The sequence below is a fragment of the Lentzea aerocolonigenes genome (assembly GCF_000974445.1).
In the GTDB taxonomy this organism is placed as follows: Bacteria; Actinomycetota; Actinomycetes; order Mycobacteriales; family Pseudonocardiaceae; genus Lentzea; species Lentzea aerocolonigenes.
In genome coordinates, this window is the sequence record NZ_BBOJ01000026.1 from 1 (window position 1) to 114,969 (window position 114,969).

The following is a 114,969-nucleotide window of genomic DNA, read 5'->3' on the forward strand; positions in this document are numbered from 1 at the left end:
CGGGACGGGCCGGTGCGGCCGCCGGCCCGCTGACACGCCCGTCTACCCGGACGAGCCGGTCAGCCTGGCCCGGCACGTGGCCGCCGCTGGCCGCGAAGCCGCACTCACCGTCACCTGGCGCGAAGGCAGCAAAGGCGCACTGTCCTCACAGTTCGTGTTCCTGCGAGTCCGGCCCGCCGGGCATCGCGTCCCCCGCGACCTCGACGACGGCATCCTGCCCGAGCGGTGGCTGATCGCCCAATGGCCCGACGACGAACCCGAACCAGTCACCTACTGGCTCTCCAGCCTCCCAGCCGACACCAGCCACACCGACCTCATCCGCTACGCCAAGATCCGCTGGCGGATCGAACACGACTACCGCGAACTCAAGACCGGCCTGGGCCTGGACCACTTCGAGGGCCGCTCCTGGCAGGGCTGGCACCGCCACGTCACCCTGGTCACGGCGGCGCACCTGTTCCTCACCTTGCTGCGAGCAGACCCAAAAGCGGCTGCGCCGGCCTGACCCTCTACAAGGTCGTCCGCGAACTGCAACTACTCCTCGCGACCTGGACCGGCGTCTGCCTGACCTGCCACCAAACCGTGAAACCGCTACGCCACAACAACTACCGACTAACCTAACAAAGCACTACTAGGCGCCACGTGAAAGATCGAGGCTAGCGGCCCCGGCAAGCACTTCCAGCGCGCTCCATCAGACGAAGATGATCTTTGCGAATCTCACTTTCACGTCATTTATGCAGTCGAGATGACGTGACCGATGAGAAAATGAAGTCGATTGCGAGACCCTACATGCCCGGTGGGGCTTCCAGTCGGACTACCTGTCGAGTGTCCTTTTAGGCGGGTAGCCCCTCGGCGCGCTTTTCCGCCTGGTCAAAGGGTTTGCAGGCCCTACCGATGCAACGCCCGACTCACCCCACGGGAATGAGAATGATGAAGGCGTGTCGCTGCGGGCAGCCCGCGCAGGCTGCCGACGCGGCCCGTTCGAACGCAGACAGGGTTGATCGGTCCAGTAGGTAACGATTCGGCGACCCTGATGATCCGTTCACCCGCGCTCTGCGCGGCACCTACAACGATCTTGAAGCCGAACGGCAGGCCGCCCTGTCCGCCGTCGCTGTGCTGGACGCCGCCGACGACGCTGCACCCACCCGGCCCGACGCGGCGGACGCGGACCTGCTGGACGCGCTCCCTTACCTCACCTGGAACCTGTCAGATGCGCCAGAACCGTTGCTACGTAAGCTTTTCGAGGCAGTCAGCCTCACCGTCCGAATCACCGACGACGGCGACCACGTGACCATCAACGTCCGCCTACCCGCCGACACCATGCCCGAGATCATCAGCACCGCCGAAACGATCAGCACCGCCGTCAAACAAGCAAAACCCCAGATCACAACGTGTCTAGCGCTTGTGCCGATGCTGTAAAGCCCCCAACCGGGATCGAAGCTGCACAACGCGTACCGGTCGGTGCCGACTGTGCCGAGCCGGGTGGCCGCGAAGACGTCGCACGGCGCGGGCTCCTCCAGCCAGCCCGCCGGTGACCGCGTCCAGTACCTGTTCTCCTCCCCGAACCGCGCCAGCGAGACCTGGCCCGGCGCGATCGAGCCGAACGCCTGGCCGGTGACCTCGACGCCCGGCACCGGCTGCCACGTGCCGAACCACAGCTCGCGGTGGAACAACCGCGACGACTTGCCGTCGTAGATCACCGCGAGAAACCCCGAGTCGTCGAACCCCAGTGCCCCAACGGTTCCCTTGATTCCCGACGGCTCCCAGCGCGTGCCGCCGTTGCTGGTGACGAACAGCTGCTCGCCGTCGGTCACCAGGCCGGCCGCGTCGTTCGCGAAGAGCACCCGCAGCCGGTCGGCTTCCGGTACCGCCAGCGCCGGGGTCTTCACCCGCGTCCACGAGCTGCCGCCGTCGAGCGTGCGGACGAGCTGCGGGCACTTCGCGGTCTGGCACAGGGTGTCGAGGCCCAGCACCCAGCCGCGGTCAGCGGACGTCCACGACGTCGACGCGGGCACGACACCGGTGGCGGCGTGCGCGACGAACGTGGTCAAACCGGTCAACAACAGTGAAACAGCAAGAACAGCAATGCGTTTCCCCCACATCGCCTTCTCCCCTCAAGAGGCTGGTTTCCACTCAACACCTCTTGCGCGTGAAGCGGCAACCACCCACAACGCCACCAAAACCCCGGCACCGCCGGAGAGCAGGAACGTGAGCCGAGGCCCGACGGCGTCCAGCAGCAGACCACCGCCGACGTACGAAACCGCTGCCGCCACACCGATTCCGCCGTAGAAGTTGCCGAACACCCTGCCCGTCCGGTCACCGGGCACCAGCCGCTGGATCAACGTGCTGTGCGCGACGTCCATCGCCGCGATGCCGAGCCCGCGCACGGTCTGCAGCACGAACGCCAGCGCCACACCGGAGGCGACCCCCGTGAGGAGGTTGCCGGCGCTGCTGATCACGAAACCCGCCACCAGCAACGCGACCATGCTCGCCCGCGCCGCTCCCCTGGCCAGCAACAGGTACCCGGCGAGCAGACCGATGCCCACCGACGCCAGCAGCAGCCCCACCGCGCTGTCGGAGGCGTGGAACACGTCCTTGGTCAGCATCACGATCGCCACGTCGTCGATCGCGGTGCACGCCACCACGCCGCAGAACCCGAGGAAGATGATCCGCAACGCGCGGTTGTGCCAGATCTCGCCCAGTCCCGCCCGCGCGTCGGAGAAGAGCGATCCACCGAACTCGGCCGGCCCGGTCAGTTTCGGCAGCTTCAGCAACAACAGCGCCGACAGCCCGAACGACAAGGCGTCCACGAGCAGGGCACCGCGCAGGCCGACCAGCGGGATGAGCGCGGCGGCGAGCAGCGGCCCCAGCGCCTCGGCGGCGTTGGAACCGAAGCCCAGCACCGTGTTCGCCTGCCCCAGGTCGTCGTCGGACACCAGTGACGGCACCGCCGCGCGCGAGGCCGGGAGGAAGATCTGGCCGAGCACGGCGCGGACGCCGACGAGCAGGAGCAGGACCGGCAGCGGCGGCAACGTGAGCGCGATGACCGCCAGCAGCACGCCCTGCGCGAGCTCGCAGCTGATCATCACCGTCCGCCGGTCGAACCGGTCGCTGATCACGCCGGTCAGCGGGCTGAGCAGCGAGGGCGCGAAGTCGCCGACGAGCAGCAGGGCCGCCACCGCGATCGCCTTCCCGGCGACGGACTCGACGTGCAGCATCAGCACGACCAGGCTGAGCATGTCCCCGAGAACGGAAACGACCCGTGCGGTGCTCAGCACGCGCAACGGGCCGTTCTCCTTCAGCAGCGTCAGCACACGGTCATCGTGCCAACACCTGTTCGAGCTGGTCAGCCAATTTGTTCATGATCTTGGCGTAGGACGCGAAGCTCAGCGGGGCGACCGCGTTCCACTCCACGAACCGGCCGGCCCGCACCGCGGGCAGCGCCTGGAAGACCGGGTGGCCCTGGATCATCTGCTCGGGGTTGAGCACGTGCTGACGGGTGTCCCACATGATCACGTGCTCTTTGTAGGTCCCGGAGTTCTCCCACGACAGCGACTGGAAGTAGCCGCCGCCCTCGGTGTCGGGCTTCTCCGGCGTGAGCAGCGGCAGGCCGAGCTCCTTCGCGTACCAGTCGAGGTCCGGGTTGCGGGCGGGCACCGCGACGTAGAAGAGCTTCGGGTCGGCGCCGACGACCTGGATCTTCTGGTTCGCGGCCGTCATCTTGGCGCCGATGGCCCTGAGCCGGTCCGCGGCCTTGGTGAACGCCGCCTCGTCGGCCTTGACCTTCGCCGACTCGACGTCACCGCCGAGGGCCTTCGCGAGCTCGCGGAAGCGCTTGATCCCGTCCGGCAGCTGGATCTTCGACTGTCCGATGCCGACAGTCGGGGCGATCTTGAGCACCTTCTCCTCGAACTCGGCGGTGAGGTGCCAGAGCCCGGTGACCTCGGGGTAGTAGCCGGCGACGACCAGGTCGGCGTTCAGCGCGGCGAACTTCTCGAAGTCGATCTCGCCGTAGCCGGGGCCGGTGATGTCGGTGACCTGGCTCGGGTCGACGCTGCCCGCTTCCGGGTCGGTGCTGCCGTCCGCGTGCTTGAGCGGCCCGAACGTGCCGACAACGTTGACACCGTAGTCCTTGAGCGCACCCGCGGCGGACACCTGCGCGACGACGCGTTCAGGACGCTTGGGCGCGGTGACCTCCTTGCCGCGGTCGTCCTTGAACGACCACTGGCCGCCCTGCTGCTCCGCCGGAGCGTTCTCACCGCACCCGGCGACCAGGCCGAGCAGCAGAACCGCGGCGACTGTCCTGCGCATTGTCCACCTCCTGAGGTTAGCTTTACCTAACCTAGCAAGAGGCTTTACAAGATCCGCAACACCTGTACGTTGGTAACCGTGTGGAATCACTTGACGACGGGGCGTCGCATCGCCGTTGTCGTCGCGTTGATGCTCCTCGCGGTCTTCGGGCTCCAACCGGCCTGCCCGCCGGAGCCCAGCCATCACGGCGCGTTCGTGCCCGGCATCTCCGGCGAGTTCTGCCACCACGGCGACACCCACCACCTGTCCGCGCCCGCGCCCGCGCAGGCGGCCGTTCAGGCGAGCGCCGCCGCCCTCACCGCGCCGGCCGCGGACGTCACGCCGCCCGCACGCCCCGGCACCACGGCACAGTCGTGTCCGTGGCGTTCCGAGCACTCCCGCTCCGGACGAACACTCCTGCTCGACCTCGGGATCTCTCGAACATAGGTCGACCGCCTCTCTTTTGCGTGCTGCGGCAGGACTTCCCGGCTCGTGCCGACGGTCCTGCCGCGATGACGCGCGCTCTCGCGACGGCTTACGACCACTTTCTTCCGAGGGACTCCCCCAATGTCTGTTCCTGTGCTGGACCGCAACACTCCCGCGGGCATCGTCGGCAACACGCCCGTGCTGTGGATCGACGAGCTCTCCCGCACGTCGTCGTCCGGTTTCTGGGCGAAGCTCGAATCCGCCAACCCCGGCGGCGGCATGAAGGACCGCGCCGCGCTGCACATGATCGGCCGCGCGCTGGAACGCGGTGACCTGCGCCCGGACGGCCACGTCGTCGAGTCGACCAGCGGCACGCTCGGCCTCGGGCTCGCCCTGGCCGGAGTCGTGCACGACATTCCGGTGACGCTCGTGACCGATCCCGGCCTGGAGCCGATCATCCAGCGGATGTTGCGCGCCTACGGGGCGACCGTTGATCTCGTCGAGCACCCGCACCCCACCGGAGGCTGGCAGGAGGCGCGGCGCGAACGCGTGGCGGAGCTGCTGGCCTCACTTCCCGGCGCGTACTGCCCCGACCAGTACAACAACCCGGACAACGTGGCCGGGTACGCGCCGCTGGCCCACGAGCTGGCCGCGCAGCTCGGGCACGTCGACGTGCTGGTGTGCGCGGTGGGGACGGGCGGTCACTCCGCCGGCGTGGCGTCCGTGCTGCGCCGCCACTTCCCGTCGTTGCGACTCGTCGGCGTGGACACGATCGGGTCGACGATCTTCGGCCAGCCGGCGCGCACCCGGCTGATGCGCGGTCTCGGGTCGAGCATCTTCCCGCGCAACGTCGACTACCCGGCGTTCGACCAGGTGCACTGGGTGAACCCCGGCGAGGCGGTGTGGGCGTGCCGGACGCTCGCCTCGCACCACTACGCGAGCGGCGGCTGGAGCGTCGGCGCGGTCGCGCTCGTGGCTTCCTGGCTGGCGAGGACCTCCGCTCCCGGCACGCGGATCGCGGCGGTGTTCCCGGACGGGCCGCAGCGGTACTTCGACACGGTGTTCAGCGACGAGTACTGCGCCGCGCACGGCTTACTGGACGTCGTTCCGGCAACCGAGCCGCTGGAGATCTCTTCGTTGCGGGAACGCGAAGTGCTGTCGTGGACGATGTGCCGGTCCGTTGTGGACCCTCTGGCGGTGACGGCGTGATCGCGCAGTTCCGCTCGTTCGACCGCAGCGTGCAGTTGTTGCTGCTCAACCAGTTCAGCATCAACGTGGGCTTCTACATGTTGATGCCGTACCTCGCTTCCCATCTGTCCGTGACGCTCGCGCTGGCCGGGTGGGCCGTCGGGCTCGTCCTGGGCGTGCGGAACTTCGCACAGCAGGGCATGTTCCTGATCGGCGGCACACTCGCGGATCGCCTGGGGTACAAGCCGTTGATCGTGGCGGGATGCGCGTTGCGGACCGGCGGGTTCGCGTTGCTCGGTCTCGTTGACGGGTTGCCCGCGTTGGTGATCGCCTCGGCGTTGACCGGATTCGCGGGGGCGTTGTTCAACCCGGCGGTGCGCGCTTACGTGGCCGCCGACGCCGGCCCGCGCCGCGTGGAGGCGTTCGCGTTGTTCAACGTCTTCTACCAGACCGGAATCCTGGTGGGGCCGTTGGCCGGGCTGGCGTTGACGGCCGTGGACTTCCGGCTGACGTGCCTGGTGGCGGCCTTCGTGTTCCTGGTGCTGACGGTGCTGCAGTGGCGGTCGCTGCCGCAGCGGGCCGGGTCGGTGTCGGGGAACTCGGTGCTGGCGGACTGGCGGGTCGTCGCGGGCAACCGGCGGTTCGTGCTGTTCGCGGTGGCGATGACCGGCTCGTACGTGCTGTCGTTCCAGGTCTACCTGGCGTTGCCGCTGGCCTCGGGATCGGCGGTGCTGACCGCGGTGTTGTTCGCCGTGTCGGGCGTGCTGGCGGTCGCGGGCCAGATGCGGGTGACGGCGTGGGCGCGTGAAGCGTTCGGGCCGGACCGGTCGCTGGCGCTCGGGATGCTGGTGCTGGGCCTCGCGTTCCTGCCCGCGATCCTCGGCGGCTCGGCGGGGCTGATCCTGTGCGCGGCACTGCTCGCGCTCGGGACGATGGTGGTGTTCCCGTTCGAGATGGACAAGATCGTGTCGTTGTCGGGCGACCGGCTCGTGGCCACGCACTACGGCCTCTACAACACCGTCGTGGGCGTCGGGATCCTGCTCGGGAACCTGCTCACCGGAGTCGCGTTCGACACCGCTGCGCGCGCGGGGGTGCCGTGGGTGCCCTGGCTCGCTCTCACGTCGGTGGGGCTCGGGTGCGCGTGGGCGCTGAGGACGCTGGCGTCCCGTGTCGAGGCGCACCAGGCCGCCTGATCCGACTGAACCCGGTCAGCCGTTCGGCCGTAGGCCTCCTCAGAAGCCGATACCGACTTTTGAGGAGGCCGCGTGCCCGGCCGACGTGCTGCAAGGACAACCGCCATGGCCGCCGTGGTCGCCGCGACCGTGGTGTCGATGCCAACGGCGCACGCGCAACCAGCCGACGAGGCGCTCAAGACGTACACCGAGCTGACGCACCACGCCGAGAAGCTCACCCAGGACCACCTCAAGGCCACGGGTGACCTCGCGAAGGCCAACGCGATCGTCGGCATCGCGACGGAGGCCGAGAAGAAGGCGCTGGCCGAGTCCGAGCAGTACCGCGGCCAGGTCGACGTGCTGACCACCGCGTCGTTCGAGGGCGCGCGGCTCAACAACCTGTCGGCGTTCCTCACGTCGACGTCCCAGCAGGACTTCCTGGAGCGGATGCAGGCGATGAACATCATCGCCACCGACCAGAACGCCGCCGTGTCGCGGATGAACGCCACTTTGGACGCGGCGAAGAAGGCGCGTTCCGACGCCACCGCCGCGGCCGCCGCGGCGGAGAAGCTCGTCGCGGACGTGACCGAGCGCAAGACCGCCATGGACCAGCAGGTGACGGCGGCGCGCACCAAGTACCAGTCGTTGTCGGCGCCGCAGAAGCAGACGCTGGCGGCTTCCGGCCCCAAGGTGACCGTGAACGCCCCCGCCGGCGCCGCTGGGCAGGCGCTGCAGTTCGCCCTGAGCCAGCAGGGCAAGCCGTACGTGTTCGGGTCGAACGGCCCCGACTCGTGGGACTGCTCGTCGCTGGTGCAGGCCGCGTACCGCTCCGCCAACGTGTCCATCCCCCGCGTCACCTACGACCAGGCGAAGGTCGGCCGCGCGGTGAGCCGTGCCGAGGTCGCGCCGGGTGACCTGATCATCTACTACTCGGGTCAGTCGCACGTGGCCATGGCCGTGGACAACGTCCGAGCGGTGCACGCGTCCACCGAGGGCATCCCCGTGAAAGTTGCGAACATCGACTCGATCGGCCCTATTTCGGTGATTCGTCGGGTCGTCGGGTGACGCTTCTCTCCCACCCCGCGATAAAGCGACGTAGACGTCTGTGAGAGCGTGCTGATCGGTGAACTGTTGAGGACCCGGTGGTAGACGAACATCAGGTCGTTCCGTAACCTGTCCGAGACCTTCGGCCCAGCAGTTAACCCACTCGGGGCACACGCCAAGGTTGTCGCCTTACGCGCAGTAGTTCTCGCGGGGGCGACTGCCAGGAAGAAGGAGGACCCGCGACGTGGTGTCGCAACCCTCGCGCCGTACCGTGCGTGGAGCGCTCGTAGCGACGGCAGCAGTCGTCGCGGCCGCTCTCCCCACGACGCCGGCCACCGCACAGCCTTCTGCCGCTGATGCGCTCGCGAAGTACAACGAGCTGTCCGAGAAGGCGTCCCAGCTCAACCAGGACCACCTGAAGGCCCAGGGCGACCTCGAGGCCAAGCAGCGTGAACTGGAAAAGGCCAAGGGCGATCTCGCCGCTGCTCAGAAGGCCGAGGAGTCCCTCCGCGGCCAGGTCGACGTCCTCACGGAGGCCACCAACTCCGGCGCGCGGTTCAGCCAGCTGTCCGCGCTGCTGGTGAGCGACTCGCAGCAGGACTTCCTCAACCGCATGTCGGCCATCAACATCCTGGCGGCCGACAACGCCGAGGCCCTGAAGAAGCTCACCGACGCCGTCGACGCGGCCGACAACGCCTCGAAGACGGCGAACGAGGCCACCGAGGCCTCGAAGAAGCTGCTCGGCGAGATCGAGCAGAAGAAGGCCGACCTGGCGAAGCAGCTGGACGAGGCCCGCAACCAGTACAACTCGCTCAGCGCGGCCACCAGGAACTCGCTGAAGAACGCCGGCGACATGTCGACGATCCTGGTCCCGCCCGGCACCGCCGGTAAGGCCCTGGAGTTCGCACTGGCCCAGCGCGGCAAGATGTACGTCTACGGCTCCAACGGCCCGGACACCTGGGACTGCTCCTCGCTGATCCAGGCCGCGTACCGCTCGGCCAACGTGTCGATCGGCCGCACCAGCTACGCCCAGGCCGCTGCGGGCCGCCCCGTCTCGCGCGCCGAGGTCAAGGCCGGCGACATCATCGTCTACTACTCGAGCCAGTCCCACGTGGCCATGGCCGTGGACAACGTGCGCGCCGTGCACGCGTCCACCGAGGGTGTGCCGGTGAAAATCGCGGACATCAACTCGATCGGCCCGATCTCAGTGATCCGCCGCATCGAGGGCTGACGTTCTTCGTCGGTGAACGCCCCTTGCCTCCGGGCAGGGGGCGTTTCGCTTTCACTCCAGCGGGTGCACGTGCCTTCGCGGCCCGGCGAGGTGTCCGGCTCTTGGCTACGTTCCGCTTCGGCACCGTCATCGTCCGAAGTGGAGCGTCTCAGTGGACACCTTGCAAGCCGGGCAGGAACTCACCCGCGGCCAGCAGCTCACCACCGCCAACGGCTACATGCTGACCCTGCAGTCCGACGGCAACCTGGTGCTGTCCGAGAACACCGGCACGGTGTGGGCCAGCGGCACCGACGGCAAGGGAGCCGTGCGCGCCGCGTTGCAGGACGACGGCAACTTCGTGCTCTACACCGGCGACAACAACGCCGTGTGGGCCACCAACACCGCGGGCAACAACGGCTCGCGCCTGGTGCTGCAGGACGACCGCAACCTCGTCGTGATCGCGGGCGACGGCAGCGCCAAGTGGGCGTCGGGCACGAACACCGCGTCCCCGCAGGCAGCCCCCGAGGCCGCCGCGCCGGTTGTCGAGGAGCCGGCTGCTCCTGCTGCTCCTGCTGCTCCGGCCGTGCAGACGTACACCGTGCAGGGTGGCGACACGTTGTGGGCGATCGCCGAGCGCTTCTACGGTGACGGGAACCGGTACGGCGAGATCGCTTCGGCGAGCGGGATCTCGAACCCGGACCTCATCCACCCCGGACAGGTGCTGACGATTCCCTGAGGTTCGCCTCACAGGCCCGTTCTCGGGCACGTTGCGGACGTCGGTGGCTCCTTTGGGATGCCGTTGCTCGGGGATGCCGTTGCTCGGGGGGTGCCGTCGTTCTGGGATGCCGTCACTCTGGAACGCCGTCGCTCTGGAACGCCGTCGCTCTGGGATGCCGTCGTTCGGAAACGCCGTCGTCCGGAATGCCTGAACGGGCCGGCCCCATCGCGGGGGCCGGCCCGTTCCGCACGTCTGGTCCGCGCCTGACTCTCAGCCGACCTGGCCGTTCGGGCTGTCGGGCCCCTCCTGCCGAGCGATCGCGAAGGCGGGGTTGCCGTCGGCGTCCTGGCGCACGTCGAGGACCTTGTCCTCCAGGTACTGGGCGGCAGCCGGTTCCATGATGACCTTGGCCCCCGCCGGAGCCGCCACCACTTCATCGCCATCGACCGGCTCACTGAGCGACAGCTCCAGAGCGGTCTGGCTGTTCTGCTCGGCGGCCAGGGCGAAGCGCAGGCCGACGCCGTCGTCGGTGCCCTCTGACTGTGACGTCAGCTCGTTGATGACCTCAGCAGCCATCGGCGTCACTTCGAGCATGTCGGCCCCTTCATCAGGAAACAAGAAACTCGTTCCGTGTTCCCGACCTGGGCCGAGTTCAACCACCGCTCGCCGAATTCGCCGGCAATTGGGCGGGAGCGGGGGCGTTGGCGCAGGTGAGAGGCTTGGCCGCCTGAGGTCGGTCGGACGTTCTCGGCGACGCCGCGGGCCGCACTCCCGGCTTCCCGGGGAGTCGGGCAGCCGTGCTCCAGCTGGGCTTGGGACGTGCCACGTCGGCCTCATCTCCAGGCCGCATCACGCACCAGTCGACGCGACGCGTGGCCAACGCGACGCGTGTCGGGAGTGGCAGATGGCGGGAGCGGCGCGCCGTGTGGGATTGCCCTGCCTGCGCGCGACGTTGACGGGTTGGGCTCTCTGCACGCGGCGTGGGCGGGGGCCGCGCCGCCTGCGCACGGCCTGGGCAAGCTTGGCGCTGGGGTGCACGACCGCGTTCGATGCGCCGCTGACGCCGCGTGCGGCGCACCCGAACGCCAACTCCGCCTACGCCACCCGGTGCGCCGACCTCGACACCTCGCTCCCCACGCGCCAGCCACACACCGAAGCCCGACCCACCACACGCGGCGCACCACGCGCCCAGCCCCTCGCCTACGCCACCCGATGCGCCGGCCTCGACACCTCGCTCCTCACGTGCCCGCAAGCCGAGCACACCCGCTGCACCGGGATGAGGTCCGCCACCAGGCGCCACGAGTCCGCGAACGACGGCACCTCCTGGCCCGGCACCAGCAGGCTGTCCAGGACCTCCTGGCGGCGGCGGCCCTTTTCGCGGCTGCGTTCCACCGGGTCGCGGCGGTGGGCGAGGGCTCGGGATTCGGCGCGGGCGCGTTCGCCTTCCGAGGTCAGGCTGGTGCCTCGACGGGGGGCGTGCAGGGCGGCGTTGCGGCGGTTCACGCGGTACCACTCGCCCAGCGACACGCCTGGTAAGGGTGGGCGGGCCAGGCGGGCGCCGTCTGCTGTCCAGGTGCGGAGGCGGGCTCGCAGGAACTCGTGGGCCACCTGGGCTCGGGAACGCGGCCTGCCCTGGCGGGTGCCGTCCGGCTTGGTGTCGACGGCCACCAGCAGGGCGTCCACGCTCCAGCCCGCCGCGAACCACGGCTCCAGCAGGCGGCGGACCCAGCGGCGGTCGGCGTCCGGCCACGAGGCGCGCACGCACAGGGACTCCACGGCGACGTCCACGTCGGCGTCTGTGGACGGCACCACGCGGCCCGGCCAGCGACGGGGTTCGATCTGCATCTGACTGACCTCCCTGTAGCACACACGAACATCTGTTCGACATGCTGCCACGGGGGTCTGACAAAAATGGAACACCTGATCTCTGACCAGGGGAAACTCACCCGATCAGCACAGCGGCACCGGTCACCCGACCAGCCCTGAGGTCCGACAGCGCCAGGTTCGCCGCGGAAAGCGGATACGGCTGCACGGCGACCTCCAGCCGATGCGAGCCGCAGAACGACAAGAACTCAGCCGCGTCGGCGCGGGTGTTCGCCGTGACCGACCTGATCTGCCGCTCCTGGAACAGGTGCCGCGAGTGAGAGAGAGCCGGAACGTCGGTCAGGTGGATCCCGGCGATCGCCAGCGTCCCGCCCCGGTCCAGAGCCTCCAACGCGGGCGGCACCAACGTCCCGACCGGCGCGAACAGCACCGCCGAGTCCAGCAACACCGGAGGCGAGAGATCACCAGCCGAAGCCGCCCCCAACGACAACGCCAGAGCTCGCGCCGCGGAGGACCGCGTCACCACGTGCACCTCGTACCCACGAGCCACCGCGACCTGCAACGCCAGATGAGCGGAGCCGCCGAACCCGTAGATCCCCAACCGCCCACCAGGTGGCACCGCGGCACGCTTCAACGCCCGGTACCCGATGATCCCGGCACACAACAACGGCGCCAGCGACTCGTCCGAATACCCCGAAGGCAGCCGCAACGCATAAGCAGCAGGAACGACCGCATAAGACGCATAACCCCCGTCGGCGTCCCACCCGGTGTAAAGCGACGACGGGCACAGGTTCTCGTCACCGCGCAGACAAAATCGGCAACTCCCGCAGGTGTGCCGCAACCAGGCGATTCCCACACGTTCGCCAACGACGAAATCGCCGCTGGCAACGACAACCTCACCAACGACCTGATGCCCTGGCACGACCGAAACGCGGTGCACGGGCAGATCGCCGTCCACGACGTGCAGGTCGGTGCGGCACACCCCGCAGGCGAGTACCCGCACCAGCAGCTCGCCCGGAGCGGGCGCGGGCACCGGCACGTCCGCGGACCGCAACGGCGTGGTCTGCCACGAAAGCATGATCCCCAGGTTAGCCTGCGGAAATGACGCACGACGAGCCCCACGACGAGGTCACCGGCGATCGCATGAACTGGCTGCGCGCAGGTGTTCTCGGTGCGAACGACGGCATCGTGTCCACCGCCAGCCTCGTCGTCGGCGTCGCCGGCGCGACCACGGACCGGGGGCAGATCCTCATCGCGGGCCTCGCCGGTCTCTTCGCGGGCGCGATGTCGATGGCGTCCGGCGAGTACGTCTCCGTCAGCAGCCAGCGCGACGCCGAACGGGCACTTTTGGCGAAGGAGCGCCGCGAGCTCAGGGAGATGCCGGAGGAGGAGCTCGAGGAACTGGCGGAGATCTACCAGGGCAAGGGCCTCGACGCGGACACCGCGCAGGAGGTCGCGAAACAGCTCACCGAGCACGACGCGCTGGCCGCCCACGCCGAGGCCGAGCTGCACATCGACCCGGACGAGCTCACGAACCCGTGGGGCGCCGCCGTCGCGAGCTTCATCGCGTTCACGATCGGCGCCCTGCTCCCCCTCGCCGCGATCATCCTGACACCGACCAGCCTGCGCGTCCCGGTGACCGTCGTCTCCGCCATCCTCACCCTCGCCCTGACCGGGTTCATCAGCGCGAGGCTCAGCGGTGCGGGCAAGCGGCGCGCGATCGTGCGCAACGTCGTGGGCGGGCTGGTCGCGATGGGTGTCACCTACGCGATCGGTTCGCTCGTCGGCCAAAGCATCGGATAGCGCCGAACTGGGTACTGCCAGGACATGAGTGAAGAACGTGGCGCGTACGTCCCGCAGGACACCGACAGCTTCGAGGCCCTCGACGAGGACAACCTCAAGCACGACCCGTTGGAGACCGAGCCGGAGGAGGGCTGGGCCGAGTCCGACAAGTACGGGATGACCGAGTACGAGCAGGCACATCCCCGTCCTCTCGACGAACGCCTCAAGGAAGAGCGCAGCGATGTCGGCGAGCCGGGTGCATGATCGAAGCATGAGCCTCGGCATCCCGGAGAAGATCACGGCGTTGCTGTTCGACCTGGACGGTGTGCTCACCAGCACCGCCGTGCTGCACCGCCAGGCGTGGCGGCAGACGTTCGAGGGCATGGGCCAGCCGTTCAGCGAGCAGGACTACCTCGCCCACGTGGACGGAAAACCGCGCTACGACGGCGTCCGCAGCTTCCTGGCCTCGCGCGGCCTCACCCCGCCGGAGGACGAGATCCGCCGCATCGGCGACCAGAAGAACAACCTGGTCAACCAGATCATCGACGAGCAGGGCATCACGCCGTACCCCGGCTCGGTGCGCTACCTCCAGGCAGCGCGCCAGGCGGGTCTGCCCATCGGCGTGGTCACCTCGTCGGCCAATGCCATGCGCGTGTTGCGCGCCGGCGATCTCCTCGACTACGTGGACGCTCTGGTGGACGGCAACGTGATCGTCGCGTCGAACCTCCACGGCAAACCGGAACCGGACTCGTTCATCGAGGGCGCGAGAAGGCTCAAGACGGCACCGGAGAACGCCGCCGTCTTCGAGGACGCGCTCGCCGGGGTCGCGGCGGGTCACAAGGGCGGGTTCGGGTTCGTGGTCGGCGTGGACCGCGGCAACCAGGCCGAAGCCCTCAAGACCAACGGCGCCGACGTCGTCGTCAACGAGCTCGACGAGCTGCTGTCATGAGCTACGCGATCGAACCGTGGCAGCTGCGCTGGCAGGGCCTCGCCGTGGACCAGCTGCACCGCACCGAGTCCACGTTCGCCCTGTCCAACGGCCACATCGGCATGCGCGGCACCCTTGACGAGGGTGAACCCAGAGGTCTCCCTGGCACGTACCTCAACGGCTTCTACGAGGAGCACCCGCTGCCGTACGGCGAGGCGGGCTACGGTTACCCCGAGGCCGGGCAGACCGTCGTCAACGTCACCGACGGCAAGATCATCCGGTTGCTGGTCGAGGACGAGCCGCTGGACATGCGCTACGGCAACGCGATCGAGCACGAGCGGACGCTGGACTTCCGCTCCGGCACGTTGCGCCGCCGCACGGTCTGGGAGTCGCCGACCGGCCGGCGTGTGACCGTGCGCAGCGAACGGCTCGTGTCGTTCACGCAGCGCGCGGTCGCGGCCATCCGTTACGAGGTCGAGCCGCAGGAGGACCTGCAGCTCGTCGTGCAGTCCGACCTGCTGGCCAACGAGCCGACCATCCACCGCACCAACGATCCCCGCGTCGCGGCCGCGCTGGACGCCCCGCTGGTCAACGACTTCACGATGGCCGAGAAATCGCGGGCCGTGCTGTGCCACCACACCAAGGTGTCCGGCCTGCGCATGGCCGCCGCGATGGACCACGAGATCTGCATCGGCGAGGACGGCGACGAACAGGACCCGCGCACGGAGATCCGCGCCGAGGCCGACCTCGCGCGCTACACCGTGGCAGTCGACGTGCCCGCCGGCAGCTGCCTGAAGCTCACCAAGTACCTCGCCTACGGCTGGTCCGGCCAGCGTTCCACCCCGGCGCTGCGGGCCCAGGTCGAGGCCGCGCTCGCCGGTGCCTGCCAGACGGGCTGGGACGGGCTCGTGCGGGAGCAGCGGGAGTTCCTCGACGACTTCTGGCAGGTCGCGGACATCGAGATCGAGGGCGACGACGAGCTGCAGCAGGCCATCAGGTTCGCGTTGTTCCACATCCTGCAGGCCGGCGCCCGCGGGGAAACCCGTGCCATCCCTGGAAAAGGTCTCACCGGACCCGGCTACGACGGTCACGCGTTCTGGGACACCGAGATGTTCGTGCTCCCGGTGCTCACCTACACGCTGCCCGACGCCGCCCGCGACGCGCTGCGGTGGCGTCACTCCACTTTGGACAAGGCACGCGATCGCGCGAAGGTGCTGGGGCTCAAGGGAGCCGCGTTCCCGTGGCGTTCGATCAACGGTGCGGAGTGCAGCGCGTACTGGCCAGCGGGCACGGCCGCGTTCCACGTCTCCGGCGACGTCGCCTACGCCACGCAGCAGTACCTCAACGCCACGAACGACGAGTGCTTCGACCGCGACGAAGCGACCGAGATCCTCGTGGAGACCGCACGGTTGTGGCTCTCGCTCGGGCACCACGACCCGCACGACGGTTTCCGCATCGACGGTGTGACGGGCCCGGACGAGTACTCGGCGATCGTGGACAACAACGTCTACACGAACCTGATCGCGCAGCAGAACCTGTGGGCCGCCGCCGACGCCGCGGAACGCAACCCGAGCGACGCGACGGAAGAGGAGATCCGAGCCTGGCGCCGGGCCGCCGACGACATGGCGATCCCCTACGACGAGATGCTGAAGGTGCATCCGCAGGCGGACAACTTCACCAAGCACGCGGAGTGGGACTTCGAGAACACACCGGAGGAGAAGTACCCGCTGCTGCTGCACTTCCCGTACTTCGACCTGTACCGCAGGCAGGTCGTGAAGCAGGCGGACCTCGTGCTCGCGATGCACGTGCGCGGCGACGCGTTCAGCGACGCGGACAAGGCGCGCAACTTCGCCTACTACGAGGCCCGCACCGTGCGCGACTCGTCGTTGTCGGCGGGCACGCAGGCGGTGCTGGCCGCGGAGGTCGGGCACCTCGACCTGGCGTTCGACTACCTCGTCGAGGCGGTGTTCACCGACCTGCACGACCTGCACGACAACGTCAACAACGGCCTGCACATGGCCTCGCTGGCGGGGGCGTGGATGGCGCTCGTCGCCGGGTTCGGCGGCATGCGCGACCACGGCGGTGAGCTGACGTTCGCGCCGCGGCTGCCGGCCTCGCTGACGCGGTTCTCGTTCCGGATGGCCTTCCAGGGCACGAGGATCTCGATCGACGTGTGCGAGACCGAGGCCACCTACCGGATCGTGGACGGCACCGAGCTGAAGACCCGGCACCACGGCGAACCGATCACGATCACGGTGGACGAGCCGGTGACGATGCCGATCCCGAAGGCTCCCGAGCTCGAACGGCCGAAGCTGCCGTTCGGCAGGGAGCCGCGTCGGCGCTAGCGCCTGTGTCGAAGTCCGGTTCGATGAGAGTCGAATCGGACTTCGACACAGGCGCTAGGGTCCCCGAGTCACATCCGCACGGGCGATTTGGGGGCCGTGGTGAGCAGCAGCAAGGTTCTGGTGACAGGGGCGAGCATCGCTGGGCCCGCGCTGGCCCACTGGTTGCGACGGCGCGGAGCCGAGGTGACCGTGGTCGAGCGGGCGCCGGGCTTGCGCCCCGGTGGTCAGGCCGTGGACGCGCGCGGGGTGACCAAGGAGGTCATCCGGCGGATGGGCCTGGACGAGGCGGTGCGCGCGGCCTGCACCGACACGGCGGGTGCGTACAACGTGGACGTCGACGGGAACGTGCTGGAGACCTTCCGCGCCGACGACAACGGCGGTGACGGGTTCATCGCGGACATCGAGATCCTGCGCGGGGACCTGTCCCAGGTGCTCTACGACGACACCCGCGACGGTGTCGAGTACGTCTTCGGCGACCGGATCGCCGAGCTCACCCAGGACGCGGACGGGGTCGGCGTGACCTTCGCGAGCGGTGGCCGGCGGCGCTTCGACCTGGTGGTCGGGGCCGACGGCCTGCACTCGTCGCTGCGCGCGATGGTCTTCGGGCCGCGCGAGCGGTACATCCGCCACCTCGGGCTCGTGCTGGCGTTCTACAGCGTTCCCAACGAGTTCGGGCTGGACCGCTGGTTCATCGAGTACCAGGACCAGGTGACCGCGCGCTCCGCCGCCCTGCGGCCCATCCAGGACGCCACCAGGGCGATGGCCATGTTCGCCTTCCCGGCCGCCGACTTCGAGGTCGACCACCGCGACGTCGAGGCGCAGAAACGGCTGCTGCGCGAGCAGATGGCCGGACTGGGGTGGCTGACCCCGAAGATCCTCGCGCACCTGGACGACACCCCGGACTTCTACCTCGACCAGGTCGCCCAGGTCGTGATGGACCGCTGGTCGGACGGACGGGTCGGCCTCCTCGGTGACGCCGCGTTCAGCTCGTCGCCAATGTCCGGGCAGGGCACCGGACTCGCTCTCGTCGGCGCCTACCTGCTGGCGGGCGAGCTGGCCGCCGCCGAGTGGGACCCCGAGGCCGGGTTCGCCGCCTACGAGACGCGGATGCGCCCGTTCGTCGAGGCCAACCAGGAGATCGGGCGGCTGCACGCGCACAGCCGCGCCGTTGCGCGGCCCGAGGGCGAGCCGGATCCGGAGCCCGACATGGACGCGCTGATGGCACTGGTCGACCGCGCGCTCAACGGCATCGAACTACCCGACTACGACTAGGGCCGCCATCGTCACAGCTCCAGCACCACCTTCACGTCGTCAGGCCGTTGCTCGAAAGCCTCCCGATAGGACTCCAGCGGAACTCGTCGAGTGATCATCGCCGACAGCCAGTCGTCATCCGCGCGGTCCAGCACGGCCGCCGCCTCCCGGTAGTGCCGCACGTTCGCGTTGACGGTCCCGAACACGATCCCGTTGCGCAGCACCATGTCCCGGTTGGCCTGCCCGAGATCGGCGGGCACGACCTCGGTGGACGGCACACCGGTGAGGCACACCAGGTCACGGCCCAGCAGCCGGGCGACGAGCTTCGGCGCTCCCGTCGCCTCGATCACGACCTGGTGATCGGGCAGCGAGCGGTGGTAGGTCGCGCCGAGCGCCTCGACCAGGTCCGGTTTCGGCCCGTCCACCGCCAGGTCGAACACGTGCACGTCGAGGCCGCGCTGCACGCCGATCAACGCCGCCAGCAGCCCGATCGGTCCCGCGCCGGTCACCAGGACGCTGTCGAACCCGAACAGCGCCAGCCGGTCCAGCCGTTCCCAGGCCTTCACCACCACCGAGGCCGGCTCGACGAGCACACCGGTGGAGGAGCTGACACCGACGGCGTAGGACGCCGGCACCGTCCACAACGTCGAGGCGTAGCCGTCGAGCCCGGTGATCCCCCGCTCGGTGTACTGCCCGTTCCGGCACAGGTCGAACTCCCCGCGCGCACACGCCACGCAGGGCACCGGGTCGGGTCTGCGGACCACCCCGGCGACCAGCGAGCCCGGTTCGAACCCCGGTCCGCTGATCACCCGCCCGAGAGACTCGTGTCCGATCACGAGAGTTCCGCCGACCCCGAACTCACCGCGCACGATCTCGCGGTCCGTCCCGCAGATGCCGACCGCGAGGCCCTCGACCAGCAGGTCTTCCGGTCCCGGCTCCGGATCGGGCAGTTCGGTCAACGACAAGGAACCGGGGTGTGCAAGATCCACCGTCAGCGCGCGCATGAGAACCATTCTTGACATATCAACACGATCACGCTGACCATGGGAGCGCTCTCACCAAAATGATCGAGCACTGCCTGTCTCAGTGAGGAGATAGTCGATGCGCAAGCTCCTGCTGCTCGCGACATCGGCCCTACTTGGGCTGACAACGTTGTCCCCACCCGTTCAAGCCGCTCCACCGAGCCTGCTCCCGCTCACCGTCACGAACAACTCCGGCCGCGGCGACGCGGTTCACCTGTACGTGTTCGGCGAGATGGGCGGAAGGCTCGGGTACGTCAACGCGAGCGGCCAGTTCACCCCCTGGTCCGGCGGGACGGTTCCGCCGTCACCCGCGCCGGACGTCTCGATCCCCGGCCCCGCCAACGGCGCGAGCCGCACCCTGCAGATCCCGATCAACCTGGCCGGCGGCCGGCTCTACATGTCCTTCCGGGACAAGCTGAAGTTCGGCCTGGTGCCGAACGGGCTGGTGCAGCCGGCACCGTGGGCCGCGGGTGACCCGAACCGCGACATCCTGTTCGACTGGAGCGAGTTCACCTACAACGGCGGCGGGTTGTGGTTGAACAGCTCCCAGGTGGACATGTTCTCCGTCCCGCACGCGGTCGAGGCGACGTCCCAGGCGGGCGCGACCCGCAAGACCGGCGAGCTCGTCTCCGGCGGGCGCAACCGGATCTTCGACCAGCACCAGCAGCTGGGCGGCGACTGGTCGCGGTTGGTCTACACGCGCTCCGACGGCACCCGGCTGCGGGTGCTGAACCCGAGCAAGGGCCTCGACGCGGGCGTGTTCTCCAGTTCGTACTTCGCGAACTACGTCAGCAGCGCCTGGTCGACGTACCAGAACACGCCGCTGACCGTCGTGCCGTACCAGAACGAGCCGAACCGCAAGTTCACCGGCCGCACCAGCGGTGGCGTCCTCAACTTCACCAACACGGCGGGCCAACAGGTCGCGTCGTTCCAGCAGCCGTCGACGCGGGACGTCTTCAACTGCGACGGCAGGCTGGCCGCTCCGAACAACGACGTCGGCGCGATCTCCCGCTCGCTGTGCGCCGCGCTCAACCGCTCGACGCTCGGGTACCTGCACACCCAGCCGACCTACAACGCGAGCGAGTTCTACACCCGCTCGACCACGAACCACTTCTCCCGGATCGTGCACCAGAACATGGTGGACGGGAAGGCGTACGGGTTCGCGTTCGATGACGTCGGCGCGTTCGAGTCACTTGTCCACGAACCCAACCCGCGTTCGGCCAAAGTCACGCTAACCACATTCTGAACCGAAGCGTTCTTGCTTTTGATCGACTTTCACTCCACTGTGTGAGACGCCGTCGCCGCGGCTCTCACACAGTGGAGTCGTTGTGTGCGTAAGGGTCCTGCTGGTCGAGGACGACGAGCGAATCCGGCAGGCGTTGAGCCTCGCCTTGTCCGACGAGGATTTCACCGTTGACGAGGCGGGTTCGGGTGAAGAGGCGTTACCGCGTTTGGAGACCGAGTCGTTCGACGTGGTGCTGGTCGACCTCACGCTGCCCGGCATGGACGGGCTGGAGGTCGTGCGGACGCTGCGGGCCCGCGGTGACCTGCCCATCATCGTGGTGACGGCGCGGACCGACGCCCGCGACATGATCGCCGGGCTGGAGGCGGGAGCCGACGACTACGTCACGAAACCGTTGATGGCAAGCGTTCTCGCGGCACGAATCCGCGCGTTGTTGCGCAGGCGCGGCCCCGGTCGTGAAGCCGTTCGGGTGGGCGATCTGGAAATCCGTCCGCAGGAAGGGCTCGTGCACCGAGCGGGGGAACGCGTTCACCTCACCAGAACCGAATTCCGGCTGCTGCTGGAACTCGCTGGTGCGGGCGGCCGAATCGTCACCAGGGAACAGTTGCTGCAAAAGGTTTGGGGATATGACTACTTCGGTGACACCCGACTGCTCGACGTGCACATAAGAAGGCTGCGCCGCAAGATTGAAGCCAACCCCGACGACCCCGCGCTGCTGCTCACCGTGCGCGGCAGCGGCTACCGGATCGGCTCGTGAGCCTCACGCTGCGCTGCCGGGTCACCCTCTCGTTCGGCTTCGGGCTGTTGATCGTGACGAGCGTGCTGGCGTTCGCGACGTGGAACCTCGCCTCCGGCTACATGCTGCGCCAGCGGGAGGCGAGCGCGACGCGGCAGGCCGAGGTCAACGTGCGGCTGGTCGAGAAGTCCCTGTCCTCACCGGGACTCGACGAGCTGCTGACCGGGCTCACCACCGGCCCGGACTCGTCGATCCTGCTGCTCAGCCCGGACGACCTGGTCACCGCGGGCCGCAAGGTGGAGCCGTCGCAACTGCCCGCCGCACTGGTCGAGCACCCGCCGGGCCGGGAGCGGATCGTCGTGGACGGGGTGCCGATGCTCGCCGTGGCGCTGCCGGTGGCGGGCGACGCCGTCTACGTCGAGCTGTTCGGGCTGCAACAGCTCAACCGCACGTTCGCGTTCCTCAGCGCGGTGCTGGTCGCGGGCACGATCGGGTCCGCGCTGCTCGGCGCGGCCCTGGGGTCGTGGACGTCGAAGCGGGCGCTGAAACCCCTGGCGGAGCTGAGCTGCGCCGCGGGCAGGATCGCCGGTGGGGACCTGCGGGCCCGGCTGCCCGACCAGGACGACCCGGATCTCGCGGCGCTGGCGGCGAAGTTCAACTCGACCGCGCAGGCGTTGGAGCAACGGGCGTTGCGGGACGCCCGGTTCGCCTCGGACGTCTCGCACGAGCTGCGGTCGCCGCTCACGACGATGGTCAACGCGGGTGCGGTGCTGCGCCGGCGTCGCGAGCACCTGCCCGGCACGGCGGGGACCGCGCTGGAGCTGCTGACGTCGGAGGTCGACAGGTTCGCGCGGATGGTCGTGGACCTGCTGGAGATCTCGCGGGCCGACCAGATCGACGACCCGCCGCCGGAGGAGATCGCGCTGGACGCCCTGGTGCGCAACGTGATCGCGACCCGTGCGGAGGTGCCGCTGGAGCTCGAGCCGGCCGTCGTGCTGGGTGACCGGCGGCGGCTCGACCGGGTGCTGACGAACCTGCTCGACAACGCCGAGCGGCACGCCGGTGGCGCGGTGCTGGTGTCCGTGCGGGTGCTGGGCGACGCGGTCCGGCTGGAGGTGGAGGACGCCGGGCCGGGGGTGCCCGAGACGTTGCGGGAGCAGATCTTCGAACGGTTCGCGCGCGGCGTGATGGCGGGCAGCAGGGGCGACGACACTGGCAGTGGTCTGGGGCTCGCGCTCGTCCGCGAGCACGTGCACCGGCTCGGCGGCCGGGTGTGGGTGGAGGACCGTTCGCCGAGCGGCTCCCGGTTCGTGGTGGAGATGGTCTTACGGAGTTCTGACGGCTAGCCGGTTGCGACCGCTCGTGGTCCTACGGTCGTTTCCATGCGAATACTGATCACCGGCGGGGCCGGGTTCATCGGGTCGCACGTCGCGGACGAGCTGGCCGCACAGGGCCACGACTGCGTACTGCTCGACGCGTTGCTGCCCGAGGCGCACGGCATCGTTCCCACACTGGACCACGAGCTGACGATCGGCGACGTCACCTCACCCGACGTCCTCCGGCCGCTGCTGTCCTCTGTGGACGCGGTGTGCCACCAGGCGGCGATGGTCGGGCACGGTGTCGATCCGTTCGACGCGCCGTCCTACGCACGGCACAACGACCTCGGCTCGGCGGTGTTGCTCGCCGAGATGTACCGGGCGGGCGTGTCCCGGCTCGTGCTGGCGTCGTCGATGGTCGTGTACGGCGAGGGCCGGTACCGCTGCCTCTCCCACGGGATCGTGCGCGCCGAACGGACTGCTGCCGACGTCGAGCGGGGCATGTACGAGCCGAGGTGCTTCTGCGGTGACTTCGTCGTGTCCGAGCTGGTGCCCGAGGACGCGCCACTGGAGCCGCGCAGCACCTACGCCGCGACGAAGCTGGCGCAGGAGCACCTCGCTCTCGCCTGGGCCCGTCAGACCGGCGGAAGCGTGTGGGCGTTGCGCTACCACAACGTCTACGGCCCGCGGATGCCGCGCGACACCCCGTACGCCGGGGTGGCGTCGATCTTCCGGTCGGCGCTGCAGAACGGTGTCGCGCCGCGGGTGATGGAGGACGGCCGGCAGCGGCGCGACTTCGTGCACGTCACCGACGTGGCACGGGCCAACGTGCTGGCCCTGGCCTCACCGCGGCCCGGCTTCGAGGCCGTGAACATCTGTTCCGGCACGCCCCACACGATCGGCGACCTGGCCTTCGCGCTGGCCGACGCGTGCGACGGCCCGACACCGGAGATCGTGGGCGGCGCGCGGCCCGGCGACGTCCGGCACGTCGTGGCGTCGCCCGCGAAGGCGTTGGACGTGCTGGGTTTCGAGGCTCAGGTCGGGTTCACGGAGGGTGTGCGCGACTTCGCGTTCTCCTCGCAGCGGGAGCCGGTCACCAGTTCGTGAGCACGAGGTGGTTCACCGCCAGGGCGGTCAGCGCCTGCGCGGTGAGCCACCTCTTGTCCAGTTTCGCGGTGCCGGCGAGGAGCCAGACCGCGAACGGCAGCCAGATCCGTTCGGTCTCGGCCTTGCTCAGACCCGACAGGTCGGCGGCGAGGATCGCGGTGCCGGCACCGACGACCCACTTGTTCCTGTGCAGGCCTCTGATTCCCGCCGGGCCGATGACCAGGGCGAGTGCGGCGAGGTTCGCCCACACCCAGTACCAGTACGGCCTGGTGGCGCCGATTCCCTGGTAGTAGCGGAGTTTGACGAGCTCGTAGCCGTCGAGCCACCAGAACCCGTTGAGGGCGAACAATGCCACGACCGCGAGCGCGCCCAGTGCGGCCAGAGCGATGCGGCGACCGAGCGCACGCCCGCCGTCACCCCACATCGCCGCGATCGCGAGCGGAGCGAGCAGCACCAGGCCGTAGGACAGGAAGAGGCACCAGCCGAGCACGACGCCGCCGAGCAGCGGCCACCTGGTGAGCAGGTAGATGCCGACGGCCGCGACGCCCATGAACATGCCGTCCGCCGACGCGCCCACCCACACCGCACCGGGGAAGAGGACGAGGAACGGCAGCACCGCGTTGTTGTCGATCGCCTTGGGGATCGCGACGGTGGCGAGTGCGCCGACCAGGACGCAGAAGATCGACGCCGCGGCACCGCCCTGAAGCCCGACGCGGTCGAGCGCGACGAACGTGAGCAGCGCGCCCGGCGGGTGACCGGAGACGTGCGTGGTCCACGAGTCGGGCTGGAAGTCGAGGATGCGACTGGTGAACCCGTTGAGCATCGCGGGAACGTCCGTGATCTCCGGAACCTCGTGGAGGTACTCGTCCACGGAGGTGAGCCTGGTGACGAAGTGTCCCCAGCCGTCGATCATCGCCAGCGAGAACGTCCACGCCACCGAGGCGAGGTAGGCGATCGGCAGCGCGAACCGGTGCCGCGCCAGCTCGGGTCCTTTGGCGACGACCAGGAACGCGATCAGGACCGCGGCGGGGGTGCCGGGGCCGACGTGCGGCTGCCAGTCGCCGAAGATCGGTGCCGCGGACGCGAAGAGGAGCCCGGGGTGGTGAGCGTTGACGATCAGCCCGACGACGACGGCGGCCGCGACGAGCAACCCCGCGAGAACTAGACGCACCGCGCCCAACCTAGGGGGTCGTCGCGGTGTTCGCGCGCTGGGCAAGACAATCGTAAGAACTCTTTCGTGCGTCACAATTCCGTAAGCACCACAACACTTTCCCGTGGTCCAGGGTGGATCCATGGATGTCGTGTTGCCCTGCCTGGACGAGGCCGCCGCACTGCCCGCGGTCCTCGCCACCCTGCCTCCCGGTTGCCGCGCGATCGTCGTGGACAACGGGTCTTCCGACGGCTCGCCCGAGATCGCCGCTTCTTTGGGCGCCCTCGTCGTGCACGAGTCGAAGCGCGGCTACGGCGCCGCCGTGCACACGGGCCTGCTCGCCGCCACGTCCGACGTCGTGGCGTTCGCCGACGCGGACGGCTCACTCGACCTGTCCGAACTGCCCGCGATGGCCTCGTTGCTGGCCGACGCGGATCTCGTGGTGGGCCGCCGAATTCCGGTGAGCGCGAGCGTGTGGCCGTGGCACGCCCGAGCGGGCAACGCCGTGATCTCGGGTTTGCTGCGCCGCCGCGGACTGGACGTGCACGACATCGCCCCGATGCGGGTGTGCCGTCGTTCCGCGTTGCTGGCGTTGGACGTGCGCGACCGTGCTTTCGGCTATCCGCTGGAACTGCTGGTGCGCGCGGCCTCGTCCGGCTGGCGCGTGCGCGAGGTCGACGTGACCTACGGCCCCCGGGCCGCCGGCACGCGCTCGAAGGTGTCGGGCTCGGTGCGCGGCACGTTGCGAGCGGCGCGGGACATGGCGGGGGTGCTGCGATGAGTTTCGTCGTGCTGGTCATGGCCAAGTCGCCGGTGCCCGGTCAGGTGAAGACGCGCCTGTGCCCGCCTCTGTCGTTCAAGGAGGCCGCGGACGTGGCGGCGGCCTCCCTGCTGGACACGATCTCGGCCGCGTTGTCGACACCCGGCGCGGTGCCGGTGGTGGCGCTGGCCGGGGTGGTGCGGCGTCCGGACGTCCATGAGGCGCTGGCGGAGTGCGTGGTGATCCCGCAGCGGGGCTCGACGTTCGCGGAACGGCTCGTTTCGGCACACGCCGACGTGGCTCGGTTCGGGATGCCGGTGCTGCAGATCGGGATGGACACGCCCCAGGTGACGCCGACGCTGCTGTCGTCGTGCGCGTCGTTCGAGGAGGCGGCGCTGGGGTTCGCGGAGGACGGCGGGTGGTGGGCGCTCGGGTTGCGGGACCCGCTGCGGGCCTCGGTGTTGCGGGACGTGCCGATGTCGCGCGCGGACACGGGAGTGCGGACGCTGGAGGCGTTGCTCGGGATGGAGGTGCGGACGCTGCCGGTGCTGTCCGATGTGGACACGATGGCGGACGCGGTGGCGGTGGCCGGGCTGGTGCCGGACGGGCGGTTCGCGGCGGCGTTGGCGGAGGTAGGGGCGGTGGTGGCGCGATGACGCACGCTCACGCAGAGGTCCCCTCCGGAGGGGTCCCCTGGTTCCATTCTCCCAGGCGGCACCGACAATTTTCGGCCCCCGCCGGCCCGGTGGTGACACGATGATGTTCGACCAGGCCCTCAAAGGCATCCCCAGCTGGCTCGACCTCCCCGGCACCACCCCGCGCCCGCTCAGCGTCGCCCGCTGGCAGGCCGACGCCGACGAGGGCGACGACGTCCTCCTCGACGCCTGCACCGGCCCCACCCTCGACGTCGGCTGCGGTCCCGGCCGGCTCGTGGCCGCTCTCCTCGCCCGCGACGTCCAGGCGCTCGGCGTCGACGTGTCCAGCGAGGCGATCCGGCGCACCACCGCGCGCGGTGGCATAGCCATCCGGCGGGACGTGTTCGGCCGGTTGCCCGGCGAGGGGCGGTGGCACCACGTCCTGCTCGCCGACGGCAACATCGGCATCGGTGGCGACCCGGCCGCGCTCATGGACCGCATCAGGCACCTGCTCAGGCCCAGCGGGACCGTGGTCGTCGAGGTCGAGCAACCCGGATCCGGGCTCACGATCGGCCAGGCGCGAGTCCGGACCGGCGGCACCAGCAGCAGGTGGTTCCCGTGGGCCTGGAGCGACGCCGATTCGCTGCCCGCGGACGGGTTCTTCCCGCTGTGGCAGCAGGTGCGCGCCGGGCGGTGGTTCGCGTGCTGGGAGAAGTCGTGAAGTTCCAGGCACCCGCGCACCACACCGGCGTGACGAGCAGGGTCGGCACCTGGCTCGGCGTCGCGTTCGGGCTGTGCTTCGTCACCGGACTGCTCAGCCACGGCGTGCAGCACGACTGGCCGTGGCCGACCCGGCCCGTCGACCTCTACCGCGTCACGCAAGGCGTGCACGTGATCTCCGGGGTCGCGTCGATCCCCTTGCTGCTGGCCAAGTTGTGGAGCGTCTACCCGAAACTGTTCGAGCGGCCGCTCATCAGGTCCGTGCCCCACGCCCTGGAGCGCGGCTCGATCTTCGTGCTCATCGCCGCGTCGTTCTTCGAGCTCGTCACCGGCCTGTTCAACGCCGCGCAGAACTACCCGTGGTCGTTCTACTTCCCCACCGCCCACTACGCGGCGGCGTGGATCGCGATCGGCGCGCTGCTCCTGCACGTCGCCGTCAAGATCCCGCTGATCCGCCGGTCCCTCGAACCCGGGCCCGAAACGAAGACCATCCTGTCCCGCCGGGCTTTCCTGCGCACCACCGCGCTCACCACGGGTGTCGCGGTCGTCGCGACGGCCGGTGTCACCGTGCCGTGGCTGCGCAAGATCTCCGTGCTGGCCTGGCGCAACGACGGCGACCTGCCGGTGAACCGCACGGCGAAGGCCGCGAACATCACGATCCCGTCCGACTGGCGCCTCAAGGTCGGCGAGAAGAGCTACTCCCTGCCAGAACTCAGAGCCATGCCGCAGACCACCCACGAGCTGCCCATCGCGTGCGTCGAGGGCTGGAGCCAGAACGCCACGTGGACGGGAGTCCGGATCTCCGAGCTGATCAACGCCAAGGGTGACGTCCGGGTCGAGTCGCTCGAGAAGGACGGGCTGTACCGCGCGACCACGTTGCCGGAAGCCTTCGCCCAGGATCCGCTGACCCTGCTCGCCCTGAAGCTCAACGGCGAGGAGCTCAGCCCCGATCACGGCTATCCGTGCCGGATCATCGCGCCGAACCGGCCGGGAGTCCTGCAGACCAAGTGGGTCACGTCGTTGGAGGTGCTGTGAGGATCCTGCTCGGCGCGGTCGGCGTCGGACTCGCGGCCTGGGGAGCGTGGCTGCTCCTCCCCCAGATCACCGTAGAGCTGCTGATCTGGCTCGGCGGCGGTGTGGTGCTGCACGACTTCCTGATCGCACCGCTGGTCGGCGCGTCCGGGTTCGTCGTCAAGCGCGCTTCCGTCGGCGTCGGCCTCACCGTCACGGGAATCATCGCCGTCCTCGCCACGCCTCTGCTGTGGCGGCAGTACAGCGGACCGGTCAACCCGGGACTGCACGACCGCGACTACCCCACCGGAGTCGCGGTCGTGCTCGGCATCACCTGGGCCGCCGTGGCCCTATACGAGATCGCGGCGCACCTTCAGAAGCGTCGCCGCGCCCACGAAAACGACGACGTACCCGACGAGGAACAGCGCGGCCGTGGTGCCGCTCAGGTCGTTCAGCACGCCGGGCGCACCGGACCCGCCGACGGCGCCGGCGAGATTTCCAGCCGAACCGCCGGGCAGCACCTTGGTCAGCGACTCGACCGGTCCGAGGAGCGAGCCGACGCCGCGCAGCAGGTTCTCGGTGACGATCGCCCACATCAGCCCGAGCCCGACGGACAGCGCCGGTCCCTTGGTGACGACGCCGAGGAACACCCCGAAGCCCGTCCACATCGCGGCGATCAGCAGTGACGCGCCCAGCGCCTCGACCGCGTCGAAGCCGGGCAGGCTCCAGTCCCAGCCTTCGACAGTCGCCACAACAACAGCCGCTCCGAGGTCGACCACGAACGTCAGCGCCACCAGGACCACGACGATGATCCCCAACGCGCCCAAGGTGCCCGCCATCGCGGAGACCCGGCGCGGGCCGGCGGTCAACGTGGTCTTCCAGGTGCCCCAGCCGTAACCGCTGCCGACCGCCAACGCCGCCAGCACCAGGATGATCGCGCCGCCGAACATCGGCAGGCCGCGCACGACCGCCGCGCCCACGTTCTCCGGCTGCATCGCGCTGATCAGCTGCTGCTGCGAGAGGTCACGGGTGTTGGTGCCGCCGTTCAACGCGAGGTAGTTGAACACGTAGCCGAACGTCAGCGTCATCACCAGCCACACGCCGATCAGCACCCAGGTCGCCGGCCACTTCCACAGCCGCAGCAGCTCCGCCTTCACGCTGCCCATCACGCCGCTCCCGTCATCTCGAAGAAGACCTCTTCCAACGTCCGGCGCAGCGGCCGGACCTCCCGCACGTCCACGTCGGCCCGCACCAGCGTCCGCACCAGAGCACCCGCGTCCGTCTCCCGCACGTGCAGCACGTCCCCGTGCATCGCACTGCCCTCGATCAGCACGTGCGCCTTCTCGATCGGGTCCGCGCGGATCAGCAGCACGGTGTCACCGCGCAGCTGCTCGACGGTGCTCTCCGCGACGAGCCGGCCCTGCGAGATCACACCGACCCGGTCGCAGATCTCCTCGACCTCGCCGAGCAGGTGGCTCGACAGCAGCACCGTCTGCCCCTGCGCGGCCAGAGCACGCACCAGGTCGCGCATGTCGGCCATGCCCGCCGGGTCGAGGCCGTTGGTCGGCTCGTCGAGGATCAGCAGCTCCGGCCGGCCGAGCAGGGCCGCGGCCACGCCGAGCCGTTGCTTCATGCCGAGCGAGTACCGGCGGAACTTCTCCCCCGCCGCACTCACGAGGTCGACCTGCTCCAGCGCCGCCTCGACGTGCGTCCTGCCGACGCCCCTGCGGTGAGCGTGCACGCGCAGGTTGTCGCGGCCGCTCAGGTACGGGTAGAAACCCGGCCCTTCGATCAGCGAGCCCACCTTGAGCAACGCCCTCGGGGTGCCCGGTGCCTCACCGAGGACCTGGGCCGAACCGCTGGTCGGCTGCACGAGCCCCAGCAGCATGCGGATCGTGGTCGTCTTGCCCGCGCCGTTGGGACCGAGGAACCCGTAGACCTCGCCCCGCCGCACGGACAGACTGACCTCGTCCACCACGGCGCGGTCGCCGTAGCGCTTCGTCAGCTTCTCCGTCGTCACGATCATGGGACCAATCGTGTTCCCGCACACCGATCAGGTCGTCAGCTCCGGAGCGTCATGAAGATACGCACATCTGCGTACGCCCCCGGTCGTATCGTCAGCACCATGCAGACCGATCTGGGCAGGATCAAGTGGCAGGACGTGGCGCTGACCGTGGCGCTGCTGTTCTTCGGTCTGGCGGGAACGCGGTTCGCCGCACGGCTGCAGGGCGCGGAGAACCTCGACGTGCTCGCCTACCTGCTCATCGCCGTGGCGGCCTCCGGACTGCTGTTCCGCTCGGTCCGTCCGCTGTGGACGGTCGCGGTCACGACCGTCTCCATCGCGGTCTACCTGGCGCTGCACTACCCGTTCGGGCCGATCCTCATGAGCGGTGTCGCGGCGATGTACGCGGTGGCCGTGTACGCGGGCATCGAGCTGGCCGCGGCGTGCGCGCTGCTGTACGCGCTGGTGATCCTGCCGTGGTGGAACGACTCGGTGACGTCGTGGATCACCTGGTCGGCCGGCTGGATCCTGCTGCCGGTCGCGGCCGGTGTGCTGATGAGGCTGCGCAGGAAGTCCGTTGTGGACACCCGCGAGCGGGCCGTGATCTCCGAACGGCTGCGGCTCGCCCAGGAGGTCCACGACGTGGTGGGCCACGGGCTGAGCGTCATCGCGATGCAGGCCGGCGTCGCGCTGTACGTGCTGGACAAGGACCCGGCGAAGGCTCGCGCGTCCCTGGAGGCGATCCGCGACACCAGCAAGGAGGCGCTGGACGGTCTGCGGTCCGAACTGGACACTCTGCGCGGATCGGCCCCGCTCACGCCGGCGATCTCGCTCGCCGACGTCCCCGCACTGGCGGCACGGATGCGCGAGGCCGGGCTCGACGTGTCGGTCGAAGTGGACGAGCTGGAGCTGCCGGACCACTACCAGCTCGCCGTGTACCGGATCGTCCAGGAGTCGCTGACCAACGTCCTGCGGCACTCCTCCCCCGGCGTCACCGCGTCCGTCAAGGTGTACGCGGTGCGCGGCGAACTGGTCGTGCAGGTGACCGACACGGGCTCGCCCGGCCAGTTCACCGAGGGCCACGGCATCACCGGCATGCGTTCACGGGCCGAAGCGCTGGGCGGCACGCTCGAGGTCGACGGATCGCACGGTTTCGTGGTGACGGCCCGGATACCGTTGCCGTCATGATTCGCGTGGTGGTGGCCGACGACCAGCCGCTGGTCCGGATGGGACTGCGGACGTTGATCGAGACCGAGGACGGCGTCCAGTTCGCCGGAGAGGCCGCCGACGGCCGCGAAGCCCTGTCGCTCATCCAGTCCGTGCGGCCGGACGTGGTGTTCCTCGACATCCGGATGCCGTTGATGGACGGCCTGGAGGTGCTGCGCCGCGTCTCGGCCGACCCCGCGTGCGCCGAGGTGAAGATCGTCGTGCTCACGACGTTCGACCTCGACGAGTACGTGTTCGAGGCGCTGCGGATCGGCGCGTCCGGGTTCCTGGTCAAGGACTCCGACCCGACCGACCTGCTGCGGGCCGTGCACGTGGTGGCCGACGGCGGGTCGCTGCTGTCGCCGTCCGTCACGCGCCGGGTGATCGACCGGTTCGCGTCGGGCGCGTCGGCGAGGCCCGTGCCGCACCTGGACAAGCTGACCGAGCGCGAACGGGAGATCATGCGGCACGTCGCGTCCGGCGCGTCCAACGACGAGATCGCCGCCGTGCTGGTGATCTCGCCCGCGACGGTGCGCACGCACGTGTCGCGGGCGATGGTGAAGCTGGGCGCACGCGATCGCGCCCAGCTCGTCGTGTTCGCCGTTCAGTCAGGCCTGACGTGACTCGAACGCGGCCTTGAGGCCCTCCGCCACCGACTCGGGGATCGAGTCGTAGACGCGCGGCGGCTGCGGGTCGTACTCGATGCCGACCTGGACGGCCTGCGCGACCAGCTCGCCGAACTCCGCCTCGACCAGCCGCAACGCCATGTCGATGCCCGCCGACACGCCGGCCCCGCTGACGACCTTGCCGTCGAACACGACCCGGTCCTCGGACACCTCGACACCGCGCACGGAGAGGACCTCGCGCGCGGCCCAGTGCGTGGTCGCCCTCGACACCAGCCCGGCCTCGGCCAGCAGCGTCGACCCGGTGCACACCGACGTCGTCCACTTCGTGGTCGGGTGGACCTCCCGCAACCACTCGACGACGCCGCCGGAGTCCCTCAGCAGCTCGCGCCAGTGGCTCGACCCCGGCACGACGACGATGTCCGTCGACTTCAGCGAGGCGAACGTGTCGGTCGGCACCACGGACAGCCCGTTGTCGGACTTCACCGGGTCGAGCGTCGCGGCGACGAACCGCGTCGAGACGACCGGCACCGAGCCGATCACCTCGTACGGGCCCACGAAGTCGAGCGCGGTCATGTTCGGGTAGAGCACGAACGTGGCTTCCATCAGGCAACCCCAGTGGTCCGGAAACGGGCGCGGTAGCTGCCCGGCGACACGCCGAGCACGCGCAGGAAGGCCCGGCGCAGGGTCTCGGCGGAACCGAACCCCGACTGACGGGCGACGAGGTCCAACGAGTCACCGGTGCTCGCCAGCCGGTCGGCGGCGGCCTCCACGCGGGCTCGTTCGACGTACTGAGCGGGCGAGACACCGACGTTGCGCGAGAAGACGCGGGCGAAGTGCCGCACGCTCATCATCGCCTTGCGCGCCATGACCGGCACCGTCCACTCGCGGGTCGGGTCGGCGTGGATGTCGTCGAGCAACGCCCGCAGCGAACCGTCCCGCACGGGCTTCGCGCGGGTGTGCACGCTGAACTGCGACTGGCCGCCCGAGCGCTGCAGGAAGACGACCAGGTACTGCGCGATCCTGCGGGCGAGCGCCGGCCCGTGGTCCTGCTCGACCATGGCGAGCGCGAGGTCGATGCCCGCCGTCACCCCGGCGGACGTGGACACCTGCCCGTCGCACACGAAGATCGCGTCCGGCTCCACCTCGACCCCGCGGTTCTCCAGCTCGCCGGTGAACGCCCAGTGCGTCGTCGCCTTCTTGCCCTTGAGCAGCCCCGCCCCGGCCAGCACGACGGCACCCGTGCACACCCCCGCCACGCGGCGCGACCTGAGCGCGAGCCGCCGCAGGTTCGTGGTGAGCACCGGATCGGACGCGGCCTCGTCGTACCCCCAGCCGCCGACCACCAGCAGCGTGTCGATCGGGCGGTCCAGCGTGCGCAGGTCGGCACCGGCCTCGACGCGCACCCCTGCCGTCGTGGTGAACGGTCCTCCCCCGAGCGTGGCGACCGTGACCTGGTAGCGCGGTTCCCGGTGGTTCGCTGCCTGGAACACCTCGATCGGGCCCGCCAGGTCCAGCAGCGCCGTGCGGTCGTAACCGACCACGACTACTTCCCTCAAATTCCCCACACCTCCACTCTCCCCATCCGAAGTGGTGGCGGCAACGACATAACTCCCTCGCATTCGGACACCGCCGAAGTGCACGCGGGGAGCTTTCGTTCGCTTCGAGCGCACGCGGGCGCCCCGCGTGCGCTTCGGCGAACTGGGGTGATGGGGCGCCGGTAGACTGGCCCGCAATGCGGAAAGTGCTCTCCCTCGCCACGATCGGACTGCTCACGATCCTGCTGGTCGTGAGCGACCACCCGTTTCCACCGCCCTCGGATCCCGACCGCGAGTCGCGAACCGCGGTCGTCGCGCTCGGCGACAGCACGATGTCCGGTGAGGGTGCCGGGGCCTACGAGCCGGGCACCGACGGCGAGGACGGCGGCAACTGGTGCCACCGCTCCCGTGACGCCGAGATCGTGAAGACCCTCGTCGAGGCCGACCAGAAGATCAACCTGGCGTGCTCGGGCGCGAACTCCGACAAGCTGCGCAACGAACAGCTGCCGCAGCTGCGCAAGATCGCCGGTTCGAACCGGGTCGTCGCCGTCGTGGTCGCCATCGGTGCCAACGACGACCCGCGGTTCTCCGAGATCCTCAACAAGTGCTTCGAGGCGTGGGGCAAGCGCAGCGACTGCACGTCGGCCGTCGCGCCGGAGTGGACGAAACGCGTGCGGCGGATGGTTCCGAAGGTCGAGAACACGCTGAACGCGATCCGCCAGACCATGCGCGACTCCGGTTACCTCGACTCGTCGTACCAGCTCGTCGTGCAGTCGTACGCGGCGCCGGTCTCACCGAAGATGCCGCGCTCGTTGCAGAACCTGTCCGGCTGCCCGTTGCGCACGACCGACCTGCAATGGGTCGTCGAGGAAGCGGTGCCGGAGCTGTCGAACGGGCTGCGCGCCGCGGCGGACAAGGTCAACGCCCGGTTCCTCGACCTCTCCCGCGCCGGTGAGGGCCACGAGGCGTGCGTCGGTGGCGACAAGCCGGAGACGGAGTGGTTCACGCGGCTGTCCGTCGACTGGGCCGGACTGAAGGACCAGAAGCGGGGCTCGCACGCGTTGCAGGAGTCGTTCCACCCCAACGCTCGCGGTCACGCGCAGATCGGCCGCTGCCTAACCGAGTTCCTGGCGACCGACAAGCGCGACGGCGCGTGCGTGCCGAAGCTCGACGGCACGCTCGGCCTCACGACGGAGAGCTGACCCAGCGCTTCAGCTCTTCCCTCGGCCAGCCGGGATCGCCGTCGCGGGCGAACCTCGCCCACGCCTGCGCGATGTCGCCGCGGAACATGTCCGGCACGTCCGCGCCGTGGTGGGCAGGCTTTTTTGCGTAGATCGACCGGAACGCGCGTCCGTGCTCGTCGGCGAGCCTCATCGTCGGCCGTTGGAAGAGATCGGCGTCCTCGTCGGCCGTGTGGCACACCAGGAGATCCACGTCGTACGGGCCTTCCAACGGTGAGCGCGGCAGCGAGTCGCCGTCCACGATCGGTTGGTACAGCACGACTTCCGGGTCCGCGGCCCGCTGCACCTCGACCGCTTCGGCAGGCGTGAAGAACCTGCCCGCGAGGCTGTGCGCGATGGCGCGGTGGAACAGCCCTCGCGCGGCGGGCATGACCATCAGGCTCGCGACGGTCTGCGCTCCCGACGACTGTCCCGCGACGGTGACGTTGCCGGGATCTCCGCCGTAGCGCTTGATGTTGCGCTGGATCCACCGCAACGCCGAGACGACGTCGAGCAGGCCGCGGTTGTGCGGAACCCCTTCCAGGGCACCGTACCCGTCGACCGCGAGCCGGTAGTTGCAGCTGACGAAGACGATTCCGTGCGACGCGAGGACGTCGCCGGCGTACTCGGGCTGGGACGACGAGCCGACGGTGTTCGCGCCGCCGTGGACCCACAGGAGCACCGGCGCCGGACCGTCCACAGCGGACCAGACGTTGAGGGTGTGCGCGTCACCGAACTCGCCGGCCGGCTCGCCGTCGCTGTCCACAGGAGGGTGGAGGCGCAGCGGGCCGACCGGCGGTTCCGCGTACCTGATGCCGAGGTGAACGCTCAGGCCTGCACCGACACCTGGTGCGAGACCGGCAGCACGCGCAGGTTCGCCGCCGCCCGTTCGAGTTGGGAGAGCACGCTCGGCCGCAGCCCCGCGATCTCCAGGTCGGCCACGGGACCGGCCATCTCCTGCAGCAGCACCTGCTGCGGGTGATCGCCCTCGGCCTCGGCCACCGCCAGCACGCGGAACGGCGTGCCCGGCGCGAAGATCACGCGTTCCTCGGTGGCCACGGCGACGCGGTCCGCCACCTCGACCCGGCGGCCGGTGACCGACCACAGCAGGTACTCGGTGACGCCCTCGATGCGCTGCGACGGGTTCGCGACGGCGTCCAGCAGGCCGTGCTCGACCAGCACGTCACCGGAGCGGTAGCGGCGCGGGCCGGTCGGACCGGTCACGCCCCACACCGTCGCCACGCCGTTGTGCACCGGCAGGCGGTTCAGGCCGGAGACGATGCACGCGACGTACGGGCGCAACCGCCCGAGGCGTCCCATGCGGAGCGTGTCGACGACCATTTCTTCGTCCTGCGACACGCACGCGAGCAACGCCGTCAGGTCGGTGACCATGGCCTCGAACGCGGCCGGGTCCTCCTCCGCGTCGGGACGCTGGGCCAGCAACCGGCAGACCGTGGCCGCGTGCACGCTGTAACGCTCGCCGAGCGCACGGCGGACCGTGTCACGTTCCGCGTCCGAGCTGCTGTGGTCCGGCAGAACCGTCTCGCGTTCGCCGTTGTCCTCCGGCGGGATCTCCCACATGGCCAGCGGCTGCAACGGCAGCGGGCCGTCCACCCGGAAGCGGACGGGGCTCGAGTCCGGGTCGGACGACGGGAACGCGGCCTCGTCGGGGTCGTCCAGCGCGTGCGACGTCACCGTCGCGATCGCCGGACCGGAGTCCATGCTCACGAACGCGGGTCTTTCGAACTCCGGTTCGGGCTCCGCCGGGATGACCGGGGTGAACAGACCGCCGCCGCTGTCCGAGTCGCGCGCCGACAACGCGTGCGCGGCCGCGCTCAACGCCGAGGCGACCTGAGCGGGGGTGCCGGTCGGCGTGGTCGGGGGCGGTGGCGGAGGTGCCGACACCGTGGCGTCGCAGAACACGAGACGCAGCAGCTTGCGCACCTCAGGCTCAAGACGTTCCACGAGAGCAGCACCGTGCACAGCGACCGCACCGGGCGTGGTGCGTCCAGGCGTGCCCACGGTCAGACGTGCCCACTCCGGGTCAACGGGCTGAGAGCGCACTTCTGCCGCGTTGTACGGCTCGTCCTGCTCACGCACCCACAGACCGGAGGGGACGACCTCCAGCACGACGCCGTCGCCGAGAGAGAACACACCGGGCGACACCTCGGCCAGTCCTGGCACGGGAGCGCGATAGCCGGACACGACCGGAACACCCTCGTTCGGCGTGCACAGCACCTCGGTCACGAACGGCCGCCACGTCTGCTGCCCGCGCGGGTCGACCGCGATCACCGCGGGCCCACCGGTGCGCAGGTTGCCGACCGGCAGGCCGGTGAACATCGCGATCGGTTCGCCGAGCTGGTCGGCGACGAGCCTGCCGAGACCGGAGTCGATGCCGTACGGCACCAGCCGCACGCGCGACCGGGCCGCCTGGGGCAGCGCGGTCAACAGGCGGCACACCTCGTCGGTCGGGATCGCCGACTGGCCCGGCCCGCCGACGACGACCGTCAGCACGTTCTCCCGGCACGGCAGCGCCACGATCGGGCGCGAGTCCTGGGCCGCCGGGTCGAACGGCGGCTGCTGAGCGCGCAGCCAGAGCCCGGCGGGAATCGGTTCGGAGATGCCGATCTCGCCCGTCGGCCACGGGGAGTTCGGGTCCATCGCCTCCCACTGCGGCACCGGGAAGCGGCGGCCGAACGGCATCGGCGACGCGTTCGGCTGGAACCTCACCCAGCTGCCGTAGCCCTGGGTGCCCACGACGAACGCGGCTCCGGGAACCGTGGTCAGCACCCCGTCCGGTGCCACGACCTCGGCCTGGAGCTGCTCGGCCAGCCACTGCGCCGGCGCGGTGGGCCGCATCGTGCCCGCGTGCGACACCGCGAGCCGGATGGGCCCGCGACCGCTGAGCGCGCTCACGACGTGAGGCCAGAAAGTGCTTTGGTCACCGCTCGGGAAGTCCACCACGACCACGGTCCTGCCGCGGTCGACCGGCAGCGTGCGGGCGAGGCCCGTCGCAGCCTGGCTGGGGCCTTCAGGTGCGGAAACAACGAGCGTCGCCCCGACGAAACTCGCCGCGAACGGCGTTCGCTGGGGCAGTGGCTCCGGCTGCGGCACTGCTGCCGGGGGCTGCTCGACGGGGTACAGATCCGTGTTCGTCATCGGCTCCGAACTCTGGGTCTGTGTTTGCTGGTCGCCATGGGCGGCGGCACGTCGGCCCATCAAGCGCCTGATCACCTCCGTGCCATCCCGTTCACTCGCCCTTTCGGCTTAATCGGGCAACGGGGGTGCACGCTACCAAGACGCGCAGCACTCATGTCACCCAGTCGGGTTATTTGATCTCATCCGATCGAGTCAGCCACACGGCGCGCGCTCGTCCACACACTCCGTGAGGGCCGATGATTGCTGATGCGGAGTACGCCTTGCGACCTTCGCGGCCAAGTTCCCACGCAAGGAGCAAGTGGTCCACGCCCAGCTCGACCGGACGCTCGACCTGAGCGACGAAGGTGCCGAGCACGAACGCGGGCCCGCCGTCCGGGGCCACCGGCTGCGCGGACGGGCAGTCCAGCGCCGCCCACACGATCTCCGGCAGCACGTTCGTGCCGTCGTTCGGCAGCACGTCACCGGGCCGCCAGACACCCGCCCACTCGCTGCGGCCGTCGAGCGGCCCCAGGAGCGCGGCGATGCCGTCCTCACGACCGGGCCCGCACCCGAAACACGTCGGGAACGGGTGCTTGTCGCGCCACGGCACCTTCGCGGCGGCCGCGCGGGCCTCGTCCAGCGTCGGAGCGGCGGGAACGTCGAGGTCGAGCGTCGCGGGCTCGGCGGAGGCGATCACCACGTCACCGTCGAGCAGCTGCCCGTCGCGGACCTCCATCTCCCGGTCCAGCGGCACGGGCTTGCGCAAACGGACACTGACCGCCTGCGAGTCGACGTGCGCGGCGAGCAGGCCCGCCGAATATCCGCCGTTGCCCATTCCGGGCGGACCGTTGAACCGGCTGAGCACCTTCATCACAGCGCCTCCGCGTAAACCCACTGGCCGTTCTCCCGGACGAACCGGCTCCGTTCGTGCACGACGCCCCCGACGTAGTGCGCGCGGAACTCCACGACGCCCTCGTTCTGCAGCAGCCCGCCGTTCTCAGTTGCCAGAATTTCGAGCTTCAACCACCGGTCACCAGCGTCGGTTCCGGCGCTCGCGGGACGGTGCTTCGAGGCCCACGTCCTGAGCAGGTAGTCCTCATCGGACACCGCGAAAGCGCTGTAGCGCGACCGCATCAGCTGCTCGGCGGTCGCCGCCGTGCGGGCTCCGGAGTGCAGCGCGCCACAACAGTCCACATAGGACTGGCCGGTGCCGCAGGGACACAGTTTGTTGTTCACGCACACATTGTGCCTGGTGAACCCGTTAGAACCGATGCCGCACCCCGTACGTACACCTTGTCAAGACTGACTCGCGGGAGGCAGAGGAGACGGCAAGTGAGTGTCGACAGCAGGACTGAGCTCGTTCCGCTCCGCACGTGGTTCGGGCTGCGCTGGCGCGGCTACGACCGCGACGAGGTGGACGACTACGTCGCCGAACTGGAAGCCGAGCTTCGCCTGGTCACCGCCGACCGGGACGCCTCGGAGGCGAGGGCGGAAGCCCTGGCCAGCAGGTTGGTCTCGGTCCAGGAGGAGAACGCCGGCCTGCAGGACGGCCTGCACCGCATCTGCCTGACCCCGATCGACCCGAAGGGCCTGCCGGAACGGCTCGCCCGAATGGTCGCCCTGGCCGACGAAGAACGCCGGGAAGTCATCAGGGACGCCCAGCTCAAAGCGTTGATGATCGTCGGAGAGGCGGAACAGCGCGCCCGCAAGCTCGACGAGGAGGCGGCCCAGAAGCGCGAGCAGATCCGCGAGGACTTCCGCCTCGCGATGTCGGCCCGCCGAGCCGAGGCGATGCGCGCGCTCGCGGAACTGCGCAACGTCGCCCTGGACGAGGCCGAACGCATCATCGCCGAGGCCAAAGTGCTGAGCGCGCGAACCGACTAGAAACATTTCGCACGTTCTCGCGAACGGCCGGGCGGAGAGACCCGAAGAATCTCCGCCCGGCTATTCGTCGTGGAAGTCCGGCACCGTGGTCACACCGGTCTGCCAGTCGCGGCGCAGAATCGCATATCCCACGGAGTCGTGCTTGTGCCCCGACGAGTCCGGCCACGCCTTGCGGTAATGCGCTTCCTTGACGTATCCGCACCGCCGGAACACGCGCCGCATCGCCACGTTGTCCTGCCGTGTCGTGCCCTCGATCCGTTCGACGTGAGCGAACTCGCCGAACAACCGGTCGGTCAGCCACGTGACGGCGTCGCGCCCGAGCCCCTTCCCCCGGTGCCGCTCGCTGATCCGCAGGTCGAACATCGGCGTCTCGTCCTCGAGGTCGAAGAGCCGGACGATCCCCGCCCGTTCACCGTCGGCCTCGATCCAGTACGTCTCGTCGTCGTAGTACCCCTCGGCGACCCGTTTCAGCACATCGGCGCGTTCGACGATTTCGATCGTGTGGAACGGCCAGCGTTCGCCGGCGAGGAAGTCGGCCAGCGCCTCACCGTCGGCGGCATCGAATTTGGTGAACACCCGGGCCTCTCATTCACGTTGTGCGGCACGCCTTACGCATACGACATCCGTATCACCGCTGTTGGGGTGACAAGTGTCCACAAAGGTCTTGCGTCACATAGATTTGCGATGTTTCCATCCCCGCATGGACATGGGGACGCTCACGCCGATCACGGCCTACATCATCGCGTGCATCGGCTCGGCCCTGGGCCTCCTCTCCAGCGAACGCGCACGGAACGCGACCGGCGCGGCACGCAACGGGTGGCTCGCGGTGGCCGCGGTGTCCATCGGCGGACTCGGCATCTGGGGCATGCACTTCACCGCGATGCTCGGCACGTGGATGGGCGCGACGGTCGCCTACGACATCCCCGTCACCCTGCTGAGCATGATCGTCGCTGTACTGGTGGTCGGCACGGGACTGCTCCTGACACTGCGCCGGGGCGACGAGCGCCTCCGCACACTCGCGGCGGGCGGACTCGTCACGGGCCTGGGCGTCGCCGCGATGCACTACACCGGCATGTCGGCCATCGTGATCAACGCCGAGATCACCTACAACCCCGTCGTCGTGGCGCTCTCCGTCGCGATCGCCGTGGTCGCCGCCACCGCCGCACTGTGGTTCACGAGGAACGTCAGCGGCCCGCTCGCCGTCCTCGGCGCCTCCCTGGTGATGGGACTCGCCGTCACCGGCATGCACTACACCGGCATGCACGCCATGAACATCAAGCTCGACGAGCTCGCCCCGGTCGCCGTCAGCAACTCCGAGGAACTGATCACGTCGTTGATCATCAGCGGCGCGGGGTTCAGCGTCATCATCGTCTTCCTGCTCGCCCTCACGTCCTCCGACGAGGAAGGCCGCGAGGAGGCCGAGCTGCTCAACCGCGTCCTGCGGCGGACCGAGTCGCGGGGGCAGTGAGCACGATCGCCCGCGTCACGTGCAGGGCGGCTCGTAGCGCAGACCGGGGAAGTAGCGGTCCCACTCCGCCCGCGTGATCACCGGACGCGCCGTCTCGCACACCCACCTGCCCGCCTCGTCCACGTCGGCGAGCGGGCGGCTGGGCACCTTCCACAGCAGCGCGGTGCCGTCGTCGCTGCCGGTCGCGAGCGTGTTCCCGTCCGGGCCGAACGCGACCGACACGACGGCGCTGCCGTGGCCGGTGAACGTGGCGATCCGCCTGGGCCACCGGGCGTCCGCGAGGTCCCACAGGCGCGTGGTCTGGTCGACGCCCGCCGTGGCGAGCATCCGGCCGTCGCCGCGGAAGGCGACGGAGCGGACGATCCCGTCGTGGCCGCTGATCGTGCTGAGCCGGCGCGGCGCCCGCGGGTCCGAGGTGTCCCAGAGCACCACGAGACCGTCCTGGCCCGCGGTGGCGAGCAACGTGCCGTCCGGGCTGAAGGCGAGCCACACCACCGGTGCGGTGTGAGCCGTCAGGAACACCGGGTGCTCCGGGTCGGACAGGCGCCACACGGCGGCGCGGTGATCCCAGCCCGCGGTGGCCACCACGTCGTCGTCCGCGCCGAACGCCACGGAGACGAGGCCGTCCGCGTGGCCGCGCAGCGTGGCGACCTCCTCGCCGGTGCGGGTGTTCCAGACCTTCGCGGTCCGGTCGGTGCTCGCGGTCGCGACCAGGGTGCCGTCGCGGCTGAACGCCACCGCGTTGACCTCGCGGGTGTGGCCGCTCAGCACGGCGCGGCCGGCGCGGTCGTCGGAGTTCCACAGGCGCGCCGTGTAGTCCCAGCCCGCCGTGGCCACCGTGCGGCCGTCCGGGCTGAACGCCGCCGCGTTCACGGTGCCGCGGTGACCGGTCAGCGTGGCGATCTCCTTCTGCTGGGCCACGTCCCACAGCTTCGCCGTGCCGTCGTGGCTCGACGTGACGACCATGCTCCCGTCCCCGTTGAACGCCACGGTGTTCACGTGACCGGCGTGGCCGCGCAGCCGGGCGAACGGCAGCGGGAACGTCTCGAGCAGACTCGTGCGCGCCTCGTCGGTAGGCGCGAGGCGGTAGGCCGCGAGGCTGAGCTGCGCGGCGAGCATCGGGTTCGAGCGGCGCAACGCGTCCGCCTTGCCCGCGACGATCTGGGACAACGCCACGTCCCGCTGCCGTGCTGCCGTGCGTTCGGCGTGCACGGCATAACCCGCCGCACCGACGACGAGCAGGAGCAGGACAGCCAGCGTCACCACCAGCTGGCGCGAGCGACGGGCCCGCCGCAGCTCCGCCGTCGCGCTGGCGTGCAGGAACTGGTGCTCACGCGTGCTGAGCACGTCCGCGTGACCCGCCGCCCAGTCACGGGTGAGCGCGAGCCGCACGCCCCGGTACAGCGCGCCGGGGTCCTGCCCCAGCGACTCCCAGGCCTGCGCCGCCTCGGTGAGCCTGCGGTGCAGCCGCAGTCCCTCGTGGTCCTCCGCGAGCCAGTCGCGCAGCCTCGGCCAGCGCCGCAGCAACGCCTCGTGCGCCAGCTCGACGCCGTCGCGGCCCGCGGTCAGCAGCCGTGCGGCGGTGAAGCGTTCGAGCACGACACCGACGTCCGGGTCGTCGTCCAGCTCGCCGTGCGCCACGACCCGTTTGACGTCACCGATGTCCTCGCCGACCGCGGTGAGCCGGCAGAAGAGGTTCCGCGCGAGCACCTGCTGGCGCGGCGTCAGTCCACTGTGGATCTCCTCGGCCGTCTGGGCGAGCGCGCCCGCGAGACCGCCCGCGGACTGGAAACCGCTCAGCGTCAACGTGTTCCCGCGTCTTCGCCGCCACGTCTCCAACAGCGCGTGCGACAACAGCGGCAACACACCGGGCTGACCGGTCGCCTCCGCGGCGATCGTCGCCTGCAACGAGCTCTCCAGCACGCACCCCACCCGGACGGCGGGCTGCACGATCGCGCGCTGCAGCTCAGTCGCGGTCATCGGGCCCACCGTGACCTGGCCGTCGCGCAACGCGTCGACGAGCTCGGGAAAAGCGGTGCAGTGCGCAAAGAAGTCCGCCCGCACCCCGATGACGACGCGGCACGGCGCGCCCGCCAGCAACGCGACGAACTCGGCCCGCTGCTCCTCGTCCCGGCACAGCGTGAAGATCTCCTCGAACTGGTCCACGACGAGCATCGCGTCCGGCCCGCCGACCTCCTCCAGCCACCGGGCGCACTCCCGCACCGGTGACGGTCCCGGCGTGCCCAGCACCGCGGCTTCCAGGCGGGGCAGCAACCCCGCGCGCAACAGCGACGACTTGCCCGAGCCCGACGCCCCGAAGACCGCGACGAACCTGGTGCGCGACAACGTGTCCAGCAGCTCCTCGACGAGCCGCTCACGTCCGAAGAACCGGTCGGCGTCCTCGCGCTGGAACGACCCGAGCCCCAGGTACGGTGCGAGGGAATCGTCCTCGGGCGGCGGAGTCTGCGCCGTCAGCTCAGCGGTGATCTCGTGCCAGCGCTGCTCCCACGACTCGACGTCGCCCTCGCACGCCCGCACGTACGCCACCGTCACGTCGAGGCTCGGCAGCTTGCGCCCGCTCGCCGCGTCGGACAGGGCAGCCGCGGAGAAGTGCGCGCGCCGGGCCAGTTCGCGATAAGGCGGACCGCCCGCCTTCTCCCTCAGCTTCCGCAGATCCGCCGCGAACCGCAGCAGCGGCGTGTCCCCCGGATCCAGCGGACGTTCTCCCCGTGGCACCAACGACCTCCCCCAGTGTCGGATCCCTCCCGCATTGTTCAGTCCTTGTCGTTCAGCGTCCGGACACCGAACGAAGACAACCCGATCGCACTAGACAGACGTTCAACGCCGCCCGCGCCCAGCAGTGGGACTGCGTCGGTGGCGTGGGCACGCAGCAATGGCACTGATCCGACACCAACGAGGGGGAATCGTCTTGTCCAGGAACCGAATGCTCGCGCTGGCCTTCGCCGCAGCCGCGGCACTGGGCCTGCTCGCTCCGGCCGTCGCGGGCGCCGCTGAGGAGAAGTCCGCCGCACCGCTCGCCTGCACGGTGAACCCGGACCCCGGCTTCGTGCTGTTCTACCAGCACTCCGACTGCCAGGGCCGCTACCAGGGCTGGGCGCGCTGCGGCTGGCACGACTTCACCGGCGTGCTGCGCCGCAACGCCAGCTCCTACTGGGACAACCAGTTCGGCGGCGCCTACACCCTCGTCTACGAGGGCTCGACGCAGGTGTACCGGACGTGGCCGCAGACCGGCGTCCGCAACGTCGCGACGTGGGAGAACGACCGCAACGAGCGGGCCTACCTGGTGTGTTGACCCGCCTCACGGTGATCGTCCTGCTGCTTCTCGGCCTCTGCGGCGAGAAGCAGCGGGCCCTTCCCGACGACATGGACCTCGACGCGGTGGCGTATCCGCTGAACGCGTTCGATCTCACCGAACACGAGATGGTGGTCGTCGCACGGGCGAAGTACCTGATGGCCCAACGGTGTGTGCGACAGCTCGGCGCCGACCTGCCCCCGTTCCCGACCGGCAGGATGCGCGCACCCCAGGACGACCGGTACGGCCTCGCGTCCAGGCGCACGGCGTGGGAGTGGGGCTACTCCCTCGACAAGCCGCCGGTGCGCGTCATCCCGTGGGAACTCCAGATCGACCCGCGTTCCCGCCTCCACGCCCTTCTCACCGAGGGCCCCGACGGCGGTTGCCTGGGCTCCGCGAACCGCGCCCTCGCGGAACCCACCACCAACCCGTTGCCACGCCTGGACGACGAGGCCTGGCGAGCGTCCCGCGACACGCCCGAGGTGAGGCAGGCCGCGCAGGCGTGGCACCGGTGCACGGCCCGAGCCGGACTCGACTACGACGACCCGGTCGAGGCGCCGTACTACCACTGGGGCGAGAAGCGGATCGCCGCCCACCGCACGTTGACGGAGCAGGACCGCAGGAACGGCCTGCGCCCCTCACCGGTGGAACGCAGGGCGGCGCTCGTGGACGTCCGGTGCAAGGTGGAGTCGGGCTTCCTGCGGGCGTGGACCGAGGCGGACGTGGCGGCGCAGCGGGAGCTGGTGGGGCGGCACCTCGGGGAGCTCACCGCACGGCGGCGGGCGCTCGACGCGCTGGTGCTGGCCGCTGACCGCGGTATGCCTGGATGATCAGGACCGAGGATGTGATGACCAGGGTCCGCGAGGCCGAGTCCGGGGACCCGCACGGCTCCCGGTGGCCGCGCTACAAGCGGAGCGACGACGCCACAGCGGCGTTCTGCCTCCTCTGACGCTCGCCGGCGAGGGCGTCGGCCGAAGCCCTCGCCGGCGTCGCGCTAGTCCCTCTCGATCAGGTGACCGATCACGTCCGGACCCGGATGCGCGTGACCGGAGCCGTCGCGCCGCGGGTCGACGTCCGGCAGCTCGACCGGCGACCCCTTGTCGTCCGCGCCCGCGGGCCTGCTGCCGATCCACGCCAGCACCAGGTGCGACTCGCCCTTGAGGAACCGCTGCGACCGCACACCACCCGTCGCGCGGCCCTTCGCCGGATACTCGCTGAACGGCGTGACCTTGACGCTCTGCCCGGACGACGTGACGACCATCGGCTCGCCGTGCTCGTCGTCGTCCGTGCGGATCGCACCGAAGAACACCACGTGCGCGTCACCGCTCAGGTTGATGCCCGCCATGCCGCCGCCCTTGAGGCCCTGCGGCCGGACCAGCTTCGCGTCATAACGCAGCAACGACGAGTCCGAGCTGACGAACGCGAGCGTCTCGCTGCCGTCCGTGAGCCACGTGCAGCCGACGACCTCGTCGCCGTCCTTGAGCGTGATGACCTCGAACTCGTCCGACCGCACCGGCCACTCCGGCACGCACACCTTCACCGTGCCGAGCTTCGTGCCGAGCGCGATGCCGGGTGAGTCCTTCGGGTCGAGCGGCGCGATGCCGACGACCTTCTCGCCCTTCTCCAGCGGCACCAGCTCACTCGCCGCCATACCGCCGCGCAGCGACACCGTTCCGCTCTGCTCCGGCAACACCGGCAACGGCAGCACGTCGGTCTTGAACGCACGCCCGAGGTTCGTGATCAGCACGACCTGACCGCGCGCGGTGGAGTGCACCACCGCGGCCACGGCGTCGTGCTTCACCCGCCCCGCCCGGCGCTTGCCCTCGGACACCTCCTCCGACTCCGCCGCGGTCCGCGCGACGAGCCCGGTGGCGCTGAGGATGACCTGGCACGGGTCGTCCGCGACCTCCAGCGGCCCCGCCGGCTTCGACGCCGCGAGCACCTCCTTGAGGTCACCGTCGATGAGGCTGGTCCTGCGGTCGCCGCCCAGTTCCTTGGCGACGTTCGCGAGCTCCTGCGAGACGAGCTTCTTCAGCACGTTCTCGTCGTCGAGGATCGCGGTCAGCTCCGCGATCTCCTTGTTCAGCTTGTCCTGCTCGTTCTCGAGCTCGAGCTTGTCGTACTTGGTGAGCCGGCGCAGCGGCGTGTCGAGGATGTAGGAGGCCTGGATCTCCGACAGCTTGAACTGCTTCATCAGGCCGTCCTTGGCGGCAGCGGCGTTCTCGCTGCCCCGGATCAGCTTGATGACCTTGTCGATGTCGAGCAGGGCCTTGAGCAGACCCTCGACCAGGTGCAGGCGTTCCTCGCGCTTGCGGCGGCGGAACTTCGTGCGCCGCGTGACGACCTCGTAGCGGTGCTTGAGGAAGACCTCCAGCAGCTGCTTGAGACCGAGCGTCTGCGGCTGCCCGTCCACCAGCACCAGGTTGTTGATGCCGAACGACTGCTCCATCGGCGTGAGCCGGTACAGGTCCGCGAGCAGCGCCTGCGGGTTCACCCCGACCTTGCACTCGATGACGAGCCGGATGCCGTTCTCGCGGTCGGTGAGGTCCTTGACGTCCGCGATGCCGGTGAGGCGCTTGGACTTGTTGACCTCGTCGGTGATCTTCTCGACGATCCGCTCGGCCCCGACGCCGTACGGCAGCTCGGTGACCGTGATGGCCTGGCGCCCGCGGGAGCCCTCCAGCGGCCCGATCTCGACCTTCGCGCGCATGCGGACCACGCCGCGACCGGTCTCGTAAGCCTTCCTGACCTCGTCGAGGCCCAGCAGGATGCCGCCGGTCGGCAGATCCGGCCCCGGCACGAACTCCATCAGCTTGTCGAGGTCGGCGTTCGGGTGCGTGATCAGCCACCGCGCCGCCCCGACGACCTCGCGGAGGTTGTGCGGGATCATGTTCGTGGCCATGCCGACCGCGATGCCGGACGTGCCGTTGACCAGCAGGTTCGGGAACGCGGCCGGCAGCACCGACGGCTCTTCGAGCGAGCCGTCGTAGTTCGGCCGGAAGTCGACCGTGTCCTCGTTCAGTTCACCGACGAGATGCATCGCAGCCTGGGACATCCGCGCTTCGGTGTAACGCGATGCAGCCGGTCCATCGTCTGGGCTACCAAAATTTCCATGCCCGTCGATCAACGGCTCGTTGAGACTGAAGTCCTGTGCAAGTCGAACCAACGCGTCGTAGATCGCGGTGTCGCCATGCGGGTGGTAGCGACCCATGGTGTCACCGACCACGCGGGACGACTTCACGTATGGGGTGTTGGGGCGCTGACCGTTGTCGTGCATCGAGTAGAGGATGCGACGGTGCACCGGCTTCAGCCCGTCCCGCGCGTCCGGCAGTGCCCGCGAGTGGATGACCGAGTACGCGTACTCCAGGTACGAGTCCTCGATCTCCGTCTTCAGCGAGTTGTCGAGCACCGTGGCGCCGGCCCGGTCGAACGCGGCGGGGTCGACCTTGGTCGTGGGTCCCTTGCGGCGTGCCATGACTGTCTTCCAGCTCTTTCCGTGAGGCTTAGAGATCGATGGCCGACTGGTCGACCCGTGCGGCGGACTCGACGAGCCAGTTGCGACGCGGCTCGACCTTCTCGCCCATCAGCAGTTCGAGGGCTTCCTCGGCGGCCTCGGCGTCGTCCATGGTGATGCGGCGCACGGACCGGCTCGCGGGGTTCATCGTGGTCTCCCACAACTCGTCCGCGTCCATCTCGCCCAGACCCTTGAACCGCGGCACCGGCGTGACGACCTGCTTGCCCGCCTTCTCCAGCTGCGCGACCTTCTTCTCCATCTCGCGCTGGGTGAAGGTGAAGTGCGTTTCGGCGTTGCGCCCGCGAGTCATGACCTTGTGCAACGGAGGCATGGCGGCGTAGAGACGCCCGTCCTCGATCACCGGGCGCATGTACTTGGCGAACAACGTGATCAGCAACGTCCGGATGTGGCTGCCGTCGACGTCCGCGTCGGCCATCAGGATCACCCGGCCGTACCGCATCTGGGAGATGTCGAACGTGCGGCCGGTGCCGGCGCCGAGGACCTGGACGATGGAGGCGATCTCGGCGTTGCGCAACGTGTCGGCCAGCGAGGCCTTCTGGACGTTGAGGATCTTGCCGCGCAAGGGGAGCAACGCCTGGTACTCGGAGACGCGAGCCATGCGAGCGCTGTTGTGGACGAACACGCCGGCTTCGAGCGCGAAGTTGTGGTAGCCGTCCACGGTGAGGTCGTAGACGTCTTCCCGCTCCGGCAAGGCTTCCACGGAGGCGACCGAGTGGTTCACCATCGACGCCGCTTCACGCAACCTCGTGAAGTCGTCGTCGTAGTGCGCCAACACCTTCAGGAACTTCAAACCGGTCTTCGCGTTCTCCTTGCGGTCCAGCTCGTAGGACAGCGCCAGCTCGAAGTTCGACGGCGTGTCCAGCATCGGCGCCAGCCGCTTCAGTGCGGCGATCCGACGGCCTTCCACCTGCTTTGCGACGCGCTCCGCACGCGACGTCGACTCGACGTAGCGACGACGACCGGTCTGGATCTTCTCCAGGTGACCGGTGGACGCGTCGGCCATGCGCTGCTTCATCCGCACCGAGTGCTCGCGGCCGAACTCCGGGTTGTTCTCGTGCCATGCAACGACCGCATCACGCTGACGCTGACGCTCCGCAGGGTCCGAGAACTGGTCGATCGTGGTGCGGGAACGCCAGGCGAGCAGTTCCTCGTCCTGCCACTGCGCCAGCGAGCGCTCGCGCCACTCCTCGCGCTTGCCCGGCTGCGTGAAGAACGCGCGCACCCGCTCGGCGGCCGCGGCGCGGTGTTCGGGCTTCGCCCAGTACTCGGCCTGCAACGCACGCATGCGCTCGGCGTAGGCGGCCTTGTCCTCGTCGCTCAGCGCCGAGTACCAGTCCTGGAAGGCCTGCTCGATGCGGGCGCGGAACTCGGGGTCCTGGTTGCGGGCGGCCAGCCTGGCGAGGCAGGAGGCGCGGAACTCCGGGTTCTTCCACTGCTCGGACAGCATCGCGGACTTGAACTCGGTGCCACCGGCGGCCAGCCAGGCGCGGTAACCCTCGTGCACGTGCTCGCCCATCATGGCGGCGTGCAGAGCGGCGTGGTCCTCCCACGTCATCCGCTGGAGGTTGCGGGGGTCGTTGTTCCGCTTGTCCACGTCGACGTGGTGACGGACGTTGCCGTTCTCCGCGCTGTCGAACCCGTGCCGGAGGTTGTACGCGTCGGCGAGGTAGTGGGTGTAGACCCACTCCTGCCTGTCGTTCATCCAGACCCGCTCGTAGCCGTCGAGGTTGTGACCTTCGGCCTTCGACGACACCGACCGGTACAGCGGCATCAGCGAGTCGCCGGGCTGCAGGGCGTCCGCGCGGCGGTACGAGCCGTCACGCAGCCGGAACAGGTGGTCCGGCGTGCAACGAACGGACTCGCCGTTGTCCAGCGTCACCCGGACCAGCGGGGCGTTCTTCTTCGTCAGCCGCGGCTCGACGAGCGGTACGACAACGACGCGACCAGCCTTGTTGGTCGCGTAACCGAAGTGCGTGACTCCGCGTTCCCAGTCCTCGACCAGTTCGCCGAACGACAGCGACTTGCCGGACGCGAGCGAAACGCGAGTTTCCTTCACAAAACACCCGAGGGCCGAATCGCCCTCGACGAGGAACAGCTCACTACGCGAAACACCGGTCGTCCGGCAGTCCACGAGCTTGGCCGGCATCGCCGCGCCCTCGAGCGCAGTCTTCCGCCGAGCCGCGTCCTTCTGCTGCTTCTGCGTCAACCGCACGCGCGACGCGTCGACGACCTTCTGCAGCACGGTCTTCGCTTCGACCTTGGTCTTGCGGTCCTCGGTCCACGCCCGCACCTGTGCGTCGACGATGCCCTGCAGCACCTTCGTGATGCCCGCGGTCGACAGCTCGTCCTTGGTCTGCGAGGTGAACTGCGGTTCCGGGATGCGGACGTGGATGACGGCGGTCATGCCCTCCAGCACGTCGTCCAGGGTCGGCATCTCCTCCTTGGGCTTGAGCAGCCCTCGGGTCTTGGAGATCGCGTCCTGCACCGCCTTCAGCACAGCGCGGTCGAAGCCACGCCGGTGCGTACCGCCGTGCATGTTGCGGATCGTGTTCGTGAAGCACTCGACGGTGCGCTCGTAGCCGGTGCCCCACCGCAGAGCGACTTCGACCTCGGCGGATCGCTCCACTTTGGACCGCATCACGCCGTTCTCGTCGGCGGCGTTCTCGAAGTAGGTGCCGGAGCCGGTGATGACCAGAGTTCCCGACACCGCCCGATCACCGGAAGGCGCCAGGAACTCGACCATGTCGGTCAGGCCGTGCGGGTAGTGGAAGACCTCTTCGGAGATCTGGTCTTCGAGCGCGGTCCGCAGCACGTACGTCACGCCCGGTACGAGGAACGCCGTGTTGCGCAGCTTCATGCGGACGGTCTCGACGTCCAGCGCCGCGTTGTTCTCGAAGTAGCGGGCGTCGTACCAGTAGCGGATCGACGTGCCGGTCGACTCGTTGCGCTTCATCTTGCCGACGACGTTCAAGCCGCCCTGGCGGGTGAACTTCGCCTTCGGGCCGGGGCCGTCGAAGACGCCGGGGACGCCGTGGGCGAACGACATCTCGTGGACCTTGCCGCCGCGGCGCACGAGCACGTCGAAGCGGTGTGAGAGGGCGTTCACGGCCGAGGCGCCGACGCCGTGCAGGCCGCCGGAGGTCTTGTAGCCGGAGCCGCCGAACTTGCCGCCTGCGTGCAACTTGGTCAACACCAGTTCCACACCGGACAGACCGGACTTCGCGTGCACGTCGGTCGGGATGCCCCGGCCGTCGTCGTCGACCTGGACGCTGCCGTCGGCGTGCAGCGTGACCACGATCTTCGTCGCGTAGCCCGCGACGCCTTCATCGGTGGAGTTGTCGACGATCTCGCTGAAGAGGTGGTTGATGCCCCGGCTGTCGGTCGACCCGATGTACATGCCTGGCCGCTTGCGGACGGCCTCGAGTCCTTCGAGGTGCGTCAGGTCGTCGGCCCCGTACAGGGTCTCTGCGGTCACGGGTATTTCTCCCTGGTCGTGTGCGGACTGCCAGCAGCGTATCTGCCTGCACTGACATTCCTGGGCAGGACGCCCGCAGTAGCGGTCACGACTGCGCTCCGCGACGGTCCCGGTACACCCTCGAGTACCCGTCCAGCCGCCGGTCAGAGCCTTCCCGGGCAGGAACGGGCACTGCTCCGAACGACCGCCGGGCGGCGAACGTCACTCGGGTTGCGGTGCGTGACCTGGTCGAGACCTTCCCGATGCGCACCCGTGAACCGTGATGAACATCGGCACGTATGCCCCGGTGTCGGAAGCGGACCGAGGGATGGAGTGATCGCGTGCGGCACGGTGTGGACTCGGGTCTTTTCCAGCAGACCGCGCACAGCCCGTCCTACTTCGAGCTGTCGCGGACCGGTGCCGGTGAACTCGTCGACTTCTGCATCCCGTGCAACCCGTACTTCCCGACGCCCGAGATGTTCGAGGAGCTCTCGAAGAACCTCGAAGCGGTCCTGAGGTTCTACCCGAGCGACTCGTCCAAGATCGCGCAGCAGCTCAGCGCCGTGCTGGGGCTCAACCCGGCGACGATCGCCATGTCGAACGGGTCGACCGAGCTCATCACGTGGATGGACCACATGTGGATCCACGAGAGCGTGGCGGTCCCGATCCCGACGTTCGGCCGCTGGACCGACCAGCCGATGGAGAGCAACAAGCGCGTCGACATGTTCCTGCTCCAGGAGAGCAACAACTTCGAGCTCGACGTCGACGAGTACATCAAGTTCATCCGTGCCCGCGGCAGCAAGGTCGCGGTCATCTGCAACCCGAACAACCCCGACGGCGGTTACCTGCCGCGGCGGGAGATCGTCCGGTTCATGGACGAGCTCGCCGACCTGGACCTGGTCGTGATCGACGAGTCGTTCATCGACTTCGTCGAGGTCGAGCGGAACCCGTCGGTCGCGGCGGAGGCGTCGATCCGGCCGAACGTGGTCGTGTTGAAGAGCCTCGGCAAGAACTTCGGGTTGCACGGCATCCGCTTCGGTTATCTGGTCGCGAATCCCGGTCTGGCCGGGAAGATGCGCCAGACGCTGCCGAAGTGGAACCTCAATTCTCTCGCGGAAACCGTCGTGTTCATGCTCGCCGAGCACGAGGCGGAGTACGCGGAAAGCCTGCGTCTGCTGTCACGGGACAGGTACCGGATGGGGATGGAGCTCTCCCGCGTCCCCGACCTGACCGTCTACTCCTCGCAGGCCAACTTCCTGCTGGTCAAGCTCGGTGGCGGCGTGGACGGTCGGGAGCTTCGCGACCACCTGCTGTCCCGGCACCAGGTCTTCATCCGCGAGTGCGGCAACAAGCTCGGCATGAACAGCCGTTTCGCGCGTCTGGTCGTGCGTCCGGAACAGGACGTCGACCGGCTCGTCGAAGGCATTCGCGACTTCACCCAAGCGAGGTGGACCACCGAACACGCAAGCCATTCGAGCCACTCCAGCGAACCGTCGCTGCTGATGCACAGTGCTTGATCATTTTTCCGAGGCGTTGAACGCTCACATCGAAAGGTCCCAGAGAATGTCATCACCGCACGTCCTCAGCGGTCGGCGCGGCCAGGTGGCTGCGGCCGCGCTGGTGGCCGCCACACTGCTCAACGCGGCGCTGTTCGGCGGTACGAACGCCACCGCCTCCTCGCACCGCGAGGCCCCGCTCATCGCGGGCGACCCGGCCGTGGACAACACGGACCTGTACGCGTTCGTCAGCCCCGACCACAAGGACACGGTCACGCTGGTCGGGAACTGGTCCGGGTTCCAGGAGCCCAACGGCGGCCCCAACTTCTTCCCGTTCGCCGAGGACGCGCAGTACGACTTCAACGTCGACAACGACGGCGACGCCAAGGCCGACGTGGTCCTGCGGTTCATGTTCCACAACGACGACCGCCGCAAGAACAACACGTTCCTGTACACCAACGGTGTCGTGGACTCGCTCGACGACGAGAACCTGTTGTTCCGCCAGCGCTACGACCTCGAGGCGATCTACCAGAACGGCCAGCGGGTGAAGCTGGCCAACAACGCCCCGGTCGCGCCGTCGCCCAACGGCCCCGCGTCGATGCCGGACTTCAAGAAGCTGCGCGACCAGGCGGTCATCCAGATCCCGGGTGGCGGCAAGGTCTACGCGGGCCCGTCCGAGGACGCGTTCTTCGCCGACCTGCGGGTGTTCGACCTGCTCTACGGCGGCAACCTGAGCGAGGTCGGCCAGGACACGCTGCGCGGCTACAACGTCAACACCATCGCGATCCAGCTGCCCAAGCACGCGCTGGCGTTGCGCAACGACGTGCACCGCAACCCGAACATCGGCATCTGGAGCACCACGTCGCGCCGCACGTTGAAGCTGTCGCCGGGCAAGGCGGAGGCCGTCGGTGACTTCGTGCAGGTCTCGCGCCTGGGCAACCCGCTGGTCAACGAGGTCGTGGCCCCCGCGGGCCTGAAGGACGCGTTCAACGGCCTGCGCCCCGACCAGGACGCCGGCGTGAAGGAACTGGTGGACCGGGTGGTCAACCCCGAGCTGCCGAAGCTGATCGAGGCGATCTACAAGATCCCGGCGCCGAAGGGCCAGCGCGACGACCTGGCCGAGATCTTCCTGACCGGTGTCACGAAGAAGCTGGGCGGGCAGATCAACGCCGACCTGAACTCGCAGGTCAACAACGCGGACGTGGACCAGCGGAAGTTCCGCCCGGCCGAGATGCTGCGGCTGAACCTGATGATCGACCCGAACCCCAACCCGAACCGTCTCGGCCTGCTCGCCGGTGACACGCAGGGCTTCCCGAACGGTCGCCGGCTCGCCGACGACGTGGTCGACATCGCCGTGCAGGCGGTGGAGGGTGCCGCGGCGTCCGGCAAGATCGTCGAGGCGCTCGCCACGGGTGACAAGGTCGACGCGAACGACCAGCCGTTCGAGGCGAACTTCCCGTACGTCGGCCTGCCCCGCAACGGCACCGCCGTCAACGCGTCGGGCAACACGGCCAACGTCGCGGTGAACCCGGTCGGCAAGATCGGCAGCCTGGACCCGATGGCGATGACCACCGCGGTGGGCTCGGCTTTCGTGTTCGGCGCGGGCTTCTGGTTGTGGCGCAAGCGTCAGCAGCAGATCCGCAAGTACGGGTCGCACTCGAAGTGAAGTACCAACAACGGCAAACCGTCGCGGTGGTTCTCCTGGTCACCGCGGCGCTTGCCTACCTCGCCGCCTCCGGTCCTGCCGACAGCAGGGCCGGGGGCGCGCCCCCTGTTCCGGCCGTGGCGCAGCAGAACCAGATGCACCGCGTGGTGCACCAGCTCCAGCAGCGCCTGCACAGCCTGCCGCAGGACAAGGCTTCCTGGGCGCAGCTGGGTGCGTCCTATGTGGAGCTCGCGCGCGTGACGGCCGACCCGTCGTACTACGCGAAGGCCGAGGGCGCGCTCAAGAACGCGGGCGACACGGGCCTGGCCGCCATCGGCATGGGCACGCTCGCGAACGCCCGGCACGACTTCCACGCCGCCCGCGACTGGGCGGCGAAGGCCATCGCCTCGCTGCCGTCCTCGGCAGAGGCGTACGGCGTGCTGGCCGACGCGTTGACGCAGCTCGGCGACGACGCGGGTGCTCAGGACGCGGTGCAGAAGATGCTCGACCTCAAGCCCAACACGGCGTCGTTCGCGCGTGCCTCCTTCCACTTCGAGCTCCACGGTGACGTCGACGGCGCTCGCGATGCGATGCAGCGCGCGCTGACCGCTGCCGCGACGCCCGAGGAGATCGCGTTCTGCCGCTACCGGCTGGGTGAACTCGCGTTCGACCACAACAGGCTCGACGAAGCCGCACAGCACTACGAGCAGGGACTGGCGGCAAGAGGAGACGACATGACTCTCACTCAAGGCATGGCCAAGGTCGCGGCGGCACGGGGCGACGTCCCCGCGGCGCTGGAGGACTACCGCAGGCTGGTGTCCCGCGCTCCCCTGCCGCAGTACCTGCAGGAGTACGCGGAGCTGCTGGAGGCCAACGGCAAGACCGAAGAGGCCGCGAAGCAGTACGACGTGCTCTCCGAACAGCAGCGGCTGATGGAGTCGCAGGGCGCGTCCGACGACCTGGCCGCGGCGCTGGTGGCCGCGGACCGCGGTGACGGCATGCAGGCGCTGCGCCGGGCGGAGGCCGAGTGGAGCCGCCGGCAGAGCGTGTTCGTGGCCGACGCGATGTCGTGGGCGTTGCACATGAACGGCCGGGACGCGGAAGCACTGGAGTACTCGGACCGCGCCAACGCGCTGGGCTGGCAGAACGCGACGTTCTCCTACCACCGCGGCATGATCCTGGCCGCGCTGGGCAGGGTCGCGGAGGCGCAGGAGGCGCTGGTGCAGGCACTGCGGCTGAACGCGAACTTCTCCCCGTTGCAGGCGCTCAAGGCCGGCCGCAAGCTCGCGGAGCTGCGAGGCGGCCGGTGAGCCTGTCCAGCTGGGTCGTGCGGCCCGTCCTGGTCGTCGCCCTCCTGCTGGCGGGCATCTTCTTCATCAACGGCGAGGCGTCCGCGCACCCGCTGGGCAACTTCAGCGTCAACCACTACCACGGGCTGCACCTGCACCCGGACCGGATCGATCTGAGATCCGTGGTCGACGTGGCGGAAATTCCCACGCTGCAGGAGAACCTGAGGACCCGCGACGCCCGCAAGTGGTGCGACGAGGTGTCCGGGGCCGACCGGTCCACAGTGGACGGCAGACAGATCACCTGGTCGCTCTCCAGCGCCACCAAGGAACACCCGGTGGGCCAGGCGGATCTCATCACCACGAGGCTGGTCTGCGAGTTCACCGCGAAGGTGGACCTCGACCGGCCCGCACGGCTGGAGTTCCACGACGAGTCGAACGCCGACCGGGTCGGCTGGCGTGAGATCACCGCCGCCGGCACCGGGATCAGGCTCACGAACTCGCAGGTGCCGACCGAGAGCATCAGCAACGAGCTGCGGACGTACCCGGAGGACCTGCTCAGCAATCCGATGAACGTCCGCTCGGTCACGTTCAACGCCGAACCGGGCAGCGGGTCCGAGCCGAAGAAGGCCACCGGCTCCCCCATCCAGTCCTTCAGCGTCACGGCGGCCAAACTCAACGACATCCTGGGCAGCGACGAACTCACGCCGTGGCTCGGGTTTTTGGCGTTGTTGCTGTCGCTGCTGCTGGGTGCGTCGCACGCGGCGTTGCCCGGTCACGGCAAGACGCTCATCGCCGCCTACCTGGCCGGCCGTCAGGGCAGGCCCAGGGACGCGTTCATCGTCGGTGCGTCCGTCACGGCCACGCACACCGGTGGCGTGCTGGTCCTCGGCCTCGTCATCAGCGCCTCCAGCGCGCTGGCCGGCGAGTCGGTCCTGCGCTGGCTCGGGCTGGTCAGCGGTGTGCTGATCACGGTGATCGGCGCGATGCTGCTGCGCTCGGCCCTGTCGACGACCCGCGAACCGGCACTGGCCGGCGTCGGTCACGGGCACGGCCACGGACATGGGCACGGACACGGACACGGTCATGGCCACGGTCATGGCCACGGACACGGTCATGGGCACGGCCACGGGTACAGCCGCGCGAGCCTGATCGGCATGGGCGCCGCCAACGGCCTCGTCCCGTCACCCTCCGCGCTCGTCGTCCTCCTCGGGGCGATGGCGCTGGGCCGGACGTGGTTCGGCGTGCTGCTGGTCGTCGGTTACGGATTCGGCATGGCCGCCACTCTCACCGCGGTCGGCCTGGTGCTCGTGAAGGCCCGGGAACGCGTCGAGAAATTCCTGGACGGACGTGCCACGCGCGCCCTGTCTCATTACGCACCCGTGGGCACAGCCGCGATGGTCATCGTCGTCGGTGGCTGGCTCACATTGCAGGCTCTTTAGAATTACATCAATGTGAGAAGGGCCCGGATTCTGACCGAATCCGGGCCCTTCTGGTGTTTCCGTCCCCTACAGGTTCGCCACCACGAACGTCTTGCCCTCCGCGTTCTCCACCGAGATCGACTTCACCTTGTCCGGTGACACGCTGACCATGCCCCGCACCTTGGAGCCCTCGACCCGCTGCTTCTCGGTCGTGGTCCAGGCGAACGCCTCGGTCTTCGTGCCGTCGGTACCCACCACGATCAGCTTGCACTTCTGCGCGGTGGGCAGGCCGTCGATGTTCGCTGTCACCAGGTAGCGGTCCTGCGACGACGGCGCGATCTCCGCCACCATCTTGATCCCGCCCGCCGTCGCCTCACCCGTGCGGGTGGAAGCGACGCTCGTGCCAGGCCCCTGGTTCTGCATGAACACTGCGGCACCCCCGAACGCGACCACCGCGGCTACCGCCGCGGCGGCGAGATATCCCGGCCAGCGCCGGGGTTTGGCGTGCTGCGGTTCGGGGAGTTCTTCCACCGGCCGCGGACTGGCTCTCGGGCTCTGGTCGGCCACCCGCGGCTGCGGGATGACCGATTCCTGCCTGATCTGCCGCAGCGCTCGCTGCAGCACCAGTTCCGACGGCATGGGCAGGTCGGCTTCGAGCTCGTGCAGGAATGCCTCACGAGGCATCTCGTCGAGCGCCATGCGGATCCGATGGAAGTCGGCGACCTGCGCACGGCAAGACGGACAGCCCCTCAGGTGCTGCTCCACGCCAAGACTCTCGTGCGCGTCCAGAACGCCGAGCGCGTAGCAGCCAAGGGTGACCGCGTCGTGCGCGCCAGCTGTCATACGACCTCCTCGTCGTCCCGATTCGACCCCCGCGGCGAAACGGTGTCACAAGGAAAACGCGCAGATAGGAGTGTTTGGTTCAGCTCGCGAACGGGTTCATTCTGATTGCCGATAACAATGGCATTACGTAACCGTGCAACTACCCGCGAGTACCGTCCTGAGCAGCGCTTTTCACTCGATCGGACGACTCAAGGTGTCTCGAATGGCTACAGGCACGTCTCTCGACGAACCAGCGGTCGCTCCTCAGCTTCCACGAACACAGCGAGGCCGTCCAGTACCCGCGCCAGACCGAACTCGAACTCGTCCAGAGGACTTTCGAAGCCGCCCGAGTTCCAGATGTGCGTCATCATCGGCAGCCGCTCGGGCGTGAAGTGCTCCCAGAGCGCCTCACGGCCGCTCCACCAGTCCTCCTCCGACACGCCGCTCTCCCGTTCGGCCTGCACGCGGTCGGCCATCGTCCTGCCGACGCCGTCGACGAACTGGGCGACCGTCGTGACCACCGCGACGATCTCCTCCGACTGCAGGCCGAGCTCGGAGACGACGGCGAACGCGGCGTCCATCCTGGTCATGGCCTGGGGGCCGGGCATCCGCCGCGAGGTGGTCAGCTGCAGCATCCACGGGTGCGCGCGGTACATCGCCCACATCTGCCGTGCGAAGAACTCGAGCCCCTCGCGCCACGGACCGGCCGGGGCCGGGTCGGTCTCGCCCCAGACCGCGTCGACCATCAGGTCGAGCAGCTCGGCTTTGCCGGGGACGTGCCGGTACAGCGACATCGCGGTGTTGCCGAGCGTCTCGGCGACCCGGCGCATGGTGAGCGCGTCGACCCCCTCGGCGTCGGCCACCCTGATGGCCGCCTCGACGACGCGTGACTGACTCAGCGCCGCCTTGGGACCCCTGGTCGGCTCGGCCGGCGCCTCCCACAGCAGGCGGATGCTCCGATCCCGGTCGCTCTGCTTCACCAAGCCCCCTCTTCACAAACACCTTGCCTGTGAATCCTAGAACCGTGTACAACGTACACTCTGTGTACAACGTAAGCAGTTAAGCCACGGGGGTGAAGGTCGTGGGACACGCGGTGCTCGCGGAAGGCCTGCGGAAGAGGTTCGACAGGAAGGCGGCACTGGACGGGTTCGACCTGGCCGTGCCCGCCGGGACGGTGTGCGGGCTGCTCGGCCCGAACGGCGCGGGCAAGACGACGGCGGTGCGGATCCTGGCCACGTTGCTGCGCCTGGACGGCGGACGGGCCGAGGTCGCGGGCCACGACGTGGTGCGCGAGGCGCCCGCGGTGCGCCGGCAGGTGGCGTTGAACGGTCAGCAGTCCACGGTCGACGCCGTGCTGACCGGCAGGGAGAACCTGGTCATGTGGGGGCGGCTGTACCACCTCTCCCGGCGGCAGGCCGAGGCGCGGGCGGACGAGCTGCTGGAGCAGTTCGGGCTCACCGGCGCGGCGGACAAGCGCGCCAAGCACTACTCGGGCGGCATGCGCCGGCGCCTGGACCTCGCGTCGAGCTTCATCACGCGGCCGTCGGTGCTGTTCCTGGACGAACCGACGACGGGTCTCGACCCGCGCAACCGCGGCGAGGTGTGGCGCGAGGTGAAACGGGTCGTCGCCGAGGGCACGACGGTGCTGCTGACCACGCAGTACCTCGACGAGGCCGACCAGCTCGCCGACCAGATCGTCGTGCTCGACACCGGCCGGGTGGCGGCGCAGGGCACGCCGGATCAGCTCAAGTCCAAGCTCGGCGGCGACCGGATCGAGGTCGTCGTCCGCACCGCGGAGGAGCTGCCGCTGGTGCGGGACGCGCTCGGGCCGGACGCCGAGGTGGACGCCGACGGGTTCCGGGTGAGCGCGGCGGTCGCCGACCGGGTGGCGGCGCTGACGCGGGTGACGTCGGCGCTGGCCTCGAAGGGCGTGGAAGCGGAGGACATCGCGTTGCGCAGGCCGACGCTCGACGAGGTCTTCCTGGCCATCACGGGACACAAGGCCACGGAGGTGCCGGCGTGAGGTACGCGGCGATCGACTCGTGGGTCGTGGCCAAGCGCGACCTGATCCACTGGCTGCGCGAACCGGTCAGGGTGTTCGCGAACCTGGCCTACCCGATCATTTCGGTGCTGATCTTCGGGCTGGTGTTCGGCAGCGCGATGAACGTCTTCGGCGGCGGCGACTACATCGAGTTCCTCATGCCGGGCATGTTCGGCCAGACCATCGCGTTCGGCGTCGGCACCACGATGATGATGGTGTCGATGGACGCCGACCGCGGCGTCACGGACCGGTTCCGCGCCTCGCCGATGTCGCAGACCGGCGTGGTGGCCGGGCGCAGCATCGCCGACCTGGTGAACTCGTCGCTGGAACTGCTGGTGCTCGCGTTGTGCGGCCTGGTGATCGGCTGGTCGTTCCACGACGGGCCGCTGAACGCGCTGGCGGCGTTCGCGTTGTTCCTGTGGCTGCGGTTCGCGCTCGTGTGGGTCGGCATCTACCTGGGCCTGCTGGTGAAACCGGAGGCAGCGCAGGCGTCGTGGATGTTCCTGTTCCCGCTGACGATGTTCGCGAACACGTTCGTCTCGCCGGAGCTGATGCCGGGCTGGCTGCGCACGGTGTCGGAGTGGAACCCGCTGTCGTCGACCGTGGCGGCGGCGCGTGAGCTGTTCGGCAACCCCGGCGTCGGCGGCGACTCGTGGGCGGCGCAGCACTCGCTGCTACTGGCCGTGCTGTGGCCCGCGGTGTTCGTGGCGGTGTTCTGGCCGCTGTCGGTGCTGAAGTACCGCAACCTCAGCAGATAGCAGGTCGGTCCGGAGCTGGTCGGCGAGCCACGCCGCGAGCAGCTTGCGCCAGTTCCGGACCATCGTCTTCTTGCGCTCCGGCAACGTGCCGTCGCCCTCCCACTCGCGCCAGTCCTCGCTGGCGAGCCACCCGATGCAGCCCGCGATCCGGTGCACGCGCAGCAGTGCCGGGTCGGGCATCGAGCCGTACCCGGCCCAGAACGCCTGCGGCAACGCGGCCCCGTGCAGGTAGAGGTGCTCCTCGAACGCCGCCAGCTCGTCGAGCGGGTTGCCCTGGCCGGGGTTGTCCCAGTCGATCAGCGTGGCCCGGCCGTCGCCGACGATGATGTTGTGGAGGTTCACGTCGTTGTGCAGCAGGCCGACGCGGTGGATCTTGCGGAACGCCTGGCCGATGCTCCGCCAGACCTCTTCGGACACCGGTAACGCGTCCGCGAGCGTCCTGCCCTCGACGTACTCGACGAGCACGTCACCGCGCCCGTTGTGGGCGAGGATCTCCGGCGCGCCGGGCACCACGAACTTCGGCAGGTCGCGTGCCACCCTCGGTTGCCGCAGCACGGCCTTGCGCCCGTCGGCCAGCGTCACGAGGTGCAGGACGTTGGTGAGCCCTTCTCCTTCCAGGGGTTCGACGCGGACGGCGGTCTCCAGCAACCGGAACAAACGCCCACCTCCTGTGGCAAAAGGTGTAACACGACAGATCGGACAGCGAAGGACTTCGGGGGATGCATTCGGCGGCGATGTACGCATGGAGGCACACCGATGACCCAACGCTATCGGCGCAGACGTCTCGCGCTCTTCTCGGCACTGGCACTGGTGTTGCCACTCGCCGTGACGGGCCCGGCACTCGCTGATCCCACCAACAACACCCCGGCCAAGCTCACGAAGGCCGTGACGCTCAACGGAGTGCTGCGGCACCTCGACGCGCTCCAGTCCATCTCGAACACCCACGGCGACCGCGCGGCCGGACGTCCCGGCTACCAGGCGTCGGTCGACTACGTCGTCGGTCAGCTCAACGCAGCCGGTTACACACCGACGGTGCAGGCGTTCGACTTCACGTACCTGGAGGACAACTCGCGGCTCGACGTCGTGTCGCCGTTCCCGATCTCGTACCGCAGGGACCTCGACTTCACCTACACCGACTTCGTGCCCAGGGCGGAAGGCGACGTCACCGGCGCGCTCCAGAACGTCGACCTGGTCCTGCCGCCCACGCCGACGCCCAGCAGCACCAGCGGCTGCGACGCGGCCGACTTCGCCGGGTTCGTCCCCGGCAAGATCGCGTTGATCCAGCGCGGCACCTGCCTCTTCGTCGACAAGGTCCGCAACGCCCAGCTCGCGGGCGCGGCCGCGGTCGTGATCTTCAACGAGGGCAACCCCGGCCGCACCGGCCTCTTCATCCCCAACGGTGACGCCACGGGCATCACGATCCCGGTCGTCGCGGCGACGTTCGACGTCGGCAACCAGCTCGCCTCCCTCTTCTCGCCCATCGTCAGGGTGAAGGTCGACGTCACCACCGAGACGCGCACCGCGTGGAACGTGCTCGCCGAGTCCCAGTACGGCAACGCGAACAACGTCGTCATGGCCGGCGCGCACCTCGACAGCGTCCAGAACGGACCCGGCATCAACGACAACGGCAGCGGCTCCGCGACGTTGCTGGAGACCGCGATCCAGATGTCGAAGGTCAAGACCAACTCCAAGGTCCGCTTCGCCTGGTGGGGTGCGGAGGAGTCCGGGCTGCTCGGCTCCGACCACTACGTCACCGCGCTGTCGCAGGCGGAACAGGACAAGATCGCGCTGTACCTGAACTTCGACATGGTCGGCTCGCCGAACTACTTCTACGGCGTCTACGACGGTGACAACTCGAGCGGCACCGCCCCGCCGAACTTCATCCCGCCGGGGTCGGCGCAGATCGAGGACGTCTTCGAGAAGTTCTACGCGGGCCGCGGCCTGCCGTTCGAGGACACCGAGTTCTCCGGGCGGTCGGACTACGGCCCGTTCATCGCGGTCGGCATCCCCGCGGGCGGCCTGTTCACCGGCGCCGAGGGCATCAAGACGGCTCAGCAGGCCGCCCGGTACGGCGGAACCGCGGGCGTCGCCTTCGACCCGTGCTACCACCAGCCGTGCGACAACAGGTCGAACCTGAGCCTGACCGCCCTGGACGTCAACGCCGATGCGATCGCCTCCACGGTGATCACGTTCGCCTTCGACACCTCGGCCGTGAACAGCGTCCGTGTTCCCGGCAAGTCACACGGACGCGTTCCGCGAGGAGTGCTGTCCTAAGAGGACCAGAGGTCGCACCGGTGGTCCGCCGGTGCGACCTGCCCGGTCGCGAACAACCGGACGTCCTGGCGTGTCCAGCCGGGGCGTCCGGTTCGCACGAACCGGGTCCACGCCTCGACCATCTCGTCCGACAGCTTCCGCTGCCCGGCGGTGAGCTCGACGTCGCCGTACCTCAGCAGGAACGGCAGCTCCGAGCCGTGGTAGGCGCCGTACGGGAACTCCGGCATGCCGGGGAAGATCATCGGCGGTGCGGGTTCGGCGAACTCGTAGCCGAACGCCCCGGTCTGGCTCCTGAGTTCGTCGGTCGTGCACGCCGAGGTCATCGCCGTGAGTGCGGCGGACAACGGCACCCGTTCGTCACCACCGGCCGGCGGATACCGTTCCAGGATCCGCTTCGCCTTGGCAGCGCCGAAACCCTGCGCGAGGGCTTGTTCGTATCCGGCGGCGTCGAGCGGCGGGTAGAACATCGCCACGAACACCGTCAGCTCGTCACGCGTGGTGCCGGCGAGCACGGGGATCTTGTGGAAGCGGCCCTGGCGCAACGCCGTGATCGGGTTGTCCGGCAACGCTTCCGTGTCGTACGCGGGTGACGAGAAGAGCGGGGTCAGGGCTTTGACCTGCTGGACGCTCAGCCCGCGCAAGCAGTTCAGGTCCGTGCACCCGTGCGGTGCCTTCGCTCCGGCCTGTTCGACGTCCGTGCGGGCGGCCCACGTGTGGTGCACCTGGTTCTCCCCCGCCGGGAGCCCGAGCTGGCACGGTCCGCTCTGGATGATCGCCTTGTGGAACAGGCCCGTCGTCCTCGGCGAGGTCAGCTGCGCGCACGTCGACAGGCCGCCCGCCGACGCCCCGAAGAGCGTGACGTTGTGCGGGTCGCCCCCGAAGCTCCTGATGTTGCGCTGGACCCATTCGAGGGCTTTCTGCTGGTCCTTCAGCCCGAACGCGCCGGAGCCCTCGAGTCCCGGGTAGCCGAAGAAGCCGAAGGCGCCGAGCCGGTAGTTGACCGTGACGACGACGGAACCGTTGCGCACCAACTGGTCCGCGCCGTAGTCCGACCCGGCGCCGCTGGTGAAGCTGCCGCCGTGGAGCCAGACCATGACCGGCCGGTTCCGCGCCTTGTCCGGCGTGGTGACGTTGAGGTACAGGCAGTCCTCGCTGTCGCTGGCGGGACTGCCGAACCCCTCGTCCTGCGCGCACCGCGGCCCCGGCTCGACGGCCTTGCGGACGCCCTGCCAGGGCTGCGCGGGCCGCGGATCACGCCACCGGTTCTCCCCGGTGGGCGGTGCGGCGAAAGGAATGCCCTGGAAGGTGCGCTGGGCGTTGGTGACGGTTCCGGACACGAATCCCGTGTCGGTGAGGACGGTGGTTCCCGCGGCATGGGCGGGAAGTGCTGTCGCGGCAACGAGAATGGCCGCTGCGATGGTTGTGGTTGAACGCATGTCACGATCAACCTAGCTGCGTGTGCAACCTCTTTTGGTTCCGCGACAACAACCGCACCGCCACCGCGGCGGGCAGGTACATGAGAACCCCGTACACGGCGGCCGGGATCGCCATCGCCTCGTCGTTCAGCACCGTCAGCGCCAACGTGATCGCGATCGTGGCGTTGTGGATCCCGATCTCCATGGCGCTGGCGATCGCCTGGTCGCGCTCGACCTTGAACGCCTTGGGCACGAAGTACCCGACCGTCAGGCTGAGGACGCTGAGCAGCAACGCCACCGGCCCAAGCGTCGCGACGTTGTCGACCAGCTGCTGGAACCCCGTCACGATCGCCGCGACGATGACGAGCACCAGAACCACGACCGAGGCGATCCGCACCGGGTTGTTCATCTTCAACGCCCAGGCCTCGTACCTGCTGCGGACCCACATGCCGATCGCCACCGGCACCAGCACGATCGCGAACACCTGCAGGAACTTCGCCGGCTGCAACCCGAGCGCCGCCTGGTCACCCAGGAAGTAGGAGGTGCTGAGCCCCACCACCAGCGGCAGCGTGAACACCGCGAGCACCGAGTTGATCGCCGTGAGCGTGATGTTGAGCGCCACGTTCCCGCCGGCGAGGTGGCTGAAGAGGTTCGCCGACGCACCGCCCGGCGACGCCACCAGCAACATCATGCCGACCGCGAGCACGCCCTTGATCCCGAACGCGAGCACCAGCCCGACGCAGATCGCCGGCAGCACGATCATCTGGCAGGCCAGCCCGATGGCCGCCGCCTTGGGGTACTTCGCGACCCTGGCGAAGTCGGCGGTCGTGAGCGTGAGGCCCAGGCCGAACATGACCAGGCCCAGCGCCACGGGGAGGAAGATCTGAGCGACGAGCACGGCGGCCTCCGCGAATGTCCGGCTTGTGCCGTTTGATCTGATCGGAAGATCTTGCCGTTACGCCGGGGCGCACGGAATCGGCCAGGTGGCCGCACTGGCCCCTCAGGTGGGATAGTTTTGTAGAAAACCTTCTGGGGCAGAAATGAGAACTGCACCCCGGCCTGCGGTCATTCGCCGCGTTCCTGTCTGAGGTGCGGAACGGCACCGCCTGGCGCACCCTGTGGCGATGGCGCGTCTGCTGACCCCGCGCTTCGCTCTGCTCACCGCCGCTGACCTGGGCTACTTCACCGCGATGGGCATCGGCGTCTACACCCTGCCCTTCTACGTCACCGGTCCGCTCCACAGCAGCAAGGCCGCGGCGGGCGTCGCGTTCGGCGCCTTCGCCGTGTCCGCGCTCTTCCTCCGCCCGCTGGCAGGCCGCCTCACCGACCGCGCCGGGCGCAGACCTCTTCTGCTCGGCGGGGCCGCGCTGGCCGCCATCAGCCTCGCCCTCACCGCGCTCGCGACCGACCTGCCCGCGCTCATCGCGCTGCGGCTCCTGCTGGGTGTCGCGGAGGCCGCGTTCTTCGTCGCCGGGTTCGCCGCCCTCGTCGACATCGCCCCGCCCGACCGTCTCGGCGAGGCCCTGAGCCTCAACTCGCTGGGCCTCTACCTCGGCCTGGCCGCGGGTCCGCCGCTCGGTGAGGTCCTCGTGCACCGGTCGTTCCCGACGGCCTGGCTCACCGCCGCCGCGTTGTGCCTGGCCTCCACCCTCGCCGTGCTCCCGCTCGGCGAAACCGGCACCCCGGGACAGGCCGCGACCACGAAGCTGATCCACCGTCCCGCCGTGGGGCCGAGCACCGCTCTCGGCGCGTCACTCGCGGCCACCGGCGGTTTCCTGGCGTTCTCCGCGCTGCGGGCCCAGGAGACCGGCTACGAGAACACCAGCCTCCCGCTGTTCCTCTACGGCGCCACGGTCGTGGTCTGCCGGCTGGTCTTCGCGAAGGTCCCCGACCGCGTGCCGCCCCTCAGGCTCGGCGCGATCGCTCTCGCCGTCATCGCGACCGGCCTGGTCCTCACCGCCGTCCCGCACCTGCTGATCGCGGGCAGCGTCGTGCTCGGTGTCGGCGTCACGTTCAGCACGCCCGCGTTCTTCGCCGCCATCTTCGCCACGGCACAACCGCACCAGCGCGGAGCGGCGTCCGGCACGGCCAGCGCGTTCCTCGACCTCGGGCTCGGCGGCGGACCGATCCTGCTCGGCCTCGTCGCGAACGTCTCGACGTCGGCCGCACTGGCCGCCGGTGGTGCGATCGCCGCGCTGGGCTGCCTCTGGACGATCCGGTTGCGCCGAGCACACTGAACGACGTGCAGATCGGTGTCTTCACCGCGGGCGACCTCGAACCCGGCGAGATCGTCACCCTGGCGATCGCGGCCGAGGCAGCGGGTTTCGACGTCTTCGCGGTCGGCGAGCACCACAACCCGCCCTACAACTCGTCCTCCCCCGCCACGCTCCTCGCCCACATCGCGGCGAGGACGACGAACATCCGGCTCTCGACCGCCACGACGCTCATCACCACGAACGACCCCGCGAGGCTCGCCGCCGAGTACGCGACGCTCGACCTCCTCGCCCCGCACCGCACCGACCTCGTGCTCGGACGCGGCAACACGGCGAAGGTGTTCGGCTGGTTCGGCAAGGAGATCGAGTACGGGCTGCCGTTGACGATCGAGCACTACGAGGCGCTGAAAGCCTTGTGGCACAACAGGCCATACCTCTGGCACGCCTGCACCCGCTCTCCCGAGATCGCCGAACTGGCGGCAGAGCACGGCGACGGCCTGTTCGTGTTCGCCGGCCGGAGCGAGCAGGTGGCCAGGTACCGCTCCCTGGCCGCGCGTCCCCGCGTCGGCGTGCTGACCCACCTCGACGACCTCACGGCGGCGCTGGACCTGAACCCCGACCGGTTGCTGGTCCACGCCCGCGACGCCGATCACCTCCGCCAGATCACCAAGGCCACCACCAGGATCAGCACCCCGACCGCCACCGCAGAGCCGAGCACCCACAACCCGTAGATCGCGAACGCCACGAACTCCGACCCGATCGCCGCCACCGACGTCACCGTCGCCCGCGCGTCGGACTCGATCCGGTGCTGCAACTCGGTTTCCACGTGCACCAGCACGAACCGGTAGAGCCCGTAGAACAGTCCCAACAGGACGATCGCGACCGGAACGGCCAGCGCCGCCGCCACGATCAGCAGCACACCGGACGCGAACAACACCCAGCCGCGGAACGGCAACCGGCCACCCAGGGACGCACCGGCAGCGCCCAGCAACGGCACTCCGATCGTCGCCAGCGGCACCCAGACCGTCGGCACGTGCCAGTCCTGGACCAGCAGCGGGAAGTACTCCTCGAACGCGTCGATCGCGTACACCAGCGCCACCGCGATCACCGCGCGTTTGATCGGCACGGACTCCTTGAGACCGGCGCGCAGCGTGGCGAAGTAGCTCTCGTGCTCCTCCGACTCGCGCGGAGGTTCCGGGAACCGCAACGCGACCACGGACGACGCGAGGCACATGGCGACGGAGGCCCAGCCGGCCCACTCGTAACCGCCGAGGGAGAACAACGCGGTGGCGAGGACGGCGACCGGAACCTGCGAGATCAGCTCGATGGTGTCGATCCGCGCGTTGAGCCGTCCGTACTGCTCCTCGTCTCCGTTGGCCGCCAGCCCGTCGTACAGCAGCGCCTCGAACGAGCCCGAGGTCAGCGTTCCACCGAGACCCCACAGCACGAAACCGGCCGCGAAACCCCAGAACGACGGGAACACCACCCACGCGGCGTGGCCCAGCGCCTGCAACACACCGGCGGCGACCAGGGAACTCCGCCGCGAGAACCGGTCCGCGATCGCACCGGACGGCACCTCGAAGACCACGGCGGTGGCCGACCAGATGGCGAGCAGCACCGAGATCTGAGCGTCCGACAGACCGCTCTCGTCGAAGAACAACGCGTACAGCGCGTAGATCGGCACGACGTGCGTGCACCACGTGAACGCCGCCGCGGTTCGGGAAAGATCAGCTGAAGATCACCATCGTCGTCGCATGGGACAAGGCTAAGCCGTCAGCGCCACCGATTAAATGGCGCTGACGGCTCGTGGTCGCTCAGAAACCGGCCGTGACCTTCGTGAACGCGAGGTCGGCCTGCCCGATGCCCGAGCAGCTCGCCGACACCTGGCCGTCGCAGCCGCCGCGGTCGCGGTTCACCGACCAGAACGCGAGGCGCCCCAGCCCGTTCGACTTCGACCAGTCGCGGATCGCCGTCCAGTCGTCGACGGTGGTGAGCTCGCGCTGGTCGGACAACCCGTTCATGCCGGAGATGCCGACGTGCTTGAACGCCTCGGCGTCGCTCCAGCCGAAGGTCGACTTGAGCTTGTTCTTCAGCCCCGTGGCCGCGCCGATGGTGTCGGTGCGGATGTTGGAGCTGCCGAAGTCGAACGGCATGATCGTGAACACGTCGATGTTCGCGTTCAACGCCTTGGCCTGGTCGATCAGCCGCGCACCGTAGAAGTTCGGCCCGGTGGTGCCGGTGCCGAACGTGACGATCGTCTGGATGCCGGGGTTGTTCTGCTTGACGATCCGCAGAGCGGTGATGATCCGGTCCTGGACGGTCGTGTTCTCGAACTCGTCGGAGTTCTCGATGTCGATGTCGATCGCCTTGAGCCCGTAAGCGTTGATCACCTGCTGGTACGCGCCGGCCAAAGCCTCAGGCGTGGAGCAGTTCGGCCCGAGCTTGTTGCCGCTCCAACCGCCGAACGAAGGCACGATGTCACCACCGGCCGAGCGAATGGCGTTGATCGTCTGCTGGTCGATCCCACCCGTGAGCGGACGCTGGCTGTCCCAAGACGGGGTGCACCCGCCGCCGGACAGGACGAACGCGAGGGTGAACCACTTGACGCCGGTAGAGCTCATGACCTGAGTCGCGCTCTGCGGGTTGCCCCAACCCAGGTAGAGGTAGGGCGCGCCACGACCGTTGCCGGGCAACGGCGGGTTGGACGTCGTAGTGGTGGTAGTCGTCGTAGTAGTCGTAGGCGGCTGCCCACCGTCACACGACCCACCGTTGATCTTGCAGTTGGTAGGACTGCCACCAGAACCGCGCACGGTGAAGCCGAAGCTGGCCGTGCCACCAACGGGCACGTTGCCGTTCCAGGTGTTGCGAACGGTGATGTTCTGCCCGCTCGCGGCATAACTGCCGTCCCACAGCGACGCGATCGCCTGCCCACTCGGCAACGTGAACTCGACGGTCCACGACGTGAGCGCAGACCCACCGCTGTTGGAAATCGTGTACTTGGCCTCGTAACCGGTGCCCCAGTCCGACGTCTTCGTGAACGCCGCCGTCACGCCCGTCGCGCCGCTGGCCGGAGCGGCGAGAACGCCTCCGGCCACCGTCGCGATCGCCAGCGCGGCGGTCAGCAACTGCCAGCGGAACTTCTTCATGGTGCTCCATTCACGTGCAGGGGGAACGTGATGGCGAGCACGTTAACTGGTCTGGACCACCCGTTCAAGGGGATGAACCGGACAGCATCTGCGCTCGTCAGGGCGGTTGTGAGGGAGCGCTCCCACAGTTGGTCCACTTGACATGGTGGGCGGTTTTGGCGCGACCAGAAGGCTTTGAGGTGCGTGGAACCGGTTACGGGTCGGCGCGACGTTGTCCGCGTTGCCGAGGCTCTTGATGACGCTTGGGTTCGGAGGGCGCGAGTTGGCTTGGGCTGGAGCGTGCGTGGGTCGGCTTGCGTTGGGGCCTGCGCGGGTCGGCTTGGGGTGGTTCGGCGCGAGTTCCAGCGGGGTTGGTCACCTTCTGCCGGTGCGGTTGCCTTGTGTTGATCGTCGCTTTGGGTCGTATGACGAGCCGGGTCATTTCATCGCCGCTTCGCGACGATTGCGATTGAGGCTTGACTTCGGGGCCCTTGCGAGGCGCACATCGGCCTTAAAAAACCGGGCATAAGGAGCCCGGCCGATCCAACCAGCATAGCACCTCGCACCCAAAGTCAAGCCCCAATCGCATTCGTGCGTGGTTGCGTTTGTTGGTCGGCTCACCTCATTACCGGTTGCCCGATGATGCATTGCCCTGTCCGGCTCGGCTTCGCCATCGCGGTTGTTGGGGGCTCGACTTCGCCGTCGTGGCGTTGGTAGGGCAGGTTCGGCTCGAAAACGCCATTGCCGTTTACCTTCAACTTCGGGTTCCGGTGATTAGCTGCACTGGATGTGGCCCCGCAGATTGGCTCGCGGGATTACTGCTTCGCGAGTTACCTTCGGAAGATTGGCCTCACTGGCTACCTTCGCGGAATTGCCCACACGCGGCAGGGGTAGCGCGCGGCCCGGGGCCTCGCAACAGGAGGAAGAAACGGCCGCAGCCCACGCAGCCAGCGGTCAGTCAGCGTTGGCGCGGGTGCCTTGCCGTGGCCAGTCAGCGTTGGCGCAGGCGCCTTGCCGTGGCCAGTCAGCGTTGGCGCAGGCGCCTCGTCGTGGCCAGCCGGCGTTGGCGCGGGTGCCTCGTCGCGGTCAGGCGTTGGCGGCGAGCAGGCGCGTTGTCCGACTTGGACGTCGTCGGGCACGAGGCACCTGGCCGTGACCAGGGCGGCATTCATCAGGCTGCCTCGCCGTGGTCAGGGCAGGCCCTCATCAGCCTGCCTACCCGCAGCCAGGCGGGCTTCATCAACACCACCATCCCCGTGCTCAGGCGGCCTTGATCAGCACCGCCTGCCCGGCTGCGGCTAGGCGGTGTTGATCAGGTTGCGTCTGGGACTTCGTTGCGGGTCGAGCCAGGCCGGTGGGTAGAACGTCGGCATCCCGGTGACCAGCTTGACCTCCCACTCGCTCTGGTGGATGAGCGTGTGGTGGTGGCGGCACAGCAGCACCGCGTTGTCCACCGACGTGTCGCCGCCGTTGGCCCAGTGCTGGATGTGGTGGGCGTCGCACTGCCGTGGTGGTCTGCCGCAGCCCGGGAAGGCGCAGCCCCGATCCCTGGTGACCAGAATCCTGCGGATCGCGGCCGGAAAGGTGCGGGTCTTGCGGCCGACGTTGAGCGGCTGGCCCGCTCCGCCCAGGACCATCGGGATGATGCCCGCGTTGCACGCCAGCTCACGCACCTGCTCGACCGGGACGCGGTCGCCGTTGTCCAACGTGGCGTGGCCAACCTGATTGGCCAGGTCCTCGTAGGGCATCGTCAGGGTCAGGGTGACCGGCTCGCCGCCGTGCTCGGGCAGCTGGTCGGCGCGCAGCATCAGGTCGACCAGTTCGGCCAGGGCGTCGCCTTCGCGTTCCTCGCGGGAGCGCGGGTCGGGGCCTTCGTCGGCGGTGGTCGGGCGGGGCTTGGCCAAGGGATCGAGCAGCGCCTCGTACTTCGCGCCGGTCACCTTGTCGAGCTTGGCCCGGATCTCCAGCTTGCCGTTCTTCCAGAACATCGAGTGCTGATTGCCCGGCGGCGCAGGCTTGGGGTCGCGCGGCTCGGGGTCGTTCTGGTGGATGGTGTAGGCGAGTTTCGTGCCCAGACGGCGGACCGTGGCAGGTTCGAAGTCGCGCGCGTAGCCGACGACGGTGACCTCGTGTTCGGCGGGCACGGTCTTCATGATCTCGGCGACCACGCCGACGTGCTCGATCGACAGCGCGCCCTCGGCCACCGCCTCCGCCGTCAGCGGCAGCACCGGAGCCAGTTCGCTGCCGGTCGGCGTGATCTCGTTGGTCAGCAGCGCGGCATTGGCGATCCAGCGCCTGGCGGTGTGGAGATCCCAGCGGACGGCATGCCGCAACACGTGCGGCAAATCCTTGTAACCCAACTCGGCCGCAACCCCACGCCGATCCAACTCGGCAAGCTTCTGCAATGCAGCGTTCTCACGAACCCGAATTTCCGTCACCTCGTCGACGAGACTGCGCAGCAGCTCGTCGGTGGAGAGGAGGCGGGTCTCGATCACGTGTTCTAATCTACCGCAAGATCACGATCAAATAACGGGTAAAGCAGCACACGATAGGGTGAACCATGCGATGGCGAAGCCGAGCCGAACCGGGCAATACGAACGCAGGCAACCGGTAATGAGGCGAGCCGAACAACCAACGCAACCACGCACGACTGCGATTGGGGCTTGACTTTGGGAGCGAGGTGCTAGCCTTTTCGGACCGGGCGGGTGCGAAGCATCCGACCTTTTCCGCCCGACACAGCGCCTCGCAAGGGCCCCGAAGTCAAGCCCCAATCGCAATCGTCGCGAAGCGGCGATGACGCAACCAAAGCTCGTCATACGACCAATGCAACCACCAACACAAAGGCGACCACACCAGCAGAAGGTGACCAACCCCGAGGGAGCCCGCGCGGAACCACGGAAACCCGACCCGCGCACACCCAAACAGGCGGCCACCGCGCCGACGCCCCGTCACGCGCTACAACTGGTCGACCCGATCGGCAGCCCGCTCCTCCAGCAGCTGCAACAACGCGTACGTGGTCTGCCGCTGCTCCTCCACCAGCTTCGTCAGCCACGATCCGAAGTAGAGGAACCCACCGGCCCCGATCAGCCCGACCCCGAGGATCCCGCCCGACACCACGTACGGGATCTGCTCCCACACGTACCCGGTGTGCGCGACGCCCCACCAGGCGAAGAGGATCGCGGCGATTCCCGCCGTCATCAGCATCGTGCCGGCGAGTCCCAGCCCGCTGCGCATTCGTGCGCGGCGCCGGTCCTGGATGGTCATGGGTTCACCCGCAGGTCGGGGACACCGGTCGGGTGTCCGGAGGGGCAGGGAGCGCCGCCCAGCAGGAACGTGCCGAACGACTTCATGCCGAACGCCGAGGCTGCCGCTACGCCCAGTCCGGCCAGGACCAGGAGTGCCGGCACGCCTGGGAAGTCGAGCAACGAGCGGGGTTTCGCGCGGGCCGAGGCTACCGGTGTGACGGTCTTCGGTGGCGCTACGGCTAATGGTGGAGAGCCTGCCGACACTGGAGGCGCTCCTGCTGCGGGCGGTGGTACCAGAGGTGCTTGCGGTACCTGGGTGTCCGGTGGGGTCAACGGGGCGGCGGCGGAGGCGTTGGCCGCGGCTTCCGTGTCGCCGACGATCACCACCATTTTGCGCAACGGGTTCAGCAGCGGCACGAGTTCCTTGGGCAGCAGCGGTGCCACCACGCCGTCCAGGATGCCGCCGAGGCCCAGCTTGGTGCGCAACGCCAGGACGTCGACGGTCAGGGTCAGGCCTCGGCTCGACGAGGTTGCGGCCGTTCCCTCCAGCTTCGTCGCGGACGTCGGCCAGGTGAGTGTGATTCCCAGTGGTTCCAACGCTTTCAGCAAGCCGTCCGGTGGGGCGGCCGGGGACTTCACCGGGAACTTCTGGCCCAGCACGGTGAACTCCGCCACGGAGAACGTGCTCGTGCCGCTTCCCTTGCCGCCGTCGCTCACGGCCACGGATTCGAACTTGACGCCCGACAGCACGACCATCCCCGCCAGCAACGAGATCGTCTGCGCGGACGTCACGGCGGACGAGCGCGCCTCGGTGCCGGACACCGAACTGACGCTGGTCGACGACAGACCGTCGGTGGTGAGCAGGAACGGGACCTCCTGCTTGGCTCCGGCGTAGGACTCGGCCTTCGAGGCGCCCGCGGCGGCCTTCATGCCCGGCTGCGACGCGTCGGCGGGTCCGCCGGGGTGCGAGGCGTTGGCCTGCACCGGATAGGCGAAGCCCAGCAGCTGAGGCAACCCGGTGCCCACGGCCGCGCCCGGCCAGAGCGAGCTCGCCAGCGACCGGCCGATCGGGCCGGAGCCCAGCTCGGTCTGCGTGTACGAGAGGTGCACCTCGCCCTGGGGTTCCGCGGGCACCGGGAGAAGATCGGTGTGGAGCAGCACGGACACGGGTGCCGCGTGGGCGGACAGCGTGAAGCCACCGATGTCCGCGGCCCTGGCCGGTGCCGGGGACAGCAGAAGAAGCAGAAGCACCAGTGCGTACCTCACGATGTCCCTCCGAAGTAGACGGTGGCGAGGTCGGAATCCTCAGAGATCTCACCGTGCTTCATCACGACGACCTGGTCGGCCACGGCGGAGGCGGTCTCGGCGAACTGCTCGACGATCAGCATCGTCACGCCGGACGAGGCCAGCTCCGCCACCACCTCGTACAGCTCGGCGACGATCACCGGCGCGAGGCCCATCGACAGTTCGTCGATCACCAGCACGGCCGGGTCGGTGATCAGCGCGCGGGAGAACGCGAGCATCTGCTGCTCGCCGCCCGACATCGAGCCCGCGAGCTGCTTGTGCCGCACTCGAAGCTTCGGGAACCGTTCGTAGACCACGTCAGGATCACCGCGCATCAGCCTCAGGTTCTCCGCGACGGTGAGGTTCGGGAAGATCGCCCGCCCTTCCGGAACCGTGCACAGGCCGGCGCGGGCCAGCTCGTCGGGTGCGGCGTCGTTGACGTGCACCCCGCCGAGGTGCACGTGACCGGAGGTGGCCCTCAACTGTCCACTGAGGACTTTCACCAGGGTCGACTTGCCCGCGCCGTTCGGGCCCAGCAACGCCGTGACGGTGCCACGCGGCACGGAGAGCGAAACCCCGCGCAGCACCTCGATGCGGCCGTAGCCGGCGTGGACGTCCGTCAGGTCGATCATCCGAGATACGCCTCCCGGACTCCTTCGTGCTCGCGGATCTCGGCGGGCGTGCCGGAGGTCAGCAGGCGGCCCAGGTTCAGCACGTGCACGTGATCGCAGTAGCCCATCACGAGATCCATGTCGTGCTCGACCAGCACGACCGAACGCCCCTCCGCGCTGAGCTCCTGCAACAGCTCGCCGAACGCGTTGGTCTCCGCGCGGTCGAGCCCCGACGACGGCTCGTCGAGCAGCAGCAGCCGCGGCTCCGTGGCCAGCGCACGAGCGAGTTCGAGCAGCCGCGCGGCGCCCGTCGGCACGGTGTCGGCCTGGTTGTCGGAGAACTCCGCGATCCCGACCCGTTCGAGCAGCTTCGAGGCCAGCCGCAGCGACCTGCGGCGGCTTTCCAGCGCCACCACGACGTTCTCCCACACCGTCAGCGACCCGAACACCTCCAGCCGCTGGAACGTCCGCGCCACCCCCAGCCTCGACCGCTGGTGCGGGCCCTTCGCGGTGATGTCCGCGTCGTCGAGCAGCACCCGGCCGGCCGACGGCCTGCGCAACCCGCTGATCACGTCGAACAACGTCGTCTTGCCCGCGCCGTTGGGACCGATCAGCCCGGTGACGCCCGGCGAGACCACGAGGGACACGTCGTTCACCGCGGTCACCTCGCCGAAGCGGACCGTCACGCCCTCCACCCGCAGCGTGCTCATGCGCGCCGCCAGGACCAGGCCCGGAAGAACCAGCTGACCAGGCCGTTGGGGTCACGGGCGAGCCCGGCCGCCGCGACGCCGAGCAGTACGACCGCCGCGCCCGCGAAGGCCGGGAAACCGCTCTGCAGCACGGGAAGCAGCATCAGCAGCAGCCCGCCGAGCGCCGCGCCGGACACCGACGTCACGCCGGCGATCACGGCGAACAGCAGCAACGGCAGGTTGTTGAACAGCTGGAAGTCGCTGGCGGCAACGGTTTCCCGCAGCTGCGCGAACAACCCGCCGGCGAGCCCCGCGATCGCCGCCGACAGCGCGAACACGCCGACCCGGATCCAGCGCACGTTCATGCCGAGCGTCGCGCAGGCCGCCGAACTGTCCTTGACCGCGATCATCTTGCGCCCGAGCCGCCCGCGCCTGACGGCGAGCACCCCCATGCCGACCAGCGCGAACACCCCCGCGGCCAGCAGCAGCTGGGCCGTCGCGGACTCGACCAGCTTCGGCACCTGCAGACTGCCCCGCACCCCGAACGCGATCGGCGACTGGAGCACCAGCTTGTCCATGAGCTGCGCGAACCCGAGCGTCGCCAGCGCCAGGTACAGCCCGCTCACCCGCAGCGCCGTCAACGCGATCAGCGCCCCGATGGCGGCCGCGACCGCCGCCCCGGCCAGCAGCGTGAGCGGTGAGGTGGATCCGAGCCGCGCGACCGTCACCGCACCCACGCCGACGAACGTGAACTGCCCGAGCGACACCACCCCGCCGTACCCGGTGAGCAGCACCATCGACAGCAGCACGATCCCGAACACCAGCGCGAGCGCGAGCTGACCGGCCACCACCGAATCCACCAGCAACGCCAGCGCCACGACGACACCGAGGAACAGCCCCGCGCCGACCCCCGCGGTGAGCCCTGTCGGCACCGCCACCCCGCGCGACCCGCGCACACCACCGATCCGCAACGGTGACTGCGGCATCGCGAGCAGCACCACGAACAGCAGCAGCGCCGGAATCGCCGCCCGGAACGAGATCCAGAACGGCGACGACGGCAGGTACGCCACCGCGTAGGACTGCACCAGCCCGAGCCCGAGCGCGCCCACGAACGTCAGCGGCAGACTCCGCAACCGCCCGACCAGCGCCGCGGTGTACGCGGTGATCACGAGCAGCGTCATCGTCACGTAGTCGAGCTGCACGACCGGAGTCAGCAGAATGCCGCCCAGTGCCGCCAACGCCGACCCGATGGCCCAGCTCAACGCCGATAACCGGTGCGGCCGCGTCCCGTACAGCGAGGCCAGCTCCGGCGCGTCCACGCAGGCCCGCATCGCGAGCCCGGTCCGCGTCCGGTTCAGCAGCACGTACAGCCCACCGGCGACGAGCACCGCGCACGCCAGCGTCACCAGGTCGTGCCCGCTGACGAACGACTGCCCGATGTGCACGCCGAGCTGGTCGAGGAACGGCCGCACCGGCCGGGCCTGCGGCGGCCAGATCACCTGGGCGGCGCCGATCAACCCGACCAGCACCCCCACCCCCGCGACGAGCGTGATGCCGACCGGTGCCCCCGCGAGCCTGCGCATCACGAACCGCTCGATCACCAGCCCGAACAACGGCGCGCAGCCGCCGACCACGATCAGCAGCGCGAGCCACTGCGGCAGCCCGCGGTTCTCGGCGAGCTCCCAGTAGAGGAAGGCCATGACCATGCCGATCGCGCCGTGGCCGACGTTGAACACCTTGGAGGTGCTGTAGGTGAGGACGAGCCCACCGGCGACGACGGCGTACGCGCCGCCCGTGACGAGGCCGAAGATGGTGTAGGCGAGCAGCGCGGTCATCCGCCCACCCCCGTGTCGATCAACGCCCCGCACGAGTACCCGGACGCCGGCGCCAACCGCGACCAGGCCCCGCCCTTCAACCGCACCAGCGACATGCACGCCGACGTCCGCTTCCCCCCGACGTCCTGCGGCGCGACCATCCCCTCCGCCGTGAAGTCGTGCACCCCGCGGACCTGGTCCAGCACCGCCTTGCGCGTCAGCTGCGGGCCGATCTTCGCCGCGAGCTGCACGAACAACCGCGCCGCGGCCCACGCGAACATCCCGAAGTACGAGGGCGACGCGCCCGGCGCCACCCGCCCCAGCCACTGCTTGTAGAGCACGACCTGCGGGTTGTTCTCCTCGAACAGGCCACCGTTCGTGTAGACGACGGTGCCGTCGACCGCCGCGCCGCCCTGCCGCACGTACTGCGCGTCGTACGCCGACGGGTCCGTGATGAACGCTTCCGGCGTGTATCCCTGCTGCCGCATCGCCTGCTGCAACCGGACCGCGTATTGTGCCGACCCCATCCAATATACAATCTTCGCGCCGGTCTCCTTGAGCTTGGCGACGTACGGCGCGTAGTTGACGTCGGCGATGTCGATTGCCTGCGTGTATACAAACTTCAATCCGCGTTGCTCGGCGGCTTTTTGCATACTGCGTGCGTTCTGCGAGCTGGCGTCGACGTTCAGGTACAGGAACGACGCGGCGCCGGCCGCGCTCGGGAAGCTCGACTTGATCAGGTCGGGATACGCGGACGACACCAGGTTCACCACGTTGGACGCGACGCCGAAGCTCACGGGCGTGCGCTGGCGTTGCGTGGTCACCGTCGAGGCGCGCAGGTCCGGGATGCCGCACGCGGCCGCGGCCGGGCCACCGCCCTGGTCGAAGCCGGACATCGAGCCGACCAGGGCGAACGCCTGTTCACACGCCTGGGAGGTGGCCTGCTGGTCGCCGCCGCTGTCGGTGCGGGAGTCGAACGAGACGAGTTTCAGCTTGCGGCCGCAGATCGCGCCCTGGGTGGCGTTGAAGTACTCGACGAACGCCTTCGTGCCCTGCTGCGCCGCCTGGAAGAGGCCGGGCACCGGGCCGCTGATGTCGGAGATGTTGGCGATCGTGATCTCGCCCGCGGTGACGCCCTTGTCCGTGGCGCCGCCGGTGCCCTGGCACCCGCCCGCGATGCTGCCCGGCGGGTTCGGCTGCTGGTTCGGCTGCTGCGGGTTGTTCGCGCCCGGCTGGCCCGCGGTGCCGTCGGGCACAGTGCCTTCCTCGCCGGGCGCCGTGCCTTCCTGAGTGCCCGCCGTCCCGCCTCCGGGCACGACGAGCGCTGCGCGTTGCTCGTCGGTGAGCCTGCTTCCACAGCCCGCGATCAACGCGCAGACCATCAACACGATCAGTGCGGTCTGGCGGCGCATGCGGACGAACGCTAGGGCACTGCATCAATCCAGCCCGGGCCGCCCACCTGCGGTTTCACCCGTCTGGCCGACACGATTTTTAGAACACGTTCTATCTGCAAAGAATCGCGCGAAATACCGTCACCGAAGCCGTGTTTCCTCGTTAGACAACCTTGGTCCAAGGAACACGTTCTACTAGGACGGCGGCAGCAGCTCCGGCCGGCGCGGCCTGATCACGTCGCCAGAGGACTCACCGCGCAGGCGACGCATCACCCACGGCACGACGTGCTCGCGCGCCCACCTGAGGTCCTCCGCCCGGCGGACCTTCCGGTCGACGAGCGGGGCGACACCGAGGACAGTGCGCTCCAGCGGGTGGGCCACGCCCAGGCCGTCGAGAACCGAGATGGCGACCTCTGTGTGCCCGAGGGAGTTGAGGTGCAGGCGGTCGGGCGACCACATGCGGCGGTCGCGGAGCTGGCGCATCGACCACATGTCCACCAGAACGCACGAGTGTTCGGCGGCGATGGACCGCACGTGCTCGTTGTAGATGGCCACGCGTCCGCGCATCTTGCGGAACACCGGGTCGTCCACGCCGTCGACACCGGTGAAGAGGACGACGCGCGCGCCTGCCGTGACCAAACGCGCCACCGCCGCTCGGTACCGGCGCATCAACGCGTCGATGTCGACCTTCGGCCGCATGAGGTCGTTCCCGCCCGCGTAGAGGGAGACGAGGTCGGGCTTCATCGCGAGAGCGCGCTCCAGCTGCTCGCCGAGCACCTGCGGCAGCAACCGGCCGCGCACCGCCAGGTTGGCGTAGGTGAACTCACGATCGGCCGCACCCAGCACGTCCGCGACGCGGTCCGCCCATCCCCGCACGCCGTTCGGACGACCGGCGTCGTCGTCACCCACTCCCTCGGTGAACGAGTCCCCCAACGCCACAAAACGCTTGCTCATGCTCACGACCTTAGGTCGTGCTTTCGAGCCGGGGTTGCGCGGGGTTCGATAACGGTTCGATAACGCCGGGGTCTCGAACTGAGGCGCGCACCCATTCCTGGCCGTACTCCAGTTCGTGCGACTCCCCATGGACTTGGCGATGCCGACGCGACTGCTGGTCGCGCTGGCCGGCTGTGCGCTGGCCGTGCTGCTCAACACCGGGAGCGCGATCGGTCAACCCTCCACCACGCCTTCCACACCCATCTCCACCCCGCCGCCCGGCAGTGGCGGGACGGGGGACGAGGTCGTGCAGACGCAGTGGGGCCCGCTCGGACCTGCCGACCGGGACTTCCTGAACCGGGTCAAGCAGGCCGGGTTGTGGGAGAAGCCCGCAGGCGAGAAGGGCAAGGCCAAGCGGGCGGACCAGCCCAAGATCCAGGAAGCCTGCAAGCACCTCATCGAGGGGCACACGCTGCTGGACAACGTCGTGAACCGGGCGGGCGTCCTGCTCGGCCACACGTTGCCCACGGAGGCCTCCGACGAGCAGAAGGGCTGGCTCGCCGAGATGGACGCGGCGAACGGCGAGGACTTCGACGCCGTTTTCGCCAACCGGCTGCGCGCGGCGCACGGCAAGGTCTACGCCTTCGCCGCGCAGATGAGGGCGGGCACCAAGAACGAGCTCGTCCGCATCCTCGCCACCCAGGCGATGATCACCGTCTTCGACCACATGAAGGTGCTGGAGGACACCGGCAAGGTCGACTTCGCCGCGCTGGAGTCCCCGCAGCCGCTCGCAGCGCCGACGGCCGCCTCCGGGGAACCGGAACCGACCGGGGACAGCACGGAAGCTTCGGCGAACCCGACCGACGGCGTGGTCCCGACCGTGCCGGAGGGCACCAAGTTCACCCGCACCGCCGAGCAAGGCGTGTTCGGTGAGAACAACGGTGTCTTCTTCGGCGCGATCGCGGTGCTCGCCCTCGCACTGGTCGGAATGAGAATGATCTCCCGATCGAAGAAGAAATCACGGCGGGGTTCTCGCTCGTACTGAAAATCGCACACCGAAGTTCAACCCGAACAACGCGGCTAACCGCCGTCAGCTTCACCATGCCGTTTTATCGGACTACACGAGGTGGCAAATGGCTTTTCACCGTAGGAAATCCACGATCTGGCTGACCGCCGCAGCAGCGGCGATGGCCGTGGTCGCTGGTGGCGCGACGGTGGTGGCCATCAGTTCTTCTGATGGCGCCGCACTCGCCGACGGGGCGGACAAATCGGAGTTCGTCGACATCACGAAGGTGAAGCCGAACGTAAAGAAACCAAAAGAGCAGCAAGGCGCCACCACGGGTACGTTCACCGTCAACTGCGGCCGCAACGAGAACCAGCACTTCAACCCGGACAACTTCATCGCGCAGCCCGGTGTCCGCAACGGTGCCCAGCACCTGCACGACTACGTCGGCAACCTGTCCACGAACGCGGACTCCAACAACAAGTCGCTGCAGAAGGCGGGCACGACCTGCAAGAACGGTGACAAGTCCGCGTACTTCTGGCCCGTCGTGCGCATCGACAAGGACGACGAGCCGGCCCAGGAGCAGCCGAAGAAGAAGGACGACAAGGCGCAGCAGGACAAGGACAAGGCCGACAAGGCCGCGGCCCGCCTCGAGTGCCCCGACGTCGCCTCCCTGCTCCCCGAGGACGTGCCGGACAAGGCCCAGGCGGAGATCGACAAGGAGCTCGCGAACCTCGAGAAGGTGACCGACGAGGCCGAGAAGCGCCTCGAGCAGGTCAAGGCTCAGGACGTCGACAACATCATCGTCGGCCCGACGCGGGAGAAGCGCGCCGCCATCCTGAACCGGATGATGCTGGCCTTCAGCCGCCAGGGCAAGCAGGCTCCTGACCTGAACCCGGCCGCGGCCTGCACGGTCAAGGAAGCCGGCCAGGCCTCCAAGGCTGACAACGGCGCCAAGAACAACGACGAGGCCCAGGCCGAAGGCACCGAGAACAAGAAGAACCAGAACAACAAGGAAGAGAACGCGAACAACGAGCTCGAGGGCAACGACGGCGAGATCCAGCGCCCCGAGGTCGTCGACCTGACCTTCCGCGGTTCGCCCGTCGGCAAGGTCGTCGCGATGCCGAAGTTCCTCCGAGTCCTCTACGGCGACGCCAAGGCCGGCCAGAACGGCCCGAAGAACGCCAAGGACTCGTGGACCTGCACCGGTTTCGAGGACAAGGTCCAGCTCGCCAAGTACCCGATCTGCCCGCAGGGCTCGAAGGTCAAGCGCATCCACGACTTCCCGAGCTGCTGGGACGGCAAGAACATCGACTCGGAGAAGCACCGCGAGCACATCATCTACCCGGACGCGAACGGCAAGTGCAAGAAGGGCTTCAAGGCCGTTCCGCAGCTGCGGATCTCCCTGACCTACAACATCCCCAGGGACGTTCAGCAGAAGGGTCAGTACAAGGTGGACTCCTTCCCGGAGGAGAACCACAACCCGCTCACCGACCACGACGACTTCGCGAACGTGATGTCGCAGCAGATCATGAACCGACTCGTCAACTGCGTGAACTCCGGCAAGAAGTGCAAGGAGTGACCCAGTTCTGACAGCGAGATCCCCCGGTGCACCTCCCGCGCACCGGGGGATTTTCGTTGTGCGGTCCGGGATGGGCGGCCCGCCTGTACCGTCGTGCCGTGCCCCGCCACGCCTTCATCAGCTACAGCCGCACCGACCAGGAGTACGTGCGAGGTCTCGCCGATCACCTGATCGCGGCGGGTGTCCCCGTGTGGTTCGACTACCGGCTCATCGCCGGTGAGCAGTTCGAAGAGGTGTTGCAGCGCAACATCGCCGAGGCGGGTGTCTTTCTCGTCGTGGTCACGCCCAGCGCCTACGAGTCGCGCTGGGTCGCCCGCGAGATCGCGTACGCCGAGGAGCAGAAGAAGGTGATCGTGCCGCTGCTCGTCGAGGAGTCCCCGAAGTTCTTCCGCCTCGTGGACCTCCACCACGAGGACCTCACCGGCGGCGCGCTTCCCGGCGAGGAACTCGTGCAGCGGCTGCGCGCCCTGTGCGGTGCCGCCCCCGAGGGCGTTCGTCCACCCGCGGAGCGAGGCCTGCCGAACCCCTGGCAGTGGCCCGGCGTCCGCGAGCGGATCATCCTCGGCGAGAGGCTCTTCCGGCGCCGCGTCCTCGGTCAGGAGCGGGCTGTCGCGAAGATTCTCGACGCGCTCAAACGCGGAGCCCTCGGCCTGTCCGGTGCGCAGCGCGGCGCCGGCGCGAACCAGCGGCCGCGGGCCGTTCTGCTGCTCGCCGGGCCGCGGGGAACCGGCAGGATCGAGTCAGCCGTGTGCATCGCCGAGACGCTGTTCGGAGATCAGAGCGCCTGCGTGAGGTTCTCCACGGGCGACTTCACCACGGCGAACCAGGTCGAATCGGGACTGGACCGGCTGGTGGACGCGGTCGTCGAACAACCGTGCCGGGTGATCGTCTTCGACGAGATCGAGAAGGCACATCCGTCCTTCTGCGACAAGCTGCTGCAGATCCTCGACGACGGCAGGCTGACGGACAGCCGCGGCGTGTCCGGGGACTTCTCGCAGAGCGTCGTCGTCGCGGTCACGGACCTGGGCACCTCCCGGTTCGATCCGGCGGGCGACGAGCCAGTCCCACTGGTGTTGCCGGAGATGCCCTACCCCCAACTGGAGTCCTCCGTCCGGTCCGCCGTCCGTGACCACATCGGGCGCGCGATCGGGCGCCCGGAACTGCTGAACCGCCTGGACGGCAACCTGGTCGTCTTCGAGTTCGTCAGCGCGGACGTCGTCCACGCGGTCTTCGAGCACCAGCTGGCCAACGTCGTGCACCGCCTCCACGACGAGTACGGCGTCGAGCTGGAGCTGCTCGCCGAGACGGCGGACGCCCTGTGGAGGAGGTGCACCGCTCGCGGGGTTCCGGATGCCCGCGACCTCGGCAACCTCGTCGAGTCGCATCTGATCACCCCGCTCGCCCGCGCGTTGTTCGAGCTCGACTGCCCGCCCGGCAGCCGGTTGACCGTCGAGGGGATGAGGTGGGCACCGGACGGCGAAACCGACCTGAGAATCAACGTCACTCCACCCGGCGCCGAGCGGATGAGGCCGTTCACCACCATGAACATCGTCCCGGAATGATTGACCGAAAAGGTATAGACCACTAACACTGGGGCGCATGGTCACCCGTTCCTGCGCGGTGCTGATCGCACTGCTGGCATCGTTGCTAGTACCGGTCACCGGCTCCCCCGCCTCGGCGGCGCCGGCGACGTTCGTCCACCCCGGCGTCCTCGTCTCCCGTCCACAGCTGGACTTCATGCGCACCAAGGTCCAGGCCGGCGCCCAGCCGTGGAAACTCGCCTACGACCGCATGATGGCGTCGAAGTACGCCGACCTGAACCGCACGCCGAGGCCGCGGGCGGTCGTCGAGTGCGGTCCCTACTCCAACCCGAACTACGGCTGCACCGACGAGCGCGAAGACGCCATCGCGGCCTACACCCTCTCGCTCGCCTGGTACGTCACGCGTGACAACCGGTACGCGGCCAAGGCGATCCAGATCATGGACGCGTGGTCCGCCACCATCACCGACCACACCAACTCGAACGCCCCGCTGCAGACCGCGTGGTCGGCGAGCAGCTGGCCCCGGGCTGCCGAGATCATCAAGCACGTCTACGGGAACTGGCCCAACAGCGCCAGGTTCGGCACCATGCTCCGCAACGTCTACCTGCCCGAGATCCAGAACGGCCGTGCCAACACCAACGGCAACTGGGAGCTCAGCATGATGGAGGCGTCGATCGGGATCTCGGTGTTCCTGGAGGACCGCGCCGCCTACGACAGGGCCATCGGCATCTTCCGCACCCGCATGCCCGCCTACGTCTACCTGACCACCGACGGATCCCTGCCGAAGACGCCGCCGGGCAGCGGCATCGACACCCGCTCGGAGATCATCTCCTACTGGCAGGGCCAGTCCACGTTCGTCGACGGGCTCTCCCAGGAGACCTGCCGCGACTTCACGCACACCGGCTACGGGCTCGCCGCGGCCGCGCACCTCGCCGAGACCGCGCGGCACCAGGGCCAGGACATCTGGGGTGAGATCAAGGACCGCATGCGGCACGCGTGGGGCCTGCACACCAAGTACCAGAACGGTGAGCCGGTGCCGTCGTGGCTGTGCGATGGCTCGTTCAGCCAGAGCCTCGGGCCGACGTCGGAGGTGTCGTTCAACGCGCTGAACACCCGGCTGGGCATCGCGATGGCGAACACCCAGCGCTACACCGAGACCCAGCGTCCACAGGGGACGAACAACCTGTTCGTCGCCTGGGAGACGCTGACTCACGCGGCGAATCCGGCCTAGGAAGTACTAGCGTGCCTTCATGACCGAGACACCGGACGTGAAGCCACGCAGCCGCGACGTGACCGACGGCCTGGAGCGCACCGCCGCGCGCGGCATGCTCCGGGCCGTCGGCATGGGTGACGAGGACTGGGAGAAGCCGCAGATCGGCGTCGCCTCGTCGTGGAACGAGATCACGCCGTGCAACCTGTCGCTGGACCGCCTGGCCAAGGCCTCCAAGGACGGCGTGCACGCGGCGGGCGGGTATCCGCTCGAGTTCGGCACGATCTCCGTGTCGGACGGCATCTCCATGGGCCACGAGGGCATGCACTTCTCGCTGGTCTCGCGCGAGGTGATCGCGGACAGCGTCGAGACGGTGATGCAGGCGGAGCGGCTGGACGGCTCGGTGCTGCTCGCGGGCTGCGACAAGTCGTTGCCCGGCATGCTGATGGCCGCCGCCCGGCTCGACCTCGCGAGCGTCTTCCTCTACGCCGGGTCGATCCTGCCCGGCCGGGTCACGCTGACCGACGGCACCGAGAAGGAAGTCACGATCATCGACGCCTTCGAGGCCGTCGGGGCGTGCTCCAGGGGCCTGATGAGCCGTGAGGACGTCGACCTGATCGAACGCGCGATCTGTCCCGGCGAGGGCGCGTGCGGTGGCATGTACACGGCGAACACCATGGCCAGCGCGGCGGAGGCGCTCGGCATGTCGTTGCCGGGCAGCGCCGCTCCCCCGGCCACCGACCGCCGCCGCGACGGGTTCGCCCGCAGGTCCGGCCAGGCCGTGGTCGAGATGCTCCGGAAAGGCATCACCGCGCGGCAGATCATGACGCGCGAGGCGTTCGAGAACGCGATCGCCGTCGTGATGGCGTTCGGCGGCTCCACCAACGCGGTGCTGCACCTGCTCGCGATCGCGCACGAGGCCGGCGTCGAGCTGTCGCTGGACGACTTCAGCCGCATCGGCGCGCGCGTGCCGCACCTCGCCGACGTCAAGCCGTTCGGACGGCACGTGATGACCGACGTCGACCGCATCGGCGGCGTGCCCGTGGTGATGAAGGCACTGCTGGACGCCGGTCTGCTGCACGGGGACTGCCTGACGGTCACCGGCCGCACGGTGGCCGAGAACCTCGCCGACATCGCGCCGCCCGACCCCGACGGCCTGGTCCTGCGCGCGCTCGACAAGCCCATCCACCACACCGGCGGCATCACGATCCTCAAGGGCTCGCTCGCCCCGGAAGGCGCCGTGGTCAAGTCCGCGGGCTTCGACTCGGACGTCTTCACCGGCACCGCGCGGGTGTTCGACCGCGAACGCGCGGCGATGGACGCGCTGGAGGACGGCACGATCACCGCGGGCGACGTCGTGGTGATCCGCTACGAGGGTCCCAAGGGCGGGCCCGGCATGCGCGAGATGCTCGCCATCACCGCGGCGATCAAGGGCGCGGGCCTCGGCAAGGACGTCCTGCTGCTCACCGACGGCCGGTTCTCCGGCGGCACCACGGGCCTGTGCGTCGGGCACGTGGCACCGGAGGCGGTCGACGGCGGGCCCATCGCGTTCGTCCGCAACGGCGACCGGATCACGCTGAACGTCGCCGAGGGCACCCTCGACGTGGACGCCGACCTGGAGAGCCGCCGGGAGGGCTGGGCGCCGCTGCCGCCGCGCTACGAACGCGGCGTGCTGGCCAAGTACGCGAAGCTCGTCGGCTCGGCTTCGCGCGGGGCGGTCTGCGACTGAACGTCGCCTGATCGGCTGAATCCGCCGTGCGGGCGCGGTCACCCTGGTCGGTGGGGACCCGCGATCGTGCCCGCGGCGGCGGGTACCTCGCGTTGGCAAGCGGACAGCCGATGCGGGAGGACAGCACGATGATCGATCAGACGCACGTTCAGGCTCTGCACGACTGCGACGTGATCGACAACAAGGGCGAGAAGATCGGTTCCGTCAAACAGGTGTGGCTCGACGACGGCACCGGGGCGCCGATGTGGGCCGAGGTCCACACCGGACTGTTCGGGATGAAGGAGAGCTTCGTCCCGCTCCAGCAGGGCCACGTGGCGGGTGGCGCGATCACCGTCCCCGTCGCCAAGGAGCAGGTGAAGGACGCGCCGAGCGTGCACATCTCCGACGACCACATGTCGGACGAGGAGCAGGAGGCGCTCCACCGGCACTACGGGATGATCCCGCGGGCCAAGACCGGTGAGCACGACCGGCTGCGCGGTGACGCGGCGGAGGTGACGCTCTCGGAGGAGAAGCTCGACGTCGGCACCCGCAACGTCGAGACGGGCAGGGTGCGGCTGGTCAAGCACACCGTCACCGAGCAGCGCAACGTCACCGTTGGACGTCGAGCGCGACGACGATCGGCGCGGCGGCCGCTGAGCTGGAGCCGGGCGAGCCGTCCACCGCTTCCGCCGGTGGACGGCTCGCCGGCTCAGGTTGTCGCCAGCGCGCTGACCGAGGAGATCTCCGGAACGAAGACGACGGCGTCGTAGGCACCGCTCAGCGACCGCACCTCGAGGTAGTGCTCGCCGTCGCGGGCCGGGTCGTAGAGGCCGGAGATCAGCCGTGTCCGCCACGGCGCGTCGAGGGCCGCGGGAACTCCGTCGCCCAGCGGCACGGTCCGCGCACCGCCCGCCGCGCCCAGGACGTCCTCGAGGGACCCGGGCACCGGAGGGGGAACGTCGACGCCGTGGGCCCGGCCGTGCCCGAACGTCACGTGCACCGCCGCGTACGCCTTCCCCAGCTCCGCACGCAGGTGTCCGCCCATCATCGCGTCTGCGGCGATGTGCGCGCTGCCCTCCCACAGCACAACCCGTGCGGGGCGCTGCGCCAGCACCCGCTCGGCGGCCTCGCGCTCCTCGCGCTCGCCGTCGTGCCCCACGCCGATCGCGTTCGCGTGGTGCTCCACGATCGCGTCGAGGAGGCCGCTTGCCTCGGCACCGGCCGGGCCCGCGATCGCCCGTGCCTCGCGGGCGAGTTCCACGAACGGGACGCCGGGGTGGGTGCCGTGCGCCCGCTGCACGTGCTCACCGTTGTCGTGGGCGGTGCGGATGACCTCGAACAGCTCGCGGATCTTCGCCACCTCCGGTGGGGCGACCAGCTCCAGCACGCGGTCGTAGTCGGCGGGCAGGACCTTCGATCCGCCCACGCCGACCACGCGCACGGGATCGCCGGGGTGCTCGGCGTTGCGCCGTCGCAGCGAGTCCAGCGCCTCGCGCATCTCCTCGGTGCGCCACGGTCCCCACGCCTGGCGCAGCGCGGCCACGACGTCGACGTCCTCGCCGCGCACGTACCGGTCGTACAACTCGACGACCCGCGGGTTGTCGAGGATCGCGATCACCCGGAAGCCTCGTTCGACGAGCGACCACGTCGTCCGCGCCACGACCGCGAACGTCTCCCGCCCCGCGCGGGTCCCGGTGCCCAGCCCGACGATCGCGGCGTGCCCCACCAGATCGGCGAGCGCCTCCGCGTCCGTGTCCGCGCGCTGGGCGCCCAGCCAGTCGACCAGCTCGTACGGGTGGTCGTGACGTGCTCGGCGCAACGCGTGCGCCCACCACGTCAACTCGCGCAGGGCCTGGCCGATGGCCTTGTGTTCACCGGCGGGCGGGCGGTAGCGGCCTTCCGACAGGTGTTCCCAGGGCGCGGAGAGCGCGACCATGCGCCGGGTGGTGACCATCGACAGCTCGGCGAGAACCGGACGCAGGTGCTCCCCCGCCAGCAGCCCGCCGCGCACGCCGTAGGGCACCACGGTCGCGGGCTTGAACATCCACTCACCGTGGTGCCAGTCGAGGAAGCGCTTGAGGCTCGCCGGGTAGGCGTGGTTGTACTCGGGCGTCACGATGACGAAGCCGTCCGCGGCGGCGAGCACGTCCGACACCGGTGTCCGCGCGCCACCGCCGGGCCGCAGATCAGCGTCCGGTGGCAGCTCGACCTCGGCGAGGTCCACCACACGGGTGCGGACACCGCCGGGCACCTGTGCGACCACCCAGTCCGCGACCGTGCGCCCGATTCGCGGCTCCCGCACACTCGCGACCACGACGACGAATTCCAGTTGTGCACTCATGATCGCAAGGGTGCAAGTTGAACTTATGTTGAGGTCAAGCTCGCTACCGTGGCGGTATGACGCATGCCATCGCACTGACCGTCGGCGACGTGGCCCGTGCCGCGGGTGTCGCGCCCTCCGCCGTCCGGTTCTACGAGAAGCACGGCGTCATCACCGCCACGAGAGACGGCGGCGGACGGCGCGTGTTCGACGACTCCGCCTCGTGCCGGATCAAGGTCGCGAAGCTGGCCCAGCGGGTGGGGCTGACCGTCCGGGAGATCGCGGAGCTGTTCGCGGACCTGTCGCCGTCGGCGGGCACGCAGGAGTGGGGCCGCATGGCCGCCGCGCTGGTCGGCGAGTCCGAACGCCGCCTGGCCGACCTCCGCACCTCGCTGGCGGAGATGCAGGCGGGCGGCCCCCTGTGCGGCGTCGTGGACAGGCTGGGCTAGTAGAGGCTGTCGAGGGTGTCCGCGTAACGCTTCTCGATCTCCCGGCGGCGCGGCTTCAGCGACGCGGTCAGCAACCCGTCCTCGACGCTGAAATCGTGCTCCAGCACGGCGAAACGCTTGATCGTCTCGTGCCGCGCGAGCTGCGCGTTGACGGTCTTGATCGCGCTCTCGACCTCTTCCTCAGCGTTGGTGAGGCCCTGCGCCGTGTCCGGGTCGAGCGTCACCAGCGCGACGCAGTACTTGCGGCGGTCGCCGTGCACGATCACGTTGCTGATGTACGGCGACGCCGCGTTGATCATGCTCTCGATCCGGGTGGGCGCCACGTACTTGCCGCCGGAGGTCTTGATCAGTTCCTTCTTGCGGTCGGTGATCTTCAACCGTCCGGCGTCGTCGATCTCGCCGATGTCGCCGGTGTGCAGCCACCCGTCGATCAACGTCTCGGCGGTGGCGTCCGGCCGGTTGTGGTAGCCGCGCATGACGCCGGGACCGCGCAGCAGGACCTCGCCGTCGTCGGCGATCTTGACCTCCATGCCGGGGATCGGCGGTCCGACCGTGCCGATCCTGATCATGCCCGGCCGGTTGAAGAACGTCGCCGCGGACGACTCGGTGAGCCCGTAGCCCTCCAGGATCGTGATGCCGGCCCGTTCGAAGAACTCCGCGATCTCACCGGCGAGCGGCGCCGAACCCGACACGAAGTAGCGGATCCGCCCACCGACGCGCTCGCGCAGCTTCCGGTACACCAGCCGGTCCGCGAGCCAGCGCGTCGCGGGACCGTGCTCGCGGTCGGCCCACCGGAAGATCTTCTCGGTCAGCCCGCCCTTCTCCCGCGCACCCGCGACGATCCGGCCGTGGATCTTCTCGAAGATGCGCGGCGCGGCGGCCACGATCGACGGCCGCAGCTCGCCGAGGTTGTCGACGATCCGCTCGACGCTGCCGTCGACGGCGGTGGGCACACCCGCGGCGATCATCGCCATCGTGAGCACCTTGCCGAACGCGTGGGAGAGCGGCAGCCACAGGAAGTGCAGGTCGGTGGGCTGCAGAATGCCCAGGGACGCAACGGCTTCCGCCGTCGTCAGCCAGTTGTCGTGGGTGAGCTCGACGCCCTTCGGCGTGCCCGTGGTGCCCGAGGTGTAGATCAACGTCGCCAGGTCGCCGGGCGTGAGCTCGTCGATCAACGCGTCGTAGTCGCCCTGCGCCTTGGGGACCGCCCCGAACCGCAGCACCTCGACGCCGTCCGGCACGAGCCCCTCGTGCTCGTCGGTCTCGACGACCACGATGCGGCTGCCGGAGTCGTTGACGATGTGCGCGACCTCGGCGGCGGTGCTGTTCGGGTAGATCGTGGTGGTGGCGCCCCCGGCGGCGAGCACGGCGAGGTCGGTGACGATCCACTCGATGCTGGTGCGCCCCATCAGCGCCACCCGATCGCCCTTGCGCAGGCCCTTCCCGCGCAGCCCGGACGCTTCCTCCGCGACGCGTTCCTGCAGCTGGGCCCAGGTCAGCGTCGCCCAGCCACCGTTGTCGCGGTACCGCATCGCCTCGGCGTCGGGCGTGCGGGCGACCCGGTCGCGCAGCAGGCCGGGAATCGACAGCGCCATTGCTTCTCCCCTTCTCTGGAGCGTCGCTCCAGAGCGGTACTCTAACCCTCGTGGCCGACCGAAGACAGTCTCTCCTCGACGCCGCCCTGAAGCTCGTCGAAGAAGGCGGCCTCGACGCCGTCACCATCGCGGCGCTGACCGAGCGTTCCGGCATGTCGAACGGCAGCATCTACCACCACTTCGGCAGCCGCGCGGGCGTCTTCGCCCAGCTCTACGCCGACAGCTACGCCCGCTGCGTCGCGGCGATGCGACCGGCCCTGGACGCGCGCCCGGCCGGCCCCGTCGTGCGGGACGTGGTGCTGCGCTACCTGGACTGGGTGACGGCGAACCCGAGCAGGGCCCGCTTCCTGTACGCGGCCCCCGACCACGCCGACCCGTCGGCCAAGCAGGCGGAGTTCGAGCCGGTCCTGACGTGGTTCCTCGAACGGATGAAGTCCGGCGAGTTGCGCGCGGTGCCACCGTGGGCGATGGAGCCCGTGGTGATGGGCCCGGCGCACGAGTCGGTGCGCCGGTTCCTGCTCGGAGTGTTCGACCTGGACGAGGCGCGCGAACTCATCGCGGACGCCGTCTGGGCCGTGCTGAAGCCCTAACCCTGGTCGTTCTCCGTGCTCTCACGGGCGTTGAGCACCACGTCACCGGCGATGTGACCGATCTGCATCACGACGCCGGCCGTGTCGCCCGAAATGATGTTCGCGCGGATCTCGTTGACCTGCACGGTCTCGTCCTTTTCCCCAGTCATACCTGATCTATCTGTTGGAGCCCCAGTTCGTTAGCACTAGAACACACGTTCGATTATGCTGCGAACCATGCGCCAGGGTTCACTGTTCGACCTGGAGGCGGAGCCGGTGCTGAGCCCGCTGTCCCCGCGCCGCACTGAACTGGGCGACGGCGCGTGGATCGACGTCCAGCCCGGCTGGCTGTCCGGCGCCGACGCGCTCTTCGACCAGCTCGTCTCCGAGGTGCCGTGGCGCGCCGAACGCCGCCAGATGTACGACAACGTGGTCGACGTGCCGCGTCTGCTCTGCTTCTACTCGGGCGCGCTGCCGTTCGACGTGCTGACCGAGGCCCGCGCGGTGCTGTCTGACCACTACCTGCCGGAGCTCCACGAGCCGTTCACCACGGCCGGGCTCTGCTACTACCGCGACGGGCGGGACAGCGTGGCGTGGCACGGCGACACGATCGGGCGGGGGCAGACCGAGGACACGATGGTCGCGATCCTGTCCGTGGGGACGCCGCGTGCGTTGTTGCTGCGGCCGCGTGGGGGTGGGGAGACGCACAAGTACGCGCTGGGGCACGGGGATTTGCTGGTGATGGGCGGGTCTTGTCAACGCACTTGGGAGCACGCGGTGCCGAAGACGTCGAAGGTTGTGGGGCCGCGGATCAGCGTCCAGTTCCGTCCTCGCGGGGTTCGCTAGCGGCCTCACGTTCGGCAACCCACTCGTCGAGCGCTCGCGCCTTGTCCGGTTCTCCCAGGTTCCGCAGGTCGAGGGCGAGGTGGCGGGCCGAGACCAGGGTGTCGGGATGGTCGTCACCGAGAACGCGCCGCCGCCGGTCGAGGGTGCTCTCGTCCAGCTCCCGCGCCCTGCGGTAGTCGCGCAGCGTGCGCAGGTCGACGGCAAGGTTGCTGGCCGACAGAAGGGTGTCGGGGTGGTCGTCGCCGAGCACACGTCGGCGCCGGTCGAGAGTGTCCTCGTCGAGCTTCTTCGCCTGCTCGTGTTGTCCGAGGTGCCACAGGTTGAACGCGAGGCTGTTGGCCGACCTGAGCGTGTCGGGGTGGTCGTCGCCGAGCACGCGCCGTCGCCGGTCGAGAGTCTCCTCGTTGAGCTTCCGCGCTTCTTCGTACTGCCCTGTTCTCGCCACGTTGACGGCGAGGTTGTGGGCCGACGCGAGGGTCCTGGGCGCGTCGACGCCGAGGATCCGCTTGCGTCGCCAGAGGGTGTCCTCGTCGAGCTCCCGCGCCCTCGCGTGCTCCCCCAGTGCCGCCAGGTCGAGAGCGAGGTTCTGGGCCGCGTTCAAGGTGCCGGCGTGGTCGTCACCGAAGAGACGCCGGCGTCGGTCGAACGTCGCCTGGTCCAGCTCTCGTGCCAGCGCGTACTTCCCCATCTGCCGGAAAGCCAGAGCGAGGTTGTTCGCGTAGCCCAGAGTGTCGACGTCCTCGTCGCCGTGGTGGAATCGGTGCAGGTCGTACGCCCGCTGTGCGAGATCCACCGCTTCGCGCGGCTGACCGCGGGTGAGCAGGTAGCACGACGTGCGGTCGAGAAGCTTCGTCAGGCCTCGCGAGCCGGCGTCGGCGCGGTCTGGTGCGGTGACGGTCAGGACGTGCGGAAGCAGCCGGTGCCAGGCCGGCCAGACAGGAGGGTTGTTCCACGCGTCGGCTGGAGCCGCGTTGAGCAGCAGGAGCTGCGCGGTGGCCGGCCACCCGGCCGCCGGTCCGGGCACGTGCTCGCCCTCCTGAACCTGCCCTCGCAGCAGGGCTGCGGGAATTCGGTGCAGCAGAACGCTGTCGGTGCCGACCCGCGCCAACGCGCGGCGATTGAGGTTGCGCAGGGTACGGGCTAGTGCGAGCGGATCGGCGGCGACCGAGCTCAGCGGCTCCGGCAAGAGCTCCGGGTGGTCGGTGATCAGCGTCAGCGGCACGGGTTCCGGCGCCAGCCACGCCAGCAACGTGAGCAGCTGCAGCCCGGCCACGTCGCGGGCAGCGAGAGCGTCGAAGGCCACCGACCACGACGCCGCCACCGACAACCGGCCACCAGCTGTGTTCTCGTCGGAGAAGTCGTGGTGCAGGAGCTCCGCGGCGCGCGTCTCCAGCAGGTTCAGGTAGCTGGCCGGGGTCAGGCCCCCTTCGGCCAGCAGTGCCGCGGCCTGGTCCAGCGCCAGCGGAAGGTGGCCCAGCGCCTCCCCGAGCCGTCGCGCGTCCGCGTCGCCCAGGCCCGCGACCCGCGCCCGCAGCAGTGCGGCGGACTCCGCCGGTTCGAACAGGGCGACCTCGACCTGGGTCGCCACGCCCTGCCAGTCGGGGCACCGCGAGGTGATCAGCACGCGGGCATCGCCGCCCGGCAGGAACCGGGTCAGCCCGCCGGGCTCCTCGGCGTTGTCGAACACCACCAACGACCTCGGGTGCGCCCACAGGTGGCCCAGCACCCTGGCGAGCACGACTTCGACCGGTTCACCCGGCACCGCGAGACGCAACGCCTGCGCCAGTTCGGAGAACTGTTCCGCGATCAGCTCCGGACGCTCGGCCGAGACCCACCAGACCACGTCGTAGTCGCGGGCGTACCGGTGCGCGTACTCGATCGCCGTGGTGGTCTTGCCGACGCCGCCCATCGCGTGGAGTGCCTGCACGACGGCGGGACTGTCCCCCGCCAGTGCCGCACGCAGCTCCTCCAGCAGGTCCTCCCTGCCCGTGAACAGCGCGGACCTGCCGGGCACGTTCCACACCCGAGTGACCGCCGCGCCACCGGCGGCAGGGCGGTGCAGATCGGTCAGCGCGTGCAGCACCGCCGTCTCGAGACCATCAGGTGAGGACACCACGGCAGCCGTCACGCCGCTGTCCTGCAAGCGCTGCCGGAAACCCTCCTGCCGCGCGCCGTACTGCGGGTCGCGGAACAAACCGGCAGGCCCGTCCGTGTCGTCGCCGAGCAGGAACACCAGCCGGGGCAGGCCCAGTTCTCCGGCCGCCTCGAACTCCAGCTCGGTGTAGGACAGCTCGGGGCGGTCGCGGACCGGTGAGCCGTACCGGAACCCGGCCACGAGCACGTACACGTCCGCGCCGGCCACGGCTTCGCGGCAGACCTCCGCCGGGGTGTGATCACGGGCGGCGAAGTACGCCATGTCCACCACCGCGTCACCCGCGCGCGCCACCGCCGACTCCACGGCGGCCACAAAGGACCGATCTGCCGGGAAGCGCCGCAGCTCCGACGTGTGACTGATGAACACCCGCCGGGGAGTCGCCATGGCCCTCAGATCGTCTCGGGAGCGCGGAACGTTGCAATTCCACCACGCAAAGGAATCACACGGCCTGCACGGCCAGCAGCGCCAGGTCGTCGTGGTCGTCGCGGTCCAGCCACTTCAGCACGGCCTCCTCGCAGTGCCGCGCGATCTCCTCCGCCGACAAACCCTTGCACTCCTTGAGAACCGTCCGCAGCCGCTGTTCCCCGAACAGCTCGGTGCGGTCGGCGTGGGCGCGGGCCTCGGTGAAGCCGTCGGAGTACAGCACCAGCGTGTCGCCGGGTGCCAGGGTGACCTGTTCGCCGTGGAACCGGACGTCGGACAGGATGCCGACGATCGCGCCCGGCGCGCTCACCTCCTGCACGGTGCCGTCCGCGCGCAGGATCAGCGGTGCGGGGTGGCCGCCGGACGCGAGCGAGAGGCGCACTCCGCCCGACGCCAGCGGCACGAGCTCGCCGACGACGATCGTGGTGAAGAGCTTGGAACCGGTGGCGCGCAACGAGGTGTTCAGCAGGTGCAGCAGCCGCACGGGGTTCGTCTCGACGAGCGACAGCGCCTGCAACGACTGCCGCACCCGTCCACTGTGGACCGCGGCTTCCAGGCCGTGGCCGCAGACGTCGCCCAGCGCGAACGTCGCCGTGCCGTCCGTGCGCGGGTGCACGTCGTAGAAGTCGCCGCCCACCAGGGCGCGCTGGTGCGCCGGGATGAACACCGAGGCCAGCGTCACGCCGCGAACCTCCGGCAGCGGCAACGGCAACAACGCCGAGCGCAGCACCTCGATCGTCCGCTGCTGCTCGGTCAGCTTCGACGCGGATTCCAGCGCCACCGCGGCGTGTTTGCCGAACAACCGCACGCGCTCGACGTCGTGGGGCGCGAAGTCGCCGCGGCGCAGCACCACCAACGCGCCGCCGACACCCAGCGGCACGGCCAGGGCGCAGCCGAAGTCCTCCGCCACACCCCAACTACCTTCACCCAAAGAGGTGATCCTGGTCAGCGTCGAAGTGCCCGTCAGCACGTCCGTCAGCGTGGAGGCTCGACGCGGTGTGCGCGTCATCGAGGGTTCGCCGCCGCCGCACTGCCACCACTCCAGGCGGTCGCGCGTGGCGGGCACCACGGCCACGCAGTGCTCCCCCAGCAGCTCTGCCGCGAGCTGCACGATGGTCTTCAGCGTGACCTCGCGCGAGGTGCCGCCCGCGAGCCGCAGATGCGCGTGGTCGAGCGCGGAGTCCGTGAAGTACCAGGCACTCCAGCCCTCGCCGAGGTCGTGCTGGCGGCCCGCGACGTGCACGTCGAAGCGCTCGCCGAGGCACAACCGGGGGAACCGGTCGGCGGCCGCGGCGTTGCGCACGCGCACCACCCCGGCGGGATCGACGACGAGAACGGCTTCGCGCAGCCCGTCCACCAGGCGCTGCCAGCCGTCCAGGTCGATGCCCACGGCGCTGCTCATCCGCTTGTGTCCTGCGCAGACGGCCGGATCATCACGGCCTCCTGCGGGTCGTTGGCGTGCATCGCGGCATCAAGTTACCTCGCTCCCAACCTAACGTGGCAGTCTTGGCTGCGACCACCGAGGCACGGAGGCTTGGAGTGACCACGGCCAACGAAGAGACGGACGCGACCCTCGAACGGGTTCTCTCGGCGATGAGAGACCTGCGTGACGGCAACTTCCGCCGCAGGCTCGTCGTGCCGGGGAACGGGCCCGTGTCGGCGCTCGCGGACGTGTTCAACGAGATCGCGGAGCGCAACCAGTGGCTCGCCGGTGAGCTGGGCAGGGTCCGGCAGGCGGTCGGCCAGGAGGGCAGGCTCACCGAACGGGTGGCGCCCGCGGGCACCGCGGGCGGCTGGTCCCTGATCGCCGACTCGGTGAACGGCCTGGTCGAGGACCTGATGCGGCCGACGACCGAGCTGAGCCGCGTGCTCGCCGCCGTGGCCGAGGGCGACCTGACCAAGCGCATGTCCGACCAGACGCTGCGCGGCGAGTTCGCCACGCTCGGGTCGACGGTGAACGGCCTGGTCGACCAGCTGTCGTCGTTCGCGGACGAGGTGACGCGTGTCGCCCGCGAGGTCGGCACGGACGGCCGCCTGGGCGGTCAGGCGAAGGTGCCGGGCGTGGCGGGCACGTGGCGCGACCTGACCGACAACGTCAACTCGATGGCGAACAACCTCACCAACCAGGTCCGCAACATCGCCCAGGTCGCGACCGCGGTGGCGAACGGTGACCTGACCCAGAAGATCACCGTGGACGTCTCCGGCGAGATGCTGGAGCTCAAGAACACGCTGAACACGATGGTCGACCAGCTGTCGTCGTTCGCCGACGAGGTCACCCGCGTCGCCCGCGAGGTCGGCACGGACGGCAAGCTCGGCGGCCAGGCGAAGGTGCCCGGCGTCGGCGGCACGTGGCGCGACCTGACCGACAACGTGAACTTCATGGCGGAGAACCTGACCACGCAGGTCCGCAACATCGCCCAGGTCACCACCGCCGTCGCGCAGGGCGACCTGACCCAGAAGATCACCGTGGACGCGCGCGGCGAGATCCTGGAGCTCAAGTCCACGATCAACACGATGGTCGACCAGCTGTCGTCGTTCGCCGACGAGGTCACCCGCGTCGCCCGCGAGGTCGGCTCGGACGGCCGGCTGGGCGGTCAGGCGCAGGTCCCCGGCGTCGCGGGCACGTGGCGCGACCTGACGGACTCGGTGAACGTCATGGCGAACAACCTGACGACCCAGGTCCGCAACATCGCCCAGGTCACCACCGCCATCGCGCGCGGCGACCTGACCCAGAAGATCACCATCGACGCGCGCGGCGAGATCCTCGAACTGAAGACCACGATCAACACGATGGTCGACCAGCTGTCGAGCTTCGCCGACGAGGCCACGCGTGTCGCCCGCGAGGTCGGCACCGAGGGCCGTCTCGGCGGTCAGGCGCAGGTCCCCGGCGTCGCGGGCACGTGGCGCGACCTGACCGACAACGTCAACTTCATGGCGAACAACCTCACCAACCAGGTCCGCAACATCGCGCACGTCGCGACCGCGGTGGCCAACGGCGACCTGTCGCAGAAGATCACCGTCGACGCGCGCGGCGAGATCCTGGAGCTGAAGTCGACCCTGAACACGATGGTCGACCAGCTGTCGTCGTTCGCGGAGGAGGTCACCCGCGTCGCCCGCGAGGTCGGCACGGACGGCCGCCTGGGCGGTCAGGCCCGCGTGCAGGGCGTCGCCGGCACGTGGAAGGACCTGACCGACAACGTCAACCTGATGGCGGACAACCTCACCAACCAGGTCCGCAACATCGCCGCCGTCGCCACCGCGGTCGCGAACGGCGACCTCTCGAAGAAGATCACCGTCGAGGCGAAGGGCGAGGTCGCGGCCCTCGCCGAGACGCTGAACGGCATGGTCGACACCCTGCGCGCGTTCGGCGACGAGGTCACCCGTGTCGCCCGCGAGGTCGGCACCGAGGGCATCCTCGGCGGTCAGGCGCGCGTGTCCGGCGTGGCCGGCACGTGGAAGGACCTCACCGACTCGGTGAACTTCATGGCGGACAACCTGACCAACCAGGTCCGCAACATCGCCCAGGTCACCACCGCCGTCGCCCAGGGCGACCTGACGAAGAAGATCGACGTCTCGGCCCGCGGCGAGATCCTGGAGCTCAAGACCACGATCAACACGATGGTCGACCAGCTCTCGTCGTTCGCCGACGAGGTCACGCGTGTCGCCCGCGAGGTCGGCACCGAGGGCAAGCTCGGCGGCCAGGCCGAGGTCGACGGCGTGGCGGGCACGTGGTCGAAGCTGACCGACAACGTGAACCAGCTCGCGTCCAACCTGACCACCCAGGTCCGCGCGATCGCCGCTGTCGCCACCGCCGTGACCGCGGGCGACCTGACCAGGCAGATCACCGTCGACGCCTCCGGAGAGCTCGCCGAGCTCAAGGACAACGTCAACCAGATGATCGCGAACCTGAAGGAGACCACCCGCGCCAACCGCGAGCAGTACTGGCTCAAGACCAACCTGGCGCGCCTGTCCGGTCTGATGCAGGGCCACCGCGACCTCCGCGCGCTGGCGTCGTTGATCATGAGCGAGCTGACGCCGCTGGTCAGCGCCCACCACGGCGCGTTCTTCCAGGTCCAGGAGGACGACGACGCCAAGCAGACGCTGGAGCTCACCGCCTCCTACGGCTTCCGCCTGGACGCCGCCCGCGTGACGCACGTCGCGATGGGCGAGTCGCTCGTCGGCCAGTCCGCGGTCGAGAAGAAGACGATCCTGGTGAAGGACGTGCCGGGCGACTACCTGACCGTCTCGTCGGCTCTGGGCGAGTCGGCCCCGGTGAACCTGGTGATCCTGCCGATCCTGTTCCAGGGCGAGACGCTCGGCGTGATCGAGCTGGCCTCGCTGAACGTCTTCACCGACGTCCACCTGGACCTCCTCGACCAGCTCAAGGAGGCCATCGGCGTCAACGTGAACACGATGCTCGCGAACTCCCGCACCGACGCCCTCCTGACCGAGTCCCAGCGCCTGACGACCGAGCTCAGGGCCGGTTCCGAGGAGCTGGAGGACCGGGCGCGCCAGCTCCAGACGGCGTCGAAGTACAAGTCCGAGTTCATGGCGAACATGTCCCACGAGCTGCGAACCCCGCTGAACTCGCTGCTGATCCTCGCCAAGCTCCTCGCCGACAACCTCGACGGCAACCTCAACGCCAAACAGGTCGAGTTCGCCCGCACGATCCACTCGTCCGGCTCGGACCTCCTGCAGCTGATCAACGACATCCTCGACCTCACGAAGGTCGAGGCGGGCCACATGACCCTGCACGAGGACCCGGTCCGCCTGGACGAGCTCGTCCGCTACGTCGAGACGTTGTGCCTGCCGTTGACCGCGGAGAAGAACCTGGAGTTCTCCGTCAGGGTCGACCCGAACGTCCCGGAAACCCTCCGCACGGACGAGCACCGCCTGCAACAGATCCTCCGCAACCTCCTGTCCAACGCGGTGAAGTTCACCCACGACGGCGGCATCCGCCTGCACGTCCGCATGGACGACCCGTCAACGGTGGCGTTCGACGTCCACGACACGGGCATCGGCATCCCGTCGGAAAAGCTCGCCGTCATCTTCGAGGCGTTCCAGCAGGCAGACGGCACAACCTCGCGCAAGTACGGCGGCACGGGCCTGGGCCTGTCCATCAGCCGTGAACTGGCCCAACTCCTGAACGGCGCCCTCCGAGTCCGCTCCGAACCGGGCATCGGCTCGACGTTCACCCTCTGCCTGCCCCTCGGCAAGGTGGTCAACGACACCTTCGTGGTCCCGGAACCCACCCCGATCGTCGCCCCGGCCCCGGTCCTGGCCGCGTCGGGCTCAATCCGCTTCCACGGCGAAAAGGTCCTGGTCGTGGACGACGACCTGCGAAACGTCTTCGCGCTGACGAGCGTCCTGGAGCTGCACGGCCTGGAAGCCATTTACGCCGACAACGGCATAACGGGCGTGCGCGCGCTGGAGCAATACGACGACGTGGCAATTGTCCTGATGGACATCATGATGCCCGAACTCGACGGCAACGCGACGATCTCGGCCATTCGCGCAATGGAACGCTATGCCGATCTTCCGGTGATCGCGGTCACGGCGAAGGCGATGAAGGGCGACCGCGAGAAGTCACTGGCCTCCGGCGCCACCGACTACGTCACCAAACCGGTGGACACCGAGCACCTGATCCGTCTGATCGCCTACTACCTCGGCGTCTCAGCCGAAAGCTGAGGTTTTTGACGCACGCGGGGCCCTTTCGTGCTCTCTGAGTGAACGAAAGCTCCCCGCGTGCACTCAGAACCGCGTCAGCTGGCCGTGTCCGCCGACTCCTGCACCGCGGCATCCACCGTCTCGTGCAGGCTCAACACCTCAGCCACGTCCGCCAGCTCGAACAACCGGCGAACCGGTGCCTGGGTGCAGGCGATCCGCAACTGCCCACCGGCCTCAGCCAGCCGCCGGTGCCAGTCCAGCACCAGCGCCAGCCCGGTCGAGTCCATGAACTGCAACCCGGACAGATCCAGCACCGCGTGCTTGCCCGTAACGTCCGAATCGAGCCGTGCGGACAGCACGGGGACGGTGTCGATGTCCAGCTCACCGGCGACGGCGATCACTCGCCATCCCCGCTGGACCTCGCTGCCGACGTTGAGCTCCATCGTCGCCGTTCCTTCCGCCACGCCCGACTCCGTGCGACCCAAATCGTGCAGCACGGGGGCCGACCATGCGACCACCGGGGGGCTGAAAGATCCGAACGGGCCGCCGGATGTGCGACGATGCGCCTTGTGTTGAACGACCCACTGGCTGAGGTGCGGGTGACCCTGACCGCCGAGGGCGGCTCGTGCGCTCGGGCACGTCAGGTGGTGCGTGACGCCGCTTCGTCGTGGGGTCTGTCCGAGGACCTCTCGGACGACGCGCAGCTCGTCGTGACCGAGCTCGTGTCGAACGGGATCGACCACGGTGAGGGACCGATCACACTCACCGTGAGCAGGAAGACGGGCGGCATGCTCGTCGAGGTGCACGACGAGTCGCCGAAGCAGCCTCAGCTCAGACCCGTGGACCCCAGCTCGGCGCGTGGCCGGGGGATGCAGCTGGTGCAGGCGTTGAGCGTGCGCTGGGGCACCACACCCGGTGATGACGGGAAAGTGGTCTGGGCCGAGTTGGCGTCCTGAAAACGGGTACTTCACACCCCATGACAGCGACACCGCCTGATCCCGACCCTCAGCGCACGCCAGGACTGGAGCCCGGAGGCGGGGTGCGGCCCGGTGACACCCCGCCGGAGTCCGGGCAGACCTCGGGTCTGTCCCACCGCGAACCGACCCCTCCGAAGGCGACCACCGGACGCATCGTGATCGCGCTCATCGTGCTGATCGCCGTTCTGGTGGCCGCGATGATGCTGACCCAGGCCTTCCTGCTCGCCTAGTTCGGCACTAGTTGCCGGAAAGACGCGACGCCAGCAGGCGCTTGCCCTGCTCGGCACCCTTGCGGCTGTCGGTCTGCGCCTTCTTGAAGAACTCCGCGAGCTCGTTGTCACCGTCGCGTTCCGCGTCCTGGATGAACGTCTCCAGGCGCAGCGCGTTGTCGAGGCACGCCTCGGTGAACCAGAGGATGTTGTAGTCCTTGTCCTTCGTACCCGTGACGTGACCGGTCTCCGTGGTCGACACGGCTCCTCCTCGTCTATCAGGGAATTTGTGGTCACTCGGCGTGTACCCGGCGTGGCCTGGGGAAAACCGGCTCGGCTTGTGGTCGCCCTCCGGTGGCGCGTACGGTCGGTGCGGACGGGAGTCCACATGAACCAGCTTCGACAGAGAACTACCTACGTCCAGTCCATCCCGATCGTCGCTCTCACCGGCGAGATCGACATGATGTCCTCAGCCCCGGTGACCAGCAGGATCGCCGAGCTGCTCGACCGCAAGCCGCCCGCACTGGTGATCGACCTGCGGGAAGTGCGGTTCTTCGGTTCCGAGGGGATTCGCACCCTCGTGGAGACCCAGAGCCAGGCCGACGAGCTCGGCGTGAAGTTCGGCGTCGTCAGCGACAGCAGAGTCGTGTTGCGCCCATTGGAAATGACGGCCGTCGACCAGCTTCTGTTGCTGTTCAACGACGTCGACGACGCCGTCACGGCGCTGAACGGTTGCTAGGCGGCTGACTCCGCCCGGCTGCGCGAGCGCTCCACGAGATCCAGCAGCAGGCCTTCTTTCGTGGACCACGGCGAGATGTCCACGACGTCGTGCCCCGAGACCTCCATCAACGCCTCCGCGACCACCGCGCCCGCCAGCGACTGCTGGGCCCGGTGGCGGGAGATCCCCGGCAGGGCCGCGCGTTCGCGCACCGAGAGCTTCGCCAGCCGGGGGATCCACTTCTCCAGGTCCTTGAGCCGCAACTGGCGGGACACGTACGTGCCGTTGCGCGCTCCGGCGAGCCGGGCCAGCTGTTCGAACACCTTCGAGCACCCCACCGCGCGAGCGCTCTCATCGCGCGGGAACGCGGCGGCGATCCGGTCGCGGACCTCGGCCCGCATGTCGTGCACGGTCAGCCCGGCCCGCGTCAAAGTCCGCGCCCCCAAGGGCAACGACACCGCGCGGTCCGGCTCCGCACCGGATCCCGCCGCCAGCTCGACGGTGCCGCCGCCGACGTCCAGCACGACCATCGGGCCGGCGCTGAAACCGAACCAGTGCCGCGCCGCGGTGTAGGAAAGGCGTGCTTCTTCCTTGCCCGACAAGACTTTCAGCTCGACGCCGGTGCGTCTCGCGACTTTGCGCATGACCTCGGCGGCGTTCGAGCTGTCGCGCACGGACGACGTGGCGACCGGGAGGAAGGGGACGTCGCCCGCACTCTTGCGGGCGGCGAGCACGGCGGCGCACAGCGACTCGATGCCGGCCTTGCTGATCGCCCCGTCCGAGTCCAGCTCCCGGTCCAGCCGGAGCCGCACCTTGTGGGACACCAGCGGACGCAGCAGGTCTCGTTCCACGACCACCAGGTGTGCGCTGAAGCACCCGACGTCCAGAACACCTACCGACATCCGCCACCTTCCTTCTGCCAAGTCCTCTTTACCACCCCATCGACGGCCATTGTGCGGAACTCAGCACCCGAACAGGCAATCCTGGACCGATGAGATGCGTTACAGTCACCCGATGTCACTGGCGGAGATCCCTTCCCGGCTCGAACGCGCCCTGAAATCGGCAGATCGCGGCGTGATCGTCCTGGCAGTGGACGGTCTCTCCTCGGACGTGGCCAAACAGTCCTGGCTGTCGGCCTCCACCACCTCCACGCTCTCCTCGACCGTGCCGTCGACGTCCGCGACGGCGTGGCTGACCGCGTTGACCGGCGTTCCCGCCGACGTCCACCGCGTGCCGGGAACGGTGTACCGCAACGGATCCGGCCTCGTGCACGCCATCACCGGCGCACCCGTGATCCCGGACCTGCCGACCGTGCTGGAACGGCACGGCGCCACCGTCGCGGCCCGCGAGCTCGACCACCTCGAAGGCACCTGGGCCCAGGCCCTCCTGCGGGGGTGCACCCGGATACCCGCGCCCCCGCGCCACAAACTCGCCGCCCAGGCGGACGATCCGCCCCTGCTCGTGGCGAACGTGGTGGCCGACCTGGACAAGGCGCTGCCGGACGCCAGGTTCCTCTGGACGTACGTGAACGTCGACGACCACGTGCACCGCAACGGGTACGACGAGTCGGTGCACGAGGCGATGCTGCGTCTGGACGCACACGCTTCCCGTTGGGCCGCACAGGGCTGGACCGTCGTGGCGCACTCCGACCACGGCCAGGTCGCCGTCGACCCCGATCCCGACCTGGTCGAGGCCTGGGACGCGATCGTGCGCGAGGAGTGCGTGATTCCCTCCGGCGGCGCGGGACGGATGCGATGGCTGTACCCGAAGGCCGAACGCCTGGACTCCGTTTTCGACCGCGTGGCAACGACTCTGGGCTCCACGGCCACCGTGCACCACGCCGGCGACCTCGGTCTGCCGCAACCGGAGGCCGGTCCGGTCGTGGCGGTCGCCGCGTCGCCGAGGTTCCCGATCCCGGACCCTTCCAGGAAGTTCGAGCACGGCGGCCTGAGCAGGGACGAGATCGACGTGCCCTTCGCGGTCTGGCAGGCCGTACAGTAGGTGGGGTGCGCATCGAGTTTTCGAGCTCCATAAGGGAAATCGATGCTGCCGATTGGGATTCGGTGGTCCGCGAGAGCGGTGCGCCGGTCTTCTACGAGCACGCGTACCTCACCGCCTTCGAACAGGCGCCGCTGACGGACGTCGAGTCGTTCGCGTACTTCGTGGCACGTGACGGTGACAAGCCCGTCGCCGTGACGCCCGCCTACCTCCAGACGGCACCGGATCCGTTGCGCCACCTGCACGAGGCGTACCCGGAGGCACGCGACCAACGCGCGCTGCTCAGCCACACCTGGCACTGCTACGACACGCGCGTGCCGGCCACCGCGGAGGTCCTGCCGAGGCTGCTCGACGCCATGATCCGCACGGCGTCGATCTTCAAGGCGCAGTGGTGCGGCTTCCAGAACGTCCGGCGCGGCGGCGAACTCTCTGCGGCGTTGCGGGCGAACGGTCTGCCCGCACGCCACCTCGCCGCCAGGTGGTCCACCGAACTCGGGTCCTACGAGCACTACCTCGCCCGGCTGAGCCAGCGCGCACGGGCGAACCTGCGCCGCAACGAACGCCGAGCGCGGGAGGCCGGCGTCGTGACCGAGGTCGTGGGCGTCGACGACGCCGCGCTCGACGAGATCACCCTGCTGTGCGACAAGACCGCGACCCGTTACGACAACGGCGGGTTCTTCTCCGGGCCGGCGTTCGCCAAGTTCGTGACCGCGCTCGGCGACCTCACGCACGTGGTCGAGGTCCGGCAGCACGGCAGGCTCGTCGCGGCCGGGGTCTGCCTCACCGACGCGACCCGCTTCCACACGTGGAGATGCGGTGTCGACTACGCGGTCGACGGCCGGTACAGCCCGTACGGCGTGTTGTTCGCCGAGTCGGTCAGGCTGGCGATCCGCCTCGGCAGGACCACGCTGGAGGACGGCAGGGGCAACGCGAGCTTCAAGCGGCGGCACGGACTGAGCCCGCGCCCTCTCGACGCCACGCTGATCCGAATCTGAATTGTTCACCCTTGTGAACAATTCTTTTCCAACGTCGGAATCCAGCCCGTTCACGTATCTGACCAGCTGAATCAATTTTTGACTTCTCTTTGCAGACCTTGATCGGATCTGACAGGGTGGCGCCGGGCGCAAGGACATGAAAGGGACTGGACGGTCTCGTGAATCTGTCTCGACGCACCCTTCTGGCGTCTGCCGCGGCCACTCCCCTGCTCACCGGAGCCGGGGTCGCACTCGGTGCCGGGGAGGCTGCCGCTTCCCCGGCCGAGCTGCGCGGCGCGCTCGACTACGGGCTCACCAAGCTGAGGGCGGTCGCACCGGGCATCACGTCGTTCCCGGAGATCACCCGGTTCGAGAAGTGGACCTACGTCGCCGACGGCGGCTGGATCGGCGGTTTCTGGCCGGGCACGTTGTGGCTCGCGCACCTCGACAGCGGCGACGCCGGGTTCCGCGCGCTGGCCGAGGCCGCGAACGACAGGCTGGCACCGCGCCGCCTCGAACCGCGCGACCACGACCTGGGGTTCCTGTTCTACCCGTCCTGGGTCACCGCCTACCGGCTCACCGGCGACACGAAGTGGCGTGACGGCGCGGTCGACGCGGCGACCACGCTGATCCAGCGCTGGAACGCCACCGGGAAGTTCATCCGCGCGTGGGGCAAGCTCGGCACGCCGGGCAACGCGGGCCGCGTCATCATCGACACGATGATGAACCTGGACCTGCTCGCGTTCGCGACCGAGCAGACCGGCGACCGCAAGTTCCTCGACATCGCGATCGCCCACGCCAGAACCACGCAGACGCACTTCGTCCGCGCGGACGGCTCGACGCCGCACGTGTTCGACTTCAACCCGGACACCGGCGCGCCGATCGGCCCGAACACCGTGCAGGGCTACAGCCCCACGTCCTGCTGGGCGCGCGGCCAGGCGTGGGGCATCTACGGCTTCACGACGATGTACCGCCGCACGGGCCTGCGCGAGTTCCGCGACACCGCCCGCAGGATGGCCGACTTCGCGCTGTCCGCGCTCACGCCGGATCACGTGCCGGTGTGGGACTACCGCTCTCCGTTGGGCGCCAACGACGTCAAGGACTCGTCGGCGGGCGCGATCATGGCGTGCGGCCTGCTCGACCTGGCCAAGGCCACCGGCTCCGGGCGTTACCGCGAGCGGGCGCTGAAGATCCTCGACGGCCTGGTCGGCACGTGCCTCACCACGAGGTCGGCGCGCGCCGAGGCGATCATGGCACGTGGCACCCGCAACCGGCCGTCCGAGGACGGCGTGGAGGTCTCGCTGCCGTACGGCGACTACTACCTGTTCGAGGCGATCCTGCGCGTGCTCAAGCCCGCCCAGATCGCGAAGGCCATCGGCCTGTAGCCGTGCCGTGAGTGCACGCGGGGAGCTTTCGTTCGCTTGGAGCGCACGCAACGTCCCCGCGTGCGGTGAAAGTACGCGGGGAGCTTTCGTACTCTCCTGGAGGACGCAGCGTCCCCGCGTACTCACCTCAACGACGAAAGCTCCCCGCGTGCTCACCTCAAGGACGAAAGCTCCCCGCGTGCTCACCTGAGTACGAAAGCTCCCCGCGTACTCTCCTGGAGGACGAAGGGGCCCCGCGTGCGGCTCACTTCTCGATGACGCGGGCGGTGGGGCCGTTCGACCACGTCGCTTCCAGGCGGGAGAGGCGGCCCTCGGCGTTGCGGAAATTCACCACCAGCGGGCCGCCGGGCTGTTCCACCGCCACCGACCAGCCGTCCGCGGGAGTCGCCGACAACGCCTCCACCCCGGAAGAGCGGTAGCGCACGACCACGTCACCGCCGCGCAGGTGGAACGCGTGGACGTACGAGCCGTCCGACTGCCATTCCCCCTGCGGAAGTTGAGCCGAGGTGGGACGCGCATCCGTACTACTGGGAGGAGCCGGAACGGACGAACTGGGAGGCCTGGTGGACGAGGGCGTGACAGGCGACGGGCTGATCGAGGCGCCGTCGTCGGGCACCGGAACGCTGATCGAGGTGACGGTCGGCATCGGCAGCACCGCCGGCCCCGTCGGGGAGTTCACCGCGGCCACGGGCGCGGGTTCCATCGCCAACCGGATGCCGAACCAGGACAGGCCGATGGTCACGGCGGTCACCAACGCCCAGGCGACCAGGTATCCGATCGACCGTCTCACCGCGAGGACCCTCCCGTAGCATGGCATCGGTACTGCTGGTCGAGGACGACCCGGTGGTGCGGGCGGCGATCACGCGCGCTCTCACGGGCCAGGGCCACATCGTGCACGGTGTCGCGCTCGCGATCGAGGCTTTGCGCGAAGTCACCGCCAACAGCTACGACGTCGTGGTGCTCGACCTCGGGCTCCCCGACCTCGACGGCGGTGACGCGCTGCGGATGATCCGAGGCGTCACGAACACCCCGGTCGTGATCGCGACCGCCCGCGACGACGAGGCCGAGATCATCCGGCTGCTCAACGCGGGCGCGGACGACTACCTCGTGAAGCCCTTCTCCAGCGAGCACCTGGAAGCGCGGCTGCAGGCCGTGCTCCGGCGTGCGCGGGACAGCAAGCAGCTCGTCGTCGGCGGCCTGGAGATCGACGTCAACCTCCGCAGGGCCACTGTGGACGGTCAGGACCTCTCCTTGACGCACAAGGAGTTCGAGCTGCTGTCGTATCTCGCGGCACGGCAGGGCGAGGTCGTCCCGCGCGCCGAGATCCTCGCGAACGTGTGGCCGTCGACGCGCGACGACCAGACCCTCGACGTCCACCTCTCGTGGTTGCGCCGCAAGCTCGGTGAACGGGCCGCGCAGCCGCGGTACCTGCACACGGTGCGCGGGGTCGGCGTTCGTCTGGTCGCACCGAGATGAGGCGGTCACTGGTCCTGGTCGCTCTCGCGGCGACCAGTCTGGTGGCGCTGGCTTTCCTCATCCCACTCGCTCTCGTCGTCAAGAGCGCGGCGTACGAGCGCGCACTCGGCGAGGCCGAGAAGCAGGCCAACGCGCTCGTCCCGGCGCTGGTGATCACCAAGAAGGCCGCGGACATCCGGCAGGCCATCCGCAGCACCCCGTACGGCGCGCAGCAGCGACTCGCGGTGCACACCGGTGTCCCGGCCGGCACCCTCGGCACCTCTCACATCACCGCCGCCAACCTCGAGGAGGCCCGAAAACTGGCGACGGCTTCCACTGTCGAGCGGCCTGATGGCATCTCCTATCTCCAGCCGCTGGCCACCAGTGCCAACGGGGTCGCGATCATCGAGGCGTTCGTGCCGCGCGAGCAGCTCACCCACGGCGTGATCGGCACGTGGTGGGCGCTGGCCGGTGTCGCGGTCGGGCTCGTCGCCATCTCGGTGTTCGTCGCCGACCGCCTGGGCGCCCGCGCCGTCAAGGCCACGCGCCGCCTGGCGGAGGGCGCCAGGCGGATGGGCCAGGGCGACCTCACGGTCCGCGTCCCGGTGAAGGGACCGCCGGAGCTCGCGGAGGTCGGCAGGGCGTTCAACACGATGGCCGAACGCGTCCGGCACCTCCTCGCCGCCGAACGGGAGGTGGTCGCCGACCTCTCGCACCGCCTCAGAACACCCCTCACGGCCCTTCTCCTGGACGCGGATGCCCTCGGACAGGGGTCGGGGGCGGATCGCGTGCGCACGGCCGTTCAGGGGCTTGAGAGAGAGGTCGGCGAGATCATCAAGGCGGCCCGGTCCGGCCTCCAGCCCGACAACAGCGGGGTCGACGCGGCGAGCGTCGTCCGCGACCGGCTGGTGTTCTGGTCCGCGCTCGCCGACGACCAGGAGCGCCCGTGGACCGTCCGGGGCGCCGACAAGCCCGCCCACGTGCCGCTGTCCCGCACCGATCTCACCGCCGCGCTGGACGCGTTGCTGGGCAACGTGTTCCGGTACACGCCGGAGGGCACCCGGTTCGCCGTCACCCTGGTGCACCAGGCCGATCTGGTGGCGCTCGTGGTCGAGGACGCCGGTCCCGGCATCGCGGACACCGAACGGGCGGTGCGGCGCGGCGCCAGCGGTGGTGGTTCCACCGGCCTGGGACTCGACATCGCCCGTCGCGCCGCGGAGAGCACGGGTGGTTCTCTCCACGTCGACCGCGGGCCGTTGGGTGGGGCGCGCGTGCAATTGAGGCTCCGGAGGCACTAGGCGCCCTCGTGGGGCGGGAAAAAGAACACCGCCGGCGGCGAACGGACCGTGGGACGGGTCCGTCGCCGCCGGCGGGCACCGGCCGGCTGCGCCGCACCGCTGCCGCACCACCGAGTTCCGAGCAGGAGGGTGGAACCCGATGAGCAGTGCGCGCTCGCCTTCCCACACCGGTGTAAGAGGTGGATCAGCCGGGGCTCTCGGCGTCTGGTGTGGGGACCGGCGTATTCAGCTGGTCTGTGTGATCGTTTTTGCGATCTGACACGAAGTTAGCCGACGGGCCGCCGTCGCCAATCCACCGTTCAGACGATTAATCCGTTTTAAATATATTTAAGTTCGCCCGGTCGGCTGTCCTCGGGTTAAGTCCATTTAAGATAGCGTCGCTGCCACGCCGCCATCCATCCCCCGAAATGAAAGGCGCCTCATGCTCAGTGTGATGGCAGCAACGAGTTTGGCAGTGTCGCTCCTCGTCGCCCCCGAGGCGCCGAGCACCGCGGATGTCGTTCCTCCCGGAAAAATCACCGTCGACGTCGTCACGGTCAACGGTTCCGGGTGCCCGGCGGGAACAGCCGCCGTCGCCGTCGCGGACGACAACACCGCATTCACGGTCACTTACAGCGACTACACAGCGCAGGCCGGTTCCGGATCGTCACCGACGGACTTCCGCAAGAACTGCCAGCTGAACCTGCGCGTGCACTACCCGCAGGGCTTCACCTTCGGCATCGCGAAGGCGGACTACCGCGGGTTCGCACACTTACCCAGAGGCGCGAAGGGCATGCAACGCGCCAGCTACTACTTCTCCGGCTCGTCCTCCACGGGCACGAGCACGCACAACATCAACGCCCCCATCACCGACAACTGGCAGTTCACCGACTCCACGGACGTCGCGGAGATCGTCTTCGCACCGTGCGGCATGGTGCGGAACCTGAACGTGAACACCGAGGTGCGCGCGTTCACGAACTCCTCCAACCAGCCGGCGTTCGTGTCCATGGACTCGACCGACGGCAGCGTCAACACCCGCTACCAGTTCGCCTGGAAGCGATGCTGAGCGAAATTGATCACGGAGCGCGCCCGGCGTTCCACGCACGGTGAACGCCGGGCCCTCTCACCGTGACCCGCACGTGACTTTTGACGGGTGAGTCAACCAGGCCATTGCTTCCTCCGTATACCCATGTAGATTCCCGCTCACCGCGACGGCCATTCGGGTGACCGTCGTTGGATCGCGCGCCGCACGCGAAACGGAGGCAGAATGCAGGCGAACGCCCAGACCGCCCAGGTCGACGACCTGACACTCATCGCGCTGCCAACCGCGGTGAACTGCGCGGATCTGTTCGTGCGCTTCACCCTCGGTGAATGGCGGCTGCGCAACATGATCGGCGAGTGCTCGGCCGTCGCGTGCGCGCTGGTGGAAGCGGCGATCGAGTCCGCGGACCCCAAGACCTCGCGGCTGATCACGCTGCGGCTGAGGCTGAGCGGCGACTACCTCGTCATCGAGCTGGAGGCGGCCCGGTTCACGATGCCGCCCACCTCGCCAGACCTGCGCACCGGCGAGCTGCAACTCGCCGGCGGCATCAAGCTGATCTGGTGCGAGCTCGCGCTGCCGACCGGCGTGAACGCCAACGCGGTGCCGCTGCCCCGGCGCGAGAAGCGCCGTTCCCCCGCGGCCGAGGCGCTGGGCGACGAGCCGGACGTCGACCCCGAGCTCATCCAGCGCATCCTGTTCGGCCTCGGCGGCTCGATGGGCGGCGGCAACCAGCGGTAAACCGCTTCACCACGAGTTTCACCCGGAAAGGCGCGTCCATCAGTGGACGCGCCTTTTCCGTGCCGGACCGGCACGCCGGTGTGGACACTTCACGAATTGAGTTCCACCGCCCAGACGCGCGCTGCTCCGTTCGAGGCGTGTTACATTCCCGCGGCGCCGGAGCCTCACGTTTCTGAACAGCGTTCTTGCGGTACGGGTGGAAATTGACCGACGCATTCCCCGGCTCGACCCCCAGATGCTGTAACCGATCGAACACAAAATGTGACAAATAGTTGGCGCGCATTTAATTGCGCCCACACCCGGCAATGTTGCTCTGGTTGGCGGACGGTTCTTGAACACCCTTTCCGATACGGTCTCGTATCACGCCGCCCGAACTGTCCTGCACATTCGGAAAGGTGTCTCATGATTAGCGCACTGGCTGCGGCCGGTCTGGCTCTGTCCACCATCGTCATTCCCCCGGCCGCGGATCCGCCCCCGCCGGGACAGATCACCATCGACGTCGTGACCGTCAACGGCTCCGGTTGTCGCCTCGGTACGGCCGCCGTCGCGGTGTCCCCCGACAACAAGGCTTTCACCGTGACCTACAGCGAGTACCTGGCTCAGGTGGGCCCGCAGGCGAGGCCCACCGATTTCCGCAAGAACTGCCAGCTGAACCTCAAAGTCAACGTGCCGGGCGGATTCACCTACGGAATCGCGCAGGCCGACTACAGAGGCTTCGCCGACCTGCAGAGGGGAGCGAAGGGCACGACGAAGGCGAGCTACTACTTCCAGGGCATGTCGGACACCGACCAGCGCTCGAAGACGTTCAACGGCGGTATCAGCGACAACTGGCAGGTCACGCACAAGACGGACGTCGCCGCCATCATCTACCACCCGTGCGGGGAGAGGCGGAACTTCAACGTCAACACCGAACTGCGCGTGGAGAAGGGCACGTCGGACCCGACGAAGACCAGCTTCATGACGATGGATTCGACCGACGTCTCATTCTCGACGCTGTACCACTTCGCGTGGAAGAAGTGCCCCAAGTAGGAGACGGCACCTCGACAGCAGCAGAAGGCCCCTTGGTTCCCGCCGCACGGGACCAAGGGGCCTTCTGCTGCCACCGCGGTCAGATGTTCTGGTTCGCGAAGCCCTTGGTCGCGATCTTCGACAGCATCGCCTGCCACACGGAGGAGCTGGTGTGCGGGTCGCCGGTCACGCCGAGCGCGGACTTGAGCCCGTTGAACGCGGACTGCGTGGCGGGGCCCCAGTCGCCGTCGATCGCGATGCCCGCGGCGCGGAAGTTGTTGCACACGGCCTGAACGAACTTCGTGTCGGACTCGGAGTCCTTGAGCACGCGGACCGGCATGCCACCGAAGTCGGAGTGGATGTGGTCGGCGTGGTCGGCGTTGTACCAGCCGTCGAGGACGTAGCGGAACCGGCGGCGGCACACGGCTTCCGTCGCGAGGTAGCGCTTGCGGACCGACGCGGTGCCCGACGCGTGGGCCTTGTCGAGGGGCGAGATGGTGTTGCCGCCGGACCAGCGGACGTGGTCGAGGTCCATCGCGGTGCCGGCGCCGTGCTGGCCCGGCTTGTCGACGTAGAAACCGGCGGAGACGATGTAGCTGATCGAGCCGTAGGCCGACGAGAGCGAGCGCAGGTCCCGGATCCAGGCGACGAGCGCGTTGTAGAACGCGTCGGTGCACTGCCAGTTGCGCAGGGTGGTGTTGCCGCGGTTGGAACGCCAGTAGTAGACGGGCGTGCCGTCGATCTTCTGGAACGTCATCATCGCCAGGGCACCGGCCTCGGCGGCCTGGATCTCCGCGTCGGTGTGCTGGTCGGCGATCTTCGGGTCGGCACTCGCCAGGCCCGGAGCGATGGTGGACAGGCCGGCGAGACCGGCGACGGCCGCCGCGCCCGTGACGAAGCCGCGCCTGGTGACGTTGTTCTCGAACACCCCAGTTCTCCCTCTGTGTCCTCGCCGGGGCGGACAGGACGAGGGGCCTGTCTCACCACCGGCGCGACGGAGTCTAGGGATCACGTTCAGAACGGGGAATCCGCTCTGACCTGGGGTTTTCCTTTGTCTTTACCGCACTGACCCGAGCACGCGGATCAGGCTCTTCTCGGTGTCGTTGCCCAGTTTCTCGAGCGCCAGCTTCGCCACCGGAGCGCCGAGCTTCGCCAGTCCGTTGAACTCGAGGTGGGCGTGGTAGCCGATCCTCGTCGTGCCGGACGTGGAGCCGGCGGTGATCGAGATGTCGTCGGTCGCGGTGGCGGTGTCGTTGCGGCCGACGAACTGGAGCCCGTTCGGGTCGTCGCGGGTGAGCTCGTAGACCAGCTCGGTCTTGCGGCCCAGGAACGTCGACACGTTGCGCCAGCGGGAACCGACCTCGACGGGTCCCTCGTCGAGCCGCGTGCACGTGACGGTGCCCGGATCCCACTGCTCGGTGCGGGCGAAGTCGCGCAGGTACTCCACGACCCCCTCGGGCGAGGACGCGACGGTGAACGTGCGCTCGACGTCGACACCGGTCTGCTGCGGCGCGTTGAACGACCGCGGCGCGAGGCGAAGTCGTTGCCGCTCAGCCAGTTCCGCCTGACTCTCGGCCCGGCGCAGCAACCGGTCCAGCCGTTCCGCGTCGACGCCGGGCAACGTCTGCAGCGTGCGCCACATCGTCGCCTTGGCGTCGATGCCGGTGCGCAACGCCTCCAGCTCGAGCACGTCGCTCAGCGGAGAACGGCCCAGCAGCCTGCCGTTGAGCTTGAGCCTGCCCGCCTTCTCGGTGAGCCAGCCGATCGCTTCCTTGTGCGGGCGCGGCTCGACGCCGAACGAGCGCATGACGTCGAGGAGCTCCTTGCGGTCGGCGTCGACGTCGTCCGCGAGGACGCGCAGTTCGGGGTGCGTGCGGCTGATGCGACGCGCGAGCTCGGTGCCCGCGGACGCCCCGGCCAGGTGGTCGTTGAGGTAGATGCCCAGCAGCTCCGTGTTCACAGCTTTTCCCGTTCCTTCGCTTGCACCGGTTCGAGGATGATCGGCTGGGCGCGGCGTCCGGTGACGATGTTCCACGCCCACTGGGTCAGCACCGCGGCCCGGTTGCGCCACCCGACCAGGAACGCGATGTGCACGACCGCCCAGGCCGCCTTGCCGATCAACCCCTTGAGCCGCAGCTTCTTGATGTCGGCGACGGCGTCACCGGGCGAGATCGTCGCCATCGTGCCGAGGTCGAGGTACCTGAACGGCTTGGCTTCGCGGCCCCGCAGCCGTGCCTTGATGACGCGGGCGACGTGGTGCCCTTCCTGGATGGCGGGTTCGGCGATGCCGGGCAGGTCGTCGAGGTTGACCATGTCACCGATGGCGAAGACGTTCCCGGTGACCGAGCAGTCCGCCGGGTTCACCACGATGCGGCCCTTGCGGTCGGTTTCGGCACCGGTG

105 protein-coding genes (1 of these 105 only partly in view) are annotated in these 114,969 nt (G+C 69.1%); 58 read left to right on the forward strand and 47 right to left on the reverse strand.

Annotated elements, in window-relative coordinates; translation table 11 throughout:
• On the forward strand, positions 1–502 hold a 502-nt coding region (locus tag AOM45_RS40115; RefSeq protein ID WP_156249764.1), incomplete at its 5' end, for a transposase.
• A 682-nt stretch (positions 503–1,184) separates the two neighbouring features.
• On the opposite strand, the gene AOM45_RS40120 is transcribed toward AOM45_RS40115, so the two are convergent.
• The 3 genes from AOM45_RS40120 to AOM45_RS40130 are packed head-to-tail and all read right to left on the reverse strand — an operon-like array spanning position 1,185 to position 4,308.
• Complete coding sequence (locus AOM45_RS40120) at positions 1,185–2,060, reverse strand: hypothetical protein (RefSeq protein ID WP_030473040.1); 876 nt, start codon at positions 2,058–2,060, stop codon at positions 1,185–1,187.
• A 51-nt stretch (positions 2,061–2,111) separates the two neighbouring features.
• Positions 2,112–3,311, reverse strand: coding sequence for an MFS transporter (locus tag AOM45_RS40125; RefSeq protein WP_201780162.1), 1,200 nt, complete (start codon positions 3,309–3,311; stop codon positions 2,112–2,114).
• A 4-nt stretch (positions 3,312–3,315) separates the two neighbouring features.
• Entirely contained in the window at positions 3,316–4,308 is a 993-nt protein-coding gene (locus AOM45_RS40130) for an ABC transporter substrate-binding protein (protein ID WP_030473042.1), read from the reverse strand.
• 78 nt (positions 4,309–4,386) lie between these two features.
• On the opposite strand from AOM45_RS40130, the gene AOM45_RS40135 reads away from it, so the two are divergent.
• The 6 genes from AOM45_RS40135 (at position 4,387) to AOM45_RS40160 (ending at position 10,063) form a co-directional block, all read left to right on the forward strand.
• Positions 4,387–4,734 carry a hypothetical protein gene (locus AOM45_RS40135; protein WP_156094387.1) on the forward strand — a complete coding sequence of 116 codons (348 nt, stop codon included), beginning with the start codon at positions 4,387–4,389 and terminating at the stop codon, positions 4,732–4,734.
• Positions 4,735–4,854: 120 nt separating this feature from the next.
• Entirely contained in the window at positions 4,855–5,922 is a 1,068-nt protein-coding gene (locus AOM45_RS40140) for a PLP-dependent cysteine synthase family protein (RefSeq protein WP_030473044.1), read from the forward strand.
• Entirely contained in the window at positions 5,919–7,094 is a 1,176-nt protein-coding gene (locus tag AOM45_RS40145) for an MFS transporter (protein WP_030473045.1), read from the forward strand. Before AOM45_RS40140 ends, AOM45_RS40145 begins: the two co-directional genes overlap by 4 nt.
• A 105-nt stretch (positions 7,095–7,199) precedes the next feature.
• Entirely contained in the window at positions 7,200–8,138 is a 939-nt protein-coding gene (locus AOM45_RS40150; protein WP_051784654.1) for a C40 family peptidase, read from the forward strand.
• Between the two features lie 223 nt (positions 8,139–8,361).
• Positions 8,362–9,348: a C40 family peptidase gene (locus AOM45_RS40155; RefSeq protein ID WP_030473047.1), complete on the forward strand. Its 987-nt coding sequence runs from the start codon at positions 8,362–8,364 to the stop codon at positions 9,346–9,348.
• A 151-nt stretch (positions 9,349–9,499) separates the two neighbouring features.
• Complete coding sequence (locus AOM45_RS40160) at positions 9,500–10,063, forward strand: LysM peptidoglycan-binding domain-containing protein (RefSeq protein WP_030473048.1); 564 nt, start codon at positions 9,500–9,502, stop codon at positions 10,061–10,063.
• Positions 10,064–10,315: 252 nt separating this feature from the next.
• Here the strand turns inward: AOM45_RS40160 and AOM45_RS40165 are convergent, their stop codons facing one another.
• The 3 genes from AOM45_RS40165 to AOM45_RS40175 form a co-directional block, all read right to left on the reverse strand.
• On the reverse strand, positions 10,316–10,639 hold the full coding sequence (locus AOM45_RS40165; RefSeq protein ID WP_035913586.1) for a hypothetical protein: 324 nt from the start codon (positions 10,637–10,639) through the stop codon (positions 10,316–10,318).
• 606 nt (positions 10,640–11,245) lie between these two features.
• Positions 11,246–11,890, reverse strand: a complete 645-nt coding sequence (locus AOM45_RS40170; protein ID WP_030473050.1) for a hypothetical protein — start codon at positions 11,888–11,890, stop codon at positions 11,246–11,248.
• Positions 11,891–11,987: 97 nt separating this feature from the next.
• The gene (locus AOM45_RS40175) at positions 11,988–12,947 is read right to left on the reverse strand and encodes a zinc-binding alcohol dehydrogenase family protein (RefSeq protein ID WP_030473051.1); all 960 of its coding nucleotides are present in this window, start codon (positions 12,945–12,947) and stop codon (positions 11,988–11,990) included.
• 23 nt (positions 12,948–12,970) lie between these two features.
• Here AOM45_RS40175 and AOM45_RS40180 point away from each other — a divergent pair, with 23 nt between their 5' ends.
• From AOM45_RS40180 to AOM45_RS40200, 5 genes are all read left to right on the forward strand, one after another.
• Positions 12,971–13,672, forward strand: coding sequence for a VIT1/CCC1 transporter family protein (locus AOM45_RS40180; RefSeq protein ID WP_030473052.1), 702 nt, complete (start codon positions 12,971–12,973; stop codon positions 13,670–13,672).
• A 24-nt stretch (positions 13,673–13,696) separates the two neighbouring features.
• Positions 13,697–13,915, forward strand: a complete 219-nt coding sequence (locus AOM45_RS40185; RefSeq protein WP_035913590.1) for a hypothetical protein — start codon at positions 13,697–13,699, stop codon at positions 13,913–13,915.
• Between the two features lie 7 nt (positions 13,916–13,922).
• Positions 13,923–14,600, forward strand: a complete 678-nt coding sequence (locus tag AOM45_RS40190) for an HAD family hydrolase (RefSeq protein WP_030473054.1) — start codon at positions 13,923–13,925, stop codon at positions 14,598–14,600.
• Entirely contained in the window at positions 14,597–16,924 is a 2,328-nt protein-coding gene (locus tag AOM45_RS40195) for a glycoside hydrolase family 65 protein (protein ID WP_030473055.1), read from the forward strand. Before AOM45_RS40190 ends, AOM45_RS40195 begins: the two co-directional genes overlap by 4 nt.
• A 99-nt stretch (positions 16,925–17,023) precedes the next feature.
• Complete coding sequence (locus tag AOM45_RS40200; RefSeq protein WP_030473056.1) at positions 17,024–18,196, forward strand: FAD-dependent monooxygenase; 1,173 nt, start codon at positions 17,024–17,026, stop codon at positions 18,194–18,196.
• An 11-nt stretch (positions 18,197–18,207) separates the two neighbouring features.
• Here the strand turns inward: AOM45_RS40200 and AOM45_RS40205 are convergent, their stop codons facing one another.
• Entirely contained in the window at positions 18,208–19,179 is a 972-nt protein-coding gene (locus AOM45_RS40205; protein WP_030473057.1) for an alcohol dehydrogenase catalytic domain-containing protein, read from the reverse strand.
• Positions 19,180–19,276: 97 nt separating this feature from the next.
• On the opposite strand from AOM45_RS40205, the gene AOM45_RS40210 reads away from it, so the two are divergent.
• From AOM45_RS40210 to AOM45_RS40225, 4 genes are all read left to right on the forward strand, one after another.
• Entirely contained in the window at positions 19,277–20,443 is a 1,167-nt protein-coding gene (locus AOM45_RS40210) for a beta-1,3-glucanase family protein (protein WP_030473058.1), read from the forward strand.
• Between the two features lie 82 nt (positions 20,444–20,525).
• Positions 20,526–21,197 (forward strand): response regulator transcription factor, encoded by a 672-nt coding sequence (locus AOM45_RS40215; RefSeq protein WP_030473059.1) that lies wholly within the window; start codon positions 20,526–20,528, stop codon positions 21,195–21,197.
• On the forward strand, positions 21,194–22,522 hold the full coding sequence (locus AOM45_RS40220) for a HAMP domain-containing sensor histidine kinase (protein WP_030473060.1): 1,329 nt from the start codon (positions 21,194–21,196) through the stop codon (positions 22,520–22,522). Before AOM45_RS40215 ends, AOM45_RS40220 begins: the two co-directional genes overlap by 4 nt.
• Before the next feature lie 36 nt (positions 22,523–22,558).
• The gene (locus tag AOM45_RS40225) at positions 22,559–23,599 is read left to right on the forward strand and encodes an NAD-dependent epimerase/dehydratase family protein (protein WP_030473061.1); all 1,041 of its coding nucleotides are present in this window, start codon (positions 22,559–22,561) and stop codon (positions 23,597–23,599) included.
• Here AOM45_RS40225 and AOM45_RS40230 read toward each other — a convergent pair.
• Positions 23,586–24,770, reverse strand: coding sequence for a hypothetical protein (locus AOM45_RS40230; RefSeq protein ID WP_156094388.1), 1,185 nt, complete (start codon positions 24,768–24,770; stop codon positions 23,586–23,588). The two genes, AOM45_RS40225 and AOM45_RS40230, sit on opposite strands and share 14 nt — an antisense overlap.
• Positions 24,771–24,891: 121 nt before the next feature.
• On the opposite strand from AOM45_RS40230, the gene AOM45_RS40235 reads away from it, so the two are divergent.
• The 4 genes from AOM45_RS40235 (at position 24,892) to AOM45_RS40250 (ending at position 27,899) form a co-directional block, all read left to right on the forward strand.
• Positions 24,892–25,530 (forward strand): glycosyltransferase family 2 protein, encoded by a 639-nt coding sequence (locus tag AOM45_RS40235; protein WP_030473063.1) that lies wholly within the window; start codon positions 24,892–24,894, stop codon positions 25,528–25,530.
• Complete coding sequence (locus AOM45_RS40240) at positions 25,527–26,165, forward strand: TIGR04282 family arsenosugar biosynthesis glycosyltransferase (protein WP_030473064.1); 639 nt, start codon at positions 25,527–25,529, stop codon at positions 26,163–26,165. Before AOM45_RS40235 ends, AOM45_RS40240 begins: the two co-directional genes overlap by 4 nt.
• 100 nt (positions 26,166–26,265) lie before the next feature.
• The gene (locus AOM45_RS40245) at positions 26,266–26,865 is read left to right on the forward strand and encodes a class I SAM-dependent methyltransferase (protein ID WP_035913595.1); all 600 of its coding nucleotides are present in this window, start codon (positions 26,266–26,268) and stop codon (positions 26,863–26,865) included.
• A complete protein-coding gene (locus AOM45_RS40250) occupies positions 26,847–27,899 on the forward strand; it encodes a molybdopterin-dependent oxidoreductase (protein WP_051784655.1) in 1,053 nt (350 codons plus the stop codon). The genes AOM45_RS40245 and AOM45_RS40250 overlap by 19 nt, the downstream gene beginning before the upstream one ends.
• A gap of 326 nt (positions 27,900–28,225) precedes the next feature.
• Here the strand turns inward: AOM45_RS40250 and AOM45_RS40255 are convergent, their stop codons facing one another.
• On the reverse strand, positions 28,226–29,041 hold the full coding sequence (locus tag AOM45_RS40255) for an ABC transporter permease subunit (protein WP_030473067.1): 816 nt from the start codon (positions 29,039–29,041) through the stop codon (positions 28,226–28,228).
• Positions 29,041–29,901: an ABC transporter ATP-binding protein gene (locus tag AOM45_RS40260; RefSeq protein WP_030473068.1), complete on the reverse strand. Its 861-nt coding sequence runs from the start codon at positions 29,899–29,901 to the stop codon at positions 29,041–29,043. Before AOM45_RS40260 ends, AOM45_RS40255 begins: the two co-directional genes overlap by 1 nt.
• A gap of 99 nt (positions 29,902–30,000) precedes the next feature.
• Between AOM45_RS40260 and AOM45_RS40265 the strand changes: the two genes are divergently transcribed.
• Positions 30,001–31,065 carry a sensor histidine kinase gene (locus tag AOM45_RS40265; protein WP_030473069.1) on the forward strand — a complete coding sequence of 355 codons (1,065 nt, stop codon included), beginning with the start codon at positions 30,001–30,003 and terminating at the stop codon, positions 31,063–31,065.
• A complete protein-coding gene (locus AOM45_RS40270; RefSeq protein ID WP_030473070.1) occupies positions 31,062–31,706 on the forward strand; it encodes a response regulator in 645 nt (214 codons plus the stop codon). The genes AOM45_RS40265 and AOM45_RS40270 overlap by 4 nt, the downstream gene beginning before the upstream one ends.
• Here the strand turns inward: AOM45_RS40270 and AOM45_RS40275 are convergent.
• Both AOM45_RS40275 and AOM45_RS40280 read right to left on the reverse strand, forming a co-directional pair.
• Entirely contained in the window at positions 31,692–32,312 is a 621-nt protein-coding gene (locus AOM45_RS40275; protein WP_030473071.1) for a DJ-1/PfpI family protein, read from the reverse strand. The two genes, AOM45_RS40270 and AOM45_RS40275, sit on opposite strands and share 15 nt — an antisense overlap.
• Positions 32,312–33,265, reverse strand: a complete 954-nt coding sequence (locus AOM45_RS40280) for a GlxA family transcriptional regulator (protein WP_236704006.1) — start codon at positions 33,263–33,265, stop codon at positions 32,312–32,314. Before AOM45_RS40280 ends, AOM45_RS40275 begins: the two co-directional genes overlap by 1 nt.
• A 176-nt stretch (positions 33,266–33,441) precedes the next feature.
• Here AOM45_RS40280 and AOM45_RS40285 point away from each other — a divergent pair, with 176 nt between their 5' ends.
• Entirely contained in the window at positions 33,442–34,446 is a 1,005-nt protein-coding gene (locus tag AOM45_RS40285; RefSeq protein ID WP_035913598.1) for a GDSL-type esterase/lipase family protein, read from the forward strand.
• Here the strand turns inward: AOM45_RS40285 and AOM45_RS40290 are convergent.
• The 4 genes from AOM45_RS40290 to AOM45_RS40305 form a co-directional block, all read right to left on the reverse strand.
• Complete coding sequence (locus AOM45_RS40290) at positions 34,430–35,230, reverse strand: carboxylesterase family protein (protein WP_051784657.1); 801 nt, start codon at positions 35,228–35,230, stop codon at positions 34,430–34,432. The genes AOM45_RS40285 and AOM45_RS40290 overlap by 17 nt on opposite strands.
• A 62-nt stretch (positions 35,231–35,292) precedes the next feature.
• Positions 35,293–37,623, reverse strand: a complete 2,331-nt coding sequence (locus AOM45_RS52190; protein WP_051784658.1) for a hypothetical protein — start codon at positions 37,621–37,623, stop codon at positions 35,293–35,295.
• A 169-nt stretch (positions 37,624–37,792) separates the two neighbouring features.
• Positions 37,793–38,473 (reverse strand): hypothetical protein, encoded by a 681-nt coding sequence (locus AOM45_RS40300; RefSeq protein WP_035913600.1) that lies wholly within the window; start codon positions 38,471–38,473, stop codon positions 37,793–37,795.
• Positions 38,473–38,844: a YchJ family protein gene (locus tag AOM45_RS40305; protein ID WP_030473077.1), complete on the reverse strand. Its 372-nt coding sequence runs from the start codon at positions 38,842–38,844 to the stop codon at positions 38,473–38,475. The genes AOM45_RS40300 and AOM45_RS40305 overlap by 1 nt, the downstream gene beginning before the upstream one ends.
• 90 nt (positions 38,845–38,934) lie before the next feature.
• On the opposite strand from AOM45_RS40305, the gene AOM45_RS40310 reads away from it, so the two are divergent.
• The gene (locus AOM45_RS40310) at positions 38,935–39,486 is read left to right on the forward strand and encodes a DivIVA domain-containing protein (RefSeq protein WP_051784659.1); all 552 of its coding nucleotides are present in this window, start codon (positions 38,935–38,937) and stop codon (positions 39,484–39,486) included.
• A gap of 60 nt (positions 39,487–39,546) precedes the next feature.
• Here the strand turns inward: AOM45_RS40310 and AOM45_RS40315 are convergent, their stop codons facing one another.
• Positions 39,547–40,062, reverse strand: coding sequence for a GNAT family N-acetyltransferase (locus AOM45_RS40315; protein WP_030473079.1), 516 nt, complete (start codon positions 40,060–40,062; stop codon positions 39,547–39,549).
• A 124-nt stretch (positions 40,063–40,186) separates the two neighbouring features.
• Here AOM45_RS40315 and AOM45_RS40320 point away from each other — a divergent pair, with 124 nt between their 5' ends.
• Positions 40,187–40,954 carry an MHYT domain-containing protein gene (locus AOM45_RS40320; protein WP_035913604.1) on the forward strand — a complete coding sequence of 256 codons (768 nt, stop codon included), beginning with the start codon at positions 40,187–40,189 and terminating at the stop codon, positions 40,952–40,954.
• A 15-nt stretch (positions 40,955–40,969) separates the two neighbouring features.
• On the opposite strand, the gene AOM45_RS40325 is transcribed toward AOM45_RS40320, so the two are convergent.
• The gene (locus AOM45_RS40325; RefSeq protein ID WP_030473081.1) at positions 40,970–43,690 is read right to left on the reverse strand and encodes a WD40 repeat domain-containing protein; all 2,721 of its coding nucleotides are present in this window, start codon (positions 43,688–43,690) and stop codon (positions 40,970–40,972) included.
• 193 nt (positions 43,691–43,883) lie between these two features.
• Between AOM45_RS40325 and AOM45_RS40330 the strand changes: the two genes are divergently transcribed.
• The 3 genes from AOM45_RS40330 to AOM45_RS53610 are packed head-to-tail and all read left to right on the forward strand — an operon-like array spanning position 43,884 to position 45,216.
• A complete protein-coding gene (locus AOM45_RS40330; RefSeq protein WP_156094390.1) occupies positions 43,884–44,267 on the forward strand; it encodes a hypothetical protein in 384 nt (127 codons plus the stop codon).
• A complete protein-coding gene (locus tag AOM45_RS40335) occupies positions 44,264–45,097 on the forward strand; it encodes a hypothetical protein (protein WP_156094391.1) in 834 nt (277 codons plus the stop codon). The genes AOM45_RS40330 and AOM45_RS40335 overlap by 4 nt, the downstream gene beginning before the upstream one ends.
• Positions 45,094–45,216: a hypothetical protein gene (locus AOM45_RS53610; protein ID WP_269083677.1), complete on the forward strand. Its 123-nt coding sequence runs from the start codon at positions 45,094–45,096 to the stop codon at positions 45,214–45,216. The genes AOM45_RS40335 and AOM45_RS53610 overlap by 4 nt, the downstream gene beginning before the upstream one ends.
• 45 nt (positions 45,217–45,261) lie before the next feature.
• On the opposite strand, the gene AOM45_RS40340 is transcribed toward AOM45_RS53610, so the two are convergent.
• Both AOM45_RS40340 and AOM45_RS40345 read right to left on the reverse strand, forming a co-directional pair.
• Positions 45,262–47,742 carry a DNA gyrase/topoisomerase IV subunit A gene (locus tag AOM45_RS40340; protein ID WP_030473084.1) on the reverse strand — a complete coding sequence of 827 codons (2,481 nt, stop codon included), beginning with the start codon at positions 47,740–47,742 and terminating at the stop codon, positions 45,262–45,264.
• A gap of 28 nt (positions 47,743–47,770) precedes the next feature.
• A complete protein-coding gene (locus AOM45_RS40345; protein ID WP_030473085.1) occupies positions 47,771–51,277 on the reverse strand; it encodes an ATP-binding protein in 3,507 nt (1,168 codons plus the stop codon).
• A 320-nt stretch (positions 51,278–51,597) separates the two neighbouring features.
• Between AOM45_RS40345 and AOM45_RS40350 the strand changes: the two genes are divergently transcribed.
• The 4 genes from AOM45_RS40350 to AOM45_RS40365 are packed head-to-tail and all read left to right on the forward strand — an operon-like array spanning position 51,598 to position 57,125.
• A complete protein-coding gene (locus AOM45_RS40350) occupies positions 51,598–52,773 on the forward strand; it encodes a pyridoxal phosphate-dependent aminotransferase (protein ID WP_059362946.1) in 1,176 nt (391 codons plus the stop codon).
• A 46-nt stretch (positions 52,774–52,819) separates the two neighbouring features.
• Positions 52,820–54,418 carry a DUF4331 domain-containing protein gene (locus AOM45_RS40355; protein ID WP_030473087.1) on the forward strand — a complete coding sequence of 533 codons (1,599 nt, stop codon included), beginning with the start codon at positions 52,820–52,822 and terminating at the stop codon, positions 54,416–54,418.
• Between the two features lie 26 nt (positions 54,419–54,444).
• Positions 54,445–55,707 (forward strand): tetratricopeptide repeat protein, encoded by a 1,263-nt coding sequence (locus AOM45_RS40360; RefSeq protein ID WP_236704008.1) that lies wholly within the window; start codon positions 54,445–54,447, stop codon positions 55,705–55,707.
• On the forward strand, positions 55,704–57,125 hold the full coding sequence (locus AOM45_RS40365; protein ID WP_236704009.1) for a nickel/cobalt transporter: 1,422 nt from the start codon (positions 55,704–55,706) through the stop codon (positions 57,123–57,125). The genes AOM45_RS40360 and AOM45_RS40365 overlap by 4 nt, the downstream gene beginning before the upstream one ends.
• Positions 57,126–57,191: 66 nt before the next feature.
• Here the strand turns inward: AOM45_RS40365 and AOM45_RS40370 are convergent, their stop codons facing one another.
• On the reverse strand, positions 57,192–57,947 hold the full coding sequence (locus tag AOM45_RS40370; protein ID WP_030473090.1) for an anti-sigma factor family protein: 756 nt from the start codon (positions 57,945–57,947) through the stop codon (positions 57,192–57,194).
• 206 nt (positions 57,948–58,153) lie between these two features.
• On the reverse strand, positions 58,154–58,906 hold the full coding sequence (locus AOM45_RS54065) for a TetR/AcrR family transcriptional regulator (protein ID WP_035913607.1): 753 nt from the start codon (positions 58,904–58,906) through the stop codon (positions 58,154–58,156).
• Between the two features lie 101 nt (positions 58,907–59,007).
• Here AOM45_RS54065 and AOM45_RS40380 point away from each other — a divergent pair, with 101 nt between their 5' ends.
• Positions 59,008–59,949, forward strand: a complete 942-nt coding sequence (locus tag AOM45_RS40380) for a daunorubicin resistance protein DrrA family ABC transporter ATP-binding protein (protein WP_030473092.1) — start codon at positions 59,008–59,010, stop codon at positions 59,947–59,949.
• Positions 59,946–60,725, forward strand: a complete 780-nt coding sequence (locus AOM45_RS40385; RefSeq protein WP_030473093.1) for an ABC transporter permease — start codon at positions 59,946–59,948, stop codon at positions 60,723–60,725. Before AOM45_RS40380 ends, AOM45_RS40385 begins: the two co-directional genes overlap by 4 nt.
• Here AOM45_RS40385 and AOM45_RS40390 read toward each other — a convergent pair.
• Positions 60,642–61,382 carry a lipopolysaccharide core heptose(II) kinase RfaY gene (locus tag AOM45_RS40390; RefSeq protein WP_030473094.1) on the reverse strand — a complete coding sequence of 247 codons (741 nt, stop codon included), beginning with the start codon at positions 61,380–61,382 and terminating at the stop codon, positions 60,642–60,644. The genes AOM45_RS40385 and AOM45_RS40390 overlap by 84 nt on opposite strands.
• A gap of 99 nt (positions 61,383–61,481) precedes the next feature.
• Here AOM45_RS40390 and AOM45_RS40395 point away from each other — a divergent pair, with 99 nt between their 5' ends.
• Positions 61,482–62,999, forward strand: a complete 1,518-nt coding sequence (locus AOM45_RS40395) for a M28 family peptidase (RefSeq protein WP_051784662.1) — start codon at positions 61,482–61,484, stop codon at positions 62,997–62,999.
• Here AOM45_RS40395 and AOM45_RS40400 read toward each other — a convergent pair.
• Together AOM45_RS40400 and AOM45_RS40405 are read right to left on the reverse strand one after the other, a co-directional pair.
• Positions 62,996–64,435 carry a carboxylesterase/lipase family protein gene (locus AOM45_RS40400; protein ID WP_030473096.1) on the reverse strand — a complete coding sequence of 480 codons (1,440 nt, stop codon included), beginning with the start codon at positions 64,433–64,435 and terminating at the stop codon, positions 62,996–62,998. The two genes, AOM45_RS40395 and AOM45_RS40400, sit on opposite strands and share 4 nt — an antisense overlap.
• A gap of 7 nt (positions 64,436–64,442) precedes the next feature.
• Positions 64,443–65,312, reverse strand: a complete 870-nt coding sequence (locus tag AOM45_RS40405) for a bile acid:sodium symporter family protein (RefSeq protein ID WP_030473097.1) — start codon at positions 65,310–65,312, stop codon at positions 64,443–64,445.
• A gap of 226 nt (positions 65,313–65,538) precedes the next feature.
• Here AOM45_RS40405 and AOM45_RS40410 point away from each other — a divergent pair, with 226 nt between their 5' ends.
• Both AOM45_RS40410 and AOM45_RS40415 read left to right on the forward strand, forming a co-directional pair.
• Positions 65,539–66,651, forward strand: a complete 1,113-nt coding sequence (locus AOM45_RS40410) for an MFS transporter (protein WP_030473098.1) — start codon at positions 65,539–65,541, stop codon at positions 66,649–66,651.
• A gap of 5 nt (positions 66,652–66,656) precedes the next feature.
• Positions 66,657–67,358: an LLM class flavin-dependent oxidoreductase gene (locus AOM45_RS40415; protein ID WP_051784664.1), complete on the forward strand. Its 702-nt coding sequence runs from the start codon at positions 66,657–66,659 to the stop codon at positions 67,356–67,358.
• Here AOM45_RS40415 and AOM45_RS40420 read toward each other — a convergent pair.
• The 10 genes from AOM45_RS40420 to AOM45_RS40465 form a co-directional block, all read right to left on the reverse strand.
• The gene (locus AOM45_RS40420) at positions 67,277–68,311 is read right to left on the reverse strand and encodes an MFS transporter (RefSeq protein WP_030473100.1); all 1,035 of its coding nucleotides are present in this window, start codon (positions 68,309–68,311) and stop codon (positions 67,277–67,279) included. The genes AOM45_RS40415 and AOM45_RS40420 overlap by 82 nt on opposite strands.
• Before the next feature lie 130 nt (positions 68,312–68,441).
• Positions 68,442–69,773, reverse strand: a complete 1,332-nt coding sequence (locus tag AOM45_RS40425; RefSeq protein WP_030473101.1) for a cellulose binding domain-containing protein — start codon at positions 69,771–69,773, stop codon at positions 68,442–68,444.
• 1,277 nt (positions 69,774–71,050) lie between these two features.
• Positions 71,051–72,247 (reverse strand): HNH endonuclease signature motif containing protein, encoded by a 1,197-nt coding sequence (locus AOM45_RS40430; protein WP_059362950.1) that lies wholly within the window; start codon positions 72,245–72,247, stop codon positions 71,051–71,053.
• Between the two features lie 460 nt (positions 72,248–72,707).
• Entirely contained in the window at positions 72,708–73,016 is a 309-nt protein-coding gene (locus AOM45_RS40435; RefSeq protein WP_030468831.1) for a hypothetical protein, read from the reverse strand.
• The gene (locus tag AOM45_RS40440) at positions 73,013–74,263 is read right to left on the reverse strand and encodes a choice-of-anchor P family protein (RefSeq protein WP_035910868.1); all 1,251 of its coding nucleotides are present in this window, start codon (positions 74,261–74,263) and stop codon (positions 73,013–73,015) included. Before AOM45_RS40440 ends, AOM45_RS40435 begins: the two co-directional genes overlap by 4 nt.
• A complete protein-coding gene (locus AOM45_RS40445; RefSeq protein ID WP_035910867.1) occupies positions 74,260–74,913 on the reverse strand; it encodes an ABC transporter ATP-binding protein in 654 nt (217 codons plus the stop codon). Before AOM45_RS40445 ends, AOM45_RS40440 begins: the two co-directional genes overlap by 4 nt.
• Complete coding sequence (locus AOM45_RS40450; protein ID WP_030468829.1) at positions 74,910–75,602, reverse strand: ABC transporter ATP-binding protein; 693 nt, start codon at positions 75,600–75,602, stop codon at positions 74,910–74,912. The genes AOM45_RS40445 and AOM45_RS40450 overlap by 4 nt, the downstream gene beginning before the upstream one ends.
• Positions 75,599–77,416 carry a branched-chain amino acid ABC transporter permease gene (locus tag AOM45_RS40455; protein WP_030468828.1) on the reverse strand — a complete coding sequence of 606 codons (1,818 nt, stop codon included), beginning with the start codon at positions 77,414–77,416 and terminating at the stop codon, positions 75,599–75,601. The genes AOM45_RS40450 and AOM45_RS40455 overlap by 4 nt, the downstream gene beginning before the upstream one ends.
• Positions 77,413–78,807, reverse strand: a complete 1,395-nt coding sequence (locus AOM45_RS40460; protein ID WP_030468827.1) for an ABC transporter substrate-binding protein — start codon at positions 78,805–78,807, stop codon at positions 77,413–77,415. Before AOM45_RS40460 ends, AOM45_RS40455 begins: the two co-directional genes overlap by 4 nt.
• A 174-nt stretch (positions 78,808–78,981) precedes the next feature.
• Positions 78,982–79,740 carry an SGNH/GDSL hydrolase family protein gene (locus AOM45_RS40465; RefSeq protein WP_030468826.1) on the reverse strand — a complete coding sequence of 253 codons (759 nt, stop codon included), beginning with the start codon at positions 79,738–79,740 and terminating at the stop codon, positions 78,982–78,984.
• A 139-nt stretch (positions 79,741–79,879) separates the two neighbouring features.
• Between AOM45_RS40465 and AOM45_RS40470 the strand changes: the two genes are divergently transcribed.
• The 6 genes from AOM45_RS40470 to AOM45_RS40495 all read left to right on the forward strand — a co-directional run bounded on the left by AOM45_RS40470 (position 79,880) and on the right by AOM45_RS40495 (position 87,533).
• The gene (locus tag AOM45_RS40470) at positions 79,880–80,764 is read left to right on the forward strand and encodes a DUF4142 domain-containing protein (protein ID WP_162185678.1); all 885 of its coding nucleotides are present in this window, start codon (positions 79,880–79,882) and stop codon (positions 80,762–80,764) included.
• A gap of 88 nt (positions 80,765–80,852) precedes the next feature.
• Positions 80,853–82,304: a DUF1996 domain-containing protein gene (locus AOM45_RS40475; RefSeq protein ID WP_030468824.1), complete on the forward strand. Its 1,452-nt coding sequence runs from the start codon at positions 80,853–80,855 to the stop codon at positions 82,302–82,304.
• A gap of 98 nt (positions 82,305–82,402) precedes the next feature.
• Positions 82,403–83,866, forward strand: a complete 1,464-nt coding sequence (locus AOM45_RS40480) for a TIR domain-containing protein (RefSeq protein ID WP_051783813.1) — start codon at positions 82,403–82,405, stop codon at positions 83,864–83,866.
• Positions 83,867–83,903: 37 nt separating this feature from the next.
• On the forward strand, positions 83,904–85,076 hold the full coding sequence (locus AOM45_RS40485) for an alginate lyase family protein (RefSeq protein ID WP_030468822.1): 1,173 nt from the start codon (positions 83,904–83,906) through the stop codon (positions 85,074–85,076).
• A gap of 19 nt (positions 85,077–85,095) precedes the next feature.
• Entirely contained in the window at positions 85,096–86,784 is a 1,689-nt protein-coding gene (ilvD, locus tag AOM45_RS40490; RefSeq protein WP_030468821.1) for a dihydroxy-acid dehydratase, read from the forward strand.
• A gap of 128 nt (positions 86,785–86,912) precedes the next feature.
• Positions 86,913–87,533, forward strand: coding sequence for a PRC-barrel domain-containing protein (locus tag AOM45_RS40495; protein ID WP_162185677.1), 621 nt, complete (start codon positions 86,913–86,915; stop codon positions 87,531–87,533).
• Here the strand turns inward: AOM45_RS40495 and AOM45_RS48975 are convergent.
• Positions 87,473–89,104 (reverse strand): NAD(P)H-dependent oxidoreductase, encoded by a 1,632-nt coding sequence (locus tag AOM45_RS48975; protein WP_063757063.1) that lies wholly within the window; start codon positions 89,102–89,104, stop codon positions 87,473–87,475. The genes AOM45_RS40495 and AOM45_RS48975 overlap by 61 nt on opposite strands.
• A gap of 56 nt (positions 89,105–89,160) precedes the next feature.
• Between AOM45_RS48975 and AOM45_RS40505 the strand changes: the two genes are divergently transcribed.
• A complete protein-coding gene (locus AOM45_RS40505; RefSeq protein ID WP_030468836.1) occupies positions 89,161–89,532 on the forward strand; it encodes a MerR family transcriptional regulator in 372 nt (123 codons plus the stop codon).
• Here AOM45_RS40505 and AOM45_RS40510 read toward each other — a convergent pair.
• Positions 89,529–91,127, reverse strand: coding sequence for an AMP-dependent synthetase/ligase (locus AOM45_RS40510; protein WP_030468819.1), 1,599 nt, complete (start codon positions 91,125–91,127; stop codon positions 89,529–89,531). The two genes, AOM45_RS40505 and AOM45_RS40510, sit on opposite strands and share 4 nt — an antisense overlap.
• A 50-nt stretch (positions 91,128–91,177) precedes the next feature.
• On the opposite strand from AOM45_RS40510, the gene AOM45_RS40515 reads away from it, so the two are divergent.
• Positions 91,178–91,717: a TetR/AcrR family transcriptional regulator gene (locus AOM45_RS40515; protein WP_051783809.1), complete on the forward strand. Its 540-nt coding sequence runs from the start codon at positions 91,178–91,180 to the stop codon at positions 91,715–91,717.
• Here the strand turns inward: AOM45_RS40515 and AOM45_RS51410 are convergent.
• Positions 91,714–91,866, reverse strand: coding sequence for a hypothetical protein (locus tag AOM45_RS51410; RefSeq protein WP_156093930.1), 153 nt, complete (start codon positions 91,864–91,866; stop codon positions 91,714–91,716). The genes AOM45_RS40515 and AOM45_RS51410 overlap by 4 nt on opposite strands.
• A 67-nt stretch (positions 91,867–91,933) precedes the next feature.
• On the opposite strand from AOM45_RS51410, the gene AOM45_RS40520 reads away from it, so the two are divergent.
• Positions 91,934–92,542, forward strand: a complete 609-nt coding sequence (locus AOM45_RS40520) for an alpha-ketoglutarate-dependent dioxygenase AlkB (protein ID WP_051783828.1) — start codon at positions 91,934–91,936, stop codon at positions 92,540–92,542.
• Here AOM45_RS40520 and fxsT read toward each other — a convergent pair.
• Positions 92,508–95,081: an FxSxx-COOH system tetratricopeptide repeat protein gene (gene fxsT, locus AOM45_RS40525; RefSeq protein WP_156093929.1), complete on the reverse strand. Its 2,574-nt coding sequence runs from the start codon at positions 95,079–95,081 to the stop codon at positions 92,508–92,510. The genes AOM45_RS40520 and fxsT overlap by 35 nt on opposite strands.
• A gap of 55 nt (positions 95,082–95,136) precedes the next feature.
• Positions 95,137–96,522 (reverse strand): PP2C family protein-serine/threonine phosphatase, encoded by a 1,386-nt coding sequence (locus tag AOM45_RS40530; protein ID WP_030468815.1) that lies wholly within the window; start codon positions 96,520–96,522, stop codon positions 95,137–95,139.
• Between the two features lie 137 nt (positions 96,523–96,659).
• Here AOM45_RS40530 and AOM45_RS40535 point away from each other — a divergent pair, with 137 nt between their 5' ends.
• Positions 96,660–100,808 (forward strand): hybrid sensor histidine kinase/response regulator, encoded by a 4,149-nt coding sequence (locus tag AOM45_RS40535; RefSeq protein ID WP_030468814.1) that lies wholly within the window; start codon positions 96,660–96,662, stop codon positions 100,806–100,808.
• 74 nt (positions 100,809–100,882) lie between these two features.
• On the opposite strand, the gene AOM45_RS40540 is transcribed toward AOM45_RS40535, so the two are convergent.
• Entirely contained in the window at positions 100,883–101,251 is a 369-nt protein-coding gene (locus AOM45_RS40540; RefSeq protein ID WP_236704010.1) for an STAS domain-containing protein, read from the reverse strand.
• Positions 101,252–101,347: 96 nt separating this feature from the next.
• Here AOM45_RS40540 and AOM45_RS40545 point away from each other — a divergent pair, with 96 nt between their 5' ends.
• Both AOM45_RS40545 and AOM45_RS40550 read left to right on the forward strand, forming a co-directional pair.
• Positions 101,348–101,743, forward strand: a complete 396-nt coding sequence (locus AOM45_RS40545) for an ATP-binding protein (RefSeq protein WP_236704011.1) — start codon at positions 101,348–101,350, stop codon at positions 101,741–101,743.
• A 20-nt stretch (positions 101,744–101,763) separates the two neighbouring features.
• Positions 101,764–101,994, forward strand: coding sequence for a DUF6480 family protein (locus AOM45_RS40550; protein WP_030468811.1), 231 nt, complete (start codon positions 101,764–101,766; stop codon positions 101,992–101,994).
• 7 nt (positions 101,995–102,001) lie between these two features.
• On the opposite strand, the gene AOM45_RS40555 is transcribed toward AOM45_RS40550, so the two are convergent.
• Positions 102,002–102,235, reverse strand: a complete 234-nt coding sequence (locus AOM45_RS40555) for a hypothetical protein (RefSeq protein ID WP_030468810.1) — start codon at positions 102,233–102,235, stop codon at positions 102,002–102,004.
• 126 nt (positions 102,236–102,361) lie between these two features.
• Between AOM45_RS40555 and AOM45_RS40560 the strand changes: the two genes are divergently transcribed.
• Positions 102,362–102,712: an STAS domain-containing protein gene (locus AOM45_RS40560; protein WP_030468809.1), complete on the forward strand. Its 351-nt coding sequence runs from the start codon at positions 102,362–102,364 to the stop codon at positions 102,710–102,712.
• On the opposite strand, the gene AOM45_RS40565 is transcribed toward AOM45_RS40560, so the two are convergent.
• Positions 102,709–103,593, reverse strand: a complete 885-nt coding sequence (locus tag AOM45_RS40565; protein WP_030468808.1) for a Ppx/GppA phosphatase family protein — start codon at positions 103,591–103,593, stop codon at positions 102,709–102,711. The two genes, AOM45_RS40560 and AOM45_RS40565, sit on opposite strands and share 4 nt — an antisense overlap.
• A 112-nt stretch (positions 103,594–103,705) precedes the next feature.
• On the opposite strand from AOM45_RS40565, the gene AOM45_RS52005 reads away from it, so the two are divergent.
• The 3 genes from AOM45_RS52005 to AOM45_RS40580 all read left to right on the forward strand — a co-directional run bounded on the left by AOM45_RS52005 (position 103,706) and on the right by AOM45_RS40580 (position 107,048).
• Complete coding sequence (locus AOM45_RS52005) at positions 103,706–104,692, forward strand: hypothetical protein (RefSeq protein ID WP_030468807.1); 987 nt, start codon at positions 103,706–103,708, stop codon at positions 104,690–104,692.
• 5 nt (positions 104,693–104,697) lie between these two features.
• Positions 104,698–105,684 (forward strand): GNAT family N-acetyltransferase, encoded by a 987-nt coding sequence (locus AOM45_RS40575; RefSeq protein WP_162185676.1) that lies wholly within the window; start codon positions 104,698–104,700, stop codon positions 105,682–105,684.
• A gap of 158 nt (positions 105,685–105,842) precedes the next feature.
• Complete coding sequence (locus tag AOM45_RS40580; protein ID WP_030468805.1) at positions 105,843–107,048, forward strand: glycoside hydrolase family 88 protein; 1,206 nt, start codon at positions 105,843–105,845, stop codon at positions 107,046–107,048.
• A 244-nt stretch (positions 107,049–107,292) separates the two neighbouring features.
• On the opposite strand, the gene AOM45_RS51415 is transcribed toward AOM45_RS40580, so the two are convergent.
• Positions 107,293–107,838: a hypothetical protein gene (locus AOM45_RS51415; RefSeq protein WP_156093928.1), complete on the reverse strand. Its 546-nt coding sequence runs from the start codon at positions 107,836–107,838 to the stop codon at positions 107,293–107,295.
• Between the two features lie 20 nt (positions 107,839–107,858).
• Between AOM45_RS51415 and AOM45_RS40595 the strand changes: the two genes are divergently transcribed.
• The 5 genes from AOM45_RS40595 to AOM45_RS40615 all read left to right on the forward strand — a co-directional run bounded on the left by AOM45_RS40595 (position 107,859) and on the right by AOM45_RS40615 (position 112,589).
• On the forward strand, positions 107,859–108,524 hold the full coding sequence (locus tag AOM45_RS40595) for a response regulator transcription factor (RefSeq protein ID WP_030468802.1): 666 nt from the start codon (positions 107,859–107,861) through the stop codon (positions 108,522–108,524).
• Positions 108,521–109,801, forward strand: a complete 1,281-nt coding sequence (locus tag AOM45_RS40600) for a HAMP domain-containing sensor histidine kinase (protein ID WP_030468801.1) — start codon at positions 108,521–108,523, stop codon at positions 109,799–109,801. Before AOM45_RS40595 ends, AOM45_RS40600 begins: the two co-directional genes overlap by 4 nt.
• A 421-nt stretch (positions 109,802–110,222) precedes the next feature.
• Positions 110,223–110,846 carry a DUF4360 domain-containing protein gene (locus AOM45_RS40605; protein WP_030468800.1) on the forward strand — a complete coding sequence of 208 codons (624 nt, stop codon included), beginning with the start codon at positions 110,223–110,225 and terminating at the stop codon, positions 110,844–110,846.
• Between the two features lie 201 nt (positions 110,847–111,047).
• Positions 111,048–111,560 carry a hypothetical protein gene (locus tag AOM45_RS40610; protein ID WP_030468799.1) on the forward strand — a complete coding sequence of 171 codons (513 nt, stop codon included), beginning with the start codon at positions 111,048–111,050 and terminating at the stop codon, positions 111,558–111,560.
• 402 nt (positions 111,561–111,962) lie between these two features.
• Positions 111,963–112,589 (forward strand): DUF4360 domain-containing protein, encoded by a 627-nt coding sequence (locus AOM45_RS40615; RefSeq protein ID WP_030468798.1) that lies wholly within the window; start codon positions 111,963–111,965, stop codon positions 112,587–112,589.
• Between the two features lie 79 nt (positions 112,590–112,668).
• Here AOM45_RS40615 and AOM45_RS40620 read toward each other — a convergent pair whose 3' ends face one another.
• The 3 genes from AOM45_RS40620 to AOM45_RS40635 form a co-directional block, all read right to left on the reverse strand.
• Positions 112,669–113,496 (reverse strand): extensin family protein, encoded by an 828-nt coding sequence (locus AOM45_RS40620; RefSeq protein WP_030468797.1) that lies wholly within the window; start codon positions 113,494–113,496, stop codon positions 112,669–112,671.
• Positions 113,497–113,625: 129 nt separating this feature from the next.
• Positions 113,626–114,528: an SRPBCC family protein gene (locus AOM45_RS53255; protein WP_236704013.1), complete on the reverse strand. Its 903-nt coding sequence runs from the start codon at positions 114,526–114,528 to the stop codon at positions 113,626–113,628.
• Positions 114,525–114,969, reverse strand: the end of a protein-coding gene (locus AOM45_RS40635; protein WP_035910859.1) for an NAD(P)/FAD-dependent oxidoreductase. Its footprint extends 824 nt past the window's final position; only the last 445 of its 1,269 coding nucleotides appear in the window; the start codon falls outside the window, past its right edge — the gene reads right to left on this strand; it ends in the stop codon at positions 114,525–114,527. The genes AOM45_RS53255 and AOM45_RS40635 overlap by 4 nt, the downstream gene beginning before the upstream one ends.

What these genes read in the sequence shown, in the direction of transcription:
- AOM45_RS40130 (WP_030473042.1), bottom strand. Translation starts at nt 4,308, where the DNA reads ATGCGCAGGACAGTCGCCGCGGTTCTGCTGCTCGGCCTGGTCGCCGGG.
- AOM45_RS40140 (WP_030473044.1), top strand. Translation starts at nt 4,855, where the DNA reads ATGTCTGTTCCTGTGCTGGACCGCAACACTCCCGCGGGCATCGTCGGC.
- AOM45_RS40150 (WP_051784654.1), top strand. Translation starts at nt 7,200, where the DNA reads ATGGCCGCCGTGGTCGCCGCGACCGTGGTGTCGATGCCAACGGCGCAC.
- AOM45_RS40165 (WP_035913586.1), bottom strand. Translation starts at nt 10,639, where the DNA reads ATGCTCGAAGTGACGCCGATGGCTGCTGAGGTCATCAACGAGCTGACG.
- AOM45_RS40170 (WP_030473050.1), bottom strand. Translation starts at nt 11,890, where the DNA reads ATGCAGATCGAACCCCGTCGCTGGCCGGGCCGCGTGGTGCCGTCCACA.
- AOM45_RS40175 (WP_030473051.1), bottom strand. Translation starts at nt 12,947, where the DNA reads ATGCTTTCGTGGCAGACCACGCCGTTGCGGTCCGCGGACGTGCCGGTG.
- AOM45_RS40180 (WP_030473052.1), top strand. Translation starts at nt 12,971, where the DNA reads ATGACGCACGACGAGCCCCACGACGAGGTCACCGGCGATCGCATGAAC.
- AOM45_RS40185 (WP_035913590.1), top strand. Translation starts at nt 13,697, where the DNA reads ATGAGTGAAGAACGTGGCGCGTACGTCCCGCAGGACACCGACAGCTTC.
- AOM45_RS40190 (WP_030473054.1), top strand. Translation starts at nt 13,923, where the DNA reads ATGAGCCTCGGCATCCCGGAGAAGATCACGGCGTTGCTGTTCGACCTG.
- AOM45_RS40195 (WP_030473055.1), top strand. Translation starts at nt 14,597, where the DNA reads ATGAGCTACGCGATCGAACCGTGGCAGCTGCGCTGGCAGGGCCTCGCC.
- AOM45_RS40205 (WP_030473057.1), bottom strand. Translation starts at nt 19,179, where the DNA reads ATGCGCGCGCTGACGGTGGATCTTGCACACCCCGGTTCCTTGTCGTTG.
- AOM45_RS40210 (WP_030473058.1), top strand. Translation starts at nt 19,277, where the DNA reads ATGCGCAAGCTCCTGCTGCTCGCGACATCGGCCCTACTTGGGCTGACA.
- AOM45_RS40225 (WP_030473061.1), top strand. Translation starts at nt 22,559, where the DNA reads ATGCGAATACTGATCACCGGCGGGGCCGGGTTCATCGGGTCGCACGTC.
- AOM45_RS40235 (WP_030473063.1), top strand. Translation starts at nt 24,892, where the DNA reads ATGGATGTCGTGTTGCCCTGCCTGGACGAGGCCGCCGCACTGCCCGCG.
- AOM45_RS40240 (WP_030473064.1), top strand. Translation starts at nt 25,527, where the DNA reads ATGAGTTTCGTCGTGCTGGTCATGGCCAAGTCGCCGGTGCCCGGTCAG.
- AOM45_RS40245 (WP_035913595.1), top strand. Translation starts at nt 26,266, where the DNA reads ATGATGTTCGACCAGGCCCTCAAAGGCATCCCCAGCTGGCTCGACCTC.
- AOM45_RS40255 (WP_030473067.1), bottom strand. Translation starts at nt 29,041, where the DNA reads ATGGGCAGCGTGAAGGCGGAGCTGCTGCGGCTGTGGAAGTGGCCGGCG.
- AOM45_RS40260 (WP_030473068.1), bottom strand. Translation starts at nt 29,901, where the DNA reads ATGATCGTGACGACGGAGAAGCTGACGAAGCGCTACGGCGACCGCGCC.
- AOM45_RS40265 (WP_030473069.1), top strand. Translation starts at nt 30,001, where the DNA reads ATGCAGACCGATCTGGGCAGGATCAAGTGGCAGGACGTGGCGCTGACC.
- AOM45_RS40270 (WP_030473070.1), top strand. Translation starts at nt 31,062, where the DNA reads ATGATTCGCGTGGTGGTGGCCGACGACCAGCCGCTGGTCCGGATGGGA.
- AOM45_RS40275 (WP_030473071.1), bottom strand. Translation starts at nt 32,312, where the DNA reads ATGGAAGCCACGTTCGTGCTCTACCCGAACATGACCGCGCTCGACTTC.
- AOM45_RS40285 (WP_035913598.1), top strand. Translation starts at nt 33,442, where the DNA reads ATGCGGAAAGTGCTCTCCCTCGCCACGATCGGACTGCTCACGATCCTG.
- AOM45_RS52190 (WP_051784658.1), bottom strand. Translation starts at nt 37,623, where the DNA reads ATGACGAACACGGATCTGTACCCCGTCGAGCAGCCCCCGGCAGCAGTG.
- AOM45_RS40300 (WP_035913600.1), bottom strand. Translation starts at nt 38,473, where the DNA reads ATGAAGGTGCTCAGCCGGTTCAACGGTCCGCCCGGAATGGGCAACGGC.
- AOM45_RS40320 (WP_035913604.1), top strand. Translation starts at nt 40,187, where the DNA reads ATGGACATGGGGACGCTCACGCCGATCACGGCCTACATCATCGCGTGC.
- AOM45_RS53610 (WP_269083677.1), top strand. Translation starts at nt 45,094, where the DNA reads ATGATCAGGACCGAGGATGTGATGACCAGGGTCCGCGAGGCCGAGTCC.
- AOM45_RS40340 (WP_030473084.1), bottom strand. Translation starts at nt 47,742, where the DNA reads ATGGCACGCCGCAAGGGACCCACGACCAAGGTCGACCCCGCCGCGTTC.
- AOM45_RS40355 (WP_030473087.1), top strand. Translation starts at nt 52,820, where the DNA reads ATGTCATCACCGCACGTCCTCAGCGGTCGGCGCGGCCAGGTGGCTGCG.
- AOM45_RS40370 (WP_030473090.1), bottom strand. Translation starts at nt 57,947, where the DNA reads ATGACAGCTGGCGCGCACGACGCGGTCACCCTTGGCTGCTACGCGCTC.
- AOM45_RS40395 (WP_051784662.1), top strand. Translation starts at nt 61,482, where the DNA reads ATGACCCAACGCTATCGGCGCAGACGTCTCGCGCTCTTCTCGGCACTG.
- AOM45_RS40400 (WP_030473096.1), bottom strand. Translation starts at nt 64,435, where the DNA reads ATGCGTTCAACCACAACCATCGCAGCGGCCATTCTCGTTGCCGCGACA.
- AOM45_RS40410 (WP_030473098.1), top strand. Translation starts at nt 65,539, where the DNA reads ATGGCGCGTCTGCTGACCCCGCGCTTCGCTCTGCTCACCGCCGCTGAC.
- AOM45_RS40425 (WP_030473101.1), bottom strand. Translation starts at nt 69,773, where the DNA reads ATGAAGAAGTTCCGCTGGCAGTTGCTGACCGCCGCGCTGGCGATCGCG.
- AOM45_RS40435 (WP_030468831.1), bottom strand. Translation starts at nt 73,016, where the DNA reads ATGACCATCCAGGACCGGCGCCGCGCACGAATGCGCAGCGGGCTGGGA.
- AOM45_RS40445 (WP_035910867.1), bottom strand. Translation starts at nt 74,913, where the DNA reads ATGATCGACCTGACGGACGTCCACGCCGGCTACGGCCGCATCGAGGTG.
- AOM45_RS40450 (WP_030468829.1), bottom strand. Translation starts at nt 75,602, where the DNA reads ATGAGCACGCTGCGGGTGGAGGGCGTGACGGTCCGCTTCGGCGAGGTG.
- AOM45_RS40455 (WP_030468828.1), bottom strand. Translation starts at nt 77,416, where the DNA reads ATGACCGCGCTGCTCGCCTACACCATCTTCGGCCTCGTCACGGGCGGC.
- AOM45_RS40460 (WP_030468827.1), bottom strand. Translation starts at nt 78,807, where the DNA reads ATGCGCCGCCAGACCGCACTGATCGTGTTGATGGTCTGCGCGTTGATC.
- AOM45_RS40465 (WP_030468826.1), bottom strand. Translation starts at nt 79,740, where the DNA reads ATGAGCAAGCGTTTTGTGGCGTTGGGGGACTCGTTCACCGAGGGAGTG.
- AOM45_RS40470 (WP_162185678.1), top strand. Translation starts at nt 79,880, where the DNA reads ATGCCGACGCGACTGCTGGTCGCGCTGGCCGGCTGTGCGCTGGCCGTG.
- AOM45_RS40475 (WP_030468824.1), top strand. Translation starts at nt 80,853, where the DNA reads ATGGCTTTTCACCGTAGGAAATCCACGATCTGGCTGACCGCCGCAGCA.
- AOM45_RS40485 (WP_030468822.1), top strand. Translation starts at nt 83,904, where the DNA reads ATGGTCACCCGTTCCTGCGCGGTGCTGATCGCACTGCTGGCATCGTTG.
- ilvD (WP_030468821.1), top strand. Translation starts at nt 85,096, where the DNA reads ATGACCGAGACACCGGACGTGAAGCCACGCAGCCGCGACGTGACCGAC.
- AOM45_RS40495 (WP_162185677.1), top strand. Translation starts at nt 86,913, where the DNA reads ATGATCGATCAGACGCACGTTCAGGCTCTGCACGACTGCGACGTGATC.
- AOM45_RS48975 (WP_063757063.1), bottom strand. Translation starts at nt 89,104, where the DNA reads ATGAGTGCACAACTGGAATTCGTCGTCGTGGTCGCGAGTGTGCGGGAG.
- AOM45_RS40505 (WP_030468836.1), top strand. Translation starts at nt 89,161, where the DNA reads ATGACGCATGCCATCGCACTGACCGTCGGCGACGTGGCCCGTGCCGCG.
- AOM45_RS40510 (WP_030468819.1), bottom strand. Translation starts at nt 91,127, where the DNA reads ATGGCGCTGTCGATTCCCGGCCTGCTGCGCGACCGGGTCGCCCGCACG.
- AOM45_RS51410 (WP_156093930.1), bottom strand. Translation starts at nt 91,866, where the DNA reads ATGACTGGGGAAAAGGACGAGACCGTGCAGGTCAACGAGATCCGCGCG.
- AOM45_RS40520 (WP_051783828.1), top strand. Translation starts at nt 91,934, where the DNA reads ATGCGCCAGGGTTCACTGTTCGACCTGGAGGCGGAGCCGGTGCTGAGC.
- fxsT (WP_156093929.1), bottom strand. Translation starts at nt 95,081, where the DNA reads ATGGCGACTCCCCGGCGGGTGTTCATCAGTCACACGTCGGAGCTGCGG.
- AOM45_RS40530 (WP_030468815.1), bottom strand. Translation starts at nt 96,522, where the DNA reads ATGAGCAGCGCCGTGGGCATCGACCTGGACGGCTGGCAGCGCCTGGTG.
- AOM45_RS40545 (WP_236704011.1), top strand. Translation starts at nt 101,348, where the DNA reads ATGCGCCTTGTGTTGAACGACCCACTGGCTGAGGTGCGGGTGACCCTG.
- AOM45_RS40550 (WP_030468811.1), top strand. Translation starts at nt 101,764, where the DNA reads ATGACAGCGACACCGCCTGATCCCGACCCTCAGCGCACGCCAGGACTG.
- AOM45_RS40560 (WP_030468809.1), top strand. Translation starts at nt 102,362, where the DNA reads ATGAACCAGCTTCGACAGAGAACTACCTACGTCCAGTCCATCCCGATC.
- AOM45_RS40565 (WP_030468808.1), bottom strand. Translation starts at nt 103,593, where the DNA reads ATGTCGGTAGGTGTTCTGGACGTCGGGTGCTTCAGCGCACACCTGGTG.
- AOM45_RS52005 (WP_030468807.1), top strand. Translation starts at nt 103,706, where the DNA reads ATGTCACTGGCGGAGATCCCTTCCCGGCTCGAACGCGCCCTGAAATCG.
- AOM45_RS40595 (WP_030468802.1), top strand. Translation starts at nt 107,859, where the DNA reads ATGGCATCGGTACTGCTGGTCGAGGACGACCCGGTGGTGCGGGCGGCG.
- AOM45_RS40600 (WP_030468801.1), top strand. Translation starts at nt 108,521, where the DNA reads ATGAGGCGGTCACTGGTCCTGGTCGCTCTCGCGGCGACCAGTCTGGTG.
- AOM45_RS40605 (WP_030468800.1), top strand. Translation starts at nt 110,223, where the DNA reads ATGCTCAGTGTGATGGCAGCAACGAGTTTGGCAGTGTCGCTCCTCGTC.
- AOM45_RS40610 (WP_030468799.1), top strand. Translation starts at nt 111,048, where the DNA reads ATGCAGGCGAACGCCCAGACCGCCCAGGTCGACGACCTGACACTCATC.
- AOM45_RS40615 (WP_030468798.1), top strand. Translation starts at nt 111,963, where the DNA reads ATGATTAGCGCACTGGCTGCGGCCGGTCTGGCTCTGTCCACCATCGTC.